The organism is Pseudosulfitobacter koreensis, assembly GCF_024733015.1.
In the GTDB taxonomy this organism is placed as follows: Bacteria; Pseudomonadota; Alphaproteobacteria; order Rhodobacterales; family Rhodobacteraceae; genus Pseudosulfitobacter; species Pseudosulfitobacter koreensis.
In genome coordinates, this window is the sequence record NZ_JANKJG010000005.1 from 1 (window position 1) to 111,642 (window position 111,642).

The following is a 111,642-nucleotide window of genomic DNA, read 5'->3' on the forward strand; positions in this document are numbered from 1 at the left end:
CAACGCCCGCATGGCCGGTCCGGGCTGCGATATGTGAGGTCTCTACCCAGCCCAGCCATGCTCCGACACCACCAAGTGGGACATTTCTACTTTGCGCAACCAGTGACATTTCAACTTGGTTGCAACAAGCTTTGTTTAGCGGTGCGCGCTACCCTCAACTGCGCCTCTTGTTAGAAAACAGTAGTTTATCTAATGAGAGGAATCGGTGTGGGAGCCGTTTACGACCAACTGAGTATCAGAACGCCGCAAGATAGAACGCTGGAGGCACGCAAAGGTCCCTGTCGATGAGATGGCGCGCGTGCTGAAGCGCTGCAGATCAACGATATTCCGCGAACTGAAGCGCAATCATTTTGCGGATGAAAGCATGCCGGGATGCGACGGCTATTACGGTGCCGCCGCCCACCTGATGCAAGCGGAACGTCGTACTCGGGAGCGCAAACTGACTCAAACATCATGAGCTTCGCAAGCGCGTGATCGAGCGCATCAAGACCGGTTGGACACCAGAGCAGATCAGTAACCGCATGATCCACGAGCGTGCTCCACTCAGGGTCTGCCAGGAAACCATCTATCGCTACATCTATTCCAAGGAAGGTCAGCGCGAGGACCTGTGGTGGTATCTACCGACCCACCGTATCGCCCGCCGACCACGTCGCACCAGAAGACGTCGAGAACCCAAATTCCACCGCGATGTCAGTATCCTGTTCCGCCCTGATGATGTGGCTCATCGCCGCCAGTTTGGCCACTGGGAAGCTGATTTGATGCTGTTCAAACAAAAGCTTGGCCAGACCAATGTCACCTCACTGGTTGAGCGCGTGAGTCGCTTCACCGTGAACCTGAAGAACCCAAACAAACGCACCAAGCCGGTCATGCACTGCCCGACAGGGTATCGCGCAGCGATGTCCCGAGAGGGGCAAGATCATGAGTGCCATTAAAGATCTCCCCCTCGTCGCCCGTCGGTCCATCACATTTGACCGCGGAACCGAGTTTGTCAGTTGGCCGCACCTCCAGGCCGAGATCGGAACCCAGACGTGGTTTTGCGACCCTTCCAGCCCTTGGCAGAAAGGCACAGTCGAGAACACAAACCGACGCCTTCGAAGGTGGCTGCCCCGCAAACGCGACATCCGGCAATGCACAGATCACGATATGAAGGTGATCTGTGATCGCCTCAACAACACGCCGCGCAAGTGTCTTGGATGGAAGACCCCAGCCGAGGTCTTCCGCGAAAAGATATTGGAGGAAATGCGATGAGCCCCTACCCTGAGTTCAACAAGAGTCGCGGTTCAGGTATCGCTCACAACACCGTCGACACGATCTGTGCGCCCTTCGGGTTTCGCGCCGATCACAAGTATCACGCCTATCTGACCGGCCGGTCTGGTGCCATCGTCTACGAGGATGCGGACATCGAGATGGCCGCCGACATGATCATCCGCGGCGCGACGGATGACCGTGGCAACCGCTGCAACTCCACCAAGAAGGTCTTTGTGCCACAGGCGCTCAAGCCCGCGCTTGAGGCGGCGCTGACCGCGCGCGCCGATCAGTTGGTGCGCGGTGCGCCGACCGACCCCCAGACCGATCTGGGCGTCAACGACCCGCAGGCCCGCACCATCGCCGAACAGTGGACATCATCCGCGCGCGTGTTCTACGACCGCGACCTGATCCTGATGGAAGTCGATCAATCCGCCGCCGTCCTCAAGGAAGAGCTGCCCTACCCCGCGGTCGCGGTCTGCTATCACGCGCCGGATCAGGACCCCGTCGATCTGATGAACAAGACGGTCGAGGGCACCTATCTGGATGCGGCAATCGCCGTCTCGATCTTCAGCGCCAGCGAAGCCACCTACAAGGAAGCCTCGGCGCGCACCCTTGCGTGCAAGACGATCCACAACCTGCCCTCGACGGCCTTCGATTTCTGGACGTCGCACCAGCGCTGGCACCTCTTCATGGAGCTGACCCGCAAGGTCGAGCTTGTCACGGGCTGACGCCTCTCTTTCTGCCTTCCTCTTCATATCAAGTCAAAACGGATATCTGAAATGACCGCACTTTTCGTAATCGAACTTTCTGTAAAAGACCCCGACGCGCTCAAGGAATACGGCTCGCAGACGCCGCCGCTGCTGGAGAAATTCGGCGGCACCCTGTTGATGAAGGGCAAGCCCGAGCTTGTCTTTGAAACCAACGCCGGTGACGTGAAATACGGCATGCTGGTGATCTTTCAATTCCCGACGAAAGAGCAGGCCGAGGGCTGGTATGCCTGCGATGAATATCAGGCGCTTATTCCGGTGCGTGACAAGGCAATGGATTGCACATTCCGCATTCTGGCCTGATCCCGTCTTATTTAGAAAGTATTCAAATGCCAGATATTTCCAGAACACGTATTGTAGACGTGACATTAAGAGACGGCGGTTATCGAAATAATTTCAATTTCGGGATGACCTACATCTGCAATCATATCCGCCTGATGCAAGGTGCGGGGGTCGATTTCATCGAAGTCGGCTATCGCAACGGGTCGGCGGTCAAGATCGACAAGATCGGCAGGACCGGCTTGTCCGACAACGCCTATATCGAAGCGATCCGCGCGGCCTGCCCCGACGCCAATCTGGGTCTGATCGTCCACGCCCACAACATCACGGAGCAGGACATCTATGACATGGCAGAGCGCGGCATCAAGCTGCTGCGCTTTTGCGCCAACGCCAAGAGCATCGACAGGACGGCGGAATTGGCTGCCCTGGCGAAAAGTCTCGGGATGATCAGCACCATCAACATCGTGCGCATCAGCTCATACACCACCGACACGCTTCAGGCGCTGCTGGATCAGATCAACGCGCGCGATCACCGGTTTGACGTGATCTATGCCGCCGACAGCAACGGCAACCTGACCCCTGAGCACGCCAACCGCATCTTCGGTACCATCAAGGGCGCGGCCCCTCAGGCAGAGCTGGGATTTCACGCCCACGACAACATCGGTCAGGCAATGTCGAACACGATCAGCGTTATGGAGAACTTTGGCGTCACCTATGTCGACGCCAGCCTTCTGGGGATGGGCAAGGGCATCGGCAACCTGCGTCTGGAACAGCTAGTGGCCTATCTGAACCGGGTGGGTGGCACGCGGTACGACCCGCTGCAGATCATCTGCGCCGCACATTTGCTGCGCAACGACGCGGAGTATTTCGAGAACGAGGATTATTCCATCGACATCATCAGCGGCCTAAACGACCTGTCGGTGGTCGAGCGTGACCGCGCGTTCAACATCTGGCAGACCGCCAGACAGCAAGCCCTTGCCTGAGCGCGCCATGTCGGACGCATCGACGCTTGCAGCCCTGTGGCCCAGCGAGACCTATGCGCGCACAGCGGCGGGCCGCGCGACTGCCGTGATTTTGGGCCCGGTCGCGCCGGAATGGCAGGGGGCGGGTTTCTGCCGCCCCCTGCTCGGCACCCTCACCGATGCCGGTTATGATGTGCACGTGGTAGACAGCATTGCGCCGCTGCTTTCGCAGGTCCGTCCCTCCCCGGATGCGATGCTGGGCACCTACCGCGATCTCATTCTGGATACGACGCCCGCGCCCGACCTGATCGCGGGTTATGCCATCGGCGGCACATTGGCGATGGCGCTGGCGTCGAACCTGCCGTCGGTCACGCGGGTGCTCAGCCTGTCGGGGCCGGGCTTTGCCGATGATCTTTTGGCGCACGAGCTGCTCCGGCTGCTGGCCCGACTGTCGCAAGACGATCTGACAGGCAGCCTGCGCCTGCTTGCGGCCTCTGTCGCGCCCAGGGGCACCCAGCCCAACGCCGATCACATGGACCAGGTCGAACATGCGGACCCGAACCTTGCCATCGCGCGCATGACGCTTGGGTTTCGGCTGCTGCTGGGGCTGGACGCCCGCGCGGCCCTGTGCCGGTTTCAGGGTCGCACGCTCGCCCTGACCGGTGCGCTGTCGCAGCTTGCGACGGCGGCCAACCTGGGCGGTGCGCCCGACCAGACGGGGCAGTTCCAGCACATCGAAATCGAAGAGGCAGGCATGCGGATCCTTTTCGACAATCCGGCAGCCTGCATTGAAATCATCAAGAATTGGTTACACGAAAATGAATAAGAAAATCCTGGTTCTTCCCGGCGACGGCATCGGTGTCGAAGTCTGCGATGCCGCCCTACCCGTGTTCGATCTGCTGGACCTGCCGGTCGATCTGGCTTTTGGCGACATCGGATGGGAGTGCTGGAAGACCGGCGGCGATCCCGTTCCGCAAAGGACTTGGGACCAGATCGCACAGAGCGACGCCGTGCTGCTGGGTGCTATCACCAGCAAGCCAAAGGCCGCAGCCGAGGCCGAACTGCCGCCCCACCTGCAAGGGCAGCAACACAAGTTCGTCTCGCCCGTCATCCAGTTGCGTCAAAAGCTGGGGCTTTATGCCAATGTCCGCCCCGCCTCGAACATCAAGGGCGAAGGCGTGCCGTTCCGGCTGGCCGTGATCCGCGAGAACACCGAAGGGCTCTATGCCGGGTACGATTATCGCGGCATCCCTGCGCCCCTGCGGGAACTGGTGTCGCATCCCAACCTCGACGTCTATGGCCCCGACGAGGCATCGTGCACCCTGCGCCTGCAGACGCGTTTCGGGCTTGAACGTCTGTTCCGGTTCGCCTTCGAACACGCGGTCGCACAGGGCTTTGACAAGGTGACATTCGCCGACAAGCCGAACGTGATGCGTGAAAGCGGCGCGTTCGCCAAGGAAATCCTTGAACAGATCTCTGCCGACTATCCCGGCGTGACCCATGAGATTCACAACGTCGACGCCATCGCCCTTTGGCTGGTGCGCCGCCCCGAAAGTTTCGGGGTCATCGTCGCGGAAAACATGTTCGGCGACATCCTGTCGGACCTCGCGGGGGGCGTCATGGGCGGTCTGGGCCTCGCACCCAGCGGCAACTACGGCGATCACGGCGCATACTTCGAGCCGGTGCACGGCAGCGCGCCGAAGATGGCGGGCCTTGGCCGCGGCAGCCCTGCGGCCATGTTCCTCAGCATCGCGATGACACTGGAATACCTGGGCTTTCAGGCCGAGGCCGACCTGATCACGACATCGCTGACCGACTGCGTCCGCCAGCCGGGGGCCAGAACCTATGACCTGGGCGGCACCGCGACCACGCTGGAATTCGCCGCGCGCATCCTGAACCAGATCGAAACCCGCTCTGCGCGCCTTGCGACCGTCTGAGGAAACACCACATGCTCGATGCTCAAAACGACCTTCGCACGCGGTTGCTGGACCTGGACACCGCAGCCGTGTCAGACGCCATGGACAGCCTGGGGATCTGCCGGGGCCTGCACGGCATTCAGCAGCGCGTGCCCGGCACCAAGATCGCGGGGCCCGCGTTCACCGTTCAGTATCAACGGCTTGATACCGACGGCGCAGGCTTCCGGAACGCCGGCACCTACATCGACCAGGTGCCCGAAGGTCACGTGATCGTCGTCAGCAACGACAGCGACATCACCTGCACCAACTGGGGCGATATCCTGACCACGATGGCCAACCTCAAGGGCATCGCAGGCACCGTCATCAACGGCCATGCCCGCGATCTGGAATATGTGCGCAAGCTGGACTACCCGCTGTTCACGCGCGGCGTCTACATGGTTTCGGCCAAGAACCGCACCGGCGTCAGGGCGCTGAATGTTCCCGTTGATTTCGACGGCGTGACAGTGACCCCCGGCGACTGGATCTTTGGCGACGAAAACGGCGTTCTGGTGATAGCCGAGGCGCATCTGGCCGAGGTGATCCGGCGCGCCGAAAACGTGAACAGGACCGAAACGCTGATCATCGACGCGATCCAGTCCGGCATCTCGCTGGAACAGGCGCGCAGGCAGTTCGACTATTCGAAACCCTGGGAGGTGCAGGAGACCCATGCCGACACCCCTGCCGATTTCGTCAGCCACTGGAAGGCCCGCGCCGACTTCATCGACATCCACTACCACGCGAACCCCGACACCTACACACGCCGCTTCAGCGCGCTGGAGGCGGGGCGCGCCTACAAGAAACTGGGCGGCGCGGTCATCCTGAAAAGCCATCTGGGCGATACGTGCAGCGTGGCCGACACCTGCCGCACTTCGGGCCTGCCGGTCTTCGGGTCAACAAGCCTGAACGCCATTTCGGGCGGCGTGCACCTGTCGGTGATCGAACGCGCGCTCAGCATCCACCGCTCGAACGCGCAGTGCGGACGGCTGATCGTCGATCTGCCAACGGTCGTCGAGACGGCCCATAAGTCGACCCTGACCCGGCTATATGCCAACACCAGTGCGGCAGAATATTCCCAACAAATCGCCCCGATTTCGGACGACACCGGCGCACTTTTGCCCCAAGTGCTCGACGTTTTGGCGTTTTGCAGCGCAAACGACATCGTCATCAGCAGCGGCCACGCGCGCAAGCCTGAGATCATGGCGCTGATCGACGCCTGCGCGGCGCTTGGCGGCATCCGGTTGCTGCTCAATCAGCCCGCAAACCCGATTTCCGGGTTCACCGCGCAGGATCTTGTGGCCCTGGGAGCGACCGACTGGCTGTTCATCGAGCAGACGACCCTGACCTATCTGCTGGGCTATCAGGACAAGGCCGATTTCTTCCAGGTGCTGTCAGAGGTGCCGAACCTGATCTACAGTTCCGATCTGGGCCAGACATCCCAGATGACCCCCGACGCATGGCTGCAAAAATCCCGCGACTGGTTCGCGCAGGCGGGGCTGAGCCAGGCACGGATCGACGAGATCACCCTCTGCACACCGCTGCGGATGCTGGCCCCCTGACGCTGCATTCTGGCCGCTGTTGGACATCTCATCAGATGCCGACAGCGGCCAGGGCAATCTTATTTCTTCTGCACCAGTGCCGCGCCAATGGCCGCAAGATAGACCAACACGATCGGCATCCACGCATTCGAGGCCAGAAACTGCGTGGCGGCAAGGCTGAACACCAGTGCTACGCCCCCGGAGGCCGCCAGAAAGACCAGGGCGTTGTCAGCGGGCAGCCCGGCGACCGCGTCATCGTTCAGCCTGCTGGTGGAAAGCGAGGTCGAGATGATGACGCCGTTGCTGGTCGAAATCGCAATTGCGATCAGCAGGATAAGACCGGGAAAGCTCTCCAGCGATACAAGCGCGCCCAGAAGGCCGCCCGCCAGCCCGCACAGTGAAAACACGACTAGCAGAAGCTTGTCGCTCATCAGCCTGCGCACATGGTCCGACAGAAACGCACCCCCCGCAAAGCCGAATGCCGTGATCGCGATGGCCGACCCGACTTGCATTGGCGAAATCTGATCCCCCGACAGCGACACCCCCGCCAGAAACAGAAAGAACGCGGTGTTCGCGCAGACCGCCGGGATCACATCCTTGACGGTCGCGAGGATTCTGAGCCTGGGCGCCGTGTGTGTCGGTACGGGCAAGGTGCCGCGCGAACGCAGGACGATGAACAGCGTGACCAGCGGCACGATGAACAACAGGCCCTGCGCCTTGATCACGGACAGATAGGTGATCAGCGCACCGATCCCAAAAGCAATCGTTTCAAGCGCAAAGGAGGCATAGCCCAGCATGCTGCCGATGGGTTTGTCGCGCATCACCGCGTCCTCGAATGCAAAGCGGATGAAAACCGGCACCGCGATACCGATCATCAAAAAGCCCGCGATAACGACAGCTTGGGTATCCGACCCAATCAGGAACGGTGCCGCAAGCGTGACAAGCAGGCACGACAGCAAGACCCGCAAGCTGAGGACCCATTGCGCGCGCAGCGTGACAACCGCCATCAGCGCAGCAGTCAGATACATCAGCAGATGTGGGGCCAGAGGCAGCTGCGACAACAGCGGGCGCGCGGCGATAAGGGGCGGAACGGCGTGAAAGAAAAGCAGCCCCGAGATGTATAGAAATACGTGTCGCATGGTTCAGGAAAGCTCCAGGTCGTTTGTGCTGGCAATGATGTCAATCGCAATGCGGCGCCTGACCACGTCGCAGGTGTCTGACGGCAGATGGGTGTGTAACTGGTCTTGTGCGTATGAAAACAGGGCCGGGATACGGCTGTGCGCCCTGCCGTCAATGCGTGCGATTTCGGCGCATTTTACGCGCTCGGCGGCGACCAGATCGCGCAGTGCGGCGATGCTGCGCAGAAATTCAGACCCCTGTTCGCGCGCCTGGGCCGCAAGGTGGAAAAAGGTCTGCGGTGCAAATTCATCCATCACGACGCGCATGAGATAGTCCGGCAATGGTGCGTCGTCGTCCAGGCGCACATTGCGCGACCAACTGCAGTCCCGGGCCAGAAAATCATAGGGGCTTTGCCGCCCCAGCGCCCTTAGGTCAAGCGCGTCTCCGACCGCATTTTCGAGATCATCGAAGAAGTCGACCAGCGTGGCCAGGTCACGTTCAAGTGCGGGCTGAAGACGCTGGATCGGCGCTGAACGATACCATGCAAAGGGCGTCACCTCTTCGGGCCAGTCTTCGGTCCCGGCGAACATATAGCGGTGCGACTGCCGCGAGTTTGAAAATTCAGGATCGTAGAGATGCTGGATGATCCGCTCTCCGGCATGGCCATAGGGCGTGTGTCCGATGTCGTGACAGGCCACGCGCAAACACAGGTGCGGCCACAGCGGGCTGTCGGCAGCCTCAAACCGCGCCTGCAAAAGCCGCAGGGTCTGGCACATGTTCCTTGTGTGCTGAAAACGGCTGCGCACCGCGCTGCCGACCTTTGGGTGACTAAGCTGCGGTATGTGCCGCAACCCGGTCAGAAGCCCACGGATGAAGGTGGCGCGGGAGTGCCGCGCCACCAAAAGGGAAGCATCCACTGCCATTATTCAGCAGCGACCGATGCTGTTTTGCGCTGCAACGCGATGGGCATCCTGGTGATCCCGTGGAATGTCGCGTTTTCGGTCCAGGCTGGGGCGTTGACGTCGTAAAGCGGTGTCAGGTCAAATTCGGAGTTCAGCAGCGCATCGAAGATTTCCTGAAGTTCCGCGATCACCAGCGTTGCGCCGATGCACACATGTGCGCCCGACCCGAACGCAAGCGAGTTGCGGCGCTTGAGGTCGGGTGCAAAGCGGTCGGGTTGATCAAAGCACAACGGGTCACGGTTGGCCGCACCCAGCATGAGGAATATCGACTCTCCCTTGGCGATCTTCTTGCCGCCCAGCTCGAAATCGGTGGTCGCGTGACGTGTGATGAACTGGATCGGACCTTCGACGCGCATCGCCTCGTTGATGACACTGCGAATGTCGACAGTTCCGTCCCGCAGCTTATCGGCCACGTCCGGGTTCTGGAAAAGCAGGTTCAACGTGTTGGAAATCACGAACTGCGGGATCTTGTGACCGCCAAAGATCAGGTGGATCAACTGATAGCAAAGCTCGTCCTCGGTCAGACGGTGCTCTGATGTTTCCAGGGCCGTCACCAGCGCCGACAGCAGATCGTTGCGCGGCTTGTGTTTGCGCAGCTGGATCGACGCGCGAAACGCATCGACCATCGCTTGCAGGTCCAGCGCCGTCTGAACCGCGATGTCGTTGTTCGGAACGGGCGACACGACGAAATCCTGCATGAACAATGCGATGGAATCCGACCAGCGCAGAAAGTCCTCCAGGCTGATTTCATCAAGTCCCAACATGTCCTGAAGGATCTGCGCAGGCACGGGATGGGCAAACGTCTCGATGATATCCAGCTCGACCGGCCCGGTTTGGCCTTGGATCGCCTGCGCAAACCGTGTGTCGATGATCTGCTTGATGTTCGGAAGCACCCGGTCGATGTGATGTTTCGCGAAGGCCTGATTCATGAACTTGCGCAGCCGCGTGTGGGTCGCGCCGTCGTTGTAGATCATCCATGTCCGCACGATATCAAGTACCGCGCGCGTGCCATCGCCCAGGGCATCGCCGCTGTTTGCAATCTTGTCCTCGATCAGAAAGTCGGTGGTGCTTTCGTTCGATTTTATGACCTGTTGGATATGGTCAAACCGGCACACCAGCCAGGATTGCATTGGCTCGTACCAAAAGACAGGTTCATCCGTCAGCAGTTTGCCGTATATCTCATATCGGACGGAATTGAATTCCGAACTTGCCAGATCGAACATATGAACCCTTTAATTTGATTTCAAAAAAATTTTAATGACGTCTATTGTCGATATGGCGAATAGGCGAAGGGCGAAATTCTGGCAAGTTAAAATTGTGCGCAGGCGTGTGCTTTCTTTTTGTGTATTTCAAGTAAACCGATTGACCCCTGAATTAATTGCGCCCTATTCAATAAGGTAGCAATTCAATAAGGGCACACTTGTAATATGCAATTGAAGCATTTTCGCACGCCCCTGGGAACCATCCGGCCTGTCACCGGTTGGGCGCGATATCCTACGTTATTGGCAAAATGCAGGCGTTCGGCCCGGCTTCAGGTTTCCACGTCGGGGACTGATCGCCCTGTGGTCTCGGCCAGCGCGCTGATCTCCAGTGCTGCGGTGCGCACGGCCTCCAGCACGTCTGCCACGGGTGCGGCATGGTCGCCCTCCCCGACGAACTGTTCCAGATACAGCCGGATCGTCGCGCCTTCGGTCCCCGTGCCCGACAGACGGAACACCGCGCGCGCGCCTCCCTCGAAGAAGATGCGGATGCCTTGGGCCGCGCTTGTGGCTCCGTCCACCGGATCGGTATAGGCGAAATCGTCGGCCTTGGTCACCGTCAGCCCCGCGTGCACCTGTCCGGGCAGATCGTCCAGCTGCGTGCGCAAATGCGCCATCATCTTGTCGGCGCGGGCGGTCTCGACCGCCTCGTAGTCGTGGCGCGCATAATAGTTGCGGCCAAAGCGCTGCCAATGGTCGGCCTGAACCCCCGCCACGGTCATGTCGCGCGCCGCCAGAATGTTCAGCCACAACAGCACCGCCCACAGCCCGTCCTTTTCGCGCACGTGGTGCGAGCCGGTGCCGGCGCTTTCCTCGCCGCAGATGGTGACGCGACCCGCATCCAGCAGCGTGCCGAAGAATTTCCAGCCCGTCGGTGTCTCGAAACATGGCACGCCGAGGGCTTCTGCCACGCGGTCTGCGGCGGCACTTGTAGGCATCGAGCGGGCGATCCCCGCGATCCCGTCCTTGTACGCAGGCGCGTGATGCGCATTGGCCGCCAGCATCGCCAGGCTGTCCGAGGGGGTGATATACGTCCCCTTGCCCACGATCATGTTGCGGTCGCCGTCGCCATCAGAGGCCGCGCCCATGTCGGGGGCCGTGTCCGACATCATCAGATCCATCAGGTCCTTTGCCCAGATCGGATTGGGATCGGGGTGGCCTTTGCCAAAATCCTCGGACGGGATGCCGTTCACGACCGTCCCTTTGGGCGCGCCCAGGATATCCTCGAGGATGCGGTGCGCATAGGGTCCGGTGACCGCGTGCATCGCGTCGAACCGCATGGTGAACCCGCCCGCGAACAGCGCGCGGATCGCGTCGAAATCGAACAACTCGGCCATCAGATCGCTATAGTCGGCAACGGGGTCCACCACGTCGATCCGCATGCCTGCGATCTGCATCTGGCCGATATTGTCGAGGTTCACGTCGTCCACATCTGCAATGTCATATGACTGAATCGCCAGCGTCGCCTCGTGGATCTTGGCCGTCAGCGCTTCGGAGGCGGGGCCGCCGTTGGCCGCGTTAAACTTCAGTCCGAAATCCGCGTCGATGCCGCCGGGGTTGTGGCTGGCCGACAGGATGAACCCGCCGTCAGCCCCGTGATGGCGGATCAGGTGCGAGGCGGCTGGCGTCGACAAAAGCCCGCCCTGCCCCACGATCACCCGCGCGGCCCCATGGGCAGCGGCGATTTTCAGGATCGTCTGGATCGCCTCGCGGTTGAAGAATCGACCGTCGCCCCCCAGCACAAAGCATTTGCCCGCACCGCCGCCGATGGCGGTAAATGTCGCCGCAACGTAATTTTCCAGGTAATGCGGCACCATGAATGCACGCGTCTTCTTGCGCAGCCCGGATGTGCCGGGTTTCTGGTGATCGAAAGCTGTGGTTGAAATGGTCGTGACAGTCATAACAGGCGGCCTTTTGCGGCGTCATTGAATGTGCCAACTTGTTTCGTGCGCGAGCCCGGTTGTCAACGCGGGGGATGTGCCGATCGGACCCCATGGGCGGATTTTCTAACCTTACGTCGCAGCGAAACGCAATTCCATTCTGCGGTATTGGCAGTGTCCACTTTTGCCCCTAGGGTTGCCGTTAAGGAACCGGGAGGGAGGACGTCCCGGTCCGTAAAAACGGGAGGATTCACATGGCCAATTCCATGTGCGCAGCGCGCGAGGCGGGTCTGCGATGACTGCTATGAGCTATGATCAGGCTGCTGCCCACCTTACGCAGACCGACCCCCGGTTTGCGCTGACGAAGGCCAACATTCGCGGGGTGGATTACACGGTTTACCAGAATTGCCCCGGCGACGTCGTGTCGATGATGCGCGCCAGCCGCGAGGCGCAGCAGAACGGTGCGGCTGAATACCTGGTATTCGAAGGCGAGCGCTGGACCTTCGATGAATTTATCGCCGACATTGACCGGCTTGCCCATGTTCTGAGCACAAAGTTCAACGTGACGCGCGGCACGCGGGTGGCGCTGGCCATGCGCAATTGTCCCGAACTGCTGCTGGGCATGATGGCGATTGCCTCGCTCGGTGGTGTGGTCGTGTTTCTGAACGGTTGGTGGACGACCGAAGAGCTGGACTATGCTCTGCAGGACAGCGATGCCAAGCTGGTGCTGGCCGACGGTGACCGTGCCGCGCGGCTGGCCCCGCTGGAGCAACGCCTTGGCCTGACGGTGATCGGCGTGCGCGACGCGCAACTGCGCCACAGCTTTGCAGATCTGATGCAGGGCGTCGGTGATGTGCCCCCTGCCGATGTGACGATACACACCGATGACGATTTTGCGGTGATGTATTCGTCGGGCACCACAGGCAAGCCCAAGGGCGTGGTGCAGACCCATCGCGGCGTGATCAACGCGGTCTATTCCTGGCTGCTGACCTTCGTCATGGGCCCGCTGATCGAGCCACCCGAAGACCCCGACGCCCCGGCGCAGCGCCCTTGCGTGCTTGTCGTGACTCCCTTGTTCCACGTCACCGCCACGCACCCCAGCTTCATGCTCAGCATGCCCGCGGGCGCCAAGATCGTGGTGATGCCGAAATGGGACGCGCGCAGGGCGGTCGAATTGATCCGCGACGAAGAGGTGACGCGGTTCCTCGGCGTGCCGACTCAATCTGCCGACCTGGTCGTCGCCGCGCGTGAGATGAACGAAGAACTGCCCTTGCTGACCTACATCGGCAGCGGCGGGGCCAAGCGTCCGGCGGCACAGGTGGCCGAGATCGCAGGCACGTTCAAGAACGCCGCCGTGGCGACCGGCTGGGGCATGACAGAGACCAACGCCATCGGCATCGGCCTGCTGGGGGATGATTATCTGAAGCATCCCGGCGCTGCGGGCCGTCTGTATCCGGCGGTGCAGGAGCTGCGCTTTCTTGACGATGCAGGTAAGCCAGTCGGTGTAGGAGAAGTCGGTGAAATCACCGTAAAAAGCCCCTGCAACATGCGGGAATACCTGAACAAACCCGATGCAACTGCCGAAGTGCTGCAAGACGGCTGGCTGCGGTCGGGCGATCTGGGGTTCATCGACGCCGAGGGCATCGTGACCATCGTGGACCGCAAGAAGAACATCATTATCCGGGGCGGCGAAAACATCGCCTGTCTGGACGTCGAGGGCGCATTGCACCGTCATCCGGCGGTCGCCGAGGCCTGCGTGTTCAGCGTGCCGCACGACCGTCTGGGCGAAGTCGTCGGTGCCGGCGTGCAGTTGAAACCCGGCCATTCGGTGGATGAGGAAGAGCTGAAAGCCTTCCTGCGCGATCATATCGCCAAGTTCAAAGTGCCCGAACACTTCTGGTTTCAGACAACGCCCCTGCCCCGTGGCACCACCGACAAGATCGACCGCCGCGCCCTGCAAGCAACCTGCCTTGGAAAGGACAAAGCCCATGCCTGAATTCGTCACCACCGAGGTGCGCGGTCCGATCCTGATCGTGACCATGAACCGCCCCGAGGTCTACAACGCCGTGCACCCGCCGATGCACATGGAGCTCGACGCGATCTGGAACGATTTTCGCGACAATCCCGACCTGTGGGTCGCGGTGCTGACCGGCGCGGGCGACAAGGCGTTCTCGGCTGGCAACGACCTCAAGCACAGCGCGTCCGGCAAGGGCGGCAAGATCCCCGACAGCGGCTTTGCGGGTCTCAGCAAACGCTTTGATCTGGACAAGCCGGTGATCGCCGCCGTGAACGGCTTTGCCATGGGTGGCGGATTTGAAACCGCGCTGTCCTGCGACATCATTATCGGCGCTGACAATTCCACCTATGCCCTTCCTGAAGTCAAAGTAGGCTTTTTCGCGGCAACGGGTGGCGTGCAGCGCCTGTCGCGGTTCATGTCACGGACCAAGGCGAACGAATTGCTGTTCACCGGCCGCCACATGGACGCGGCCGAGGCATTGGGCCACGGCATCCTGAATGCCGTTGTGCCGCAGGCCGAGTTGATGGACGCCGCGATGAAGATGGCCGACGATATCGCCGCGCAATCGCCCTCCTCCGTGCGGGCCACCAAACGCGTGCTGAACGAAATGGCCCGTTCCGAAGGCCTCGATGACAGCCTGGCCTACAGCTACGAGGTGCTGGGCGAGTTGATGAAAACCGAAGATCACCGCGAGGGCGTCACCGCCTTTGTCGAGAAACGCAAACCCAATTGGGTCAACAAGTAAGAATTGAAAGAGAGGGCCGAACCTATGGCTAAATCCACCCCCGATATGAACAATCTCGAGATGTCCGAGGGCAACAAGCCGTTGCTGAACGCGGTCATCCGCCACATCCGCGACAACGTCGATCCGATCACCGAGGAATTCCACCGTCTGGGTGAAGGCCGTGCCGACCGCTGGTCCTATGCGCCCGGTCAGCTGGAACTGCTGGAAGGTGCCAAGAACAAGGCGCGCGAGGCGGGTCTGTGGAACTTCTTCCTGCCCAACGCCGAAACCGGCGAGGGCCTGTCGAACCTCGACTACGCCTATATCGCGGCGGAACTGGGCAAAAGCCCCTTGGCCCCTGAAACGCTGAACTGCTCTGCGCCCGATACCGGCAACATGGAAGTGCTGGAGCGTATCGGCACGCAAGCGCAAAAAGACAAGTGGCTCAAGCCGCTGCTGGCCGGTGAAATCCGTTCGGCCTTTGCGATGACAGAGCCCGATGTCGCGTCCTCTGACGCGAAGAACATCGCGACATCTGCGGTGCTGGAAAACGGCGAATGGGTGATCAATGGCGAGAAATTCTATATCTCGGGCGCCGGCGATCCGCGCTGCAAGATCATGATCGTGATGGTCAAGACCTCGCCCGAGGCCGAAACCTTCCGCCAGCAAAGCCAGATCCTGGTGCCCGTCGACACCCCCGGCGTCGAAATCCTGGGGCCGATGCACGTCTTTGGTCACGACGACGCGCCGCACGGCCACATGCACATCAGGTTCACAAACGTCCGCGTGCCCGAGGAAAACATCCTGTGGGGCGAAGGCCGCGGTTTTGAAATCAGCCAGGTGCGCCTTGGACCTGGCCGTATTCACCACTGCATGCGTTCGATCGGTCAGGCCGAAAAGGCTCTGGATCTGCTGATGGACCGCGCCCTGAGCCGCGAAGCTTTCGGCAAGCGCATCATTGATCTGGGCAAGAACATGGAAACGATCAGCCGTGCGCGCATCGAGATCGAAGCCATGCGTCTGATGGTTCTCAAGGCGGCCAAGGCGATGGATGTTCTGGGCAACAAGGAAGCCCGCATCTGGGTCAGCATGATCAAGGCGATGGTGCCGGAAAAGGTCTGCCAGATCATTGACCAGTCGATGCAGGTGCATGGTGCCACGGGTCTTTCGCAATGGTCGCCGCTGTCGAACATGTACACTGGCCAGCGCACGCTGCGCTTTGCCGACGGCCCCGATGAGGTGCACCACCACGTCGTCGCCCGTGCCGAAGTGGCCGAGTTTCAGGAGAGCAACGAACGCAAGCTCGCCGCCCACGGCAAGACCCAAGGCAAGGTGTTTTCAGGCCCATGAGCAAGATGTTTGATCTGACTGGAAAAGTCGCCCTGCTGACGGGCGCGTCCAAGGGCATGGGGCTGGCGATGGCCACCGCATTGGCCGAACATGGCGCGACCGTCGTGATCTCTGCGCGCAAGCAGGATCAGCTGGACGCCGCCGCGGCCGATATCAACAAGACCGTGGGCGCCGCGCGCGCCCATGGGGTTGCCTGCAACGTCGGCTACAAGGACCAGTTGCAGGCACTTGTGGACCAGACCCACAAGATCGCGGGACCCATCGACATCGTGGTCGGCAACGCGGGCGTGAACCCGTATTATGGGAAAACCTCGGAAATTCCCGATGATGCCTATCAAAAGACGATGAACGCCAACGTGTTGTCGAACCAGTGGCTGGCGACGATGGTGGCCCCCGACATGATCGAAAAGGGCAAGGGGTCGATGATGTTCACCTCGTCCATCGGCGCGTTCAAACCGTCGGAAATGCTGGGCACTTACGGCATGTCGAAACTGGCGCTGATCGGTCTGGTGCGCAACCTGGCGCAGGAATTCGGGCCGCAGGGCATCCGGTTCAACGCGATCTGCCCCGGTTTGGTTAAAACGGACTTTGCGCGCGAGCTTTGGGACAATCCCGAGGTTGAAAAGCGCATCCAAGGCGAGATTCCGCTGCGCCGTCTGGGCGAGCCTGATGATTTTGGCGGTCTGGCCGTCTACCTGGCATCGGATGCCAGCAAATACATGACCGGACAGGCGCTGACCGTCTGTGGCGGCTCGAACATGTGGACGTAAAGCAATGGAACTAAAGGACAAAGTAGTTGTCGTGACCGGTGCCGCCAGCGGTATCGGGCGCGCCATGTGCGAAGCCTATAGCGGCGAAGGGGCCCGCGTGGTCTGCGTCGACCGTGACTTTAAGGGTGCCAATGAAACCGCAAGCAGTATCAGCGGCTTGGCAATCGAGGTTGATGTATCACGAGAGGATCAGATCACGGCGATGATCGACCGTGTCGAGGCCGAAGTCGGCCCTATCGACCTCTTTTGCTCGAACGCGGGCATCTCGATCCCCGGCGGTGTCGAGGTGGATAACGACGGCTGGCAGCGGATCTGGGAAATCAACGTGATGTCCCACGTCTGGGCCGCGCGCAAACTGGTGCCATTGATGTCGGAACGCGGCGGCGGCTATCTGCTGAATACCTCGTCGGCGGCGGGGCTGCTCAACCAGGTCGGAAGCGCGCCGTACGGTGTGACCAAACACGCAGCCGTGGGCCTCGCCGAGTGGCTGGCGATGACCTATGGCGATCAGGGCATCAAGGTCTCTGTGCTTTGCCCGCAAGCGGTACGCACCGAAATGACACGCGGGCACGAGGATCACGTCGCCTCGATCGACGGGATGATGGAGCCGAACGTGGTCGCCCAAGCCTGCGTGGAGACCATCCGCAACGAGACGTTTCTGGTCCTGCCGCATCCCGAAGTCATGGGATACATGCGCAACAAGACCGAAAACTATGACCGCTGGATTGGTGGCATGCGCAAGCTGAACCGCAAATTCGGACAGTTCAACGACGCGTGACAACGCCTTGAAAGGATAGAGTAATGATTGGCTATACCACCCTTGGCGTGTCAGATATGGAGCGCGCCAAACAGTTCTATACCGACCTTTTTGCGTCAAAGAACGCAAAGATCGTGACCGATATGGGCCGCATCGCCTTCATCAGCACGGGACGCGGCCAGCCGATGCTGGCGGTCTGCGAGCCCTATGACAAGCAACCCGCCAGTGCCGGGAACGGCACGATGGTCGCCTTTGTCGCGGACAACAAGGAAGAGGTCGACGCGATCTATGCGCGGGCGATCGAGCTGGGCGCGACAGATGATGGCGCACCGGGTCAGCGTATTCCCGATCGCTTTTATGGGGCATATGTGCGGGACGCCGACAACAACAAGCTGTGCTTTTTCGTTTTTGGATAATGACTTGCGGCGCGTACCTTATGCGCCGCATCACCTATTTGCGCGGTTTGATCTCGCGCATCAGCCCCTCTTGGGCGGTCGAGGCGACCAGCACGCCGTCCTGATTGTAGATGCTGCCCCGGTTGAACCCGCGCGCGCCCCCCGTCCAGGGGCTGTCCATCGTGTAGAGATGCCAGTTCTCGAACTCCACCGGCGCGTGGAACCACATCGCGTGATCCAGGCTGGCGGTCATCACCTTGCCATTCATCCACGTCAGCCCGTGCGGACGCAGCGACGACCCCAGCAGGTTCATATCCGACGCATAGGCCAGCAGGCATTGCTGCATCTGCGGGCTTGATCCCTTGGCCGCAGCCATGCGGAACCACGACTGGTTCTCGTCCGAGACGACCTCGGGCTCGAACAGGTCGCGCGGCTCCACGTCGTGCAATTCAATCGGGCGCGGGCGCATGAAATCGGCGCGGCGGCTTTCGGGCACACGGTCCAGTTCGTCCGCGCGCAGCTTGTTGCGGTCCGGCCAGTTCTCGGGCCCCAAAACCTGCGGCATAGGGTGCTGGTGATGGCGGCCCTCTTCCTCGACGTGAAAGCTGGCGGACATGTTCAGGATCTGCTTGCCGTGCTGGATCGCGACGACGCGGCGGGTGGTGAAGCTTCCGCCGTCGCGGGCGCGGTCCACCTGATAGATCACCGGAATTTCCGGGTCGCCGGGGCGGATGAAATAGGCGTGCAGCGAATGGCACAGCCGATCCGGCACGGTGCCATAGGCGGCCGCCAGCGCCTGACCGATCACCTGACCGCCGAAAATCCGGGTCGAGGTTTCGCCGCCCTGCCCGGTGCCCCGAAACAGATCGACCTCGAGCTGTTCGATTTCCAGCAGTTTCAGCAGGGTCTCGTGGGCGTCGGTCATGTGGCGCGGGCCTTTGCGTAGTCGATGAAAAAGTCGAAGCTGCCGGGGTTCGCCATGGAGTCGCGGTTGACCACACGGGCCGGATCACCGCCCAAGAGCAGCTTTTTCACCGGAACTTCAAGCTTTTTACCCGACAGCGTGCGCGGAATCTCGGACACTTCGACGATTTCGTTGGGCACGAACCGCGCGGACACCCCGGTGCGAATGGCGTTGGCGATCTTGTCCTTCAGCGCATCGTCCAGCTTCTGTCCCTTGGCCGGAACCACGAACAGCGGCATGAAGCTTTCGCGGCCCAGAAACTCCAGATCGACGACAAGGCTGTCCAATATCTCGGGCAGTCCTTCGACCGCCTGATAGATCTCGGCCGACCCCATGCGCAGCCCCTTGCGGTTGATCGTGGCGTCCGAGCGCCCATAGATCACCGATCCGCCGCGCGCGTTGATCTCGATCCAGTCGCCGTGCCGCCAGATGCCGGGATAGGTGTCGAAATAGGCGTCATGCAACCGGCTGCCATCTTCGTCACCCCAGAAATACAGCGGCATCGACGGCAGCGGCTGGGTGCAGACCAGCTCGCCCACGGAGCCGATCAGCTCGGTGCCTTCCTCGTCGAAGGCGCGCACCGCGTTGCCAAGCGCGCGGCACTGCATCTCGCCCGCGCGCACCGGCATCGCCGGATGGCCAAGCACGAAGGCACCGGCAAGGTCGGTGCCGCCGGAAATCGGAGCCAGCCAGACGTCTTCCTTCACCTCGTCGTAGATCCAGGTATAGGCGTCCTCGGACAGTGGCGATCCGGTCGCCCCCAACGCGCGAAGAGCCGACAGGTCGACCTGCGTGCGCGGCGTGATCCCTGCCTTCAGACAGCCTGCAAAGAACGCGGCCCCCGCGCCGAAATATGTCAGCTCCTCGTCCGCGACAAAGCGCCAGATGACGCCCATGTCGGGGTAATGTGGCGCGCCGTCGTACATTGCCAGCGTCGCCCCCTGACCCAAGGCAGAGAACTGCGAATTCCACATGATCCAGCCCGACGAGGTCAACCAAGCATAGCGGTCCGTTGGCCCAAGATCCTGGTGCAGCGACTGTTTTGCCGATTCCAGCACGATGCCGCCATGCCCGTGTACGATGGGCTTGGGGTTGCCGGTGGTGCCGGACGAATAGACAATCCACAGCGGATGCTCGAACTGCACCTGTTTGCTCTCCAGCTTTGCCGTGCGCCCCGTCAGCGTGGCCCAATCGGTCCAGCCCTCGGGCAGCGCGTGGGCCACGGGCACCATGATGCGGGCGCTGACCGACGGCAGACCATCGCTGATCTGCTGGATCACCGCACTGCGGTCCACAGGCTTGCCCGCATGGGTATAGCCGTCCTGCGCGATCAGCACCTTGGGCTCGATCTGTTTGAACCGGTCAAGAATTGCCACATGCCCCATATCGGGTGCACAAAGCGACCAGGTTGCCCCCAGCGACGCGGTTGCCAGAAACGCGATGACGGCGGTCTGCGTGTTGGGCAGGATCGCGACCACACGGTCACCCTGCTCCACGCCCATATCCGCCAGATGCGCCGCGACCGACGCCACCTGCGCGCGCAGTTCGGCCCAGGTCAGGCTGGTCCGCTCGAAGGTTTCCGATTGCACGATCACGGCCACATCGTCGGGCCGCGCGTCGGCATGGCGCAGCAGATGATCGACATAGTTCATGCGCGCACCGGGGCCCCATTCGGCACCGGGCATCTGGTTTTTGGCCAGAAACGTCGTGGGCGGAACCGAGGCAGGCAGATCGAAAAAGGCCCAGATTGCCGACCAGAACCCTTCCAGATCGGTCACCGACCACTCCCACATCGCGCCATAATCGGCAAACGTCAGCCCGCGCTCGGCCTCCAGCCAGCGCTCGAACCGCGCCATCGAGGTGTCGGCTATGCGCTCAGGCGCCGGGGTCCAGAGAATGCGGCGGTCGGTCATGGCAATGCTCCGTGGATCAGCGCCTTGAGTTCCGGGCGCGCAGGATAGCTGCTGGAGGGGCTGAGCTGTGTGAAGAAAACGACGGACAGATCGTGCACCGGATCGATCCAGAAGAATGTCGAGGCCATGCCACCCCAGCTGAAATCGCCGACGGAGGACGGCGTGCGGGTGCGCGCGGGGTTCAGCACGGTCGATCCGCCGATGCCAAAGCCCATGCCGGTCATCGGTTGTTCGGCAAAGCTGGACGGGCCCATGTCGGCGATCTCTCCGGGCAGGTGGTTTGCCATCATGAACCGCAGCGTTGCGGGCGAAACGAGGCTCTGCCCGCCGGTGCGCAGCGCCTCGCAAAAGCGCATGTAGTCGTCGATCGTGCCGACCAGACCACCGCCGCCAGACAGGGTGCGTGGCGCGCGGAACGGCGATTTCTCCGCTACGTCCACGCAGCGCAGCGTGTCCGCGCTTTTGGTCTGGGCGTTGTTCAGCGCCATCGCACCGCTGGCCAGCGGCGTATAGAGCGAGGCGAAGCGGTCAAGCGCGTCCTGCGGCACCGCAAATCCGGTTTCGGTCATGCCAAGCGGGTCAAAGATGCGGGTCTGAAAGAAGGCGTCCAGCGATTGCCCCGACAGCACCTCGACCACGCGGCCGATCACGTCGATGCCGACGGAGTATTCCCACCGCGTGCCGGGCTGAAACGCCAGCGGCATCTGTGCCAGCCGCCGTGTGACCTCTTCCAGTGATCCCTCGGACGGGCCGAAGAGCAGCTTGGCCGCCTCCATCGCCCTCGGCAACACGCCGGGATTGAACGGATAGCTGAAGCCAGCGGTGTGCGTGACGGTCTGGTGCAGTGTGGGCACGGGCGCGCGCTCGACCTGATCCATCGACGTGGCGCCCGGCACCAACGCATGCATGTCCTTGAATTCGGGCAGAACCGCCGACAGCGGCGCATCCAGATGAATGCGCCCCTCTTCCACCAGCATCATCAGCGCCAGCGAGGTCACGGGCTTGGTCATCGAATAGATGCGCGCCACCGTATCGCGGGCAAAGGACGTGCCGCCTGCCACGTCACGAAAGCCGGTGTCGTGATAGAAAACCTCCTGGCCCGCCTGCTGGACCAACACGCTGCTGCCCGCGAATTTCCGTTCATCCACATAGCCTTGCATCCAGGGCTTGATGCGTTCCAGGCGCGTTTCGTCAAGTGTGGGCATCAGGTTTATCCTATCATGCGTGCCATGGCGTCGGCGGTTTCATCTGTGTACCACGGCAGATCCGCCGCAGTCTCAGCCTCGACCGCTGCGGCGATCTTTGCAATGATGTCGGCACGCAACTGCGATTTGACCGCAGCATAGGCCGCAGGCGGAAGCTGCGCAAATTCGCGCGCGGCGTCCAGTGCCGCCTGCATCAACATATCCGGCTCGACAATATCGTCCACCAGCCCGGCGGCCAAAGCTGCATGCGCATCAATGGGTTGGCCGCGCAACATCATGCGGCGCGTCAGGTTCGCGTCCAGCATCGCGCGCGCGATGCCCAAGGGCCCTGCCGGAAATCCGACACCCACGCGCACCTCGGCCAGTCCGAACTGCGCGCGCGGCACCGCGATGCGGTGATCCGACGCCAGCACATAAAACAGACCGCCCGCAATCGCATGTCCGTTTACGGCGCAGATCACCGGCTTGGGGCTGGCAAACAGCGCCATGAACCCCTGGTTCAACCCGTCCACGATAGCGCGCTGGTCATCCAGATCGAAATGCTGCGCCTGTTTCAGGTTCAGCCCCGCCGAAAACACCTTGAGCGGCGATGACAGCACGATCGCGCGCACATCTTCATTGGCCGACAGGTCGTTCATGACGTCCCGAAACCCCATCAGTCTGGCCGCTTCCAATGCATTGACCGGTGCGTGGTCCAGAACCAGTTCGATGATCCCGCAGCCGTGGTCCCTTTGCGTGATCCATGTCTGATCAGCCATCGTTTCTTACCTCCGCTTTGCCGCCAATGTGACGGCTTCGGCGGTGCTGTCAAAGACCAAATTCGGGGTGTGACGTGGCGTTGGGACCAATCCTGCGCCCTTCATCTTGCCGGGTAAACTCCGGGGGTGAAGGCGCGTCAGCGCCGGGGGGGCTGGCCCCCCGGCACCGCCAGAGGATCAGACTTCCAGCCATTCCTTGCGCACGTCTTCGCGCGCTTTCAGCTCTTGCGGCGTGCCCTCGAAGACGACCTGGCCGTGCCCCATGACATAGACGCGGTGCGCGATATCCAGGGCGATGGACAGCTTCTGCTCGACCAGCAGCGTGGACACGCCGCGCTTGGCGATCTCCTGCAGAACCGTCGCGACCTTTTGCACCATTTGCGGGCTCAGGCCCTCGGTCGGCTCGTCGATCATCACCAGATCGGGGTCGCCCATCAGGGTGCGGCACATGGTCAGCATCTGCTGTTCGCCCCCGGACATCACCGAAGCCTCGACGTCCGCGCGTTCGCGCAGGTTCGAGAACATCTCGAACATGTCTTCCATCGCCCAGCGGCCTGCGCCGTCCTTCTGGCCCGGCTTCAGTCCCAGGATCAGGTTCTGCCGCGTGGTCAGCCCCGGAAAGATATCGCGGTTCTCGGGCACATAGCCGATCCCCAGGTTGGCCACCTCGAAGGCCTTCTTGCCCGCGATTTCCTGACCGCGGAACATGACCGACCCATGCGGCGTGACCTCGCCCATGATCGCCTTGCAGGTGGTGGACCGCCCCACCCCGTTGCGCCCCAGAAGGGCGACGATCTCGCCCTCCTGAATATTCAGGTTCACCCCTTGCAGGATGTGTGACTTGCCGTAATAGGCGTGCAGATCGTTGACTTCGAGCATCAGTGTTCTGCCTCCAGTGCAGCGCCAAGATAGGCTTCTTGAACCTTGGGATCGGCGCGCACGTCTTCGGGGCGCCCCGTGGCGATCAACTCGCCGTAGACCAGCACCGAAATCCGGTCGGCCAGGCCAAAGACCACGCCCATGTCGTGTTCGACCATGATCAGCGTCTTGCCTTCGGTCACGGTGCGGATCAGCTCGACGATATAGTCGGTTTCCGAATGGCTCATGCCGGCGGTTGGCTCGTCCAGCATGATCACATCGGCACCGCCCGCGATGGTGATGCCGATTTCCAACGCCCGTTGCTCAGCATAGGACAGCGTGCCCGCAGGCAGATCGCGCCGGTTCAGCAGGTTGATCTGATCCAGGATCTGTTCTGCCCCTTCGGTCAGATCGGGGCTGCGCCCGACCATCGACCAAAAGTTGTACTTGTAGCCCAGCGACCACAGCAGCGAACAGCGGACGTTCTCGAACACCGTCATCTTGGGAAAGATGTTGGTGATCTGGAAACTGCGGCTCAGGCCCATGCGGTTGATCTCGAAGGGGGCCTTGCCCGCCAGATTGTTGCCATGCAGCCGGACCTCGCCCGAGGTCTGGGGGAAACGTCCGGTGATCAGGTTGAACAGGGTGGATTTGCCCGCCCCGTTCGGACCGATGATCGCGTGGCGTTCGGCGTCGCCAACGGCCAGGTTGACGCCGCGAATGATCTCGGTTTTGCCGAAACTCTTGCGCAGGTCGATAAGTTCAAGTGCAGCGGTGGTCATGCAGCACCTCCTTGCGATGAAGAATTGGCTTGCGATGAAGCATTGGCTTTGGGTGCCGCGTTGGCCTCGGCCCATGCGGATTTCAGTGTCGGAAGCATCCGGCGCATGATGGCGAAGGCCACGACCGTGATCCCGATTGCGACAACCCAAGGCATTGCCGTGTGACTGTCGAACGTGGTCCAGAAGACGGTCATTTCCTCATCCCCGAAAGAAGCATGGCGGAAGTGGAATGTCATTTCCACCAGCGCGGCCAGCCCAAGGATACCGATCAGCGCAGGTATCAGCGTGATGATATACGGCACCACCAACTTTGACGCCTTGCCCATGCGGATGGCAGGCACGTGCATCATCAACAGCCCCGCCAATCCGCCCGGAAAGAACATCACCGTCGCAAGGAACAGCGTGCCGGCATAGAACGCCCACAGATCGGTTTGCAGCGACAGAACCGTCTGCAGCAGCGTGAAGGCAATCGCCCCGATGATCGGCCCGAAGAAAAAGCCGACGCCGCCCAGGAATGTGACCAGCAGGATGACGCCCGACGAGGCGGTGTTCAGGTTCTCTTCGGTCACGATTTCATAGTTGATGGCAAAGAGACCACCGGCGATGCCCGCGAAAAACCCGGAAAAGATGAAGCTGTAGTACCGAACCCAGCGCGACGAATATCCCAGGAATTCAGCGCGTTCGGGGTTGTCGCGCACCGCGTTCGCCATGCGCCCGATGGGGGTGCGCGAAAACAGGTACATCAACAGCGCCGACAGCATCAGCCAGAAGGCGATCAGGTAGTAGACTTCGATCTGTTGCAGGAATTCGACGCCAAAGAACGGCATACCATAGGTCCGGTCGCCCGAAACGCCCTCTTCCCCGCCGAAAAACGCCACGATGATGACAGAACATGCGGCGATCAGCTCGCCCACGCCCAGCGAGATCATCGCGAACACGGTGCCCGCACTGCGGGTCGAGAAACTGCCGATGATCATCGCCAGCCCCATGCCGAACAGCCCGCCGAAGATCGGCAGAACCGGCAGCGGCAGCATCGCAAAGAAGTCGGTGTTCGACATCACGTGCATGCAGGCAAAGCCGCCCACACCGGCATAGACCGCGTGGCCAAAGCTGAGCATTCCGCCCTGCCCCAGCAACATGTTGTAGGCCAGCGCAAAGATGATGGTGATCGCCATCTGGTTCATGATCGTGATCGCCGAATTGTCGGTGAACACGAAGGGCATCACCAGCAAGGCGAACGCGGCAATCACCCACGGCATCGCGGCAAAGGTCATCGACCCTGCGCGCATCCGCTGGGCGGGTTTGGCGGGATCGGTGGTGATCTGGTCTTCTCTCATTGGATTGTTCATGCGTCACGGTTCCCAAACAGGCCGTAGGGGCGGAAAATAAGGATCAGCACCATCAGGATATACGGAAGAATGTCGGCGATCTGCGGGCTGGTCACGGCCCAGATGTCGCGGAACATGTTGTCGTCCAGGTTCTCGGGTGTGGCAAAGCCGATGCCGTTCAGGATGTCTTCCATGCGGATGTTGTAGGATTTGGCAAAGGTGGTGATCCAGCCGATCAACAGGGATGCGACCAGCGCCCCCCAAAGCGAGCCGAGGCCGCCGATCACGATTGTGACGAACACGATGGACCCCAGAACGAATGCCATGCCGGGGAACGTGCCCAGCACCGGGCCCGCGATCACGCCTGCGACACCGGCCAGTGACGTGCCCACGCCGAAGACGCCCATGAAGATCAGCGGCACGTTGTGGCCCAATGCCTCGACGGTGCGCGGATAGCTCAGCGCGGCCTGGATGATCATGCCCACGCGCGTCTTGGTCAGCACGTAAAGCAGGCCGATGAAGATGGCGATCGAGATGAAGATCATGAACACCTTGTAGGCCGGGATCGAGTTGCCCGAGATGGCGAAGGCGGTAAAGTTCAGAACGTCCGGGATCTGATAGGGCATCTGGTTTCTGCCCCAGATGAACTGCACCAGTTCCTCGATCAGCAGCGCGAGCCCGAAGGTAAAGATCAGTTCCGGCACGTGGCCGTATTGGTGAACGCGGCGCAGGCCATAGCGTTCAACTCCGGCGCCAATGACACCGACGATCAGGGGCGCAAAGATCAAGCCCATCCAGAACCCCAGCGCAATGCTGATCTGGTAGGCGAAATAGGCACCCAACATGTAAAAGCTGGCATGGGCAAAGTTAAGCACGCCCATCATTGAGAAAATCAGTGTCAGACCGGCAGACAGCATGAACAACAGCAGTCCGGTCACCAGCCCGTCGATGAGATTGACGAGTACGAGGTCCATCCGGGGTCCCTCCGAGATAGGATGTGGAGATGTCAGTGAAACGGCCCGCCCCGCAAGATTGGCGGGACGGGCCGGCAAGACGACCTTACGGGCGCTGCATGTCACATGTGGTTGCGATGTCCGCAGATGCGTTCTCGACCGTGTACTGGATTTTCAGGCCGTAGCCCGAGTTGTCCATGTCGTAGGGCGCTTCCACCGGCTGGTGACCGTAGATGTGGATGTCCTGGATCAGCTGGTGATCTTCGGGACGCATGCGCATCTCGGCAGTGCTCCACAGGCTGTCTGTGAAGGTCATGCCTTCCAGCGCGTTGGCCACCTGCACGACGTCCGTGGCGGTGCCCGCTTCGTTGATCGCCTGCGCCAGCATCTGAATCACGTTGGTGATCCGCGTCTGGGACATGTTGCCATCGGGGTACTTGGCCTTGAACGCTTGCACGTACTCTTGGGTTTCGGCTTTCGGCGGCGGGTTGTCGTCGCCTTCCGCAATCAGATAGAGCGAGTCGACACCGCTTTCGCCAAAGGCGGCGGTGATGCCGTCTGCAGCTGCGTAGTAGGTGTAGATCGGACCTTCAAAGCCGTTTTCGAGGATCGACTTGCCCAGACCCAGCATGTCTGCGCCCCAGTTGCCGGTGATGACCGCATCCGCGCCCGAAGACACGATCTTGCGGGCATAAGGCGTGAAGTCCTTCACCTTGCCGATGGGGTGCAGCTCGTTGCCGACCACTTCGATGTCGGGGCGTTTTTCGGCCAGCATCGACACGGCGGCATCTGCCACGGCCTTACCGAACGAATAGTCCTGGCCGATGACGTAGACCTTCTTGATGTCCTGGTTCTCGGCCAGCATGTCGGTCAGGGCCGCCATCTTCATGTCGGCGTGCGGGTCGAAACGGAAGTGCCAGAAGTTGCATTTCTCGTTGGTCAGGGCGGGGTCCACGGCCGAATAGTTCAGGAACAGGACCTGGCTGTCGGGGTTGCGGCGGTTGTGCTTGTCGATGGCTTCGGTCAATGCGTTCGCCACGCCCGAGCTGTTGCCCTGAACGATATAGCGCGCGCCCTGGTCGATCGCGACCTGCAACTGGATCAGGGACTCTTTGGGGCTGACCTTGTTGTCGAACGGCAGAATTTCGAACATGTCGCCTTCGAGAACGCCGCCCTTGGCGTTGACGAGCGTTTCGGCTGCGAATTCGAATTGGTTAAGGCCGTTGATGCCGGTGGCTGCGAACCCGCCGCTGAGCGGATCAATAAAGGCAATTTTGACATTTTCGGCCATCACAGCAGCCGAGCTGACGGACAGCGCCAGCGCGGCACCGAGGCCGAGCTTGATAGATTTACGCATTGAGGTTCCTCCCTAGAACATATCCCGACATACAGTTGGATGTATTTGCTATGCGTCGGTATGGTAAAAGCCTCGCACACCGGTGGGATAAGTCAAGCGTTCGCCACGCATGTCGGCACAAGTTTGACCAGAGTCCGAACGGCTGTTTTTTGGTCGGTTGGTTGGGGGCGTGATGGCGCGTTGGGTGCCGTGTCTGAGCTGGATTAATTTAGTCTTATAAAGTGCTGTAATATTTGCAAAATATCTTATATCTAGACGCCTGAATTGCCCGTTTGACCTGCCTTGAAGCCAATGAAATCCGAAGGCGATCTGCTGAAAATTTCAGCCGTCAATTCTGGTCGTTTCGGCCAATATACGCACCTTTGCGTGATGGCCCGATCAAACTGACGCTGCGTCGTGAAACGGGCATTTCTTCCGCCCTGCAAAATTCAATTCCACTGAAAAACCTGATTCTTTGACCTATCGACCAAGCGTCGATCAGCCTCCGTTGCTCAGCTTGGTGGCCGCATCCACAAGCAGTCTTCCATAGGCGCGTTCCAGGTGTTTCTTCTTTACGTGGAACGACGGACCGCCGACGTTCAGCCCATAGACACCGCGCCCGCTCAGCGCGAAAACGGGCGCTGCGATGCCGTTCACATCGGGACGCCAATCGCCGTAACTGCAGCAATACCCAAGGCTTTCATACTCCGCCAGGGCCTGATCGAAGGCGGCTTTACGGTCGGCGTGGCCTTCGGGGTCCTTGACGCTGGCGCGCTCGAACATCAGCGCGCGGTCGTCGTCGTCCATGCCGACCAGCATCGCCCGTCCGATGGCCGAATGAAAGATCGGCAGCCGCGCGCCGACCTGCATGGTCAGCGATACGTTTTCCATCGACTTTTCGACCGCGATATAGACCGCGTCTGTCTTGTAGGCTTCGGCCAGCGCCACGGTGATATAGCTGTTCGGCCCATTCGACAGCGCGCGCATGGTGTCGCGCGCACGCTCGACGATGCCCATGGACGCCAGCACCGAGAACCCCAGTTGCAGCACCCCTGCCCCCAGCCGGTATGTCCCGGTGCGCGGGTCCGCCACCAGATACTCCAGCACGCACAAGGTATGGGTCAGCCGTGATACAGTCGGTTTCGGCAGACCCGTGCGCGCGGCAAAGTCCTGATTGGTCAGCGCGGTTTCGCCCTGCCGGAAGCAGCGCAGCAGATCCAGGCCCCGCGCCAGCGCCGTGATGAAATTGCGGTCCTTGTCCTCTGCAACATCACCGACCAAATCGGGATCGTTCATCCCTTCGCCTCCAGCGCCTGCAACCCGTGTTGGGCGAACAGCGGCACGTACTGTCCCATTTGCATCGCCCTTTCGGGGTTGGACGCGTTGCCATCCAGCGCCCGTTTCAGAACGCCCTGAATGATCGCCGTCATGCGGAAAAAGCAAAATCCCACATAAAAGCCGAAGTTGTCTATAGGGCCGATGCCACGCCGTTCGCAATATCTGGCGACAAACTCTTCATCCGTGGGCAATCCCAGCGCCGCGCGGTCGATGCCTGCCATCCCGCGCCCTTCCGGGGTTGCGGGCATCTGCCACTGCATGATGACGGCGGCCAGATCCGCATAGGGGTGCCCGATGGTGCTCAGCTCCCAGTCCAGAATGGCGAGACACTTGGTGCCGTCCTTTTCGAACATCATGTTGTCGATGCGGTAATCGCCGTGCACCAGCGTGCGCTGGCCGTCCTCCTCGGGGATCTGTTTTGACAGTGCGTCCATCAACTGGTCCATCGCAGGCACGGTTTCGGTCTCGGACGCGCGGTACTGTTTGGACCAGCGCCCGATCTGCCGCTCATAGTAGTTGCCGGGAGGGCCGAAATCCGACAGTCCCACCGCGTCGATGTCAACATCGTGCAGGGCGGCAAGGACCCGGTTCATGTCGTCCAGAACGGCGCTGCGGTCGGACTTGTCCAGCTCCTCGAGCGTGGGCTGGTTGAAATTGCGACCGTCGATGTGGTCCATGATGTAGAAATCTGACCCTATGATTGCAGGGTCTTCACACAGCAGATGCATCTTGGCCACGGGCACATCTGTATGTTCCAGCGCCGATTGCACGCGAAACTCGCGGTCGACCGCGTGTGCCGATTTCAGCAACTGGCCCGGCGGCTTGCGGCGCAGCACATAGTTGCGCGCAGGTGTCTTCAGCAGAAAGGTCGGGTTGGACTGCCCGCGCTGAAACTTGTCGGCCTCGATCGGGCCTTCGAAGCCCGGAAGATTGGCGCGCAGATAGGTCTCGACCGCAGCCAGGTCCAGCGTTTGTGTGTCTTTGCTCATCAGTTTGGCCCTTCAGCTATATGTCAGCAGTTCGTGCACGGTGTCGAAATGCGGCGTGGCGTTGAATTGGTGCACGAAATGGCGCGATCCCGAGAAAACGAACTTGGTAACGCCGGTGTTCTTGATCTGCAGGTTCAGCTCCATCATCATGCGTGCGGGCGCTTCCAGCGCTTGCGAAACCAGTTGTCCGATGACCCCGCCGGAGGACACGACCAGCACCCGTCGCGCACCGTCGCGGGTGGCGTGCTGCATCGCCGCCGCAGTGCGCTCGCAAAAGTCGCGGTAGCTTTCTGTGGCATCGGGCAAGCCACCCGCCTGCCATTCCAGCACCGTGTCGCGCAGCGTGCGAAAATGCGTCTTGCGGTCGCCGCGCACAACGTCCGGTATCTTGCCCTGATAGCGGGCCAGCAGCAGGTCGTGAAAGTCGTATTCGTTGAACCCTGCGTGTTCCTCGGGGGCCAGGCCGTAACCCATGGCGCTCAGCGTGTCGCGTTGCCGCTCAAGCGTGCCGGTCATCAGGCGGTCGGGCTCCCAGCCGGTGCTGCGCAGCCAGACGCCCACCGCTGCCGACTGGGCGTGCCCGGTCTCGCTCAGGCAGTCGTAGTTGTCAGCCCCGAACGAGGCCTGCCCGTGGCGGATCAGGTACAGTTCGGCCATCGCTCAGCGCCTCATTCCGAGAACTCTGCGGCCAGTCGTTTGCCTGCGGCGGCATATTCGCGCGCGATGCGGTCCACCACGGCCGCTGCGGGGCCCACGGATGTGACAGCGCCAATGCCCTGCCCCGCGCCCCAGATGGATTTCCACGCCTTTGGCTTGGACGACCCATCGCCAAAGTTCATCGACGAGGCATCGGCAGAGGGCAGATTGTTCGGGTCCATGCCCGCCGCCTCGATCGAGCCGCGCAGATAGTTGCCCGACACGCCGGTAAAGAGCGAGGAATAGACGATATCCTCGGCGCTGCTGTCCGCGATCATCTGCTTGTATTCGGCCTGGGCGTTGGCCTCGTCCGTCGCGATGAAGGCCGAGCCGACATAGCCCAGATCGGCCCCCATTGCGCGCGCGGCCAGCAAAGCCTCGCCCGTGGCAATCGAGCCCGAAAGCAGCAGCGGCCCGTTGAACCATTCGCGAATTTCGCGGATCAGCGCCAGCGGCGACTGCATGCCCGCGTGGCCGCCCGCACCGGCAGCAACGGCCACCAGACCATCGGCGCCCTTGCTGATCGCCTTCTTGGCAAATGTGTTGTTGATCACGTCATGCAGCACGATGCCGCCGCAGGAATGCGCCGCCTCGTTGACCTCTTCGCGTGCCCCCAGCGAGGTGATCCAGATCGGCACCTTGTGACGCGCGCAGATCTCCAGATCGCGCTCAAGCCGCGCGTTCGAGCGGTGCACGATCTGGTTGACCGCAAAGGGGGCTGCCGGGCTGTCGGGATTGGCCTGGTTGTGACGGTCCAGTTCCTCGCTGATCTGGGTCAGCCAGGTGTCCAGCAGCGGATGCTCGCCCTCTGCCTCGCGCGCGTTCAGCGCCGGAAAGCTGCCGATGACACCGGCCTTGCACTGGGCGATGACCAGTTCGGGGACGGAAATGATGAACAAAGGCGATGCCACCATGGGCACGCGCAGCCCTTGCAGGGCCTTTGGAAGATGGCTGTCGTCACGGGGCATCGGGTCATGTCTTTCGGTTTGAGAACCGGGCGGGCTGTGCGCCCACCCGGTCGTTGTGATGGTGTAGCGGCCCGCAGAGCCGCCGCGTTTGTTAGAGAACCTCAAAGAGGCCCGCCGCACCCATGCCGCCGCCGACACACATGGTGCAGACCACGTATTTCGCGCCGCGACGTTTGCCTTCGATCAGCGCGTGGCCGACCATGCGCGCGCCCGACATGCCATAGGGGTGACCGATGGAAATCGCACCGCCATCGACGTTCAAAAGCTCGTCGGGGATGCCCAGCTTATCGCGCGAGGCGATGACTTGGCAGGCGAATGCCTCGTTCAGCTCCCAAAGGCCGATGTCCTCGATCTTCAGGCCGTGCGCTTCCAGCAGTTTCGGCACGGCATAGATCGGGCCGATGCCCATCTCGTCGGGCTCGCAGCCTGCGGCCATCACACCCACGTAGCGGCCCAGGGGCTGCAGGCCGCGACGTTCGGCCTCCTTGGCCTCCATCACCACTGCGGCGGAGGCACCATCGGACAGCTGCGAGGCGTTGCCTGCGGTGATGAACTTGCCCTCGGCCAGGTGGATGCCGTCCTTGAACACGGGCTTGAGGCCCGCGAGGCTTTCGGCGGTGGTGCCGGGGCGGTTGCCCTCGTCTTTTTCCAAAGTGACTTCGTGCTTGGAAATCTCCTTGGTTTCCTTGTCCTGCACCATCATCGTGGTGGTCATCGCGACGATTTCATCGTCAAAGCGACCTGCTTGCTGCGCAAGGTGGGTCAGTTCCTGGCTGCGCGCGGAATACTCGTCCTGCTCTTCGCGGCTCACGTTGTATCGCTCGGCGACGTTCTCGGCCGTCTCGAGCATGGTCATGTAGATCTCGGGCTTGTGTTCTTTCAGCCATGGATCGGCGCTGACGCGCATCTCGGGTGTCTGCACCATCGAGATGCTGTCGACGCCGCCGCCGATGACGATGTCCATGCCGTCGGTGATGACCTGCTTGGCCGCCGTGGCAATCGCCATCATGCCGGAGGCGCACTGGCGGTCCAGCGACATGCCGGCTACGGTGACGGGCAGGCCCGCGCGGATCGCCGCCTGGCGGGCAATGTTGCCGGCCTGGTGGCCCTGCTGCAGCGCCGAGCCAAAGACGCAGTCGGCGATTTCGCCGCCGTCGAGGCCCGCGCGTTTCACGGCGTTCTCGATGGCATGGGCGGCAAGCGCCTGCGGCGTGGTGGCGTTGAACGCGCCGCGATAGGCCTTGCCGATCGGGGTGCGGGCGGTGGATACGATTACTGCGTCACGCATGGGTTGGGTTCCTTGTCTGAGGTAGGGGAATTTCGGGGCTCTGCCCCGGACCCCGGGATACTTGGGGCCAAAAGAAAGCTACCAGTCGAGTTTGATGCTCTTCGCCTTGGCGGCGGAGAGCGCGAATTTGCGGGTTTGCCCGAAAGCGTCGTTCAGTTCTTCCTGGCCCTCGGGGGCCGAGATCTGCGCCCATTGGGCGGCGACCGCTTCGGGGGTGATGTCGCCCTCGATCAGCGCACCGGGGGTCTCGTAGACGCGGGTGAGCGCGAAATGCCCTGCGCCGGCGCCGAGGATCTTGCGGCTGGGGCCGTCCTCGGAGACCAGATAGAGAACACCGGGCGTGATGGTTTCGGGCTTGAGCAATTCCAGCGCCTCGGGCGGCATCAGGTTTTCGGTCATGCGGGTCGCCGCGGTGGGTGCCAGGGTGTTGACGCGGATGTTGTCGCGCGCGCCTTCCAGGTGCAGCACGTTCATCAGGCCCATGACACCGGCCTTGGCCGCGCCATAGTTCGATTGGCCGAAGTTGCCGTAGAGCCCCGAGGCCGAGGTTGTGACCACGATGCGCCCGTATTGCGCGGCGCGCATGTGCGGCCAGACCGCGTGGCAGCAGTTGGCGGTGCCGATCAGGTGCACGTCGACGACCTTGCGAAAATCATCCATCGACATCTTGCCGAAGGTCTTGTCGCGCAGGATGCCCGCGTTGTTGATCAGGATGTCGATGCGGCCCCATTTTTCCATGGTCTTGGCGACCATGTCGTTGACCTGGTCCGCGTTCGACACGTCGGCACCATGCGCGATGGCTTCGCCGCCCATGGCCTCGATCTCGGCCACGACCTTTTGTGCGGCGTCCGAGCCGGTGCTGGCGCCATCGGTGCTGGCCCCCAGATCGTTGACCACGACCTTGGCGCCGCGTTCGGCCAGACCCAGTGCGTGGCAGCGGCCGAGGCCCACGCCCGCGCCTGTCACGATTGCGACGCGATCATCAAAACGGATCATGGCTCAGCCCTCCAGCGCTGCGCGGAAAAGATTTGGGCCGGACATCACCTGGATACCACCCGACACCGGCAGGATCGCACCGGTGATATAGCTGCCGCCGCGACCGCACAGGAACTGTACGCAGCCTGCGATGTCTTCGTCGCGACCGACACGGCCCAGCGGCACATCCTCGCCGACCTTGCCGCGCGTCGTTTTGTCGGCGGTGGCAAAGGCGGTCATGCGGCTGACGAAGGGCCCCGGTGCCAGCGCGTTGACCGTGACGTGGTGCGACGCCAGTTCCTTGGCCATGATGCGGGTGATCTGGTGCACCGCAGCCTTGGACGCGGCATAGCTGTAGGCGCCGTCGCCCAAGGGTGCGTCGCCCATGACCGAGCCGACGTTGACCACACGTGCGGGATCGTTGGCATCCGACGATGCGATCAGCAGCGGCAGCAGCGATTGCGTCAGGCTGAACATGCCCGCGTTGTTGACGTTCATCACCTTCGACCAGGCATCGAAGGGAAACTCGCCCATCTTCGCGCCCCAAGTGATGCCTGCGTTGTTCATCAGGATGTGCAATTTGTCGGTGCGCTCGTGTACCGCCTTGGCCAGAGCCTCGACGCCTTCTGCGGTGCCGACATCGCCCGCAAACCCCTCGACGCTGCCGGGGGCATCCATCTGGTTCAGCTCTTCGGCGACGGCCAGGCACGCGTCAGCCTTGCGTGAGGCGATCAGCACATGCGCGCCCGCCTGCATCAGGCCGGTGGTCGCCATGCGGCCGATGCCGGTGGCCCCGCCAGTGACGAGCGCGATCTTGCCCTTCAACGAAAACAGATCATTCGGTGTCATAGTTCATCCTTTACCTTAAAAGCCACGCGCGGCGGCGACCTTGGCCGCGTGATAGCCATAGTCGCCCAGCCATTCGGTGGCGACGCGGGCGCGTTTCATGAAAAAGCCCATGTCGAAATCATCGGTCATGCCGATACCGCCGTGCATTTGCACGCCTTCGATCACCGCCAGCTTGGCAGTCTGGGTCGCGCGCGCTTTGGCCAGCGATACGGCAAGCGTTGCGTTGGCGGGGTCTTCGTCCAGCATCCGGCCTGCGTGGCGCACCGCCGAAAGCGTGATTTCCGTTTCAGACCATAGATGTGCGGCGCGATGTTGAAGTGCCTGAAAGCGGCCGATCTCGACGCCGAACTGCTTGCGTTCCTTGAGATAGCCCACCGTCATGGCAAAGGCACCTGCGCTGAGGCCCAGCATCTCTGCCGAAAGGGCTGCTTGACCGGCCTCAAGCGCGGGTTTCAGCACCGTCATTGCATCATCGACCGCGCCCAGCACGTCGTCGCCGGTGGCCTGCACGTTGTCGAACTGCACGGTCGCCGCGTCGCGGGCATCGACCATATTCTGCGCCGTGCGGGTGATCCCTTCGCGGTCTGCGGGCAGATCGAAGAGTGTCAGGCCAGCGTCCGTTTTGGCCAGCACCAGCAGGCGGTCGGCATTGCCGCCATCGACCACGAAGCCCTTGGTGCCGGTCAGTCGAAAGCCGTTGCCATCGGCACGCGCCGCAAGCTCTACCCCCTCGGGGTCGTGTTTGCGGCCCTCATCCACCGCCAGCCCATAGATCGCATCACCCGCAGCAATCGCACTCAGCGCATCCCGTGCCCGGTCCGTCGCCACCTGCCGCAGCGCCGTCGCGGCGATCACGGCGGTCGAGATGAACGGCGATGTCACCAGCGTCTTGCCCAGCTCGCCCGCCAGGACGCATGCTGCTGCGTGGCCCATGTCGGAGCCACCTGCCTCTTCGGGAACCAGCACGCCGGTCCATCCCATCTGCGCCATTTCGGCCCAGAGCTTCGCATCATGGGTCTGGCCTGCATCACGCAGCTTGCGCAGATGCGACACCGGGGCCGCCCCGTCCAGAAAGCCGCGCGCGGCGTCCTGCAACATGGTTTCGTCTTCGGTCAACAACAGGGTACTCATGCGGGCAATCCCAATACGCGGCGTGATATGATCGACAGCATCACCTCGGATGTGCCGCCTTCGATCGAGTTGGCCTTGGTCCGCAGCCAGTCCGAGGCCAAGCCCTCATGCTTGCCGTCCCACGTCAGGGCGTCTGCGCCCCCGGCGGACATCATCAGCTCGTGTCGGCGCTTGTTCAACTCGGTGCCTGCGTATTTCAGCATGGCCGAGGCATCGCCGACGCCACCGCCGCTTTCCGCCTGGTCCTTGTACCGTTCCAGCGTCAGGGCCACGGCCAGCGCGTCGATCTCGCAGCCCATCGCTTCGGCGCGCAGCACCGGATCGCTCAGCCCGCCCTCTTGAGCGTTCAGAACCGCCCCGAGGGCACGCCCGCCCAGCAGGCCCTGCCCACCGCCCGAGATCATCTCGCGCTCGTGGGTCAGCAGGTGTTTGGCCACGTCCCAGCCGCGGTTTTCGGTGCCGACCACATTGGCCTTGGGCACGCGCACATCGTCAAAGAAGGTCTCGCAGAACGGTGACTTGCCCGAGATCAGGCGGATCGGCTTGGTGCTCACGCCGGGCGTGTCCATGTCGATCAGCAGAAAGGTTATGCCCAGATGTTTCGGCGCGTCGCGGTCGGTGCGCACCAGTGCAAAGATGCAGTCGGCCTTGTCGGCATATGAGGTCCAGATCTTCTGACCGTTGACGATGTAATCATCGCCGTCGCTCTCCGCCCTGGTCTGGACGCTTGCCAGATCGGACCCCGCGCCCGGCTCGGAATAGCCCTGACACCAGCGCACTTTGCCACGCGCGATCGGCGGCAGATATTGCAGTTTCTGTTCATGCGTGCCGAACGCCAGAAGTGCCGGCCCCAGCATCCAGATGCCGAAGCTTTGCAGCGGAACGCGCGCGCCGATCTTGCGCATCTCGTCCAGCAGAACCTTGTGATGGGCGCGGTCCAGCCCTGCGCCGCCATATTCCACGGGCCACGTGGGCACGGTCCAGCCCTTGGCCGCCATGCGGTCCAGCCACAGTTTCTGTGCGTCGCTGGTGAATGTCCAGTTGCGACCGCCCCAGACGATTGCATCTTCGCCCGACGCGCCGTCGCGCATCTCTTTGGGGCAGTTCTCGTCAAGCCACGTCCTGACTTCCGACCGGAATGTCTCCGTTGCGTCCTCGCTCATGCTCATCCTCCCCGATGCAGCAGTGCCGTTACGTTCCGCAATGCAAAATTGCATTTCGCAATTGCGCTGGCAAGGTGTCGCAGGCAGGATCGCCCATGACAAGACGCCGTGGCCAGTCGTGCCGTTGCGTCACGGATACTGGAGGGGAACCCGTTATGAAAGCAATGTTGAGCACCGCCGTGGGCGGACCAGAGAGCCTGGAATGGACAGAGATCGCCGACCCCAAGCCCGGCAAGGGCGAGGTGCGGATCGCCGTCAAGGCGGCTGGCGTGAACTTTCCCGACACGCTGATCATCCGCGATCTTTACCAGATGAAACCCGAACGCCCCTTTGCCCCCGGCGGCGAAGTGTCGGGCGTGATCGAGGAGTTGGGCGAAGGCGTGACCGACTATGCCGTGGGCGACAAGGTGATCGCGATGACCGGCTTTGGCGGCTTTGCCACGCAGCTGTGCGCGCCTGCGGCGTCCTGCCTGAAGATGCCCGACGACATGCCGTTCGAAGATGCGGCCTGCCTGGTGCTGACCTATGGCACCTCGCACCATGCGCTGAAGGACCGCGCGCATATCCAGGCGGGCGAGACCCTGTTGATTCTGGGCGCTGCCGGCGGTGTCGGTGTCGCCGCGATCGAACTGGGCAAGGCTGCGGGTGCGCGCGTGATCGCTGCCGTGTCGTCCGAGGAAAAGGCGCAGTTCTGCCGCGAGGTCGGTGCCGATGATACGCTGGTCTACACCCGCGACATGGACAAGGACGCGCAGCGTGCCTTTTCGCAACAGATCAAGGATCTGGTCGGTCCCGGCGGTGTGAACGTGGCCTATGATGCCGTCGGCGGCAACTACGCCGAGCCTGTCATTCGCGCGATGGCCTGGGCTGGTCGGTTCCTGGTCGTGGGCTTTCCCGCGGGCATCCCCAAGATCCCGCTGAACCTGACGCTGCTCAAATCCTGCCAGATCGTCGGTGTGTTCTGGGGCGCGTCCACACGGCAAGACCCCAAGGGACACCTTGAGAACATGCAGGAGCTGTTTGCGCTTTACGCCGAGGGCAAGATCAAGCCGCGCATCGACGCCGTGTTTCCGCTGCAGGACGCAGGCAAGGCGCTGGAATACATTCAGGACCGCAAGGTGCAGGGCAAGGTCGTGCTGAAGGTCGAGTGACCTCTGAAATCAGAGGCCCTCAAGATGCGAAATATCGTTGAACCCGCGAATGGTCATGCGGTCGCCCTGGATCACAAGGCGGCTGATCGAGCCATTCGCGGCGCCGAGGAACGCAAATGGCTCGGAGCGCGCGGCCACGGCCAGTGCGGCTCCGATCACGCCGCCGTGCACGAAGACGGCAACCTGTTCATCAATGTGGGCGGCGGCGATCTCCAGCAGACCGCGCTTGACGCGCTCAAAGAACACGTCGCGGCGTTCGGCATTGGGGATCAGGCCCCAGTCCTGCGCCTCCATCGCGCGGCGATAGACTGGATCGCCCGCCGCCGCCTTGATCCGGTAAAGCCCGCCGTCCCAGTCGCCCAAGTGGACCTCGTGCAGGTCGGGATTCTGCTGCGGCGTCAGGCCCAGATGTTTGGCCAATGGCGCTGCCGTCTGCTGGGTGCGCGTCAACTTCGTCACGTAAATATTTGTGATCGCGTTGTTTTTCAAACGCTCCCCCACACGCTCGGCCTGCTTGTGCCCTTGGGGGTGCAGATGCGGATCGCCGTGCCCGTCCACTTGGGCAAAGCTGATGCCCTCGCGCGCAGGTTCGCTTTCGCCGTGCCGGACCAGCAACAAGTCGGTGGCACCCTTGGGCGGCGCATAGACGGGCTGGCGAAATTCCTGGGACATGAGAGACCTTTCCATTTTTACGCTAGATAACAAGGAACGCTGACAATGAACAACCGACAGATCGTCGTCCAGACGCTGCCCGACGGCACGCTGACCGAAGACAACTTTGAGCTGCAACAGGTGGACATGCCAAAAGCAGGCGACGGCGAGGTGCTGTTGAAAACCATCCTGATGTCGATTGATGCCGCCAACCGGTCTTGGATGCAGGGCGCGACCTACCGCGATGCGGTCAAGGCGGGCGATGTCATGGCGACCTATTCGATCTGCGAAGTGGTCGAGAGCAATTCGCCGCGTGTGGCTGTCGGTGACATCGTCGCCGCCGAAGCGGTCTGGGCCGACTACGTGGTGCGGCCCGCGCACAAGGTGCAGAAGCTGCCGAAGGTGGATCAGCTCAGCCACCTGATCAGCGTCTTCGGTATCGCGGGCAAGACGGCCTTTCACGGGCTGGTCAGCGTCGGCAAGCCGATGGCCGGTGAAACCATCGTGGTTTCTGCGGCTGCAGGGTCAGTCGGCGGGTTCGTCGGCCAGATCGGCAAGGCGCTGGGGTGCCGTGTCGTGGGCATCGCGGGGGGGCCTGAGAAATGCAAATGGGTGGTGGACGAGCTGGGCTTTGACGCCTGCGTCGACTACCGCGAGGCGGGCCTGTTCAAGGCGTTGCGCGCCGAATGCCCCGACGGGATCGACGTCTATTTCGACAACGTCGGCGGCACCGTTCTGGAAACCGTGCTGGCGCTGATGAACGAAAAGGGCCGCATTGCCTGCTGCGGCGCGATCAGCCAATACGACACCAAGAACCCCTCGGGCCCGCGCAACCTGCCCGGTCTGGTCGTGGTCAAACGGCTGCGCATGGAAGGGTTCATCGTGATGGATTTCGCCGATGACGACGCCAAGGCGATCCGCGCCCTGCAGACCTGGGTGCGCAGCGGCCAGATCAAGGTGACCGAGGACGTGGTCGAGGGGCTGGAAAATGCCCCCAAGGCGCTGATCGGGCTGCTGGCAGGCGACAACAAGGGCAAACGGATGGTGCGCGTGGCCACCGATCCGTCGTGATGAAACAGCATTAAAGGGAGAGAAGACTATGACACCAATCGAAACAGAAGTGGCCCGCCTGCAGGGGCTGATCGGGCAGGAAGTGGGCGTCGCCAACTGGATCACCGTCGATCAGGCGATGATCGACCAGTTCGCCGACACCACGCAGGACCAGCAGTGGATTCACGTCGACCCGGAACGCGCGGCCCGCGAAACGCCTTTTGGCGGGTCCATCGCGCACGGGTTCCTGACGCTCAGCCTGGCCAGCCGCTTTGCCTATGACTGCTTTGCGATGGCGGACGGTCAGGTGATGGGCATCAACTATGGCTTTAACAAGCTGCGGTTCCTCAACCCGGTCAAGGCGGGCGCGCGCGTGCGTGGGCGGTTCGTGATCAACTCGGTCAAGCAACGCAACGCAACGGACATGCTGCGCGAAACCGGCCTGACCATCGAGATCGAAGGCCAGGAAACCCCTGCCCTGATCGCGGAATGGCTGGGTCTGGCGGTCTTTGGACCCGCCGAGTAACCGCGGACCGATCAACGCAGGCACCGCACCACGCTGGACAGAACGGGTGCGGTGCGGCTAACTATGCGTTGAATTTACAAGAGTATTGATATGACGTCGATTCTTGTCCTTAACGGACCGAACCTGAATTTGCTTGGCCAACGCCAGCCCGAAGTCTACGGGCGCACGACATTGCAAGATGTCGAGGATATGTGCGTGGCCTCGGGCAAGGACGCGGGCCTCGACGTCATCTGCATGCAGTCCAACCACGAGGGCGTTATGATCGACGCCATCCATGCCGCCAAGGGCACCCATGGCGGTATCGTGCTGAATGCCGGTGCCTATACCCACACCTCCATCGCGTTGCGCGATGCCATCGCGTCGGTCGAATTGCCGGTGGTCGAGGTGCATCTGTCGAACATCCACGCCCGCGAGGCATTTCGCCATCACAGCCACATAGCGCCCGTCGCCCTGGGACAGATCGCAGGCTTTGGCCCGCAAGGGTACGATCTGGCGATACAGGTGCTGGCAAAACATCTGGAGCCGAAGACATGAGCCATGACGTGCGCACCTATCTTCACGGACTTTCCAATTGCCAGACGATGGAAGAACTGTGGGACGCACACACGGACAAGATGGCAAGCTATGGCTTTGACCGGCTGATCTATGGCTTTACCCGCTACCGCTATGGCAACAACCTGGGCGACCCCGAGGATTTCATCATCCTGACCAACCACGATCCGTCCTATACCGACGTCTTCATGGGCGAACAGCACTACGTGCACGCGCCGATGGTCAGCTGGGCGCTGAACAACGAAGGCGCCGGCAGTTGGCGCATGCTGAGCCAGATGGTCGAGACCCAGACCCTGACCCCCGCCGAGGCGCGGGTGATGGAGTTCAACAAGAAGATGGGCGTGACGGCGGGCTATACCATCAGCTTCAAATCGGTCTCTGCCCGCTCGAAGGGCGCGATTGCCCTGACCGCACGCGCGGGCATGTCCCAGGACGAGATCGACGCGGTCTGGGAAGAGCACGGGCGCGACATTCACCTGATGAACAACGTGGCCCACCTCAAGATCCTGACCCTGCCCTATTCCGGGCCCAACCGTGGCCTGACCAAACGCCAGCGCGAGGCGCTGGAATGGGTCGGTGACGGCAAGACGATGCAGGACATCGCGGTGCTGATGGGGCTGACATCGGCCACCGTCGAAAAGCACCTGCGACTGGCCCGCGAGGCGCTGGCGGTCGAGACCACGGCGCAGGCGGTGCTCAAGGCGGCCTTCGCAAACCAGATGTTCATTCTGGAAGTCTGACGCAAGCGTTTCCCGTAGAGGGCTGCGCGTAAACTTCGGTTAACGTGGTAATTTACGTAAAACTACTGACCGGTTTCGCGTCAGAAAACGCTTAGTTCCAAGCAGCCATTTGCAATAACCTAACCATAGGTAAGGATTACCTGACTTTAAGACAGGTGCGTTAGTAGACAGTATTCAGGTGTTCCGTGAGTGGTGGCTTAAGGCCATTGGAGCAGCGGAAGGTAACCCCCGCGATATCGGGGCTCTGCCGACCGACCGGACTATCCGGACCCCGGTCCCGGAGGCGTATATTCAGTCTTCGGGATCGGACCTCACCCAAAGGATCGCGTCTCATCCCCGTGATAAGATCCCGAGGGACAGTTGAACGGAGCCACTCATGCCCGTGTGGCTCCGTTCTTTGATCTCAGATCATGATATCAGCTGTACCATTTGCCGTATTTGACGGTGATCGCATCGCCAACGGCCTCGGCAAAGGCTTCCGGGTCCTGGGTGCCATCGTCACGGCCCCGGTAGTGATAGGGATAGACATGCGTCGGCATGAACTCCAGCGCGGCATCGGCTGCGGCCTGGGCGTCCATGGTGAAGGGCAGGTTCATGCAGATGAACGCAAGGTCGATGTCGCTGAGCGCACGCATCTCACGGGTGCCTTCGGTGTCGCCCGAGATATAGGTGCGGAACCCGTCGATGGTCAGCACATAGCCGTTGTCGCGTCCTTCGGGGTGAAAGTTCTTGCGCTCTTCCGTGGTATTGTAGGCTGGGATCGCGCTGATCGCGACCTCGCCTGCCATCGCGTCTTCGCCGTTGGCGAGAACGGTGGCGCGCGCCGCCAGATCCTCTGGCAGCATGGCGGCCACCGCAGGGTTCACGATCAGGATGGTGTTTTCCTGCATCAGGGCGGCAAGCGTTTCGGCATTGTAGTGATCGCCGTGCTCATGCGTGACAAGGATCAGATCGGCGGGCGGGAAATCGGAATACATCGCCGGATCGCCGATGGGATCGTTATAGATCGTGCCCGCGGGCGTGGTCATCACGAAGGTCGCGTGATCGAGGGGGAACACTTCGATCTGGCCGTTGTCGGTGGCGAATGTATCGCCTGCATGGGCGGCGGCACGGGCCGCATAGGGCAGGAATGTAATGGCGGCGGCGCTGGTGGCCAGAAAGGTTCTGCGCGGTATCATGGAAAATGTCCCTTGTTGGTTTGTATGGCAGGTCAACTAGCCCGATCATGCCCGCCGCCCAGACCGCAGGCAGTCAACATTCCCGTGAACGAGATGCGTTTGACCGTCATCACCCCCGTCAGGAGGGAAAAACCCCGCCATCAATGTCAGGCGGGGTTCCGTCACCCGGTCAGTCAATCACGAACTGGTCGCCGTTGATCCTGCAGATATCGACGTCGAACTCCTCGAAGGTGTCACCGTCCGAGAACACGTACATGACATCCCACATGCAGCCGTAACCGTCGGTGTCGAGCGTGACGACCAGTTCCTGCCCGGTTCGGATCTGACCTGTCAGGATGTTCTCGCCCCAATTGCTCTCGTTTGAGGGGCCGGCGTACACTTCGGTGATCGTATAACCGGTCTTGTTGACCAGATCGAAGCCCGCTGCATCTGCCATGAATGGCAGGGTGAAGAGTGCCGCAGTCAGTGCCGCGACGTTCGAATATTTCATAGGTGTCTCTTTTCAAAGATAGGGTTCGGATCGTTTGCAGAGCAAGGCGGCTGATCCCCGGCCGTCTCGTCATCGTATCAGCCGGACATCAGTTTTCAGTCAGCAGACAGCTGAAACGATTGTCAGATTCTGGCTTTCTGGCAAGTGGTCTTGTCGCTTTCATAACCAAATTCTAGGTAGAATTGCAGAGACTTCTAGTGCTCCGGGAATGGCTGACCGCAAGCCTTCGTGTTTTTCAAAAGATCGCATCTTTTCGAAAAGGTACACGCGCGGCATATTGCACGAAGCCGCATCAGACAGGCCAAACGCAAACAGGGCACCCCGGATGGGATGCCCTGCATGTTGTCCTGCCGACCTTGTGAAAGGTCTCGAAATCAGCTTTTGCCGACCTTGGCCACTTCGGCGGCAAAGTCTTCCTTGACCACTTCGATGCCTTCGCCCACTTCCAGGCGCACGAAACCGGTGATCGTCGCACCCGCTTCTTTCGCGGCATCGGCCACGGTCAGGTCGGGGTTCACGACGAACTGCTGGTTCAGCAGCGTCACTTCCGACATGTATTTCTTCATCCGGCCCACGATCATCTTTTCGATGACCGCATCGGGCTTGCCGCTTTCGCGGGCAATGTCGATCTGAACCTGTTTTTCCTTCTCGACCACGGACGGGTCAAGATCATCTTCGCTCAGCGAGGCGGGGTTCACAGCCGCGATGTGCATCGCTACCTGCTTGCCGAATGCGTCGTCGCCGCCGGTCATCGCGACCAGAACGCCGATCTTGCCCATGCCGGGGGCCGCTGCGTTGTGCACATAGGACACGACGGTTTCGCCGCTGATCGACTGCATGCGGCGAACCGACATGTTTTCGCCGATGGTCGCTACCTTGTCGGTCACGATCTCGGCCACTGTCTTGCCACCCATCGGGGCCGCGTTCAGCGCGTCGACGTTGTCCACGGTGACCGCGACATCGGCGATGCCCGAAACCATGTTCTGGAAATCGGAGTTCTTGCCGACAAAGTCGGTTTCCGAGTTCACTTCGACCGCGATGCCCTTGTTGCCGTCAACCTTGACCGCGACCAGACCTTCGGCGGCCGTGCGGCCTGATTTCTTGGCCGCCTTGGCCAGACCTTTGGTGCGCAGCCAATCCTGTGCCGCTTCCATGTCGCCGTCGTTTTCGGTCAGTGCCTTCTTGGCGTCCATCATGCCTGCGCCGGTGCTTTCGCGCAGTTCCTTGACCATAGATGCTGTAATTGCCATCTGCAGGGTCTCCTCAGATATATTGCGGGTCGGCGGGGTTGCCCCCGCCGTTTCATATCAAAGCCGTGTAACAGCCTTAGCTGTCGGCTTTGGCTTTTGTCTCTTTGGTGCTTTCGAGGTCGTAGGGCGCATCTTTCGCCATCGCATCGTTGTGCGCAGTCTCGTCCGAGACGTTGCCGGTTTCAACACCTGTGGATTCAGCCACGGCTTCTTCCTGGGGCGCTTCTTCCATCGCACCGATGTCGACGCCTGCCGCACCCAGCTGGGCGCTCATGCCGTCGAGGGCCGCGCGCGCTGCCAGATCGCAATAGAGCGAGATGGCGCGGGCCGCGTCGTCGTTGCCCGGAATGATATAGTCGATGCCATCGGGCGAGCAGTTGGTGTCGACAATTGCGACAACCGGGATGCCCAGCTTGTTGGCTTCGGCGACGGCCAGCGATTCTTTCTTGACGTCGATCACAAAGATCAGGTCGGGACGGCCGCCCATTTCACGGATACCGCCCAGCGACGCTTCCAGTTTGAACTGGTCGCGTTCCATGCCCAGACGCTCTTTCTTGGTGAAGCCTTCGAAACCCAGTTCCGACTGTTCGTCGATGGATTTCAGGCGCTGGATCGACTTGGACACGGTCTGCCAGTTGGTCAGCGTGCCGCCCAGCCAGCGGTGGTTCATGTAATACTGTGCGCATTTCTCTGCGGCGTCCGCGATCGGCTGTGCTGCCTGACGCTTGGTGCCGACGAACAGAACGCTGCCGCCTTTGGCGACGGTGTCACGGATGACTTGCAGCGCCTGGTCCAGCATTGGAACAGTCTGCGTCAGGTCCATGATGTGGATGCCATTGCGTGCGCCGTAGATATACGGGCCCATGCGGGGGTTCCAGCGCTGTGTCTGGTGACCAAAGTGTACGCCTGCTTCCAGCAGCTGGCGCATGGAGAACTCGGGAAGAGCCATGTCTTATTCCTTTTCCGGTTTTCGCCTTGGCGGGGTATCAGTGCATATGCACCAACCGGCGGACATCCGGGGATTTCTCCCCCGAAGGCCCAATCCCCACCTGCGGATTGAAGTGTCGCGCGTATAGGCCGGTTTCGGTCGCTGCGCAAGAGTGGTTTGGCACAGATGTGCCCTGCCCCCCCTGTCAGCCAGCCACCGCCAGCGCATGCGCGCCACGCACGGTCTCTTCGGCAGCGGCAGCCAGCGCCTTGCGGTCGGCAAAATCGGAGACCTTCAGGGGGGCATGGTAGACCACCTCGACACGACCCTGGCGCGGTGCCGCCAGAGTGCTCAGCAGATGCGAGGCGAATTCCATGTCACCCCACCAGCCGTAAAACCGCGCATCGGCCTTGTCGGGCGCATGGTAGGTCACCGTCACCGGTTGCACCTTTAGCGTACCTCGCAACTCTGGCGCGAAAAAAGCCTGAAACAGGGTGGGCTTGAACGGCAGGACGCGCAGCCCGTCGGTGCTGGTGCCTTCAGGAAAGAACAGCAGCTTGTGACCGGCCAGCAAGCGGTCCTGAAACGTCTGCGTCTGTTCGGCAGCCCGGCGCGGATCGCGCACCACGAAGACGGTGCCGGTCGCGCGCGCCAGCCAACCGATGCCGGGCCAGCTTGCCACTTCGGATTTCGACACGAAATAGATGCGTTTGGAGGCGTTCAGCACGAAGATATCCAGCCATGACGCGTGGTTGGCGACAATCGCTCCCTGCCCGGTCATCGGTGATCCCTTCACATGCAGCGGCAGCCCCAACAACCGCAGCGCGCCCTTGCACACGGCGACCGTGATGAACGGCGTCACCGGACGGTGCAGCCCGCAAAAGGGACGTTCGACCAGCCGCACCAGCAGCAAGAGCGCCAGCCCGCCAAACACCAGCGTGCCGACACAAAGCCCGCGAAGAACCACGCGCAGCCAATCCCCCGGACCAAAACGGCGCGGCGGCGGCACGTCCGCGTCATCCCAGGTGACGCTCATGCGCCTGCCCTTGGGGTATAGATCCGGCTTTGACGGGGGTTCATCTGGGCGGTGTCCATCACCAGGCACACATCCGTGGTGTTGAATGTCCGGTCGATCCAGGCCCCCTCGCCGACCACGCCGCCAAGACGCAGATAGGCCTTGATCAGCGCGGGCACCTGCAACATCGCGGCACGGCGGTCCAGCAGGCTCTCGGGGATCAGGTCCATGGTCTGAAACGACGCGGCACGGGCCCGGACGCGCAGGTCGGGCGGTGCCAGATGGCGCTGATGCAGCAGCGACAGCGGCGGTGCCAGTGCGGCGATATCGGTGCCATGAAAGCTGGCCACACCGAACAGAATGTCGATCCGATGCTCGGCCACATAGGCCGCCAGCGCCGACCACAGGTGATGCATCGCCATACCGCCGCGATAGTCGGGATGCAGGCAGGACCGCCCCAGCTCAAGCAGGTTGCGCCCTGAGCGGTGCAGCACCGAAAGGTCGTATTCGTCCTCGGAATAGAACTGCCCTGCCGCGCGCGCCTGATCGCCGCGCAGCATGCGGTAGACGCCGACGACCTGGCCAGATGTCTCGTCGTGCAGCAGCAGATGGTCGAAAAACGGATCGTAGCGGTCCCGTTCAAGCCCCGCGTCGTGATCGACCAACGTGCCACCGCCACCCAGTTCGCGCACGAAGACATCATAGCGCAACCGCTGCGCCGCCATCAAATCGGAGGCATCACGCGCCATCGACACCCGGAATTGCGGAACGGTCTGGGGAACGGGGCGGGTCATGGGCATTGCGGTCAGTCTATCCCTCGGTGCGGTGCTATGCTTGTGGCGAAACCTATAGCAAAACCGCAAGGACGGATATCTGTTAACGTTTCAGAAAGGATCATGAGCCATCAAAGACCGGAATCAAAGCGACGCGGGCGCTGTCGATGACGACCTTGCCCTGCTCGCGGAAGTTGACAGTGACCCGCCTGGCGATGTTGCTTTGAACCTGACCCACGCCCCAGTCCGGGCAATCGGGGTGGCGCACCAACATACCAGGAGCCAGTATGGCGTTGAGATCTTCCATCTGTCACCCCTTACAGGAGGTCGCCCGTGGGCACCAGTAACGTAAATCTGGCGGCACTTGTCGGCAGCCGCATCTGTCACGACCTGATATCCCCCATCGGTGCGATCAACAATGGGCTAGAGCTGCTTGAGATGACCGGCAGCGACGACGGACCGGAAATGCAGCTGATCACGCAGTCGGTCGGCAGTGCGGCGGCGCGTATCCGGTTCTTTCGCATCGCCTATGGGGCGGCGGGCGATCACAGCATGGGCCGGGCCGAGATTGTCGCGGTGCTGGGGGATATGATGAACGGCGGGCGGCTTGATGTGGTCTGGCAGCCTGCCGATCCGCAGCCACGCAACGCGGTGCGCATGGCGTTTCTGGCGATACAGTGTCTGGAAACCGCGATGCCCTATGGTGGCCTGATCGAGGTGGCCTGCGACCGCAGGCACTGGACCGTGCGCGGACGCGGCGAAAAGCTGAACGTATCTGCGCCCCTGTGGGACACGCTGGAAACCGCGCTGCCGCCGCCCGATATCCAGCCTGCGCATGTGCAGTTCGCACTGCTGCCCGCCATCGTCGCGGACGCAGGGCGCAAGCTGGCGGTCAGGCGTGAAGACCAGACCATGACCATCACCTTCTGACCACCTGACTGCGGGGGTGTGCCTGTAGTGCCTACTTGCGGGTCGTGCCGTCGCCGCGCACCAGGTACTTGAAACTGGTCAGCTGTTCGGCCCCCACGGGCCCCCGCGCGTGCATCTTGCCGGTGGCGATGCCGATCTCGGCGCCCATGCCGAACTCGGCCCCGTCGGCAAACTGGGTCGAGGCGTTGTGCATGATGATCGCACTGTCGAGCCGCGCCATGAACCGGGTGGCTGCGTCCTCGTCCTCGGTGATGATGCACTCGGTGTGCTGTGAGCCGTACTTGCGGATATGCGCAATCGCATCGTCGATGTCGTCAACCACGCGCGCTGCCATGATCATGTCGAGGTACTCGCGGCCCCAGTCGTCGGATTGCGCCTCGACGGTGCCGTCGATCGCCTTGAGCGTCTCGTCCACACGCATCTCGACGCCCGCGTCGATCAGCGCCTTCACCAGCCCCTGCCCGATGGTCGACAGCACCTCGCGGTGGATCAGCAGGCATTCCGCCGACCCGCAGATGCCGGTGCGCCGCGTCTTGGCATTCAGCACCACGCGCAGGGCTTTTTCGGGGTCGGCGTCCTTGTCGATGTAGACATGCACGATGCCTTCGAGGTGGGCAAAGACCGGCACCCGCGCCTCGCGTTGCACCAGACCCACCAGCCCCTTGCCGCCGCGCGGCACGATCACGTCGATGGTGTCGGTCATGGTCAGCATTTCCGTCACGGCAGCACGGTCGCGTGTCGGCACCAGCTGCACCGCGTCCTGCGGCAGGTCCGCAGCGCGCAGACCCTCCATCAGGCAGGCATGGATCGCCTGCGAGGAATGAAAGCTCTCCGAGCCGCCACGCAGGATCACCGCATTGCCGGCCTTGAGGCAGAGTGCGCCCGCATCCGCCGTCACGTTGGGGCGCGATTCGTAGATCACCCCGATCACCCCCAGCGGCGTGCGGACCCGTTTGATGTGCAACCCCGTGGGCCGGTCCCATTCGGCCATGACGGCACCCACGGGATCGTCCTGTTCGGCGACACTGCGCAGGCCATCGACGATGCCCTGAATGCGCTCTTCGTTCAGCGTCAGCCGGTCCATCATCGCGGGCGACAGGCCCTTGTCGCGGCCAAAATCGAGATCCTTGGCGTTGGCATCGAGTATCTGATCGCGCTGCGCCCAGACGGCATCCGCCGCACGGGTCAACGCGGCATGCTTGCGCTCAGTAGAGGCGACGGCCAGTTCGGCAGCAGCGGCCTTGGCGCGGGCGCCGATATCAGCCATCAACGCGGGAATGTCGGCAATATCTTTCATCGGTCAGCTCCTTGAGGTCGGTATTGCAAAGATTCTATGCCTCCGGCGGGGATATTTACAGGCCAAAAGAAGGGCTAAAGCGCCATGTCGTCGCGGTGGACCAATGCGGCGCGACCGGGATAGCCCAGCAGGGTTTCGATCTGGGCGCTGTGATGGCCCTGGATGGTCCGGGTCTCTTCGGCGGTATATCGCGCAAGGCCAAGGCCCAGCACATGCCCAGTCGGATCGGCGATGGCCACCGGGTCGCCGCGTTTGAAGTCGCCCGCAACCGCGGTGACCCCGGCGGGCAGCAGGCTGTTGCCCTTGGCCAGCGCCTGGGTGGCACCTGCGTCCAGCGTCAGCGTGCCGCGCGGCTTCATTGCCGCGATCCAGCGTTTGCGTGCGGTCTGCGGGTCGAGTGTCGCCGAGAACCATGTGACGGGCGCGCCCTGATGCAAGCGTTGCAGCGGGCGCGGATCGAAACCGTGGCAGATCGCCATGGCGCAGCCTGCGGCAGTTGCGGTTTTCGCGGCCATCAGCTTGGTCTTCATGCCGCCCTTGCTGAGACCGGACCCAGCATCACCTGCCTGCGCTTCGATCTGGGGGGTGATATCGTCGATCACGTCGTAGCGGGTGGCGGTTGGGTCTTCGGCGGGGTTGGCGGAATAGAAGCCGTCCACATCCGAGAGCAGCACCAGCTGATCCGCTCCGATGGTGGCGGCGATCTGTGCGGCGAGGCGGTCGTTGTCGCCAAAGCGGATTTCGTCGGTGGCGACGGTGTCGTTTTCGTTGACGATGGGCAGCGCGTCCAGCGCCAGCAGGGTTTCAAGCGTGGCGCGCGAGTTGAGATAGCGGCGGCGGTCGCGGCTGTCTTCCAGTGTCATCAGAACCTGCGCCGTGGTGATGCCATGCACCGCCATCACGTCCTCATAGGCGCGCGCGAGACGGATCTGGCCGACGGCGGCGGCGGCCTGGGACTGTTCCAGCGGCAATTCGGTTCTGGGCAGGCCCAGCACCCCGCGCCCCAGCGCGATGGAACCGGAGGAGACCAGAACCACTTGCGTGCCCTGCCCTTTCAGCCATTGTACGTCGAGCGCCAGAGCGCGCAGCCAGTCCTCGCGCAGCGCACCGGTGGTGCGGTCGACCAGCAGGGCCGATCCGATCTTGACGACCAGCCGTCTGGCGTCGGTCAGGGTCGCCACTGTTCTTCCTCTTGGGGATCCGACTTGCGCAGGCGGTCGTCGTCGATCTGTTTGCGCAGGGCGCGCAGCACCTCGGTCACACCGTCGCGGGCCACGCCCGACATCAGCATCACGGTGCCTCCGCAGGCCTTTTGCAATGCGGTCTTGGCCGCGTTGCGTTCCTCGTCGTCCAGCGCGTCGATCTTGTTCAGCACGGTCACGCGGGGTTTGTCGGCCAGATCGCCGCCATAGGCCTCGAGCTCGGTGATGATGGTCTGGTAATCCTGCGCCACGGTGTCCGAGGTGCCGTCGACCAGATGCAGCAGAACCGCGCAGCGCTCGACGTGCCCCAAGAACAGATCGCCCAGGCCGCGCCCTTCCGAGGCGCCCTCGATCAGGCCGGGGATGTCCGCCACCACGAATTCGACGTTGTCCACGCCGACGACGCCCAGGTTGGGGTGCAATGTGGTGAACGGGTAATCGGCAATTTTCGGGCGCGCGTTCGAAGTCGCCGCCAGGAACGTCGACTTGCCCGCATTGGGCAGACCCAAAAGGCCCACGTCCGCGATCAGTTTCAGACGCAGCCAAAGCGTGCGCTCGACGCCCTCTTGCCCCGGATTGGCACGGCGCGGCGCCTGGTTGGTCGCGGACTTGAAGTGCAGGTTGCCAAATCCGCCGTTGCCGCCGCGCGCCAGTTTGACGCGCTGGCCCACTTCGGTCAGGTCGGCGACGACGGTTTCCTCGTCCTCGTCCAGAATCTCGGTGCCCACGGGCACGCGCAGCACGATGTCGTCTCCGTCCTTGCCGGTGCGCTGGCGGCCCATGCCGGGCTGGCCGTTCTTGGCGAAAAAGTGCTGTTGATAGCGAAAGTCGATCAGCGTGTTCAGACCATCGACCGCCTCGGCCCAGACCGTGCCGCCGGTGCCGCCGTCACCGCCATCGGGACCGCCGAATTCGATGTATTTCTCGCGCCGAAACGATACGCAGCCGCCGCCGCCGGCACCCGAGCGGATATAGACCTTGCAAAGATCCAGAAATTTCATAGCGCGGTCCTAGCCTGTGCGGGCCCCCGAGGGGCAGCCGTTAGAGTGTGCGCGAATACGTCCACGTGGGAACGGTCGCATTGCGGGCAACGGAAAAACTTTCCGCCTCACCCAGATACTTAAAACCGCAGTGCGTCAACACCTTGGCCGAGGCCGCGTTGTCCTGAAACACCACGGCAAAGAGCGCCTGATTGCGCATCGGGTTGCCCTCGACCAGGGCCTGCACCGCTTCGGACGCCAGACCGGTGTTCCAGAACGCCGGGGCCACCCAATACCCCAGTTCGGCCTGGTTGCGGTCGATCTGCTGCATCGAGATCACGCCCATCAGCTCGGACCCGTCCGCCTTGGTCCCGTCGATGGCCCAGACGTCTTCCTCGCGGGTGTCGGACATCGCGCGGGCCACAAACGCCTCGGTGGTGCCGGGCGGCAGCGGATGCGGGATCGACGTGGTCATCGTGGCCACCCGTTTGTCCGAGGCATACATCTCGATCAGGCCCCGGTCGGATTTGCGCAACGGGCGCAGATCGAACCGTTCGGTTTCGATCACCGGTTGTACGGCCACTTTGCTCATTTCCATCGGTTTGTTCCTCCTCGAACAGTCCGAATTCCGCCTGCTGTGCGAACCGCGCAACGGGTGTCGTTCCATTAATATCAAGACATCGAACGGAGCGATGCCCGTTCCGGGGAAAGCTGTCGCATCCAAACAATGCAACGCGGTTAAAAAGCGCCGGTTCCCCGTTGAAATAACAAACAAAAGCAAAAGGGACCGGCGGTTTCGCCGATCCCTTCAAGATTTTCAACCTGTCAGGTCCGGCTTACTCTGCGGCTTCCGCCTGTGGCAGAACCGAAATGAAGGTGCGGTTTTTCAGACCCTTGTGAAAGGTCACGGCACCATCGACAACGGCGAAGATCGTGTGATCCTTGCCCATGCCGACGCCTTCGCCGGGCCAGAACTTGGTCCCGCGCTGACGCACGATGATGTTGCCGGGGATGGCGGCCTGACCGCCATAGAGTTTCACACCAAGACGACGACCCGCTGAGTCGCGGCCGTTGCGGGATGAACCACCTGCTTTTTTATGTGCCATTTGGTCTCTCCTTAGCCTTTGGTCTTGTCTTTGGCCTGTTCGATCCAGCCTTCACGCTCGATCCGGCCTTTGAAAGACAGTTTCTCGTCAATATCAGCCACGTCTGCTTCCGTCCATGCCGCGATCTGGGCAAAGGTGGTCACACCGGCCTCATTCAGTTTCTTCTCAAGTGCGGGACCAACGCCCGACAGTTCCTTGAGATCGTCGGCACCCTCTGAGGCCGTGGCTTTCGACGCCTTGGCTTTCTTGGGGGCTTTGGCGGGCGCGTCTTCACCAGCGGCGGCCTTGCGGGCTTTTTCGCTTTCGGCAGACTTCAGCTTGGCGTTCTGGCCAGTTGCGAACACGGCCTCGTAGCCTGCACCGCCAACGGCTGCCATCACGCCCGACTTGTCCGCGCCCGAGGCGAGAATGTCGGTGATGCGCACCAGTGTCAGTTGCTGACGGTGGCCCTTGGTCCGCTTGCTGGAGTGCTTGCGGCGGCGTTTGACGAAGTTGATGGTCTTGACGCCCTTGATCTGGTCGATGACTTCGGCCTGAACGCCGGCATCCGCCACCAGAGGTGCGCCAACCTGAGGCGTGTCGCCCCCGATCATCATCACTTCGTTGAATTGAACTTTGTCACCTGCTTTTGCGGCCAGTTTTTCAACGCGGAGCGTGTCGCCCGATTGAACTTTGTACTGCTTGCCGCCGGTTTTGAGAACCGCGAACATATCGTTCTTCCTTACTCTACCGCGTCGTTTGGCACCGGAAGTCCCGGATTTCATGCGTTTTTCGCGCCACGGACTGCGCATCCCGTCGGGGATGTTTGTACATGTAAAAGGGCATTTGGCCCCATTCGAAGCCGCGCAATGCACCACGCGCAGGCCAAAGTCAAGCGGTGCGCACCAGTTTTGTCACAGCTCGGACCCGTGATCCCCCTGCGTTTTCATGTTCAGCGCAAGAACCTGCCCCAGCGCAAAGCTGAGGTCGCTGTAGACCCTGCCGAACCCGTCGAACAGGGCCGCGTTCAGCGCACCACCCTCGGGGGTCTTCATGAACGCCAAATAGGTCGCGCGTTCGTCTGCGTCCAGCGGCTGCATCAGCAACAAAAGATAGCCCATCAGCCAGCCTTCGGTGTCCGCGCGCAGCGTCTCCTCCTGCGACCAGACCTCGTCGATGATCTGCGCTTCGGTCATGTCATAGGCCCCGCCGTCGACCAGCGCGCGGTAGAATTGAAAGCTCGCGTTCAGGGCGGTGCTCACGTTGCGCTCGATCAGATCACCGGCTTCGATCACGGCGCGGGCGGTGGTCAGACGCGCATCATCGGTGCCCTCCAACGCGGCAAAGGCGCGGGCTGCGGCCTCTTCGCTCACCTCGTCCATCATCGCGCGGCGGGCTGCCAGTTCCAGTTCGGTGATCCGCTGGCCCAGGTCGCTGTCCAGAAACAGGTTCAACCGCGACAGCGTTTCCGGATCAAGCGCCTCGATCGGCCCGCGCGCGCCCTCAGCCATGCGTGCAACATCGTAAATCGCATCAACCTGCGCCGCCCACAGCGCACCGCCCTGCCCGTCGAGCAGATCGTCGTTCAGCGTCTGCGCGTGTTGCAGTCCCTCCTCGCGGGCGATCTGCATCTGCGCTTCAAGCCGGATCAGGTCGAGCGTCCTGTCTGCCTCGGGCCCGGCCTGCACGGCAGAAGCCAGCGCCATCCAGAGCGCCGCGATCAGCAGTCGCATCTTACAGCTCTTGCGTGGGTTGCAGATCGCGCATGCGTGCGGCCAGAGCCTCGTAGCGGTTCGCCATGATCTCGTATTGCACCGCGTTCATCAGGTCATAGACCTTGCGCATCTTCGGGTCTTCCAGCGCCTTGGCGTATTCCAGCACTTCCGCGTCCGAAAACGCCTGATAGGTATAGGCGGCACCGGTCAGCGCCCCCTCGGAAATCGACAGGCGCAAGGCGTCCTCATCCGCGCGCAATGCTTCGCGCAGGTCGGGTTCCTCCATCTTCAGGTCGATCACACCGGCACCGGCGGCGGCCAGCAGGAACCGCACCTGCACCTCCTGTATCGCGCGCACGGCGGTGCCGGCACTGTCGCTGGCCTGGTTCATCCGCTTGAGCGCGGCCAGCCGTGGCGAGCCGATCCTGACCAGGCCCTCGACAATCGCCTGCCCGGCTTCGGTCTTGGTGTCGCTGTCGTCTTCCATGTGACTGTCGTTTTCCGCGATCACCAGACGGCGGCCCAGATCCGAGGCGTAGAAATCCATCGCATGATCCAGCAGATCGTCCTCCAGCGTCTCGCCCAGGATATCGACTGCCATGTCGTGCATCGTGTCAGTGTCGAACACGTTATCGGCCAGCACCGTCCACTGCGCCCCGAAATCATCAGCCTCCAGCCCCAGCATCTGCGGCGCGGAACTGGCCGACAGCCGGATGCTCTCCAGCGCCACGTCAAAGCCGGTCACCTCCAGAAATTCCTCCAGCCGCGCGCGGTCGGCGGCCTGGGCGGCGGCGCCCGTGATTGCAAGGGCAAGGGCAAGGGTAAGCGAGCGTGCAAGAGCGATCATGGTGGTCCTTTCGCGTTTGGTCCCAACATTAGGGTTTTTGCCGTCACGGGCAATTAAATATCCCGTCATCGGCAATCACATGCAAAACCCCCCTTGCCACCCCTGCCAAACCTTACTATTGGGTCCGGACCAGACCCCCGCGGAGAGGTGCCGGAGTGGTCGAACGGGGCGGTCTCGAAAACCGTTGAGCCTTTACGGGTTCCCAGGGTTCGAATCCCTGTCTCTCCGCCACTATCCTCCATTGCTCGCTTCGGGTCTAAAAGCGCGAAATCGCTTAAACCAAGGCTTTTACGAGCGTCACAACTTCAAGATACAGACCGACAATTGCCGCGACGCAACGATTGCGGACCTGGAAGAACTGCATGAAGAACTTTTTCAGGCTCGGCGCATCGCTTTGGGCTTAACTTAGGCTACGGCAGAAGTTGTGAAGAAGCTTCGACGTGACGGCAGTTTGCCTGAGTTACAACTGGCATGAATGGCTGGTTAAACAGGCATTTCCGAGAAGAGCACCTGCGCTCCACAGCAATCGGCACGTCTCCGTCCAGAGAGTGCGCTTGAAGGATTTCTAGCAGTCCCTCTGCCTAAGGTGATCCGCATTGCCGCGTCACACACCCAAAACCACCGTCTTGCAGCCCCTCCCCCTTGCTGTTAACACTCCCTCGAAATCCGTTGGGGTGCCCTGTAGAGGGCTGAGAGGCGCAAGCTGACCCATCGAACCTGATCCGGCTAATACCGGCGTAGGGAACGGAGCACGCACTGGCACGGCCTCTGGCTGTCGTCCTGTCGTCTCCTTCCGTCGTCGGTGGGGGAAAACGATGACGACAGACGCGCCACCATCACACGCATCAGCTTTGACAATCGCGGGCTCCGACAGTGGCGGGGGCGCGGGCATTCAGGCCGATCTCAAGACGTTTTCGGCGCTCGGCGTCTATGGCACCAGCGCGATAACAGCGATCACCGCGCAGAACACGCGCGGGGTCTTTGCCGTCGAGGCGGTGTCGCCCGCCATGGTTTCGGCGCAGATCGCCGCCGTGCTGGCCGATATTCCGCCCGGTGCCATCAAGATCGGGATGCTGGCCTCGTCAGATATCGTCGTGGCTGTGGCCGACGCGCTTGATGGATACCCCGGTCCGGTCGTGCTGGACCCGGTGATGGTCGCGAAATCCGGCGATGCGCTGCTGGCTGCGGATGCCGAGGCCGCCCTGATCGAACGGCTGCTGCCCCGCGCCGATGTCCTGACCCCAAACCTGCCCGAGGCTGCGCGTTTGCTGGGCCGCGAGATAGCATGCGACCCCGAAGAGACCGAGGCACAGGGCCATGCCCTGCGGCACCTCGGCGCAAAGGCGGTGGTGATGAAGGGTGGCCATGCAGCGGGGCCTACCTGCACCGACCGGCTGGTGAGCGCCGCGGGCGTGATCGCGCTGCAGCAGCCGCGGCTTGCCACCCGCAACACCCATGGCACCGGGTGCAGCCTGTCGTCGGCCATCGCCGCAGAACTGGCCAAGGGCGCGGATGTCGCGGCTGCCGTGCAGTGCGCGCAGGTCTGGCTGCATGGCGCGATCCGCGCGGCGGACAGCCTGGGCATCGGCGAGGGACACGGGCCCGTTCATCATTTCCACGAGGTCTGGCCATGATCCGCGCACGTGTCCTTGGGGCCGGCGTCGCGGGGCTTTGCGTGGCGGCGGAACTGGCCGGGCGGGGCTGCGACGTCACGGTGTTCGACCCTAGCCCCCGGCCCGGACCACACGGTTGTTCGTGGTGGGCCGGCGGGATGCTCGCTCCCTTCTGCGAGGGCGAGACGGCAGATGAACCGGTCGTGCGTCTGGGTCGGCAGGCGGCGGACTGGTGGGCGCGGCAGGGCGTCACTGTCACTCGGCAGGGCACCATCGTGCTGACGCTGAACCGGGATCGGCGCGAGTTGGACCGCTTCGCGCGGCGTGTCCCGCAGCATGCGCGGCTCGATGCCGCCGGTCTTGCGGCGCTCGAGCCGGACTTGGACGGCCGCTTTGACCGCGCGCTGCACGTCGCAGGCGAGGCGCATCTTGATCCGCGTGGGGCCCTTGCCCACCTGCGCGACCGGCTGGAGCAGGACGGCGTGACCTTCGTGACCGAAACCGGGGACGCGCAGGGACTGACCTTTGACTGTCGCGGGCTCGCGGCACGTGATCACCTGCCTGACCTGCGCGGGGTCAAGGGCGAGATGGCGGTTCTGCGCAGCCGCGACATCCATCTGAACCGTCCTGTCCGGCTGCTGCACCCGCGCTTTCCGCTTTACGTGGTGCCCCGCGCGGACGGGCTGTTCATGCTGGGCGCGACCCAGATCGAAAGCGACAACCGCAAGCCCGGCGTCCGCTCCGTCCTTGAACTGCTGTCGGCGGCCTATGCGCTGCACCCCGCCTTTGGCGAGGCTGAGCTGGTCGAGATCGGCGCCGACGCGCGCCCCGCCTTTCCCGACAACCTGCCCCGCATCAGCCGACAGGGCGATACCATCCATGTCAATGGCCTGTTCCGCCACGGTTTTCTGCTTGCGCCTGCCCTGGCGCAGATGGCGGTCGGGATGGCCTGCGACGATATCAAACCGGAGTTCTGGCATGAAGATTGAGATCAACGGCATCCCGACAGAGGTGCGCGCCGACACGCTGGCGGGGGTTCTGGACGAACTCGGGCACGGCGGGGCCAAGGTGGCCACCGCAGTCAACGAAAGCTTCGTGCCCGCATCGGCGCGCGGGGCAACAGCCATCGCCCCCGGTGACCGGATCGAGATCGTCACACCCAGGCAGGGAGGCTGAGATGCAGCTTTACGGCACTGAAATCGCCTCGCGTCTGATGCTTGGCACCGCGCAATACCCCTCGCCCGCGATACTGGCCGAGGCGTTCCGCCGATCGGGTGCGGGCATCGCCACCGTGTCCGTGCGCCGCGAGGCCGGCGGCGACCGCGCCGGTGCGGCCTTCTGGGATCTGGTGCGCGACCTTGGCGTGACGCTGTTGCCCAACACCGCTGGCTGCCATTCGGTGCGCGAGGCGGTCACGACGGCGCAAATGGCACGCGAACTCTTTGACACGCCCTGGATCAAGCTCGAGGTGATCGGCCACGCCGACACGCTGCAACCCGACCCGTTCGGGTTGGTCGAGGCGGCGCGCATCCTGACCGACGAGGGCTTCAACGTTTTTCCCTACACGACCGAGGATGTGGTGCTGGCCGACCGCCTGCTGGACGCGGGCTGCAAGGTTCTGATGCCCTGGGGCGCGCCCATCGGCACCGGTTTGGGACTGACCAACATCTACGGGCTGCGCACCCTGCGCGCGCAGTTTCCCGATGTGCCGATGGTCGTGGACGCGGGCCTTGGCCTGCCCAGCCAGGCGGCGATGGCGCTGGAAATGGGGTTCGACGCGGTGCTGCTGAACACCGCCGTCGCCAAGGCCGGCGATCCGGCGGCAATGGCCGAGGGCTTTGCCCTTGCGGTGCAAGCCGGACGGCTGGCCCATGACGCCGACCCGATGGAGCCGCGCGATATGGCGGCCCCTTCTACGCCATTGATCGGAAAGGCGTTCCTGGGATGAAACTTGACCGGTTCTATCCGATCTTCGACAGCCCCGAATGGCTGGAACGCACCCTGCCTCTTGGTGTGAAGCTGGTGCAGCTGCGCATAAAGGACAGGCCGGAGGACGAGGTGCGGCCCATGGTGGCACAGGCGCAGGCGCTCTGCCGACATCACGGCGCGGTGCTGGTGGTCAACGATCACTGGCGTCTGGCCATCGAGCATGGTTGCGACTGGGTGCATCTGGGTCAGGAGGATCTGGACGAAGCCGACCTGCCCGCGATCCGCCGCGCTGGGATAAACGTTGGGATCAGCACGCACGATCATGCGGAACTGGACCGCGCCCTGTCGCTTGGCCCCGACTACGTGGCCCTTGGGCCGGTTTATCCCACGATCCTCAAGCAGATGAAATGGCAGCAGCAGGGCCTGGCGCGCGTGACCGAATGGAAACGGTTGATCGGTGATCTGCCCCTCGTCGCCATCGGCGGCATGAGCGTCGCGCGCGCGGCGGGTGCGTTTCAGGCCGGCGCCGACATCGTCTCGGCGGTGACCGACATCACCCTGAACACCGATCCCGAAGCCCGTGTGCGCGACTGGATCGAGGTGACGCGATGAGCCGTTATGCCCGCCAGATCGCCCTGCCCGAATTCGGGCCGCAGGGACAAGAGCGGCTGCGACAGGCCAGTGTTCTGGTCGTCGGCGCGGGCGGGCTGGCCGCCCCCGTGCTGCAATACCTTGGTGGTGCGGGCGTCGGAAATATCCGGCTGGTCGACCCCGACCGGGTCGAGGTGACGAACCTGCACCGGCAGACGCTGTTCCGCGAGGCCGACATCGGTCGCCCCAAGGCCGAAGCCGCCGCCGATGCCATTGCTGCGCTGAACGCAGATATCCGCGCCCAGCCGGTCACCGCAGCGCTTGATCCCGCCAATGTCGATGCGCTTTGCGCTGGCGTCGATCTGGTGCTCGACTGCGCCGACAGCTTCGCGGCAAGCTATGTCCTATCGGACACCTGCCACGCCACCGCGCGCCCTCTGGTCAGCGCCTCCGTGGTCGGGCTGGAGGGTTATGCCGGTGTCTTCTGCGGCGGCGGCCCGAGCCTGCGCGCGGTCTTTCCCGACCTGCCGCAACGCATGGGCTCCTGCGCCGAGGATGGTGTGCTGGGGCCGGTCGTGGGCGTGATCGGCGCGCTGCAGGCGCAGATGGCGCTGGCGCTGCTGGCGGGCATCGCGCCCACGCCGCTGGGCCGGCTTGTCACCTTCGACGCCACCAGCTTCCGCTTTGGCGGGTTCCGCTTTGACGGCGCGGCAGAGCCTTTGCATCAACCTCGCTTTCTTGCGGCGTCCGAGATCGCGAACACCGATTTCCTCGTCGATCTGCGCGCGGACGACGAGGCACCGCTGGTGCGCCCGACCGCCCACCGCCTGCCCGTTTCGGCCTTCGGACGCGGGAACCCCGCCGCCCTTCCCGCACCCGGCCAACGCGCCGTGCTCTGCTGTCGCTCGGGCCTGCGCGCCTGGGCCGCGGCAGAGCGGCTGGCCGCGATGTGGCCCGGAGAGATTTACCTTGTCGCGCTTGGCGACCCCAACGGAGACTTCTGATGAAAAGACCACTCACCGCCCTTGCCCTTGCCTTGCTTGTGGCAACGCCTGCTGTCGCACAGGACCGCATGACCATCATGCTTGATTGGTTCGTGAACCCCGATCATGGCCCGATCATCATCGCCGAAGAGCAAGGTTACTTCGCCGACGTCGGGCTGGACGTCGAGGTGATTGCCCCCGCGGACCCTGCCGATCCGCCCAAGATGGCCGCAGCCGGGCGTGCCGATCTGGCGATTTCCTACCAGCCGCGCCTGCACCTTCAGGTGGCCGAGGGCATGCCGCTGATCCGGGTCGGCACGCTGGTCGCCACGCCGCTGAACTGCCTGCTGGTGCTGCAGGACGGCCCGGTTGCGCAGATCGCAGACCTTGCGGGCCGCAAGATCGGGTTTTCGGTGGCCGGCGTCGAAGAGGCGCTGCTGGCGACGATGCTGGGCCGCGCGGGTCTCGGCCTTGACGATATCGAGCTGGTCAACGTCAACTGGTCCCTCTCGCCCGCACTGATGTCCGGGCAGGTCGACGCCGTCCTTGGGGCCTTTCGCAATTTCGAGCTGAACCAGATGGAGATCGAGGGCGTTCCGGGCCGCTGTTTCTATCCCGAGGAAGAAGGCGTTCCGACCTATGACGAGTTGATCTATGTCGCCAACCCCGAGCGGATGGACGCCGACAAGATCAGACGCTTTCTGGCGGCGACCGAAAAGGCGACGCAGTTCATCGTCAACCATCCCCAGGCAAGCTGGGAGATCTTCGCCGCCACCTCGGTCGAATTGCAGGATGCGCTGAACGAACGTGCCTGGGCCGATACCGTGCCGAGGTTTGCCCTGCGTCCCGCCGCTTTGGATCAGGGACGCTATGCCCGGTTCGAGACGTTTCTGCACGCGGCCGGATTGATCGAAGAGGTGCGCCCCGTGTCGGACCTGGCGTTGGAGCTGGGGGCACAATGAGCTACGGGACCACATTTCCGCTTTGGCGCGCCGCCGCGGGCGATGCCTGGAGCGATTACACCCGCCACCCGTTCGTCGAGGGGCTGGGTGACGGCACCCTGCCGCGTGCAGCCTACCTGCATTATCTTGTACAGGATTACCTCTATCTTGTACATTATTCTCGCGCCTGGGCGCTGGCCGTGACCAAGGCCGAAACGCTGGACGAGATGCGCGCCTGTGCCGCCACCGTTCATGCGCTGCTGAACGGCGAAATGCGTCTGCATGTCCAGACCTGCGCCGCCGAGGGCATTTCAGAGGCAGAGCTGTTCGCAGCCGCCGAGGCACCTCAGAACATCGCCTATACGCGCTATGTGCTTGATGCGGGGCATTCCGGTGATTTCCTCGACCTGATGGCGGCGCTTGCCCCATGCGTGCTGGGCTATGGCGAGATCGGGGCGCGGCTGGCAACCTTTGGGGGCAAGACGCCCTATGCGGACTGGATCGCAACCTATGCGGGCGCAGATTATCAGGCGGTCTGCCACAAGGCGGGTGCGCTGATCGACGGCGCCGTTGCCCGCCGCCTTGGCGAAGTGCCCGAGGACAGCCCGCGCTGGCCGCGCCTCTGCGCTCGTTTTCAGACGGCCACCCGGCTTGAAGTTGATTTCTGGGCCATGGGTCTGCGCTCGTGCCCGTGACTATGACCGCGGCCCCGGCGCTGCATCTTTCGGGGTGTGCGACAATCGACGGCGCGCCGATCTTCGGCCCGGTTTCGGTCGAGGTTCCGCGCGGTCGATGGACCTGCCTGCTTGGGCCGTCGGGCGTGGGCAAGTCCACGGTTCTGCGGCTGATGGCCGGTCTGGGCGACGAGGTCACCCTGGAAGGCACGGTTGGCGCAGGCGACGGTGCGCCGCTTGGCGCCCGTGTGGCGCTGATGGCGCAGAGCGATCTGTTGTTGCCCTGGCTGGATGTCACCGGGAATGTCACCCTTGGTGCGCGTCTGCGGGGCCAGCCGCCACAGCTGGACCGGGCGCGCGCGGTGATCGAACAGGTGGGCCTGACCGGCCATGCCGCCAAGCGGCCAGATGCGCTTTCGGGGGGGCAGAGGCAGCGTGTGGCGCTGGCCCGGACCTTGATGGAGGACCGTCCCGTCGTCCTGCTGGACGAGCCGTTTTCGGCGCTGGACGCACGGTCGCGGGCGTTGATGCAGGATCTGGCCGCCACCCTGCTGGCCGGACGCACGGTGCTGCACGTGACCCATGACGCCGCCGAGGCCGCGCGGTTGGGGCACAACGTGCTGCTGATGACGCAAGGGGGTATCACGTCGGTCCCGCCACCGGACGGCCCGACGCCCCGGCAATTCGATGCACCCGAAACGCTGGAGTATCAGGGCCGCCTGATGCGTCTGTTGATGGTCGCGCAATGATGGCGGTTGTACGGATCGCCGGTGTCACGCTTCTGGCGCTGCTGGGGTGGCAGGCGGTCGTCACGCTGGCAGAGTTACCCCGCTTTATCCTGCCGGGGCCTGGGCTGGTTTTCACGACGCTTTGGACCAGTCGGGCGCTGATCACCGAACATGCGCTGGTCACCGCCACCGAGGTCTTGCTGGGTCTCGGGCTGGGGGCGGCCCTGGGCTTTGCCTCGGCAATCCTGCTGGCGGCATCGCCGGCTGCGCGGTCACTGCTGCGCCCGATACTGGTTTTCAGCCAGGCGGTGCCGGTCTTTGCATTGGCGCCGATCCTGACGCTCTGGCTGGGGTACGGGCTGTTGTCCAAGGTCGCCATGGCATTGCTGATCATCTATTTTCCCGTCACCTCTTCGTTTTTCGACGCATTGATGCGCACCCCGCCCGGCTGGCTGGAGCTCGCCCGTGTGATGAACGCCACGCCTGCCCGCATCCTTTGGCGCATCCGGGTGCCCGCCGCGATGCCGGGTTTTGCCTCGGGGCTGCGGCTGGCTGCGGTCTATGCCCCCATCGGCGCGATCATCGGCGAATGGGTCGGTGCGTCGCGCGGGCTTGGCTATTTGATGCTGCTGGCAAATGGCCGAGCAAAGATCGACCTGATGTTTGCGGCGCTGCTTGTTCTGGCGGTCCTGACGCTGCTGCTGCATGCGTCTATAGATGCGGCCTGTCGGCGGTTGTGGAAAAGCTGAGGCGCAGAGGGCGGGCAGTCCCGGCGTAGAGGGATCTGCCGCCTGCACGTTTGCGTGTCTAAAAGAAGGCTTCGGCGTTCAGTCCGAATGTCACTGCACCGATCACGGTGTCGGTCGCGGGATCAATCAGGCTTAGCGATACCTGTGCCTGATAGGTTTGCGTGCTTTCATCCAGCTCGATTTCGCCGATGTGTATCGCACCGGGACCGACACCATATGTCTGCTGGTGTTTTTCCTCGTCGCCCTGCCAGTAATCCGAGGTGACCGAACTGAGCGCGACGTTCAAACCCTGAGCGTCCATCACGATCAGCTCGGTGACCATCCCGCCAGAGGCATCGACGTGCCCGATAAGGGACATGGACAGCTCGGAGTTCACCACGGAGTTGATAAGCGGCGTGTCCAGTTGCCCGACCTGCGCGCGCCATTCCTTGTCCAAGGTGTCGATCGCGCCTGCGGACAGCCCTGCCGTGCGCGCATTCTGGGCCGTGATCGCGGCGATCGCACTGTCCGATTGCAACCACTCTGCCGTTTTTTTGGTGACGAAGTCGACCATCTTGTCCTGCGGTTCGGCGGCAAAAAGCGAACCCGTGGCGACGGCAAGGGCAAGGGTGGCTGTCATGAAGTGTCTGATCATTGGAACTCTCCTGTGGGGAAAAATATCGCCCTCAGACCTAGTCACCGAAAGTAAACCGGGCGTTATTTCCAACGGATGCAGCCAGCAAAATAAGCTTAGGTTTTTAGCGAAATTTCACATCGGCGCCCGCCGTGCGCCTCAGGGGTGCCGCATAATGTGCGCAAGCTTGCGCTGGAAAACACGCCGCCAACCACAAAGGAAATGTCATATGCCCCTGATGACAGGTACAAAAATCCCCCGCCACATGCGGCTGTTCGAACTGATGCGTCAGAAAGAACGCGCAGAGCAGACGGCTGCGCGTGTCGCGTGTCTGCCGCGCCAGATCAGCAGCGGACAGGCCGATGCGTTCAAGGAAATGGCGCAACAGTCGCTCATGCGCCGACTTTGATAGGTTAAGGGCTGTTCAGGACCGCGCCGGGTCGAGTTCAGACACGACCGCGCCGCATTTGACAATCCGTGTGAACGTGCAGCGCTCAGCCGCGAAAGCCGGTGGCGACCACGAATTTTTCCGAACTGTCGGCGCGCGACGATGGCGGCTTGATATTCGCCACCTTGTCGAACCGTTGCTTGAGCAGTTTTTGCAGATCGCCCTCGGCCCCGCCTGCCAGAACCTTGGCGACAAAGGTGCCGCCGGTTTCCAGCACGTCGAAGGCAAAATAGGCCGCCGCCTCGCACAGGGCGATGATGCGCAAGTGGTCGGTCTGCTTGTGCCCGGAGCTTGATGCCGCCATGTCCGACATCACCACGTCGGCCTTGCCGCCCAGCCATTCCTTGACCTGCAGATCCGCGTCGTCTTCCATGAAGTCCAGCACGTGCAGCTCGCAGCCTGCGATCGGGTCCATCTCTTGCAGGTCGACGCCCAGGATGGTGCCGACGGATTTGCCCGACCGCTCGTTCAGGGCATTGACGCGCTTGACCGCGACCTGGCACCAGCCGCCGGGGGCTGCCCCCAGATCGACCACGCGCGCGCCCGGCACCAGAAATCGGTACTTGTCGTCCAGTTCCATGATCTTGAACGCCGCGCGCCCGCGATAGCCTTCGGCCTGTGCGCGCTTGACGTATGGGTCGTTCAACTGGCGCTGCAGCCACCGGGTCGAGCTGGTCGTGCGCCCGCGCGCGGTCTTGACCTTGACGGTCAGCTCGCGCTGGCCGCGCCCGGAGGTGTTCTTGCCATCAGGTGTTTTTGCCACGGAAATCCGCCTTTCGTTGCGGTGCAGATACGCGCTTGGACGCAGTGCTTCAAGCGATGGTAGACGATAGATACGGCAGGCTGCGGAAAAATCCGCTAAAGTACGCCCTCGCCCAGCACGCCATCCGCGCTCATCTGCGCATAAAGCAGCCCCTCGCGCAGGCCGCGATCCGCCACGCTCAGCCGGTCCGTGGGCCAGCACCGCATCAGCGCCTGAAGGATGGCGGCCCCCGACATGATCAGCGCCTGACGGTCCTGCCCGATGCGCGGATCGGCGCGCCGCCCGCCCGGCCCCATGTCCAGATAGCTGCGGATCACCTTGTCGATCTGTTCGGACGTCATCCGCAGGCCATCGACCTGAGTACGGTCATAGCGTTTCAGCCCCAGATGCGAGGCGGCGACGGTGGTGACGGTGCCCGAGGTGCCGACAATCTGGAATTTCTCGTGCACCTTGGTGTCGTGGTAAGGTGCGAAATCCGCAAGGTTTTCCTCGAAAAACCAGCTCATCAGGGCAAAGCGGGCCGCGTCATCCTCGACGTCGCTGAACTGGTCGCGCAAGGTCGCCACACCCAGCGGCACGCTGATCCAATCGACCACGCGTGCCTGCGGCACGTCGTTGACGGCGGCGGTGTTGAAACCGCTGTGCAGGCGCATGATCGCCTGCGGGCGGTCGTTCTTGGGCACCTTCGAGATGTCGATCCACACCAGTTCGGTCGAGCCGCCACCGATGTCCACCACCAGCAGGTTCTGGGTCTTGCGGCTGACCAGCGGCGCGCAGGAGATCACGGCCAGCCGCGCCTCTTCCTCGGGCTGGATGATTTCCAGCCGCAGCCCGGTTTCGCGGTGCACACGCTGGATGAATTCACTGGCGTTGATCGCCCGCCTGCAGGCTTCGGTCGCGACCAGCTTCATCCGACGCACCTTGTGCTGGCGCAGTTTTTGCTGACAGATTCGCAAGGCCTGGATGGTGCGCATCATGGAGCCGCGCGACAAACGCCCGGTGCGTTCCAGACCCGCGCCCAACTGGACGGATTTGGAAAAACTGTCGATCACCTGAAAGCCCGTCCCCTTGGGTTGGGCAATCAGCATGCGACAACTGTTCGTGCCCAGATCGAGCGCGGCATAAAGCTCACGTGATCCGGACTGAGGCACGGGGCTCAGAGCCGGTTGTTCGAGCGCGCCCGCACCTGTGGGACGCTTTGGCGCCATTGTATGCGCCTTTCATAACGAGTTGGGATCACGATAGGCTTTTGCCGCATCTCACGCAAGGACGGCTTTGCGGCAAGGACGGTGACAAAGGCGTGTGGCCGGGGGCGGATCGCCGCGTTTGGGCCAAGACCAGAGGCCTTGACTTGCCCCGTGGGCAGGCGCTGCCGGGCAAAGGTCGCTGACAGAGTGCTTTGGGTCGAAAAACGCCACCGCTGCGCTTCGGGCGTGCCTTAGACAGGGCGAAATCGGCCATCGGGGGGAATCACGAGATGCCAGACGTGACAATCGTATACTGGCGGGACATCCCGGCGCAGGTAATCGTGGGCAAGGGCCGCAGCGGGTCCAAACGCCAATTGCCCGAGCGGTTCGAACAAGCCATCGACCGTGCCGCGATGAAGGTCAACGCCCGCGACGCCGACGCCTATCTCGCCGAATGGCGCAAGGCCGTCGCACATAACATCGACGGCGACGCCGCCGAGATCGCCGAAGCCGAGGCCACACGTCTCGATACCGAATATGACAGTGCGCGGATCAAGGCGCTGATCGACAACGAAGGCTGGGCCTGAACACCCCTGCCGCCTGACCAAAAGGTTTCCTGACATGGCACTTCTGAATTTCAAGAAAACTCCCGAAGGTCCGGTAGCGGGCCGCATCTCGCCTGAAGTCGAAGCCTTTCTGCAAGGCTATTCGATCGAGGTGATGCCGCGCACCGCAGAGAAGGTCGAGAATTTCCGCGATCTTCTGCCCGAAGGCACCCGCGTCTATATCGCCCATATCGAGGGCACGCCGATCGAGGACATGGTCGCCACGGCCAAACGTCTCAACGCCGACGGCTTTCCGGTCATGCCGCATTTTCCCGCGCGCATTATCCATGACCGCGCCATGCTGGAAGACTGGATCGCGCGCTATCAGGGCGAGGCGGACGTGAAACAGGCGCTGTTGCTGGCAGGTGGCGTGACCACGCCGCACGGCGATTTCGACAGTTCGATGCAGCTTCTGGAAACCGGTGCCTTCGACAAGGCGGGCTTTACCCGTCTGCATGTTGCTGGTCACCCCGAGGGCAACAAGGACATCGACCCCGATGGCCGTGGCATCAACGTCGCGGACGCGCTGCGCTGGAAACAGGATTTTGCAAACCGCACCGACGCGCAGATGGCGCTGGCGACACAGTTCGCCTTCGAGGCACAGCCGATCATCGAATGGGCCGACAGCCTGAAGGCCGCCGGGATCGACCTGCCCATCCACATCGGCATCGCGGGCCCCGCCAAGTTGCAGACGATGATCAAATTCGCCGTCGCCTGCGGCGTGGGCGCATCGCTGCGTGTGCTGCAGCGCCGGGCGAAGGACGTGACCAAGCTGCTGCTGCCCTTCGAGCCCAATGACGTCATCGCCGAACTGGCCGCGCACAAGGCCGCCAATCCCGACTTTAACGTGACCAACGTGCATTTCTTCCCGTTGGGCGGTATCAAGACCAACGCCCACTGGGCCATCGAAAACGGCGGCGCTGCTGCCCAACCGGCCAACGCCTGAAGGACCGAACACCATGACACGCACCATTGTTGAATCCAAAACCAAGACCGCGATCATCGGCTTTGACCAACCGTTCTGCGTGATCGGCGAACGCATCAACCCCACGGGCCGCAAGATCCTGGCCGAAGAGCTTGAGCGCGACGATTTCAGCCGCGTCGAGGCGGACGCGCTGGCGCAGGTTGCCGCCGGTGCCACCATTCTCGACGTGAACTCGGGCGCCGTGTTCTCGAACAAGATGGCGCAGGACCCGCGCTATGCCGACAACAACTTTGTCGAGCCGATGCTGATGAAGGCGCTGGTGGAACGCGTGCAGGCCATCGTCGATGTGCCCTTGTGCATCGACAGCTCCGTGCCCGGCGCGCTGGAACAGGGTCTGGCCGCCGCCGAAGGCCGCCCGCTGCTGAACTCGGTCACCGGCGAGGAAGAGCGTCTGGAACTGGTGCTGCCGCTGGTCAAGAAATACAACGTTCCGGTCGTGGCGATTTCCAACGACGACACCGGCATTTCCGAAGACCCCGATGTGCGTTTCGAGGTCGCCAAGAAGATCGTGCAGCGTGCCGCCGACTTTGGCATTCCCGCCCATGATATCGTGGTCGATCCGCTGGTGATGCCGATCGGTGCGATGGCGACTGCGGGCTTGCAGGTCTTTACCCTGGTGCGGCGCCTGCGCGACGAGCTGGGCGTGAACACCACCTGCGGTGCTTCCAACATCAGCTTTGGCCTGCCCAACCGTCACGGGATCAACAACGCGTTCCTGCCGATGGCGATGGCCGCGGGCATGACCAGCGCAATCATGAACCCCATCGCCCTGCCTGTTGGGCCGCTGAAGATCGCCGAGAAACGCGCCGAGGTCGAAGCGGCGGGCATCATCCTGCCCGAGGACATGGACGACGAGACCTTCGTGCAAATGTTTGGCCTGGGTTCGACCATGGCGCGCGCGGGCAAGGAAATGGAAGCGATCCGGGCCGCGAATTTCCTGACCAACAACGATCCGCACGGGTCCGACTGGATCAGATTCAACAAGGTCGCGCCGAAGGCGGGCCAGGAAGGTCGCGGTCGCGAAGGACGCACAGGCGGTCGCCGCCGCCGCGCCTGAGCCTTTGATTTAAATGTTGAATTTTGCCCCGGTGTGCCCCGTACGCCGGGGTTTTTTGATGTGCGGTTCGGGGTTTGACGCGACGCCGCGCGGGGCGGTCGGTGCGTCCTGACGCCGGTTCCTGGTGAAACCCGCAACCGCGTAACCGCTTCTTAACGGTGCGTCCGCTAGACAGTCTTCAACCGCTGACGAAGTTTGCCCGGATCGCGATCTTGCAAAGCTTCCCACCTTTGAAAGGACTGCCCAATGGCTGAACCCATCTTGCTGCCGCCTCGTCTGGATTTGTCCAGCGTGCCCGCAGTGCTGGCCGAGCTTAAGGCGCGGCCAGAGGACGAACCGTTGGTGCTGGACGCCGCGGGGGTCATCCATTTCGGTGCATTGGGCCTGCAGGTGGTGGTGTCCGCCGCGAAATCCGCAGGCGATCGGTTCCAGTTGCTGAATGTCTCGGAAAAGGCGCTGGAGCAGTTGCATTTCATGGGAATGACGCCTGAGAAAATCAGCGGGGGCGCGGCATGACGCTGAGCATCCTTGCCGTCGACGACAGCCGCACGATGCGCGACATGATCCGGCTGGCGCTGGAACCTGCGGGCTTTACCGTCACGACCGCCGACGATGGCATCCACGGGGTCGAGGTGCTGAACGGCATCGCCCCCGATGCCATCATCACCGACATCAACATGCCGCGCATGGATGGCTTTGGCTTCATCGACGCGGTGCGCGGTCAGGTCAAACACCGCGCCACCCCCATTCTGGTACTCACGACAGAGGCGGCACCAGAACTCAAGGCCCGTGCCCGCAATGCCGGTGCAACGGGTTGGATCGTCAAACCCTTTGACCCTGCCAAGCTAATCAAGGCCCTGCAAATGGTCGCGGGATAGGAGAACACAACATGCCCGAACTGGACCCTATGGCCGAAATCAGGGCCTCATTCTTCATCGAATGCGAAGAGCTTCTCGAAGCCTTGCAAGACGGTCTTGAAACCATGGCCGAAGACAGCGGCGACCTTGAGACGATCAACGTCGTCTTCCGCGCTGTCCACTCGATCAAGGGAGGCGCCGGCGCCTTTGGCCTGGAAGCGCTGGTGCGCTTTGCCCACCGCTACGAGACTGTGCTTGATGCCGTGCGCAGTCATGTGATGGTGGCCGATGGCGATGCGATCAAACTGTTTTTTCGGGCTGCCGATCACCTGTCGGACCTGGTCCGCGAATCGCGCGACAACGGCGTTCTGCCCGAGGCCGAAGGGAACGCCATCCTCACCCAGCTTGATGCTCTGCTGGGCGACAACGGAGTCGAGGAGGTGGAGGAAACCGAGATCGACTTTCAGCCGATGGGCCTCGCGCTGGATCTTGGCCTGCCGGACTTGGACGCGCTGCCGCCTGCGGGGCCTGCGGAATTCACCATTCACTTCACCCCGCAGCCAGAACTTTATGAGACCGGCAACGAGCCCTTCATGATCCTGCGCAATCTGGCCGAACTTGGCCCCTGCGAGGTGACGTGCACCACTGAAAACGTGCCGCTGCTGCGGGACTGCGTTAGCAACGGCGGCTATCTGGCCTGGACCGTGAAGCTGTGCGCAGACATCTCGCAGGACGATATCATCGCGGTCTTTGATTTCGTGGAAGGGCTGTGCGACCTGACAATCGAAAGCATGCAAAGCGCGCCCTCTTCCAAAGTCAGTCCGGCCTTGCCCGACTTGCCGCCGTTGCAGGATGAGCCGCCAAGACAAATCGTGCCCGAAGCCCCCGCACCGATGCCTGCGGCCAGATCCGACACACCTGCCACTCCAAAGGCCAAGGCCGCCACACAACCTGCCGCCAAAGCCGTGGTGCGCGTCGATCTGGACCGGATCGAGCGTTTGGTGAACCTCGTGGGCGAGTTGGTGATCAATCAGGCGATGCTGTCGCAAAGCCTGGAATCCTCGGGCCTATCGCCGCACTCGGATTCGATGAACGGCCTTGAGGAATTCCAGCGTTTGACCCGCGACATTCAGGACAGCGTGATGATGATCCGCGCCCAGCCGGTCAAATCCCTGTTCCAACGTATGTCGCGCATCGTCCGCGAATGCAGCGCCGCGGTTCGCAAGGACGTGCGCCTGGTCACCGAAGGCGACACCACCGAAGTCGACAAGACCGTGATCGAGCGTCTGTCGGACCCGCTGACCCACATGATCCGAAACGCAGTCGATCATGGACTGGAAACGACAGAAGACCGCCGCGCGGCGGGCAAACCTGAACAGGGCGTTGTCAAACTGACCGCCGCCCACCGGTCCGGTCGTGTCATTATCGAAGTGTCCGATGACGGCGGCGGGATCAACCGGCCCAAGGTCCAGCAGATCGCCGCGAAAAAGGGGCTGATCGCGGCCGATGCCAATCTGTCCGACGTCGAAATCGACAACCTGCTGTTCCTGCCCGGTTTCTCGACCGCAACCGAGGTGTCCAACCTGTCGGGCCGCGGCGTCGGCATGGATGTCGTGCGCAACGCCATCCAGTCGCTGGGCGGGCGCATCACGATCACCTCTTCGCCGGGAACCGGCACGACATTCTCGATCTCCTTGCCGCTGACGCTCGCGGTGCTGGATGGAATGGTGGTGCATGTCGCGGGTGAAACGATGGTCCTGCCACTGAACCTGGTGATCGAAACCCTGACCATCGACCACGACAACCTCGAACAGACCCGCCCTGGTATGAACGTGGTCCGGGTGCGCGGCGAATTCGTGTCGCTGTTCGATCTGGGCGTGGAACTGGGATACCGCTCTGCACAGGAAAGCTATCTGGACTCGGTTGTTCTGCTGATCGCAGACGAGGCTGGCAGCCGCGCGGCCCTTATCGTGGACGAGATACAGGACCAGCGGCAGGTCGTGATCAAAGGGCTCGACGAAAGCTTTTACCGCGCTCCCGGCATCGCGGCCGCCACCATCCTCGGTGACGGGCAAATCGCCCTGATCCTCGACCCCGCCGACATCATCGCACAGGCCCAAAGCAACGCTTCGGTCCTATCTCCCAAACTGATGGAAATGACGCAATGAGTGTAACCTCTCCCAGCAGCCCCGTCGAACTTCTGACCTTCCGTCTGAGCGATCAGGAATATTCTCTTGATATCATGTGCGTGCGCGAAATCCGTGGTTGGACGCGCACCACACCCCTGCCCCATGCGCCCAGCTACATGAAGGGCGTGATCAACCTGCGCGGCACAGTCCTGCCGGTGATGGATCTGGCCGAACGTCTGGGTTTGCCGCCACGCGAACACACTGATCGCAATGTGATCATTGTGGTCAAGTTCGAAGAGACGATGACCGGCCTTTTGGTCGATGCCGTCTCCGATATCATCGCCCTGACATCAAGTGACTTGCAGCCCCCGCCGGACGCCGCCTCGAACGGCGGTGTCGGGATCATCAAGGCGCTGACATTGCTGGACGACCGCATGATCCGGGTGCTTGAACTCTCAGAAGTGGTCCCGCCCCCGCAAAGGGATGCAGCGTGATCGAGGTTGCGCATGACAACGAGGTCGAACTGTCCTTGGTGACACTTGATGCCCTGCATCAGGTCTCCTATTCCGAGGCCGGTTTGATCCTTGCGCCTGAAAAGGTGCGCATGGTGCAGTCGCGCCTGCGCCACCGCCTGCGCGAGACGAACATCCCCGACTTTGAGGCGTATCTCGCGCTCGTTCGCTCTGATGAGGGCGCGCAAGAGCGGCGGATGATGATTTCGGCATTGACCACCAATGTCTCTCATTTCTTCAGAGAGCCGCATCATTTTGACATTCTTGGCACACGTATTCTGCCGCTTGCTCAGGCAAAGCTGAAGGCCGGGGGGCGCTTTCGCATCTGGTCCGCCGGGTGCTCGAACGGGCAAGAAGCTTTCTCGATCGCGATGTATCTGCTGGACAAGGACCCCACGCTGCAAGACGCGGATTTCCGGATTTTGGCCACCGATGTGGATTCCAAGGTGATCAGCTTTGCCCAGGCGGCGATCTACCCTGACCGGATGACCCAAGGCATCCCGGACCGTCTACGCGCGCAATTCCTGGAGCCTGCAGAAGGTGCAGGCCAGCCGGCACATAAGATCAAGGATACTGTCCGCCAGGTGATCCGGTTCAAGGAGTTGAACCTGCTGAAACCATGGCCGATGCGGCAGGAGTTTGACGTCGTGTTCTGCCGAAATGTGGTGATTTACTTCGACGGCGTGACCCAAGACAGTCTCTGGCCACGTTTCCACGCGGCATTGGCGCCAGAGGGTATCTTGTTTCTGGGTCACTCCGAACGTGTGTCGGCGCCGGAAAGGATGGGCTTCAGCGTCACCGGCCCGACGGCCTATGACAAGGTGCAGGCCCAGGGCACCGGCATTCTCAGCGCGCTCAAGACACAGAGGACACCCTATGGCACTTCGTGATCAAATACGGATCATGGTTGTAGACGATATGTCGACCAGTCGCGGTCTGATCACCCAGGCGCTTGACGGGTTCGGCATTCGAACCGTCTACACCTCTGATGATGGGGCCGCTGCCCTTGTTCAATTGCACCGCACGCCGGTTCATCTGGTGATTTCAGATTACAACATGCCGAACATGGACGGACTGACCTTCCTGCATCATCTGCGCAGCCAGCCTGCGACGCAAAAGATCGGATTTATTCTGATCACCGGGCGCGCCGAACAGCAGATCATGGACCAGGGGCGTAAACTGGGGATGAACAACTACCTCAAGAAACCCTTCGAGCCGATGGACCTGCGTCGCTGCATCGAAACCGTGGTCGGTCCGCTATGAGCAAGGCGTCTGTCCCGCTTCCCACGCGCACGGGCGCGCACCTGGCCGAGCTTGCCGCTCAGGTGCATCAGGTTGAGTTGCTGATAGGCACGCAGTTCAAACACTTGGACATGACCGAGGCGGATTTCCTGACCGGCATGCAGAAACTGGATTATCTGCATCAGTCGTTGATGGATATTTCCGAACTTGTCAGCCAGTTCCGCGAGCCCGATGCGCATCGCAACCGCCTGTGCGAGGCCGTGCGGCTGGAGAGCACGCGTCAGCTGATCCAGGATGACGGGCGAGAGCGTGTTCAGGAAAGGAGCGCCGGCGCGCTGGATTTGTTTTGAAGGACCTTTGACGGGGAAGGATGACATAAATGCGTGCGTCAGATAGGATTTCAATTGTCGATTTTTGAACCCTTGACCGACTGTTTCCTGCCCGTTGGTTGCCATTTGCAGGCAGGTAGGCTGCTGACCAACGCGGCCTTTTCCGGCAGGGTTGCAGGTTTTCGCATGAAGGATCACATACCCTCCGTCGGGTAACACGGGTGTGGTGCGGCTTGCCCAACCTGCTTCGGTATGCTGCGTCGTGGTATGTGAACGTTTCGCGAGATGGTTGCCCGGCGCCTTGCGCGACAGTGCCGCCGGGCGTTGCACGACGGCGCTGTCCTGTTTTTCGAGACGGTGGCGCGACGTATCGCATGACAGTGCTGCGGCGGTGTGCGGGACAATGTCGCAGCGCTTTGGACGAACTTGTTAAAAAGTTCTGCATGATGGTTCAGGGATACCTTGGGAGTCGGTGCCAAGACAGTTCGAGCGATGGTGACGCGACGCTATCGACGACATTGCGATGATGCCTTGCGCGTTGGCTTGATGACGCTTTGCGGCACAATTCTGTGATGCTTTGCGCGACATTTGCATGATGCCTTGCGCGACATTGACGCGATGGCTTCCGCCACTTTGTGATGTGCCGCGTGACAGGGGGCGGAGTGCAAACACTTTTCGGCGGGATCATCCAATTCGCGGGTGTTCACCGCGTTCGCCCGTCTGAACGGGCGCGGGGCGTGCGTGATTGGGCCATGTCCGACCAAAACCTTCCAATACCTTCTAGAATTTGAAGCCTCGCAAAAGCTCCCAAGCTTTGGCTGCGGAAAACTGTTGTGTTCATCTGATCCGATTGTGCGCATCCACCCGCGTCACCTGTTGAACACTAATTTCACATGGCCGCTTCAATTTAGACCGCCTGCCGATGAGGATCGCCGTTTCTCCAAGGTGAAACCGCTTCCGAACCATCCGGCGGCACACATCGGTTTTGCAGCGCAGTTCAAGGTGTCACATTTCGGCTGCTTGGCGAAACTGCGTTCCTTATTCACGCAGTCTCATGTCCCGGACGCCACCAACAGACGTTGACCGCACATTGCCCACGCAGACGCCCGGTCAGAAAAGTTCCAGGTCGTTGCCCTTCGGCGGGGCTTGCAGGACGGCTTTCGGCTCGTCGATATGGTCGGTGGAAATGCGTTGCAGAACGCGCCCGCTGGCGGGCCAGAACCGGATGTTGCGCGCGTTCGATCCGCCAAAGGAATGGCCGTCGCAGGTGATCCCTTCGCTGGCAAGAAAGTCCAGCGTGAACTGCGCGTTCGCGTCGCCGATGTCCGACAGGCCGTTGACCATGCGCGCGCCGCCAAAGGCCTTGGCGCGCAGGGAGGAGCGTCGGGCGCCTGCCTTGATCAGCTCGTTGATCAACACCTCCATGGCGTTGACCCCCATGAAATTGTCGGTCAGGTCCGCATCTCCGCGCACGGTCAGCAGCATGTGGTTCATGCCGCCGACCTTTGCGCCGGGGTCCCACAGGCAACAGGCCACGCAAGACCCCAGAAGCGTGGTGATGACCACATCGGGATTGCCGGAGGTCGCATGCTGCCCTTGGGTGATGTGCAGTCTGGTTTCGGCCATCAGGCACCGCTGAGCCGATTGCGGCTGTACGCGGAGAGCCCGAGATCGAGGTCCCGCGCCGGAGCCGCACATGGGCAATTTATCAAAGGGCGAAAGGTCATCAGCATCCGTGACACGCATCTCCAGACATATATCAGGCACGATCGCCACGGCCTTGTTATGACCCGCTTGCGTAAACACGCGCTTAATGTGCGCGGTGTTTCTGCCGACCTGCATCAGACACCTACACGCACAGGCTGCGAGGGCTCGCATCAGCTTGCATCAAAAACAGGCAGGACAGTGCCCCTGCCCCAAAACTTTCATTTTGGTGCGGACTCTCATTGCAGTATGGAATTTTGCGGTCTAACATTTGATCAAATTGGCGTGAAACGGAGTCAGGGGTTCTGTAAGCTATTGGAATAAATCTGATTTATCTTCGGTGGGTTGCAGCCAAATATGATCTTGGTGCCAATAAAAATGCAAAATTCGGTGAAGTCCCTCTGACTTCTGCCGCAGGGAGAACCCTCACGTGACAGCAGCAATCAGTGTGCGAAATCTGCGCAAAGTCTACCCCGGATCGCCGGAGGTCGTCGCGCTGGCCGACGCCAGCATCGACATCGAGGACAATGAGTTCTTTACCCTTCTGGGGCCTTCGGGGTGCGGAAAGACCACACTTTTGCGAATGATTGCGGGGTTCGAACACCCCACGTCGGGCACCTTGACGATGCATGGCAAGGATCTGGCGAACCTGCCGCCCTACCAGCGTCCGGTGAACACGGTGTTTCAAAGCTATGCGCTATTTCCACATATGACGGTCGCGCAGAACATCGGGTTCGGGCTGGAAATGCTGGGCAAGCCCAAGGCCGAGATCAAGCAGACCGTGGGCGAGATGATGGAACTGGTGAAGATGAGCCAGATGGCGGACCGCCAGACGGGCCAGATTTCCGGCGGTCAGCAGCAGCGGGTGGCGCTGGCACGTGCGCTGGCACCGCGGCCACGGGTTCTGTTGCTGGACGAGCCGCTGAGCGCGCTGGATTTCAAGCTGCGCAAGGACATGCAGCTGGAGCTGAAGCGGTTGCAGATGGAGACGGGCATCACGTTCATCTTCGTGACCCACGACCAGGAAGAGGCGCTGACGATGTCCGACCGGATCGCGGTGATGAGTGCGGGCACCATCCGTCAGATCGGCGGGCCGCGTGACATCTACGACCACCCCGCCGAACGGTTTGTGGCCGATTTCATCGGGGACACGAACTTTGTGCCCGCCGAGGTTGCCGCCAGCAAGGGCACGGACGCCGACGTGACCCTGTCGTCGGGCAAGGTCATCGCCGCGCGCATGCCCGAGGGCGAGGCGATGCAGGGCAAGGTCACCCTCGCCGTGCGCCCCGAACACGCCAGCATCTGTCCGGAGGCAGAGGCGCTGTTGCCCGGCACCCTGTCGGAAATCGTCTATTTCGGCACGGACACGCATTACCACGTGGCGCTGGACGACGGCACCGGATTTGTCGTGCGCCGACAGAACCGGCCAGACGAGATCAGCGGCTTTTCGACCGGCGACCGCATCGGGGTGCAATTCGCGCCCGGTGTCGGCCAGGTTCTGAGAGACTGATCATGGCTGATACCTCCCTTCCCGCCAATGCCACGGAAAAGCGCGCCGCCCGCGTGCGCTGGCTGTTGCTGGCACCTGCGCTGCTGGTGCTGCTTTTTGCTGCATCGGGCCCGCTTTTGATCACGCTGGTCTATTCGATGCTGACGCCGGGCGACTACGGCGGGGTGATCTGGCAGCCGTCTGCCGACGCATGGTTCAACGTGGTCCTGCAACGTGACATCTTCGACGACACGCTCAGCTGGTCTGACGCGCATCTGTCGATCTTCTGGCGGTCGGTCAAGCTGTCGCTGATGACCACGGTGGGCTGCATCATCTTTGGCTTTCCCACCGCATATTTCATCGCCACGCGCCCCAAGAAACAACGCGATCTGTGGATGCTGCTGATCATCATCCCGTTCTGGACCAACATTCTGATCCGTACCTTTGCCGTGGTCGAGCTGATCCGGAACGAAGGCACGATCAACACCGTGTTGATGTGGTCGGGCATCATCGACGCGCCGATCCAGATGCTGTTCACCGAGTTTTCGATCCTCGTGGGCATGATTTATGTCTATCTGCCGCTGATGGTCCTGCCGCTCTATGCGTCGATGGAACGTCTGGATTTCTCACTGGTCGAGGCGGGCTATGATCTTTACGCGACGCGGATGAAGGTGTTGCGCCGGATCATCCTGCCGCTGGTCAAACCCGGCGTCGTTGCGGGGTCCATCCTGGTCTTTGTGCCGTCGCTGGGCGCCTATGTCACCCCGCGGGTGATGGGCGGCGGCAATCAGTTGATGATCGGCAACCTGATCGAGCTGCAATTCGGACAGGGCCGCAACTGGCCACTGGGGGCGGCGCTGTCGATCACCCTGCTGGCCATCGTGATGGTGGCGCTGATGGTCTACGTGCGCACCGCAGGAAGCGAGGAACCCAAACATGGCTAAACGCTTTGACATTCAACGGATGCCGGGGTTCAAGACCGTCGCGGCTGTCACCTTTGTGCTGCTTTACATGCCGATTTTCCTGCTGGTGATCTATTCGTTCAACGCGGGCACCTCGATCGCGATCTGGGAAGGGTTCTCCTGGCGCTGGTACGTGTCCGCATGGGACAACCAGCAGGTGCAGGAGGCCACGGTCCGCAGCCTGATAATCGCCTTCTGGGCCTCGGCGATCTCGACCACGCTGGCGGTTCTGGCGGCCCTTGCCACCACCCGCACGCCCAAGTTCAAGGGGCAGTCGGCGGTGTTTGCGATGATCAACCAGCCGCTGATGGTCCCCGAAATCGTGACCGCCGTGGCGCTGCTGATCTTCTTTGCGATGATCAAGGTGGCGACGGGGTACACCGGCCTGCTCTATCTGATCATCGCGCACACCGCGTTCTGCATTCCCTTTGCCTATCTGCCGATCCGCGCGCGATTGACGGGCATGGATCTGGCGCTTGAGCAGGCAGCCGCCGATCTTTATGCGCCGCCGTTCCGTGTTTTCACCCGCATCACCCTGCCGCAGCTGTGGCCCGGCATCCTGGCCGGGGCGATGCTGGCCTTTGTGATCAGCCTGGACGATGTGGTGATCACGGAGTTTGTAAAATCTGCCGGACAAGATACGCTGCCCACGTACATGCTGGGGCAATTGCGCCGTGTCGTCACGCCCGAGGTCAACGCGATCTCGACCGTCCTGCTGGGGATTTCGGTGACGATGGTTGTCGCCTTTACCGCGCTCAGCAAACTCAAGACCTGAACCACAATAACAACTGGGAGCTCGAAAAATGAAAAAGACACTGACAAGCATCGCCGCCCTTGTGGCGGTCAGCAGCCCGGCCTTTGCCGATGGCGCGCTGAACATCTACAACTGGGGCAACTACACCAGCCCCGAGATGATCGAGAAGTTCGAAGCCGAGACCGGCATCGACGTCACGATCACCGACTACGACAGCAACGACACCGCGCTGGCCAAGATCAAGGCAGGTGGTCATGGGTTTGATATCGTAGTTCCCTCAGGCACTTACGTGCCGATCTTCATCAACGAAGGTCTGCTGATGGAATCCAAGCCCAACGAGATGGAAAACTTCAAGAACATGGACCCGCAGTGGGTCGATGTGGAATTCGACCCCGGCCGCAACTACACCGTGCCGTGGCAATGGGGCACCGTGGGCGTGACCGTGAACACCGCCGTCTATGATGGCGACATCAACACCGCCGCCGTGATCTTTGATCCGCCCGAAGAGCTGAAGGGCAAGATCAACGTCGTGCCCGAGATGAACGACGTGATGGGCATGGCCATCAACTATGTCGGGGGCGAACAGTGCACCGATGACAAGGAAACGCTGATGAAGGTCCGCGACACCCTGCAGGCGGCCAAGCCGTTCTGGCTGTCGATGGATTACGGCAACATCGAGAAATACGCCAAGGGTGACCTTGCCGCCGGTGTGAACTGGAACGGCGCTTCGTTCCGGGCGCGCAACGACAACCCCGACATCGCCTTTGGCTATCCGCAGGAAGGCTTTCCCGTCTGGATGGACAACGCGGCCATCCTCGCCGATGCGCAGAACGTCGAGAACGCCAAGACCTTCCTGAACTTCATCATGGACCCTGAAAACGCCGCCATGCTGTCGTCGTTTGCACGCTATGCCAACGGCATCGCAGGCTCGGAAGAGTTCATGCCCGACGACATGAAGACCGCGCCCGAAGTCGTGGTGCCTGCCGATCTCAAGGGCGCCGCCTATGTTTCGCGCACCTGCCCGCCGTCGGCGACCAAGCTTTATACGGCGATCTGGACCGAACTTCTGAAATAAACAGACCCTGCGCGGCCCCCGAAAAAGGGGGCCGCGTTTTTCTTTTACGAGGCGCACATGACTGCTGACATCATCATCCACAACGGCCACCTGATGACCTTTGACCCCGACAACCCGCAGGCGCAGGCGCTGGCCATTGCAGATGGGCGCATCACCGCCATCGGCGACGATGCGATGGTCAAGGGGCTTGCCCGCGACACCACCCGCATGATCGACGCCAGAGGCTGCACCGTACTGCCCGGTTTCATCGACAGCCATGTGCACCTGTTTGGAGGCTCGGTCGAGTTGGGCCAGCTTAGCCTTTATGGCGTGCATGGGCTGGACGAGATGCGCGACAAGATCGTGCCCTATGCCGACGCCAACCCCGACGATGATCTGGTGTTCTGCGTCATGGCCGACTACGGCATTCTGGGCACCGGACACACGCTGACACGGCACGATCTGGACAGCATCCTGTCCGACCGACCGCTGGCGATGTTCGCGCCAGATCACCACACCGTCTGGGCCAATACCGCAGCGCTGAAGGCCGCAGGGCTGTTGCAGGGCGGCAAGGTCGATGCCGGATCGCAGATCGTGATGGGTGACGACGGGCTGGCCAGCGGCGAGCTGCTGGAGCCCGGCGCCTACAGTCCGATCCTTGCGATGACCCGCCACGCCGGCCGCGAGATGATGGGGCTGACCACCGGCAAGAACCCGGTGCCGCCCCCCACCAAGGACCAGCGCGAAATGGACAAGGACGCGATCGAGGCGGGCCTGAAACATTGCGCCGAACAGGGCATCACCAGCCTGCACCTGATGGATGGCAACATCTATCAGCTGGAACTGCTGAGCGAGCTTGAGACCGAGGGCCGCCTGCTCTGTCGCTGCGAAGTGCCTTTTCACATGAAAGGCACCGATCCGCTGGAGCGTCTGACCGAAGACGCCCCCGAGATGCGCGCGCGGTTTCAGGGCGACAAGGTGCGCTGCAACCACGTCAAGATGTTCATCGACGGCGTGATCGAAAGCGGCACCGCGCTGATGCTGCAACCCTACCCCGGTGATCTGGGTGCGGATGGCAACATGGGCGACGAGGTCTTTACCCAGGATCATTTCGTGGCCTGCGCGGTCGAGGCCGACCGGCTGGGATTTCAGATCGCGGTGCATGCCATCGGCGACGCCGGGGTGCGGCGCACCATCGACGCCTACGAGGCCGCGCAAAAGGCCAACGGCGCGCGTGACAGCCGCCACCGCATCGAACACCTTGAGGTGATGCATGTGGACGACATCCCGCGTCTGGCCGAGTTGGGCATCGTCGCCTCGATCCAGCCGGGGCATGCGCCGCGCGGCCATATCTTTCCGCCCGGTGCCGTGGGGCAATACCTGCACGACGACCAGATCCCCGGTGCCTACGCCTGGCAGGACATCCGCGAGACGGGGGCCGCCGTGGTCTTTTCAACCGACTGGCCGGTGATCCCCATCAGCGTGATGGACAACATCAAGGCCGCGATTGCACCGCTGGACCTTGGCCCCAAATGGCGTGACCAGACCCAAAGCCTGACCGACACGCTGGCCAGCTACACCCGCGACAACGCCTGGGTCGAGTTCAACGAAGAGCGCAAGGGCAAGCTGAAGGCGGGCATGATGGCCGATATCACGGTCCTGAGCCACGACGTGACGGCATTGGCACCTGCCGACATCACGCAGGCCAGCGCCGTGGTCACGATCTGCGACGGCCAGGTGACCTTCACCGCCTGAGCTTCCTGCGCTGATGTGTGTGTTTAAAACATGCACGTCAGCGCGGACACGCGGCGGCCTGGTACCTGCCAAAAACGAAGAAGGCCGCCCGTGGCGACCTGGTCGAAATCAACGACTTAAGGGGGTTATGGCGGAGCGACAGGGATTCGAACCCTGGAGACGGTCTCCCGCCTACACACTTTCCAGGCGTGCGCCTTCGACCACTCGGCCACCGCTCCGTTCGGGCGACATAGCGTGGGACGGACAGCCATTGCAAGAGGCAATCGGGTCGAAACGTCAGTTGTCTAGGTGAATATAGACGCGGCGGTTCATCCGGCCCTTTTTCTCGATCTTTCCAAGGCGTAGCTGGCCGATTTCGCCGGTGCGGGCCACGTGGGTGCCGCCGCAGGGTTGCAGGTCGATAGGGTGTTGCGCCGCGCCGATGCGCACCAGACGGATCTGCCCTGCCCCGCGCGGCGGTTTTACGGCCATCGTCTTGATCAGGCCGGGGTTTGCATCCAACTCATCCGCGCTCATCCACGTGTCCGAGACTTGCGCGTCTTCCATCACATAGTCGTTCAGCGCGTCCTCGATGGCGGCACGGTCTTCGGGCGCGTCGGGCATGTTGAAATCCAGCCGCCCGTGCGTCGCGCTGATGGCGCCGCCGGTGACGCCGAACGGGATCGCGACCGACAAAAGATGCAGCGCAGTGTGCACGCGCATGTGGCGGTGCCGCCGGTCCCAGTCCAGCGACTGTGTGACATAGGTGCCGATGGCGGGCAGCGGCTGCGGCTCGGCTGGCACCAGTGCGATCCGGTCGCCTTCGGCCTTGAGCGTGGTGGCGATGGGCATCCGCTGGTGGTCCCACTCCAGCACGCCGCTGTCGCCGGGTTGTCCGCCGCCCGTGGGATAGAAGACCGTCGCATCCAGCACGACACCGCCCTCTGGCGTGTGGGCGATCACACGGGCGTCAGCGTCGCGCCGGTAGGCATCTTCGCGAAACAGCATCCGTGTCATCAGCCGCGGCCCGGTGCGTCAGGCGTGTCTGGCGTGTCTGCGTCGCTGTCGGTCACGGTGTCCGTCGTGGGGTCGTCGGGCTGGCCCTTGGGCTTGGCCTGGGTTGCGATCTTTTCGGGCTTGGGCGCAGGTTGGCCGCCAGTCAGCACCTCGGGATTGCGCAGCCAGATGTCGCGCTGCGCGAACGGAATCTCGATACACTCTTCCTGGAAGCGCGCGGCAATCGAGTGGTTCATGTCGTTCCGCACGGACAGCACCCAGTTCACGTCGCGCAGGATGGCGCGAATTTCAAAGTCGAGCGCATCGGCGCCGAAACCCATGAACAGCACATTGGGCGCAGGGTTCGCCAGCACCATCGGATGCGCGTTTGCAATCTCGCGCAGGATCGCATCGACGCGCATGGTGTCCGTGCCATAGGCCACGCCCACAGGCAGGATCAGGCGGCCCACGGTGTTGCCACGGGTAAAGTTGGTGACGGTGCCGCTGACCAGATCGGCGTTGGGCACGATCACATCGGTGCGGTCAAAGGTCTCGATCCGGGTCGAGCGCACCGAGATGTCGCGGACATAGCCGTGCTGGCCGCCCACTTCGATCCAGTCGCCTTCCGAGATCGGGCGCTCGATCAGCAGGATGATGCCCGACACGAAGTTGCTGACGATGTTCTGCAGACCGAAACCGATACCGACCGACAGCGCACCGGCGACGATGGCCAGAGACGAAAGATCAATCCCCGCCGAGGTGATCGCGATGAGCGCCGCCAGAAAGATGCCGACGTAGCCCACGCCCGACACCATCGCCACCTGCCCGCCCGGATCAATCTTGGTCTTGGGCAGCAACGAGGTTTTCAGCGTACCTTGCAGGGCGCGCGTCAGGAACAGGCCGATCATGAACACCACGATCAGCGTGATCAGCGACCCCGGCGACAGGGTGGTCTCGCCGATATCAACGCCCGCACGGGCGCGCGCCCAAAGCTCGGTCAGATCGGTGACCCGCGCGCCCCAGATCAGCGCGAACAGCGGCACCGACGCCAGCAGCAGCGCAAAGCCGATCAGGGTCGGCAGCAGGCCGATGGTGCCGCTGGTCGACTTCGAGAAATAGACATAGGCGTCGTTCACCGCCTCTTGCAGCAAGGCCACGGTTGCAAACAGCGCCAGCGACAGGATCGCGGGATAGATCAGCGCCTCGGCTGCGGTGACATAGCCCGCTGCCGCCAGCAACGGGGTGATCATCGCCACCACCTTTGCCGCCTGCCCCAGCAGCACCACCAGACGGTTGCGATAGGCGTTTTCCTCGGTCAGCGAAGAACCGTCGAGCGTCGCATCATGGTGGCGCAGCAACTGCCCCAGCCGGAACGTCAGCACGCTGGCCAGCACGATCAGCGGAAACGACAGGACATTGTTCACCTCGGCCGAGAAGCGGTCGAAATCCGACAGGTTCATCACGATCAGGTTCGCCGCCAGCACAAGGCCCAGCAGCATCGAATAGAAACGCCCCTCGGTGCGGCGCGCATCGGTCAGGCCCAGCGGGCTATAGACTTCATGGGCGGCGGGAAACATGCGGCTGCCGATCCAGCGCGCAAAGAAGATCGAGATGCCGATAGCAGGCAGCACGTTCAGCATCAGCTCGCCGCGCGGACCGTAAAGCTGGGTCGCCCCAAGCGCCTGGATCAGCGCATAGATGCCCATCAGCGGAAAGATGATCTGCCCTAGCGAGACCACGAACCCCACGACGTCGCTGCGGGCCTGCGCGTCACTGCGGGCGATGCGCACGGCGACCTGTTCGCTCCAGGTGCGCGAGCGGGCCAGCAGGACGATGGCCACCACCACCAGCACCAGAACCAGCGGCAGATTGTTCTGCGCCTCGGCGCGGCGGGCGGGGGTCGACCAGGCCTGATAGGTGCCGCTCCAGACGGCGCGCAGGGAATGGCCGAGGTCTCGCAGTGCGACGCCCCACAGGGCGGGGTTGATCGGCATCGGGCCACGGTTCAAAAGCTTGTCGGCCTGACGGGCGCGCAGGATCGAATCGATTTCCGAAATGATCCCGTTGGCGCGGCTGAACGCCTCTTCTGCCGTGCGGCGCGGCGTGGTCAGGCGGGTCAGCTGCTCGTTCAGCTCGGCCCGCCGCTGCGCAATCTCGGGCGCTTCCTCGGCCTCGCCTTCGGCGGGGGGCGGCCCAAGGGCTGCAAGCTGGTCGCGCAGCGTGGTCAGGCGTGGGTCGTTGGCCGACAGCAACGTCTGGAACTGCGCGCGCCAGTCGGCCACCTGCGTGCGCAGGGACGTCAGCGCATTGTCCGACGCTTCGGCAGAGCCTACCGCCTCTTCGGCGCGGTTCGCCAGCAGTTCCCATTGGGAATAGTCCGGTGCATTGGCCGCAGCCTGCTGCGCCATGGCGGGCGGTGTCGCCGCCATGCCCACCAGTGACAGCGACAAGGCCGTCAGAAGGATTGCGAGAAAGCGCATCTTAATCCTCGAAAACGCCGGGGATGCTGGACGGGGCTTCGGTCATCCAGTCCGCCACGGGCAGGCCCTTTTCACGCAGAAAATCGGGGTTGAACAGTTTCGACTGATAGCGCGTGCCGTAGTCGCACAGGATCGTCACGATGGTGTGCCCCGGCCCCATTTCCCGCGCCATCCGGATGGCACCGGCCACGTTGATGCCGGACGAGCCGCCAAGGCACAGGCCCTCGTGCTCGAGCAGGTCAAAGACGATCGGCAGTGCTTCGTCGTCGTGGATGTTCCAGGCGAAATCGGGCGTGAACCCTTCGAGGTTCTTGGTGATGCGCACCTGTCCAATGCCTTCGTTGATCGACGAGCCGTCTGTGGTCGTCAGATCGCCATGATCGTAGAAGTTATAAAGTGCGGCGCCATCCGGATCGGCCAGACCGATCTTGACGCCCTTGGGTTGCAACACTTCGGCGACGCCGGCCAGCGTGCCTCCCGACCCTACGGCCGCCACGAAGCCATCGACCTTGCCGTTCGTCTGTTCCCAGATCTCGGGACCGGTGGTTTCGACGTGCGCCTGGCGGTTGGCGGTGTTGTCGAACTGGTTCGCCCAGATCGCGCCATTAGGTTCGGTTTTGGCAAGCTCAGCCGCCAGGCGGCCCGAATAGCGCACAAAATTGTTCGGATTACGATAGGGTGCGGCAGGCACCTGGATCAGCTCCGCGCCCGCCAGACGCAGCATATCCTTTTTCTCCTGGCTCTGCGTCTCGGGGATCACGATGACGGTGCGAAAGCCCATGGACGAGCCGACCAGCGCCAGACCGATGCCGGTGTTGCCTGCGGTGCCCTCGACAATCGTGCCACCGGGGCGCAGCTCGCCCCGCGCAATCGCGTCGCGGATGATGAACAGCGCAGCGCGGTCCTTGACCGATTGTCCGGGGTTCATGAACTCGGCCTTGCCCAGAATGGTGCATCCGGTTTCTTCACTGGCTTGCCGCAGCTTGATCAGCGGTGTGTTTCCGATGGCTTCGGCCAGATCGTTTGCAATGCGCATGGCTGCGTTCCTCGTGCGATGTCTTTTATCCGATGTAACCTTGCGAGGCGGCGACCTCAAGCGCGGTTGCGCAACCGGTGGCGGTGGCGTGCCAGCCACAGGGCCGCAACCACAAGCGGAGCGTTGGCCGCCTGCAGGTCATCGACCATCTGCATCAGCCGATCAAAGCTGATGATGTGGCTGCGGATGTCTTCGGCCTCGTCCGCCTTGCCCGACACGCCGGTGGCACTGTCTGGCAGATCGGCGATGCCGACATAGATATAATGAAATTCGGTCGCATTGCCGGGCGAGGCATAGGTTTCAGCCACGGGCAGCAGCTGGGTCACGGTCAGGTCGGCCTCTTCCTGCGCTTCGCGCAGGGCGGCCTGCTCGGGCGTTTCGCCCGCATCAATACGTCCGGCGATGGGTTCAAGCTGCCACAGGCTGCGATCCCCGCGCCCCAGCGGCCCCAAGCGGATCTGTTCAACCAGCATCACCCGGTCGCGCACCGGATCATAGGGCAGCACGATGGCGGCGTCCGTTGCGATGAAGACGCCGCGCAAAAGCGGCTCGGACATGGAGCCGGAGAAACGCTCGTGGCGCAACGTCACCTCGTCGAAGGCGAAAAAGTTGGCGTATACCCGCGTGCGGTCCAGAATTTCCACGGTCCCCGGCGTGGTCAACGCCCCATGTTTCGACTGGCCCGCGTTCACCTGCGCCACGGCGCGCGCGCGGATCATCGGGAACATGCGCGCCACGTCTGCGGCATCGCGTTCGCCGAAATACCCCATGACCTCGCGCGCGGCAATCACCGTCATGGTGCCCCAGCGGGCCTGCCAGGACGCCAGCGACCACGCACCATCGGTGGCCAGTTCCGCGTTGGCCGCGAAATAGACCTGCGCGCCCTGCCCGTCCGAAAGCGTGACGTGCCGCAAGTCAAACTCGAAACCACCCTCGTAGAAATCCAGCCGTGCGATCTGCTCTGCGGTCAGTCCGCGCACAACGATACCGCTGGCGACACTGCCCTTTTGCGCGACCAGCGTGGGGTACGGGCCATCGGTCACGGCCATGACAGTGTGATCCGGCAGGGCGGCATCGGTGACATCCAGATCGGCGAAGGGCGCGCCCAGCACCACCTCGAGCAGCGGCACATGCTGCAAGGAGCCGTAGAAAAACAGGTTGGTCATCAGGTCAGCGCCACTTTCGCCATGCGACTTCGGTTGCAAGGCCCGCCAGAACGCCGCCCGCGATCAATGTGCCGATCACCAACGGCACCAGCATGATCAGGCCGTATTCGGCGCCGATCTCGAAAATCGCGACAATCGCCTCGAACGGATCATCATAACGATTGCGCATCGCCAGACGGATCATTTCGTTGCAGCCCTGGATGAACAGACCCCACAGCACGAAGACCAGCATGCCGGTCAATCCGTTGTTGACCGCCGAGGTCACGCCGCGTCCCGCGCGCCGCCCCATCACCAGCCACCCGACAAGGGCGGCCAGCACGATGTTCACAGGGTAGAAATACCCGAAATCCGTACTTTCGGGCATCAGGGGCACGATCTGCGCCGAAACGATGAAGGCCAGCAAGGCCATCGAAAGGGCTGCGACCAGCCGTGCTGCGTCGGGCATAATGTCCCCCGGTCCTGGCCCGCGTCGCCGCGGGTCTGTTGCCACCCGGTGTCAGACGGGCCGTTTGATGGTGATCTGCGTCACGTCGCAGTTGGCACTTTCAAAGGTGGCAGCACAAGAGGTCAGGTAAAAATTCCACATCCGTCGAAACCGCTCGTCAAATCCCATCGCGGCGATCTGGTCCCAGCGTTCGTTGAACGTGTCGTGCCAGCGGCGCAGGCTGATCGAATAGCTGGGGCCAAACTCGATCGAACGCTCGATGCTCAACCCGGCCTTGACCACCTGTTCGCGCAGCGCCTTTGGGCTGGGCAGCATACCGCCGGGAAAGATGTACTTCTGGATGAAATCGACACCGCGCTTGTAGACTTCCCAGCGGCGGTCCTGAACCATGATGATCTGCAAGGTGGCGTTCTTGCCCGGTTTCAGCCGGTCGCGGACGGTGTTGAAATAGGCGGGCCAGTATTGTTCGCCCACGGCCTCGAACATCTCGATGCTGGCGATCCCGTCATAGGTGCCTTTTTCATCACGGTAATCCTGCAGCTTGAAGTCCACCATTTCGGATAGGCCAGCCTTTTCAATGCGGTCACGGGCGTACTTGATCTGTTCTTCGCTGATGGTCAGCCCCGTCACCCGCAGCCCGCGTTCTTTGGCCGCATATTCGGCAAAGCCACCCCAGCCGCAGCCGATTTCCAGGATGTGATCGCCGGGCTGCGCGCCCATCTGGTCGATCATGCTGGCGTATTTGGCGATCTGTGCTGCCTCGTGGCTTTCCTGTCCGGTGGCGAACAGCGCCGAGGAATAGGTCATCGTATCGTCCAGCCACAGGCCGTAGAAATCGTTACCCAGATCATAGTGATAGCTGATGTTCTTGCGCGCCTGCGACTTGTTGTTGCGCTGCAGCCAGAACCGGAACCGCTCGACCAGACGCACCAGACCCATGCCGGGAAAGCCGTCGTAGACGCTGTCGTTGTCGGCGTGGACCAGATCCATGAACGCCTGCAAATCGGGCGTCGACCACCACTCGTCCAGATAGGCATCGCAAAAGCCCAGATCGCCCTCGCGGATCAGGCGGGCGAAGAGATCGTTGTTGTGGATGCGCAGTTCGGCGATCGGACCGGGCTTTTGCCCTTCGGCGCGAAAAACCCTGCCGTCGGGCAGAACGAAATCGACGCGTCCGTTGTTCATGCCTTGGGACATCGCGAAAACGCGGGTGAAATAGCGGGGAAGGTCCGCTTGGCCGTCGGTGGTGGTCAGGATCATTTGGGTGTCCATGTCGTGAAATGGCCGCGTTGGGGCGGCACGTTGTTACTGGTACGTTAAGTCTTGGTCTTTAGTTTCAAAATTCTCGGTTCTCATAGGCGTCCAATGCGCGGTGACGGCCCTGATCGACCGGAACCACCGGATCGGGATAGGGGTCATCCGGCGACAGCCCCCAGTGGCGCGGGGCTGCATCGAAAAACGCAAGCGCATCCTTGTGCGGGTTGGCGCGGCCTTCGGCGATCCAGCGACCGGCATAGTCGCGGTTTTTGTCGAATTTGTCCAATTGGGTCACCGGATTGAACACGCGAAAGTATGGCGTGGCATCGGGGCCCGAGCCTGCGGACCATTGCCAGCCCATCGCGTTGCTGGCGGGGTCCCAGTCGATCAGGCAGTGTTCGAACCAGTCCAGCCCGATGCGCCAATGGGTCATCATGTGCTTGGTCATGTAGCTTGCCACGATCATCCGTCCGCGGTTGTGCATCCGGCCCGTCACGTAAAGCTCACGCATCGCCGCATCGACAAAGGGGATGCCCGTGCGTCCCTTTTTCCACGCCCAGACCTCGGCGCTGCGGGCGTCGTCGTTCCATGGAAAGGCGTCCCAGTCTTCGCGCCAGTTGTCGGTCAGGATGCGCGGCGTGTGGTGCATCAGGTGATAGGCGAACTCGCGCCAGACAACTTCTTTCAGAAAAGTCTCGGCCCCCTGCTTGCCCTCGTGGCGGGCACGTTGTCCGGCGTGCCAGCATTGGTGCGGGGTGATCTCGCCCAGCGACAGGTTTTCGCTCAGGTTCGAAGTTCCGTCGGCACCGGGAATGTCGCGGCTGGCTTTATAGTCCTGAACGATGTGGCCCATGAAATGCCCCAGACGCGCCTGCGCCGATGCCTCGCCCAGTTGGACGAAGGGGCGCACAACATCCGCACCACGGTCCATCGCCGCACCCATCTGCCAGTCGTCGAGCATCTCGCTTTCGGGCCATGACTGCGGTGCTGGGATGTCCGAGGGTGCCGACAGCGGTACTGGCACATCCCGCGATTTCACGTTGTTCCAGAACGGCGTGTAGACCTTGTAAAAGCCGCCCGTGCCGGTCTCGACGGTCCAGGGTTCGAACATCAGGTGCCCGCCAAAGGATTTCGCCTCGATCCCGTCGTCCTTCAGCGCCTCCTTGACGGCAGTGTCGCGCTTGATGCTGTCAGGATCGTAAAGCCGGGACCAATAGACCGCCCCTGCCCCCGTTTCGGCGACCAGTTCGCGCAATACTTCCAGCGCATCGCCGCGCCGCAGGATGAGGCGGCTGCCCTTGTCCTCGAGCGATTTCGCCAGCGCGCCGACACCCAGACCCAAGCGCCATTTTGGTGCTGCCCCCAGGCTGTCGCTCAGCTTGTCGTGGATGAATACCGGGATCACCGGCCCGCCGCGCTTGCAGGCCGCCGTCAGCGCCGCATGATCGCTCATCCGCAAGTCGCGTCGATACCACATGATCGTGGGCAAAGTATTGGTCACGCGCGATTTTCCCCCGTTCGCCATTTTCAGGTGAACTTAGCCCGTTCCGTCGGCGGTCAAGCGCTCAAAGCACCGCATCGAGCGCATTCAGCGCCTGATCGACTTCTGCCTTGGTGGTGTAGTGGGTGAACGACAGTCGCAACACACCCTTGGCCGGGTCAATCCCCATCGCCTCGAGCGCGCGCACGGCATAGAAATCATCGCCTGCGGTCATCACGCCGTGCTCTGCCATCGCCTGTGCCACGGGTTTTGCCGCACGCCCCAGGTCCAGCGCCACGGTCGGTGCGCGCAGGGTGGCATCTGTCGGCCCCACAATCCGCAGATCGTTGCGGCCCCGCAGGCTGTCCAGCATGTATTGCAGCAATTGCGTTTCATGGTCGCGCATCGTGTCGTGCACACCGCGCGTGTCAGTGCCGTGCCGCGCGGCAAAGTCATCGACGTAATCGGCCATGCCGGCGCAGGCCGCCACTTGCGCATGATCCGGCCCTGCGGGGGTAAAGCGTTTATAGAGCGTATCGCCGTTGAAATAGTGCCCCTGGTTCGGCAGCAACTGCCCCAGCGCGCGGCGCATCACCATCAGGCCCTGATGCGGCCCATAGGTCTTGTAGGCCGAGAACAGGTAGATATCGGGCCCCAGATCACCCACATCCGCAAACCCGTGCGGCGCATAGGACACGCCGTCGACGCAGACGAATGCCCCGGCGGCATGGGCGGCGGCGGTGATCTCGACCACGGGATTGATCTCGCCCACCACGTTCGAACAATGGGGAAAGCACACCAGACGCACGTTCTCGTCCAAGAGCTCCTCCAGCTTTTCGATCTCGAGGCTGCCGGTCTCGGGGTTGATCTGCCATTCGCGCACCTCGATGCCACGCTCGGCCAGCCTGCGCCAAGGACCGCTGTTGGCCTCGTGGTCCTGATTGGTCACGATGATCGCCTCGCCGGGTTTCATCATCTGCGCAAAGGCCTGCGCCAGCACATAGGTGTTCTGCGTGGTCGAGGGGCCAAAGCTCAGCTCGTCGGTCTCGACGCCCAGGATCGCCGCCATCCTCCTGCGCGCCTCGTCCATCTCTTCGCCGCCCAGACGGCTGGCCTGATACGTGCCATAGGGCTGGACCTTACGCTCGGTATAGAACCGCGTCAGCCGGTCGATCACCGGCTGGCAGGTATAGCTGCCTCCGGCGTTCTCGAAAAATGCCTGCCCCTGAAGGGACGGCTGCGAAAAGGCGGGGAATTGGGCGCGCACCCAGTCTGTATCCTGTGTCATGCAAGCAGGTTGGTTTCGCGGCGCAAAAAGGTCAAGATGGCAAAAGGGCCGCTCCTGCAAAGGAACGGCCCATCGGTTTTTGCATGTCGTGCGGTGCTATTCGGCCGGTGAGCCTGCAGGTGCGTCTGCGGTCATCGGTGCGGTGGTCGAAATGCCCGCCGCCTCGCGTTTCCCGTCAAGGTAGATCGCCTTGATCAGCGAGATTGCCATCAGCACCATCACCAGGCTGAACGGCAGCGCGCCGATCACCATTGCGGTCTGAATGGCCCCGATGCCGCCGATCAGCAGCAGGGCGGCCACAACGGCCCCCAGCGCCACACCCCAGAAGATGATGTGCGGACGCGCCTTGGGCCCCTCGTCGCCGGCGGCGTTGATCGTGTTGACGATCAGCACCGCAGAGTCAGCCGACGTGACCAGATAGGTCATCAGCAGGATCACGATGATCACCGCCATCAGCCAACTGAGGATGCCGCCACCCAGCAGGATGTCGGTCATCGCAAAGATCTTGCCGCCGTCCGTGGCCTCGAAGATCTTGCCTGCCGCCTGTCCGGTCAGTTCCAGATCAATCGCGGTGCCGCCGGCCCAAGCGAACCAGACAAAGCACATGATCGAGGGGGCGATGACCGCGCCCAGGACGAATTCGCGGATCGTGCGGCCCTTGGAAATCCGTGCAAGGAACAGACCGACGAAGGGCGCGAACGCGACCCACCAGGCCCAGTAGAACACGGTCCATGACCCCTGCCAGCCTGCCAGATCCTGATCGACCGGGTTTTCGCCGCCATAGATCGTAAAGATCATGCCGGGCAGCGCGATGACATATTCCCACATGCCAACGAACAGCGCGCGAAAGCCAAAGAAGGTCGAACCGAAGATGATGAGGAAGCCCAGAAGGAAGATCGACAGCACCATGTTGATGTTCGACAGCCACTTGATGCCCTTGCCGACGCCGGACAGTGCCGACAGGGTCGAGGCGCCCATGATGATCACGATGGCAAAGATGATGCCTGCCGAGGATGGTGTGCCTTCGGACGTCATCAGCCAGTCACCCACGCCGATACGGGCCATGCCGTCGACGAACTGGTTCACACCAAAGCCCAGCGTTTGCGCCACGCCCAGGATGGTCGCGACGACGGCGACGATATCGACCAAATGGCCGATCTTGCCCGACAGCCGCGCACCGAACAGCGGCGAGAGCGACGACCGGATGGTCAGCGGCAGACCCCGGCGGTAGGCGAAGTACCCCAGCCCCAGACCGGCGATTGCATAGGACGACCATGCGGAAAAGCCCCAGTGCAGATAGGACCATTTATAGGCGTTCAGGATGTTGTCCTCTGCCTTGGCAGTGGCAAGACCCTGCATCACGTCGGGGTTGTTGCCGAAGTGATAGATCGGCTCGGCCACGGCCCAGGTCAGCATGCCGACGCCGATCCCTGCGCCGAACATCATCGAGAACCATGAGAAATATCCGAATTCGGGCTCGTCCGTGTCGAGGCCCAGTTTCAGCCTGCCCGCCGTCGGCCAGACCGCCAGCACGATGCACACGATGACGAAGGCCGCCATGACATAGACGTACCATGTGGCAAAGTTGGTCAGGATGAAGCCGTTCAGCCCGGCCAGCACCGAACTGGCCTGATCCGGAAACGCGACGGCCCAGATCACCAGAAGGCCGATGATGATCTTGGCGGTGATCGTGACGTCGATGCTGAAGCCCCGGTAGAAACCGGTCGCTGCCGTCTTGATCGGCAGTTTCATCAGTGGAGGTTTAAGTGCCATTTTCTGTCCCTGTTGGTTTTTTTATAGTGAAGCGAAAGCTAGACGCTGAGGTGTCGGATCAGCATCCGAATCCGACCTGCGAAATTGAAAAAGCGGCAAACCCAGAGGGGCCCACCGCTTTTGCGCGTGTAAGATATAAGGTTTTCGGGCGGAACCGCCTGTCGGGCCATCAGGTTTCCGACAGGCGGTGATTCTTCCCGCTTGCAGCGCGTTACTTCATGTTTTCGCGCTCGCTTTGCAGACCGCGGAAAATGCACCAGCACATCGCGAGCAACACCAGCGTGAACAGCAATCCGGTCGAGATGACCATGGATTGCAACGCCGCAAGCCCACCTCCAACCAGCAGTGCAATGGCCACAGCTCCTTCGAAGACGCACCAGAACACCCGTTGGGGCATCGGCGCGTCGACCTTGCCGCCTGCGGTGATCGTGTCGATCACCAGACTGCCAGAGTCGGAGGACGTCACGAAGAACACCACCACCAGCACGATGCCGATGAACGATGTGATCGAGGCCAGCGGCAATTGATCCAGCATCTTGAACAGTTGCAGCGACAGCTCGGCGTCCTGAGCCCCGGTGTAGCCATCGGTCAGCACCTGATGGATCGCGGTGCCGCCAAAGATCGACATCCACAGCACGCAGACCATCGAGGGGATCAACAGAACGCAGACGATGAATTCGCGCACCGAACGGCCACGGCTGACGCGGGCGATGAACATGCCGACGAAAGGTGACCAGCTGATCCACCACGCCCAGTAGAACGCGGTCCAGCCCTGGCTGAAGTTGACGTCCTCGCGACCAAAGGGATTGGCGAGGGCTGGCAAGAACTCGACGTAGGAGACGAGCGATTCCCAGAAGAACGTCAGCAGGAACACGGTCGGCCCGACGATCAGGGTAAACAGCGCCAGCAGCCCGGCGAGGCCCATGTTGATCTCGCTCAGTACCTTGACGCCGCCATCAAGCCCGCGCAGCACCGACACCAGCGCCACGGCGGTAATGAAGGTAATCAGCACCACCTGCGAAGTGACACCCAAAGGCACACCGAACAGCTCGTTCAGACCGGCGTTGGCCTGTGTCGCCCCCAGACCCAGCGAGGTCGCCAGACCAAAGAGCGTGGCGAAGACCGCGATGATGTCGATGAAGTGACCGGGCCAGCCCCAGACACGCTCGCCCAGGATCGGGTAGAACGCAGACCGGATCGTCAGCGGCAGACCCTTGTTATAGGTGAACAGCGCCAGTGCCAGCGCCACGACCGCGTAGATCGCCCAAGGGTGCAGACCCCAGTGAAAGATCGTCGCGGCCATGCCCAGACGGACAGATCCCGGCTCGTCCCCGGTGGCCGCACCCAGCGGTGCCCAGTCGGTGCGCAGATCGCCCTCCATCGTCGATCCGCCATAGGCGGTTGAGAAGTGCGTCAGCGGCTCGGACACGCCGTAGAACATCAGGCCAATGCCCATGCCGGCGGCAAAGAGCATCGCGAACCATCCGCCATAGGTATAATCGGGCACCGCATCCACACCGCCCAACCGGACCGAGCCGTAGGGCGTGACGATCAGCAGCAGTGCGAATATCACCACGATGTCGGCGGCCCCGATCAGGAACCAGTCGAAGTTCTTGGTGGTAAAGCTGAACATGGCGCTGAACACCGATGCCGCCTGGTCGGGCAGCGCAAGCGTGTAGATCACGAAAAGCACGACAGCCGCGCCGGAAATCACGAAAACGGGGTTGTGAATGTCCAGACCGAACGGGCCGATCTGGGTCTCGATATTGTCCTGGCCGATCTCGTAATCGGTCTCGATGACATCGGCTGTCCCGTCCGGGGACGGAATGCCTTGGGTGTCGGTATCAGACATCTGATGTTCCCTCCTTATGTGACGGGACACGCCGGTCTGACCTGCGCCTGACCTGCGTTACGCCCGTTTCTGCAATTTGGTCGCAGGTCCAAGCATACCGACCCTCCCCCGCGTGGCAACCAATTGCCTAAAATAGTGGCGGTTGACATTTTGCTTGCGGGGGCTGGTCGGGGGGTCAGTGCCGATTCACAAGGCGTCCGAGATGGCCTGTGCATGTGCCTTGATCGCGTCCATGTCGCCCATCTGGCCGGGCGGGCGCGTGGCCACGCCCTCGTGGCGCGGCAGGATGTGGAAGTGCAGGTGAAACACCTCCTGCCCGCCTGCCGCCTCGTTGAACTGCTGCAAGGTGATGCCATCGGCGCCAAAGGCCGTCATCGCGGCATTTGACACCTTGTTCACCGTCCGCATGCAGGCGGCAAGCTGGTCGGGGCTGGCATCCAGCATGTTGCGGCAGGGCGTCTTGGGGATCACCAGGCAGTGCCCGTCCGCGCGCGGCATGATGTCCATGAAGCACAACGTGTCGTCGTCTTCGTAGACCGTGACGTTCGGGATCTCGCCGCGCAGGATCTTGGCGAATATGTTCTGATCATCATAGCTCATGCGTTCACATCCACCACGACGCGGCCCTTGACCTGACCGTTGAGGATATCTGCGCCCAGCTTGGGCAGGTCCGACAGGGTCGCGGGCTGCACCATCGCCTCCAGCTTGTCCATCGGCAGATCCGTGGCGATCCGGCCCCATGCGCGGACGCGATTGTCATAAGGTTGCATGACGGAATCGATGCCCAGCAGGTTTATCCCGCGCAGCAGGAACGGCACGACCGTCGCGGGCAGATTGGCACCGCCCGCCAGGCCGACGGCAGCAACACTGGCGCCGTATTCCATCTGGCCCAGCAACCGCGCGAGCATGTCGCCACCCACGGCATCGACCGCGCCGGCCCAGGTTTCGGCCTCGAGCGGGCGCTTGATCGTCTCGGCCAGATCCGCGCGCGGGACGATGGTCGTTGCGCCAAGGCTGGAAAGGTATTCGGCGTTGTCCATGCGGCCCGTGACGGCGGCCACGGAATAGCCCAGCTTGCCGAAAATGGCCGTTGCGACCGAGCCGACGCCGCCGGATGCGCCGGTGACCAGCACCGGGTTGGGCGTGTCGGGGGTCAGCCCGTGATCTTCCAGCGCCATGACGGCCAGCATCGCGGTAAATCCTGCGGTGCCCACGGCCATTGCCTGCCGCGTGTCGAGACCCTCGGGCAGTGGGACCAGCCAGTCGGCCTTGACCCGTGCCTTTTGCGCATAGCCGCCCCAATGCGCCTCGCCCACGCGCCAACCGGTCAGAACGACCTTGTCGCCGGGCTTGTAACGGTCATCCTCCGAGCTTTCGACAGTGCCTGCGAAGTCGATGCCTGGCACGTGAGGGTAGTTGCGGACCAGACCGCCACCGGGGCCGATGCACAGCCCGTCCTTGTAGTTGATCGTGGAATATTCGACCGCCACCACGACGTCGCCCTGCGGCAGATCCTCCAGACCGATCTGCGTCACTGCCGCAGATGTCTTGCCGTCCTCGTCCTTGTTCACAACCAATGCATCAAACATGCCGCTCTGTCCTTCCCAAGGGCCTCCGCCCTCTCTGTTTAAATCTCACCGATATGCGTGGGGGGTATGCCCCCCGGCGCGCTCGGACTATTTCACAGGAACGCACGCATGGGCCGCGCGTTCCGTTGTCGTGGTCATGCTGCGCCATCCGGGGGCATGAACACAAGATCGCTGACCGGCGCCGCCTGCCCCGCAGCCGTCAGCATCGCGTGCACCTGCCCGCGATGATGCGTCTGGTGGTTGAAGAAATGACTGACGCACAGCCACATGGGCTGCGTCACGTCCCGCGCTTCTCCGCCGGAATACCACGTCAGATCGCCCGCAAGGTCGATGTTGCGCAAGGCACTGGCCCAGATTGTCAAACGCCCGTCCACCTGAAACCGCTCCGCGCTCCAGGCGGCAATCGTGGGGTTTAGTTGCGTGGTATCGCCGCGCGCAGGAACGTCGACGTCGGCACCAAAGCGCGCCAGCCACATCCGGTCGCCCCAAAGCAGATGATTGAGCGTGCCGAGGATCGAGCCGAAGAAGGCACCGCGATTCAGATCCAGCGCATCCTTGTCCATCGCGGTGACGATCGGCGTCAGTTGCCGGTTCTGCCAGGCGTTGTAACGCGCCATGGTGACGACATAGCCCTTGTCGATCATCGGCCTTCCCCTTTGCCGTTCTGCGCCCCGATGCTGGGCCATTCCGCCGGAATCAGCGCCAAAGAGACGCCCTGCAATGCCCCCTCGAGTGTTGTCAGACCTGCGCCGCCAAGACAAAGACATTTGCCGCGATATTGCGGGACGTCTGGAAATGACCCTACGTCCCCAGCCTGATGCAGCACGGCCACAATGCGACAATCGGTTCACACGGCTGTGAAACTAAACCGCTCCCAGTTGCGTTACAATTCTGTCATAAACAATTTTCATCCCGAGAGGCGGCCCAGACGATGACCGATGTGCCGATGGAAATCGCACCATCCCGTGTCCGCATGCTGTTGCTTGCGGCCGCGACGGAGTTTTTCGGATTGATGGCCCTGCTGATCCTGGTGGTGCTGGTCGTGCGGCTGGACGTGGTGGTCTATGGCGATAGCATCAGCGAGGCATCGTTCACCGAGGCGCTGCATGTGCTGCTTACCTTTGCCACCGGGCTGATCTTTGTCTGGGGGGCCACGCGTCATGCGCAGGCGCGGGGCTATCTGGTGCTGGTGGCGACGATGTGCGGGCTGATCGTCATCCGCGAAAACGATTATCTGTTCGACTATGTCTGGCACGGGTTCTGGAAATGGCCAGCGCTGGCGCTGGGTCTGGCGGGCCTCGCGATTGCACTGCGTCACCGCGACACCCTGGCGATCCCGTTTTTGCAACACTTTCAGACGCGTTCGGGCACGTTCATGTACTGCGGGTTTTTGCTGCTGGTGGTGTTCAGTCGGCTGTTTGGCACCGGCAGCCTTTGGGAGCCCGTCATGGGCGACGCCTACGATCCCCGGATCAAGAACATCGTACAGGAAGGGTTGGAGCTTCTGGGCAGCGGCTTGATCGGCTATGGTGCGATCCTTGGCCTGTTGCAAAACTTCGGCTTGCGGTCTTCGCCCACGTTCTACGACAACGATGCGCTTTGAGCGCATCGGGTGTTTGATGAGGATGAACACATCCACTTTATACAATTTGAATCAAGTGGTTGTGGGACGAAGCTCACTTGGAAAAATGTGAAAATCCGTCTCGCCATCCCCCTTGCAACCAAAGAGCACCCATCCTATATTCAGGGTGTCCTTCGGGACTATGGACATAAACGCGCTCGTAATAAGCGGATCGGACCCGGGGGCGGTACCCGGCGTCTCCACCAAACATCCTTCATTTGGGGATCATGGGGACGAAATAGGATCGACGAACGTCTAAAGGGGTTATGCTTTGTCTCGGCTGTCTGCCACCGTTATCGGCGAAAACTGTACAATTGCAAATGACAATCGTGCTCCGATGGCAGTTGCAGCGTAAGCTGTAACTATACATCGAAACTTAAGTCCTTGCGCTTAGCAGTGTAAGGCGGGGTTCGCAGGCACCTGGCAACAGAAGCCTGCACTTACCCCACATTCCCGGCTTAATTTCCATGTCCCGTCTTCCATTCCCGCTCGCGGTTGACACATGCGCGCCGCGTGGTCACTGATTGCGCCAACGGGAACCCGCGCCACCGGTGCGCCCTGAGCAAGGACCGCCGCCGTGTCGACCCTCTCAACACGCCCCGTCAGCCTGGCCGAGATGCTCCGCACCTTCGGGCGTATCGGCCTGCTGAGCTTTGGCGGTCCGGCTGCGCAGATCGCGCTGATGCACAGCGAACTGGTCGATCGCCGCAAATGGCTGAGCGAGCAGGAGTTCCTGCGCGCCCTTTCCCTGTGCATGCTGCTGCCCGGACCCGAGGCGATGCAGCTGGCCACCTATGCAGGCTGGAAATTGCGCGGCGTCGCCGGGGGTCTGCTGGGCGGTCTGCTGTTCGTGGTGCCCGGAGCGGTCGTAATCATGGTACTGGCGCTGGGCTATGTGCAGTTCGGCGCGCTGCCGCTGGTGCAGGCGGCGTTCCTGGGCGTCAAGGCGGCGGTGATCGTGGTCGTGGTGCAGGCGCTGATGCGCGTGAGTTCCAAGGCATTGCAAGGACCCGTCGCATGGATGCTGGCGGGGCTTGCGTTTCTGGGGCTCTTTGCCTTTGGCGTGCCCTATCCGCTGTTGATCCTGGCTGCGGGGCTTTTCGGGGCATGGCGCGCGCGGGCCGAGACGGCACAACCGGTTCTCGCAGCCACCAGTCGCCCGCTGCAAACCATTGCCCTCTGGGGCACGCTTTGGGCTGCACCGCTGCTGCTGGTCTGGGCGCTGGACCAATCGTTCCTGCTGCAACTGGGGCTGTTTTTCTCGAAACTCGCGGTTGTGACCTTTGGCGGGGCCTATGCTGTGCTGGCCTATATGACGCAGACCGTGGTGCAGGATTTCGGCTGGATCACCACCGGCCAGATGATCGACGCGCTGGGGCTGGCTGAAACCACGCCGGGGCCGCTGATTCTGGTGACTGAATTCGTGGCCCTGCTGGCGGGCTTTGCGCAGGGTGGCATCGCCATGGCGATCCTTGCAGGGCTGCTGGCGCTCTGGGTCACATTCACACCTTGTTTTCTGTGGATTTTCCTGGCTGGTCCCTATCTTGACAGCCTGTCTGCCCGCCCGCGCCTTGCCGGTGCACTGCGCGCGATCACCGCCGCGGTGGTGGGCGTGATCCTGAACCTGTCGGTCTGGTTCGCACTGCATGTGCTTTTTGGAACCGTGAACACACTTGGCGTGATGCCCCTGCCCGACCTTGCCACGCTGGATCTGCGGGCGCTGTTGCTGACGGTGCTGGCGGCGGCGCTGCTTCTGGGCGCGCGTGCGGGCTTGCCCCTGACACTGGCGTTGACGGCAACCGCCGGACTGCTTGCCGGGATGATCGTCGGATAATACTGGACACCCCTTTCGCTTGGTCGCAAAACTTATATGATCGACCTCAACGAAATTCAGGGGCTTAGAGACACGCGCATGGGCCGCAACATTGACTATGGCAATTTGATGCATGACGCGATGCGGGGTTTGATCCGTAAGGTCCTGCAGGACGTGGCGGACAACGGTTTGCCCGGAGCGCATCATTTTTTCATCACCTTCGACACCAGCCACCCCGATGCGGAGCTGGCCGATTGGCTCTCTGACCGTTATCCCGGCGAGATGACGGTGGTGATGCAGCATTGGTACGACAAGCTGGAAGTGACCGACGACGGCTTTTCGATCACGCTAAACTTCGGCGATGCGCCAGAGCCGCTGTATATCCCCTATGACGCGATCAAGACCTTTGTAGACCCGTCGGTAGAATTCGGTCTGCGTTTCGAAAGCCAGGATGCACCCGAAGGCGAAGATACGGGCAGTGCGGACAAGGCCAAGGCCGACAAGGACAAGCACGAGGTCGTGCCAGCGCCGGTCGAGCACACGGACCACACCGACGCCAAGAAAAAACCCGGCAAGAAGGACGCCGAGGTGGTCTCGCTGGACAGTTTCCGCAAGCAGTAACTCTTGCGCTGATACCGCCGAAAGTCGCGCCCCATGCCGACCGCCCCCACACTTGCCGCACTGGCCGTCGTGATCCGTGACGATCATGTGCTGCTGGTCCAGCGCCGGAACGAACCCGACGCGGGGCTATGGGGGTTTCCCGGTGGGCATGTGGACCTGGGCGAAACCGCGCTGGACGCAGCGGTGCGCGAATTGGCCGAGGAAACCGGCGTGCGCGCCCGCGCCCTGCGGTATCTGACCAACATCGACGTGATCGTGCACGGGCCGGATGGCACGCTGCGCCACCATTTCCTGCTGGCTGTCGTGCTCTGCGCCTATCCGGAGGGCGATCCGGTCGCGGCTGACGATGCCCTTGCCGCCGAATGGGTGCCGGTGATGGACGTGATGCGCAACCGGCTGGCATGCAGTCGGCATGTGGACGACGTGGTTGCCGCCGCGGTTGAGGCGCTTGCGCGGGCCTGAGAGCTATTGCCGCCGCAACACCGTGCTGACCGACCGCATCGGCACGCCATTGCGCAATCGCTGAAACTCAAGCCGCAGGCCCTCGTCCACCAACGTGCGGTCGAACTGCTGGATTTCATATCCGCCCTCGTCCGTCACGAAGAGCGAATAGATCGACAGCGTGTCTCCCGCCAGCCGCGCCCACACGTAGGGCTCCCCCTCCATCGGGTCCAGTTGCACATCGTGGCCAAAGACGTTCCGGCCCATCGCGGCGGCGAATATCCCGTCGCGCGCACTGGGCACGAAACGGATGGTATAGGCTTTCGACTTTTCCCGACCGTCATCGCGGGTGCGGGTCGACGACCAGCGCACGCTGAACCCCTTTTCCGTCGCGCCGATCTCGACGCTCATGTCGCGCGTCTGCACCGTGCCGTCGGCAGACAGCACATCGGCGGCGCCTTCGTAGGTGCCCACGAAGGGGCGGATGTCGGCATGTCCGGGCAACGTGAAGAGCAGCAGCAACAGGACTGTCAGCGAAAGGCGCAGACAGGGCGCGGCCTGTGACCGGCTGAATGACCTTGTGGCGGCAATGGATCGGATCATGACATATCCCTTCGGCGCTGACTTCGCGATGATGCGACGCCTCTTTATGGCATATAGGGGCCGCTCGGGGCAGTGCCATCCGCAAAAGCGATCTTGCAATACAAAGACCCCGTTTCGCCGAGCGCGAGGGGGCAAGTCACGCGCTAACAGCGCCATTGCCCAATTGCGCCGGCACCGTCATGGCGATACACCCTGCGTGACATTTCACAAGCCCGGAGCCCATTCATGTCCCATACCCGCACCGAAACCGACAGCTTCGGCCCTCTCGAAGTCCCTTCGGACAAGTACTGGGGCGCGCAGACGCAACGCTCGATCATCAACTTCCCCATCGGTTGGGAAAAGCAGCCCATAGCCATCGTGCGCGCATTGGGTGTGATCAAGAAGGCCTGCGCTGCGGTCAATCTGGAATTCGGTGATCTGGATGCAGACCTGGCCCCCGCCATCAAAGAAGCTGCCCAAGAGGTGATCGACGGCAAGTTCGACGACAACTTTCCGCTGGTCGTCTGGCAGACAGGATCGGGCACGCAGTCGAACATGAACGCCAACGAAGTGATTTCGAACCGCGCGATCGAGATCATGGGCGGCGAGATGGGATCGAAAACCCCCGTCCACCCCAACGATCACTGCAACATGGGTCAGTCGTCGAACGACACATTCCCCACCGCGATGCACGTGGCCATCGGCATGGTTGCCCGCGACACGCTGCTGCCCGGTCTGCGCAAGCTGCACGGCGCTCTGGAGGCCAAATCGAACGAGTTCAAGGACATCATCAAGATCGGCCGCACCCACACCCAGGACGCGACGCCGCTGACGCTGGGCCAGGAATTTGGCGGTTATGCCCATCAGGTCGCCAAGGGCATCGCACGGGTCGAGGCCTGCCTGCCCGACATCTACGAGCTGGCGCAGGGCGGCACCGCCGTGGGCACAGGCCTGAACACCCGCAAGGGCTTTGCCGAGAAGGTCGCAGCCGAGATTGCCGAGATCACCGACCTGCCCTTCGTGACCGCGCCCAACAAGTTCGAGGCGCTGGCCGCCCATGACGCGATGGTCATGTTCTCGGGCGCGCTGAAAACCGTGGCGGCGTCGCTGTTCAAGATCGCCAACGACATGCGCCTCTTGGGCTCTGGTCCGCGCTCGGGTCTGGGCGAGTTGATCCTGCCCGAAAACGAGCCGGGATCATCGATCATGCCGGGCAAGGTGAACCCCACCCAGGCCGAGGCGCTGACGATGGTCTGCGCGCACGTGATGGGCAACGACGCCGCCGTGGGCTTTGCCGGATCGCAGGGCCATTTCGAGCTGAACGTCTACAACCCGATGATGAGCTACAACGTGATCCAATCAATGCAACTGCTGGGCGACGCGGCGGGCAGCTTTACCGACAACATGGTCGTCGGTACGCAGGCGAACATCGCGCGGATCGACAAGCTGATGAAGGAATCGCTGATGCTGGTCACGGCACTGGCCCCCACCATCGGCTATGACAACGCCACCAAGGTCGCCAAGACCGCGCACAAGAACGGCACGACCCTGAAGGAAGAGGCGATTGCGCTCGGCTTTGTCGACGCCGAGGAATTCGACCGCGTCGTGCGCCCTGAAAACATGATCGGGCCGAAGTAAGCCCATGGTCACGCCGGTGAACCTGAACAAGGCCCGCAAGGCCAAGGCCCGCGCCGAGAAATCGGCGCAGGCCGACGCGAATGCGGTGAAATTCGGGCGCACCAAGGCTGAAAAAGAAAGCGTGCGCAAAGAAGCCGACAGGGCAATGCGCGCGCTCGACAATCACAAGCGCGACAGATGAGCGGGAGGCCGGTCAAACGGTCGCTGACGCTGCACGGGCACCGCACGTCGGTCTCGCTGGAGGATGCGTTCTGGCGCGCGTTTCGGGATATCGCCGCCGCGCGCGGTCTGCCGATCAATGCGCTGGCAGCCGAGATCGACGATGCGCGCGACCCCGATGTGGGGCTGGCCTCGTCGATCCGGTTGTTTGTGTTTCGCGAATTAACGGGCCGTTAACCGTGATCTGATGATCTGGCGCAATGTCAGAGTTTTCACCCCACGGGCCGTTCAGCCCCGAGCGCTATATGCTTGAGATTTTCAGCGCCAAGGCCGCCCGTCAGGGTGCGGTCGTGCGTCGGAAAATTCGGGACATCGAACGCTATGTGGGACGCGATGCGTTTTTGCGCGAAGTGCAGCGTCGCGGGTATGGCGTGATCGAAAACGCGGGCCAGTTCATTATCTTTTGCAATCAGGAACCGATCCGCGTTCTGCTGTGACTGTTTTTCATTCTGAAAAACCCTGTCGGGAAATGCCGCGGCATTTCCCATTTCTCAGATCGACGCGCGGTAGATCTTGTCGATGTTCGCCCCCAGTGCGGCGTTGAATTCGGCGTCGGTCATCGCCCGCTGCAACCCTTCTGTCAGCGCACGGCTGAAGCTTGCGATCATCTTGCTGTTCTTGGCCAACTTTTCGCAGGCCTCGTCGGTGCTGTAGCCCCCCGACAGCGCCACGACACGAACGACGCGCGCATGATCCGCCAGATCGTCATAGAGACCTGCGACGTTCGGAATGGTCAGTTTCAGCATCACATCGTCGCCATCCGCCAGCGTGTCCAGATGTTTCTGGATCGCCGCTTTCAGCAACTCTTCGGCCTCTGCCTTGGTGTCCGAATGGATGTTCACCTCGGGCTCGATGATCGGCACCAGACCGGCGGCGATGACCTGACGCGCCACCTCGAACTGCTGGGCGACGACCTTTTCAATCCCTTCGGCATCGGCGGTGTTGATGACCGAGCGTTCCTTGGTGCCATAGATCCCGGCCTTGGCTGCCGTTTGCAATGTGGCATCCAGATCGGGCATCGGCTTCATCAGCTGCACGCCGTGTGCTTCGTCCTCCAGACCCTTGTCGATCTTCAGGAACGGCACGACATTGCAGTTTTCCCAAAGATAATCGGGCACTTTCTTGCCGTCTATGCTCTCGTGCATCGTGCGCTCGAACAGGATCGCGCCAATCACCTTCTTGCCGCTGAAGTCGTCCGCCAGAATGATCCGCTCACGCATCTTCTGGATTTCACCGAACATCTCATCTTCGGTGTCATAGTCGTTGGAGTCCACGCCATAGAGCCCCAGCGCCTTGGGCGTCGAGCCGCCCGATTGGTCCAATGCGGCGATAAATCCCGCGCCGCTGTGCATCTGCGCGTGTTGGTCTGAGGTCTTGGACATGGAAATCTCCGAGGTTCATTTGATTCTTTGAACGGTGTTACCGCATCTTGGCGCGGCATAAAAATTGATAGCGCAAACAAGGTGTCAGCGGCGTGACACCATCAGCGGAATGCCCCGATCCGAGCGCACGGTCAGGTGTGCGACGGGTACGGGCGGCGGCGCGTCGGTCAGGGTGACGCGAAAATCGCGCAGGATACGCGACAGGATCAGCGGCCCCTCGACCATCGCGAAACCGGCCCCCGTACAGACACGCGCGCCTGCGGAAAAGGGCATGTAGGCGCTGCGCGCGCAGGCCTTGCCATTCTCTGTGTGCCAGCGGTCTGGATCAAAATCATCGGGCCGGTCCCACAGCCGTTCGTGCCGGTGCAGGTGCCAGGGGCTCAGGACCAGTTGGCTGCCTTTCTTGATGTCACGGTCGCGAAAATGCTCTGGGCACGCGGCCTCGCGCACCATCATCGGCACGGGCGGATAGAGACGCAAGGTTTCGCGGAATACATCGCGCGACAGGCGCAGTTTCGACATGACCGCAAAATCGGGGCCGTCCAGAACCTGCGCCTCTGCCGCCAGCCTGTCCTGCCAGTCAGGGTAGAGCGCCATCAGATAAAGCGCCCAGGCCAGTGCCGACGCGCTGGTCTCATGCCCTGCCAGGAAAAAGATCGCCACCTGGTCGACCATCTCTTCGGTGTCGAAGGTTTCGCCGGTTTGTGGGTCGGCGGTGGTCATGATCTTGGTTGCGAGGTCGTCGGGCGCCGTGCCAGCGTCAATCGCCGCCATACGGTCGCGGGTCAGCCGGGTGATCAGATCGCGGATGCGCGCGGCACTGGCGCGGGTGGATTTGCGGTGCAGGCGCGGCATCCAACGCGGCAGCGGAATGAACGCGGCCAGGTTCAGGATCGGCTGGCCGCGCTGATAGCGGCGGAATTCGTCAAAGACTTCGGTCGCGACCTCATGCTCGATGGGGATCGAAAACAGCGTGCGAAAGATCACGTCGGCGGCGGCATGGCTGGTTTCGGCTTCGATCTCGACGACTTCGCCTGCGCGCTTGTCCAGCCGCTTGGCCGCCGCATCCGCTGCCTGCCACATCGCGGTAAAGGTGTCGCGCAACCGTCCGCCCTCGAACGCCGGGTCGATGATGCGACGCTGGCGTTTCCACGTCTCGCCATTGGTCAGAAACAACGAATTGCCCAAAAGCGGGCGCAACCCTTCGCCGATGCGATCCGATTTGGGGAAATCGTCAGGGCGCTCCTTCAGCACCAGATCGACCAGATCGGGTTGGTTCAGAAGGTAAGACCGAAAGAACGGCGTGCGGAACTCGGCCATCCACGCACGGTAAAGCCGCGCGGGCTGTGCCGACAGAAGATCACGACGGAACAGCCGCACATAGCGCCAGAGCGACACCTTGTCGGGACGGCTGGGGGGCTTGGGTGGCAGCGTCATGCGGCCACGGAGGTGTATTTCGACACCGCCACCACGATGCGCGATTTCGACGGTTGGCGCGTGGCGTAGCGGTCGGACAGCAGCTGAGGGCCAGCGGTGATCTGGAAATAGTCATAGTCGCCCGGGCGGTCGAATGCACAGAGGTATTGAAAATGCAGCCGGAAAAACCGCCAGCGCAGTTCCTTCCAGCGCGCGGGGCTTAGGGTCTGGGTAAAGGCCGCCGAGAGCACCAGCGGCCAGCGCTGCCCCTCGGGGGCCACGCCAGAGACCGCCACCGGATCGCAGAGTGCAAAGGCGCAGCCGTCGCCGGGGGCCGTCACGTCGACCCAGGCCAGCGCATCCGTGGTGCTGAGAAACCGCAGATCGGCGCGCAGACGGTGGGCGTCGGGCAGGAACGACACCATCGGCACCACTTGCCCCAGCGACAGAAACGCAAGCTTGGGACCATGCGCAGGCACCCTGCCCGCGCGGATCAGATCCGACAGGATCGACACCGCCAAGTGTGCGCCTGACGAATGGCCGACGACCAGCACCTCGTCCACGTCCGAGCCAAGCGCGATTGCGATACTGTCAGCAAAGACCGCCATCCGCGCCTCGAGCGCGGGCGGGTTGGCCCCGCGCGAGGCTGCGGAAAACGCGTAGTCGTGCATCAGGTAATAGGCGAAAAACTTGCCATCCTGCATTTTGAACCAGCGCAACAGCCAGACCGCAGCGACCAGTGCCAAAGCACTCCAGAGGACCAGAGTCGCCGCAAAAAGCGGCCCCCGAACATCCGTTCCAACCACCCATTCCGTTGCTGCAACACCCGTGCGAAACACGCCCCAAGCCACCAGCACAGCCAGCAGCAGTTGCACCAGCAACATGCCGACCGGATAAAGTGCCGCAATGATCGGCCCCTTGCGCAGCTTCATCAGCCGCCACAATGCGCCGGTCGAGATATAGACCCAGGCGGTGCGGATCAGCTGCAGGTAAGTCGCGGGGATCGAGGTCGCCATGCTGTCGCGCACGATGTCGGACCAGACCAGAACCTCGACATCCGCATCGACATCGACGCCGTCAATGACCGCATCCACATGCCAGCCGTAGTTGCCGTTGAACTTGCGCGGTTTCAGGCCAATCTCATAGCCGCTGATCACCGCCTGCGCGCCACCTTCCTTGCGGTACAGCTCGCGGTAGCGGCGCGGATGGATCGGGTCATAGCCGGGAATATAGAACACCCGGCGTCTGCGCACTGTCTGTTGTGGGTCCTGCATCGGCCTGCGTCCTGCTTTGCGCAGCAGTCTAGACAGGTTTTCGGTGCAAAGTAAGCCGTCAGATCAGCCTAAAGTGCTGAGAACAGGAAAGGTTTCCAACAGCCAGAAGCTGAACCAGGTGAACGCTCCGGTGACGAGCGCCAGTCCGACGATGACCAGCAATGCACCCATGACACGCTCGATCAGCTTCATGTGGCGTTTGATCCGGTTCATCAGGCCCATCGCGCGGGTGATGAACATCGCCGCCAGCAGGAACGGAATGCCCAGACCCGCCGCATAGACGCCCAGCAGGACCGTGCCGCGCGTCACCGATGCCTCGGACGCGGCCAGCGACAGGATCGCGCCCAGTTGCGGGCCAATGCAGGGCGTCCAGCCGAAGGCGAAGGCCAGCCCCAGAACGTAGGCCCCGAAGGACGAGCCGCCCCGGTCGCCGACATCCAGCCGCGCCTCCTGATCCAGGAACGGGATGCGGAACAGCCCCAGGAAATGCAGACCGAACACGATCACCACAACGCCCGAAATCTTGGAAAACACGGCCTGATTTTGCAGGAAGAACGCGCCGAAGGCTGACGCGGTAAAGCCCAGCAGCAGGAACACCGTGCTTAGCCCCATCACGAAGAAGAGTGCGGCCACCACCGCGCGTCTGCGCCCGGACGCCACGCTGTCCATGTCGTTCAGCGTCACGCCGCTCATATACGCAAGGTACGGCGGCACGATCGGCAGCACGCAGGGGCTGAGGAAACTGAAGACGCCAGCCACCAGCGCGATCAGCATGGCGGGTAACAGGGCGGCGTCGATGATTTCCATTCCGTACATGACCTTGGTCTTAGGCCATCGTTGCTGCGCCGTCACGGGGCCTTTTGGTCACATCCTTGTGGACAGGTTGAAACAAGCCGCTTAGATCAACGGCATGACCGATGATCCTCATAAGCTGGACGCCACCGGGCTTTTGTGCCCCCTGCCCGTTCTCAAGGCGCGCAAGCGATTGCAGCCTCTGGCCGTGGGCGACACGCTGACGGTGCAGGCAGACGACCCCGCCGCCGTGATCGACATGCCGCATTTCTGCGCCGAGGCGGGACACGATCTGGTGTCCGCGGACGTAGAGGGCGCGGTGCAGGTCTATGTCATCCGCAAGGGGCGCTGAGCCCGTCAGTGATGGCACAGGACATGAAAAAAGGGGCCCCGTAAGAGCCCCCTTTCCCGTTAGTCTTTCAGACGTCAGTCCGAAATGTGAGGACTTAGTCCCACCAGCCTTCATCGACGCCTTCCATGGCTTCCAGCTCTTCCTCGGTCTTGCGTGTCACCAGAACATAGCTCTGGTCATCCACGGCGCTGAGGCGCACGTCTTCCATGGGGATCATCACGTGCTTGTCACCGATGTCGAGAAAACCGCCGACTTCCGCGACCACGCCGACCAGTTGGCCGGACCGGTTGAGAATGATGTCTTCAATCTCACCGATATCGTTCCAGTCGGAGCCGACTTCGTTCATGCTCCAGCTGTCCCAGCTTGCGTCATCCATGGGCGTGCTCATCGTGTAGATGTCACCGCCGGTGATGTCGCGCGACCGGATCAGATCGGCTGTGTCCATGTGGGTTTCTGCCAGTGCGGGACCGGCTGCCATTGTCACTGCAAGTGCGATTGAACCAAAACGTGTCATAGAGTTTCCTTTCTCTTCGTTGCTGATAAAGAAACGGAGAGACGCCCCAAACTGTTCCACAATATTGTGAGAAACCGTTTCGAAATCCGGCCTTACCGTGGCGTAACCCCGGCGCCCAGCCGCACCGCCTGAACGGCGTCGGGACAGGCCTGGTGCATCAGGTACTGGGTTTCGCGCGCGGTCAGCCCCATGTGGCTGGTGACCTGCGACAGGTGCCGCAGATCGGGAAAAATCTCGTCCAGCTCCGCCATCGCGTCGTGTCCCAGCGCGTGTGCGGCGACGTGCCCTGCAAACAGGCTTTCGCTGGCGATCCCTTCCGAGAACACCAGATCATGCGTGTCCAGCATCAGGTGCAGATAATCGGCGCGCCGCATCGGCACGCGCAGAACCGAAACGCCGTTCACCAGCGCCTTGGCAGGCACCAGAACCTCGCCCTGGCCAAAGTTCAACTCGGCAAAGCTTGAGCGCAGCAGGATGCGGTGGTTGGGCGAGACGTAAAGATCGCGCGCATTGTCGAGCGCGCCCGCCCTGATGCAGATCGGAGCCAGCCGGCCTAGCCCACAAACCACGTTCCTGCCGGTCCAGCGGATCGTCTGCGTGCCGTTTTCCAGCGTCAGAACCCGCATGCCCGCCTTCAACGTCTCGATCGCGCGCGCGCCATCGGGGGTTTCGATCAACGTGCCCGCCAAAAAGCAGACCGGATCGGATGGAATTGCCAGCGTCTGCCCGGTGCCGTTATAGGTCGAGACGCCCTGGATGTAATGCAAGCTGGTGCCGGGCGGTGGAAACGGCCCGTCAAAGGTGACGCCCACGACCGAAGTGCTGTACCCCTCGGTGATCGACACGCCGACCATGCGGTATTCGTTGCCGGCATCGTCAAAAAGCGTGACTTCGTATTCATTCTCGACGTTGACCTGCCCCTTGCCACTCCAGCGCACGGTCTCGTCGGTTGGCTTGTAGGTCTTGCCGTCGATCTTGACCTGTTCGGTCAGTCGCTGATCTTGCAAACGTTCATTCGCAAACGGATCGTCGCTCAGCACGCCATCCGCATCCTCGAAGGTCAAGGCCGTGCGGTCGCCCGAAAAGGTCAGCGTCAGGTCGTGCGGGTTTTCCCACGAAAACGCATCGCCGTTCTTGGCGTCGTCGATGA

General features: G+C 62.3%; 115 protein-coding genes, 2 tRNA genes, 1 other RNA gene, 1 pseudogene and 1 riboswitch (1 of these 120 only partly in view). Of the genes and pseudogenes, 56 read left to right on the forward strand and 63 right to left on the reverse strand.

Annotation, left to right across the window (positions count from 1 at the left end; translation table 11 throughout):
* Positions 1-250 precede the first annotated feature (250 nt).
* The 7 genes and pseudogenes from NTA49_RS08275 to NTA49_RS08305 all read left to right on the forward strand — a co-directional run bounded on the left by NTA49_RS08275 (position 251) and on the right by NTA49_RS08305 (position 6,767).
* Positions 251-1,248: pseudogene (locus tag NTA49_RS08275) on the forward strand (IS30 family transposase).
* Positions 1,245-1,976, forward strand: coding sequence for an aldehyde dehydrogenase family protein (locus NTA49_RS08280; RefSeq protein ID WP_258294238.1), 732 nt, complete (start codon positions 1,245-1,247; stop codon positions 1,974-1,976). Before NTA49_RS08275 ends, NTA49_RS08280 begins: the two are co-directional and overlap by 4 nt.
* Positions 1,977-2,027: 51 nt before the next feature.
* Entirely contained in the window at positions 2,028-2,318 is a 291-nt protein-coding gene (locus NTA49_RS08285) for a DUF1330 domain-containing protein (protein ID WP_258294239.1), read from the forward strand.
* Positions 2,319-2,344: 26 nt separating this feature from the next.
* Positions 2,345-3,277 carry a beta/alpha barrel domain-containing protein gene (locus tag NTA49_RS08290; RefSeq protein WP_258294240.1) on the forward strand — a complete coding sequence of 311 codons (933 nt, stop codon included), beginning with the start codon at positions 2,345-2,347 and terminating at the stop codon, positions 3,275-3,277.
* Between the two features lie 7 nt (positions 3,278-3,284).
* Positions 3,285-4,082: an alpha/beta hydrolase family protein gene (locus tag NTA49_RS08295; RefSeq protein WP_258294241.1), complete on the forward strand. Its 798-nt coding sequence runs from the start codon at positions 3,285-3,287 to the stop codon at positions 4,080-4,082.
* Positions 4,075-5,193 (forward strand): isocitrate/isopropylmalate dehydrogenase family protein, encoded by a 1,119-nt coding sequence (locus NTA49_RS08300; protein ID WP_258294242.1) that lies wholly within the window; start codon positions 4,075-4,077, stop codon positions 5,191-5,193. Before NTA49_RS08295 ends, NTA49_RS08300 begins: the two co-directional genes overlap by 8 nt.
* A gap of 11 nt (positions 5,194-5,204) precedes the next feature.
* Entirely contained in the window at positions 5,205-6,767 is a 1,563-nt protein-coding gene (locus tag NTA49_RS08305) for an RraA family protein (protein ID WP_258294243.1), read from the forward strand.
* 59 nt (positions 6,768-6,826) lie between these two features.
* Here the strand turns inward: NTA49_RS08305 and NTA49_RS08310 are convergent, their stop codons facing one another.
* The 4 genes from NTA49_RS08310 to NTA49_RS08325 form a co-directional block, all read right to left on the reverse strand.
* Entirely contained in the window at positions 6,827-7,885 is a 1,059-nt protein-coding gene (locus tag NTA49_RS08310) for a hypothetical protein (protein WP_258294244.1), read from the reverse strand.
* Between the two features lie 3 nt (positions 7,886-7,888).
* On the reverse strand, positions 7,889-8,641 hold the full coding sequence (locus tag NTA49_RS08315) for a hypothetical protein (RefSeq protein ID WP_258294245.1): 753 nt from the start codon (positions 8,639-8,641) through the stop codon (positions 7,889-7,891).
* A 146-nt stretch (positions 8,642-8,787) separates the two neighbouring features.
* Complete coding sequence (locus tag NTA49_RS08320; protein ID WP_258294246.1) at positions 8,788-10,050, reverse strand: cytochrome P450; 1,263 nt, start codon at positions 10,048-10,050, stop codon at positions 8,788-8,790.
* 308 nt (positions 10,051-10,358) lie between these two features.
* Complete coding sequence (locus tag NTA49_RS08325) at positions 10,359-11,987, reverse strand: alpha-D-glucose phosphate-specific phosphoglucomutase (RefSeq protein WP_258294247.1); 1,629 nt, start codon at positions 11,985-11,987, stop codon at positions 10,359-10,361.
* A 283-nt stretch (positions 11,988-12,270) separates the two neighbouring features.
* On the opposite strand from NTA49_RS08325, the gene NTA49_RS08330 reads away from it, so the two are divergent.
* The 6 genes from NTA49_RS08330 to NTA49_RS08355 are packed head-to-tail and all read left to right on the forward strand — an operon-like array spanning position 12,271 to position 18,000.
* On the forward strand, positions 12,271-13,962 hold the full coding sequence (locus NTA49_RS08330; protein WP_258294248.1) for a class I adenylate-forming enzyme family protein: 1,692 nt from the start codon (positions 12,271-12,273) through the stop codon (positions 13,960-13,962).
* Positions 13,955-14,728: an enoyl-CoA hydratase-related protein gene (locus NTA49_RS08335; protein WP_258294249.1), complete on the forward strand. Its 774-nt coding sequence runs from the start codon at positions 13,955-13,957 to the stop codon at positions 14,726-14,728. Before NTA49_RS08330 ends, NTA49_RS08335 begins: the two co-directional genes overlap by 8 nt.
* A 45-nt stretch (positions 14,729-14,773) precedes the next feature.
* On the forward strand, positions 14,774-16,057 hold the full coding sequence (locus NTA49_RS08340) for an acyl-CoA dehydrogenase family protein (RefSeq protein ID WP_261368228.1): 1,284 nt from the start codon (positions 14,774-14,776) through the stop codon (positions 16,055-16,057).
* Positions 16,054-16,827 (forward strand): SDR family NAD(P)-dependent oxidoreductase, encoded by a 774-nt coding sequence (locus NTA49_RS08345; protein WP_258294251.1) that lies wholly within the window; start codon positions 16,054-16,056, stop codon positions 16,825-16,827. The genes NTA49_RS08340 and NTA49_RS08345 overlap by 4 nt, the downstream gene beginning before the upstream one ends.
* 4 nt (positions 16,828-16,831) lie before the next feature.
* Positions 16,832-17,605 (forward strand): SDR family oxidoreductase, encoded by a 774-nt coding sequence (locus NTA49_RS08350; RefSeq protein ID WP_258294252.1) that lies wholly within the window; start codon positions 16,832-16,834, stop codon positions 17,603-17,605.
* Positions 17,606-17,628: 23 nt separating this feature from the next.
* On the forward strand, positions 17,629-18,000 hold the full coding sequence (locus tag NTA49_RS08355) for a VOC family protein (RefSeq protein ID WP_258294253.1): 372 nt from the start codon (positions 17,629-17,631) through the stop codon (positions 17,998-18,000).
* Between the two features lie 34 nt (positions 18,001-18,034).
* On the opposite strand, the gene NTA49_RS08360 is transcribed toward NTA49_RS08355, so the two are convergent.
* The 18 genes from NTA49_RS08360 to NTA49_RS08445 all read right to left on the reverse strand — a co-directional run bounded on the left by NTA49_RS08360 (position 18,035) and on the right by NTA49_RS08445 (position 37,473).
* The gene (locus NTA49_RS08360; protein ID WP_258294254.1) at positions 18,035-18,904 is read right to left on the reverse strand and encodes an acyl-CoA thioesterase; all 870 of its coding nucleotides are present in this window, start codon (positions 18,902-18,904) and stop codon (positions 18,035-18,037) included.
* Complete coding sequence (locus NTA49_RS08365; RefSeq protein WP_258294255.1) at positions 18,901-20,856, reverse strand: acetoacetate--CoA ligase; 1,956 nt, start codon at positions 20,854-20,856, stop codon at positions 18,901-18,903. Before NTA49_RS08365 ends, NTA49_RS08360 begins: the two co-directional genes overlap by 4 nt.
* Positions 20,853-22,061, reverse strand: a complete 1,209-nt coding sequence (locus tag NTA49_RS08370) for a serine hydrolase domain-containing protein (RefSeq protein ID WP_258294256.1) — start codon at positions 22,059-22,061, stop codon at positions 20,853-20,855. Before NTA49_RS08370 ends, NTA49_RS08365 begins: the two co-directional genes overlap by 4 nt.
* 5 nt (positions 22,062-22,066) lie before the next feature.
* Complete coding sequence (locus tag NTA49_RS08375; protein WP_258294257.1) at positions 22,067-22,819, reverse strand: enoyl-CoA hydratase/isomerase family protein; 753 nt, start codon at positions 22,817-22,819, stop codon at positions 22,067-22,069.
* Positions 22,820-22,996: 177 nt separating this feature from the next.
* Positions 22,997-23,701 carry an ABC transporter ATP-binding protein gene (locus tag NTA49_RS08380; RefSeq protein ID WP_332844284.1) on the reverse strand — a complete coding sequence of 235 codons (705 nt, stop codon included), beginning with the start codon at positions 23,699-23,701 and terminating at the stop codon, positions 22,997-22,999.
* Positions 23,698-24,459 carry an ABC transporter ATP-binding protein gene (locus NTA49_RS08385; RefSeq protein ID WP_258294259.1) on the reverse strand — a complete coding sequence of 254 codons (762 nt, stop codon included), beginning with the start codon at positions 24,457-24,459 and terminating at the stop codon, positions 23,698-23,700. The genes NTA49_RS08380 and NTA49_RS08385 overlap by 4 nt, the downstream gene beginning before the upstream one ends.
* Complete coding sequence (locus NTA49_RS08390; protein WP_258294260.1) at positions 24,456-25,808, reverse strand: branched-chain amino acid ABC transporter permease; 1,353 nt, start codon at positions 25,806-25,808, stop codon at positions 24,456-24,458. Before NTA49_RS08390 ends, NTA49_RS08385 begins: the two co-directional genes overlap by 4 nt.
* Entirely contained in the window at positions 25,805-26,761 is a 957-nt protein-coding gene (locus NTA49_RS08395; RefSeq protein WP_258294261.1) for a branched-chain amino acid ABC transporter permease, read from the reverse strand. Before NTA49_RS08395 ends, NTA49_RS08390 begins: the two co-directional genes overlap by 4 nt.
* Positions 26,762-26,846: 85 nt before the next feature.
* Positions 26,847-28,097: a branched-chain amino acid ABC transporter substrate-binding protein gene (locus tag NTA49_RS08400; RefSeq protein ID WP_258294262.1), complete on the reverse strand. Its 1,251-nt coding sequence runs from the start codon at positions 28,095-28,097 to the stop codon at positions 26,847-26,849.
* Between the two features lie 477 nt (positions 28,098-28,574).
* Entirely contained in the window at positions 28,575-29,372 is a 798-nt protein-coding gene (locus tag NTA49_RS08405; RefSeq protein ID WP_258294263.1) for an IclR family transcriptional regulator, read from the reverse strand.
* Positions 29,369-30,403 carry a phosphotransferase family protein gene (locus tag NTA49_RS08410; protein ID WP_258294264.1) on the reverse strand — a complete coding sequence of 345 codons (1,035 nt, stop codon included), beginning with the start codon at positions 30,401-30,403 and terminating at the stop codon, positions 29,369-29,371. The genes NTA49_RS08405 and NTA49_RS08410 overlap by 4 nt, the downstream gene beginning before the upstream one ends.
* A gap of 12 nt (positions 30,404-30,415) precedes the next feature.
* Positions 30,416-31,060 (reverse strand): histidine phosphatase family protein, encoded by a 645-nt coding sequence (locus tag NTA49_RS08415; RefSeq protein ID WP_258294265.1) that lies wholly within the window; start codon positions 31,058-31,060, stop codon positions 30,416-30,418.
* A gap of 11 nt (positions 31,061-31,071) precedes the next feature.
* The gene (locus tag NTA49_RS08420; protein WP_258294266.1) at positions 31,072-32,067 is read right to left on the reverse strand and encodes an NAD(P)H-dependent flavin oxidoreductase; all 996 of its coding nucleotides are present in this window, start codon (positions 32,065-32,067) and stop codon (positions 31,072-31,074) included.
* Positions 32,068-32,158: 91 nt separating this feature from the next.
* The gene (locus NTA49_RS08425; protein ID WP_258294267.1) at positions 32,159-33,355 is read right to left on the reverse strand and encodes an acetyl-CoA C-acyltransferase; all 1,197 of its coding nucleotides are present in this window, start codon (positions 33,353-33,355) and stop codon (positions 32,159-32,161) included.
* Between the two features lie 78 nt (positions 33,356-33,433).
* Positions 33,434-34,351, reverse strand: a complete 918-nt coding sequence (locus NTA49_RS08430) for an SDR family NAD(P)-dependent oxidoreductase (RefSeq protein WP_258294268.1) — start codon at positions 34,349-34,351, stop codon at positions 33,434-33,436.
* Between the two features lie 3 nt (positions 34,352-34,354).
* Positions 34,355-35,179, reverse strand: coding sequence for an SDR family NAD(P)-dependent oxidoreductase (locus tag NTA49_RS08435; protein ID WP_258294269.1), 825 nt, complete (start codon positions 35,177-35,179; stop codon positions 34,355-34,357).
* A 15-nt stretch (positions 35,180-35,194) separates the two neighbouring features.
* A complete protein-coding gene (locus NTA49_RS08440; protein ID WP_258294270.1) occupies positions 35,195-36,310 on the reverse strand; it encodes an acyl-CoA dehydrogenase family protein in 1,116 nt (371 codons plus the stop codon).
* On the reverse strand, positions 36,307-37,473 hold the full coding sequence (locus tag NTA49_RS08445; protein ID WP_258294271.1) for an acyl-CoA dehydrogenase family protein: 1,167 nt from the start codon (positions 37,471-37,473) through the stop codon (positions 36,307-36,309). Before NTA49_RS08445 ends, NTA49_RS08440 begins: the two co-directional genes overlap by 4 nt.
* A gap of 155 nt (positions 37,474-37,628) precedes the next feature.
* On the opposite strand from NTA49_RS08445, the gene NTA49_RS08450 reads away from it, so the two are divergent.
* Positions 37,629-38,624, forward strand: a complete 996-nt coding sequence (locus tag NTA49_RS08450; protein WP_258294272.1) for an NADPH:quinone oxidoreductase family protein — start codon at positions 37,629-37,631, stop codon at positions 38,622-38,624.
* A 9-nt stretch (positions 38,625-38,633) separates the two neighbouring features.
* Here NTA49_RS08450 and NTA49_RS08455 read toward each other — a convergent pair whose 3' ends face one another.
* Positions 38,634-39,296, reverse strand: coding sequence for a histidine phosphatase family protein (locus tag NTA49_RS08455; RefSeq protein WP_258294273.1), 663 nt, complete (start codon positions 39,294-39,296; stop codon positions 38,634-38,636).
* Between the two features lie 45 nt (positions 39,297-39,341).
* Between NTA49_RS08455 and NTA49_RS08460 the strand changes: the two genes are divergently transcribed.
* The 4 genes from NTA49_RS08460 to NTA49_RS08475 all read left to right on the forward strand — a co-directional run bounded on the left by NTA49_RS08460 (position 39,342) and on the right by NTA49_RS08475 (position 42,143).
* On the forward strand, positions 39,342-40,346 hold the full coding sequence (locus NTA49_RS08460) for an NADP-dependent oxidoreductase (RefSeq protein WP_258294274.1): 1,005 nt from the start codon (positions 39,342-39,344) through the stop codon (positions 40,344-40,346).
* Positions 40,347-40,374: 28 nt separating this feature from the next.
* Complete coding sequence (locus NTA49_RS08465; protein ID WP_258294275.1) at positions 40,375-40,851, forward strand: MaoC family dehydratase; 477 nt, start codon at positions 40,375-40,377, stop codon at positions 40,849-40,851.
* Between the two features lie 90 nt (positions 40,852-40,941).
* A complete protein-coding gene (gene aroQ, locus NTA49_RS08470) occupies positions 40,942-41,385 on the forward strand; it encodes a type II 3-dehydroquinate dehydratase (RefSeq protein ID WP_258294276.1) in 444 nt (147 codons plus the stop codon).
* Positions 41,382-42,143: a LuxR family transcriptional regulator gene (locus NTA49_RS08475; RefSeq protein ID WP_258294277.1), complete on the forward strand. Its 762-nt coding sequence runs from the start codon at positions 41,382-41,384 to the stop codon at positions 42,141-42,143. Before aroQ ends, NTA49_RS08475 begins: the two co-directional genes overlap by 4 nt.
* A gap of 416 nt (positions 42,144-42,559) precedes the next feature.
* On the opposite strand, the gene NTA49_RS08480 is transcribed toward NTA49_RS08475, so the two are convergent.
* The 7 genes from NTA49_RS08480 to NTA49_RS08510 all read right to left on the reverse strand — a co-directional run bounded on the left by NTA49_RS08480 (position 42,560) and on the right by NTA49_RS08510 (position 48,084).
* A complete protein-coding gene (locus NTA49_RS08480) occupies positions 42,560-43,321 on the reverse strand; it encodes an MBL fold metallo-hydrolase (RefSeq protein ID WP_258294278.1) in 762 nt (253 codons plus the stop codon).
* Between the two features lie 169 nt (positions 43,322-43,490).
* A complete protein-coding gene (locus NTA49_RS08485; RefSeq protein WP_258294279.1) occupies positions 43,491-43,811 on the reverse strand; it encodes a hypothetical protein in 321 nt (106 codons plus the stop codon).
* A 374-nt stretch (positions 43,812-44,185) separates the two neighbouring features.
* A complete protein-coding gene (gene tsf / locus NTA49_RS08490) occupies positions 44,186-45,061 on the reverse strand; it encodes a translation elongation factor Ts (protein WP_258294281.1) in 876 nt (291 codons plus the stop codon).
* Between the two features lie 76 nt (positions 45,062-45,137).
* Positions 45,138-46,010 carry a 30S ribosomal protein S2 gene (rpsB, locus tag NTA49_RS08495; RefSeq protein ID WP_258294282.1) on the reverse strand — a complete coding sequence of 291 codons (873 nt, stop codon included), beginning with the start codon at positions 46,008-46,010 and terminating at the stop codon, positions 45,138-45,140.
* Between the two features lie 184 nt (positions 46,011-46,194).
* On the reverse strand, positions 46,195-47,025 hold the full coding sequence (locus tag NTA49_RS08500; protein WP_258294283.1) for a lysophospholipid acyltransferase family protein: 831 nt from the start codon (positions 47,023-47,025) through the stop codon (positions 46,195-46,197).
* A complete protein-coding gene (locus NTA49_RS08505; protein WP_258294284.1) occupies positions 47,022-47,798 on the reverse strand; it encodes a GNAT family N-acetyltransferase in 777 nt (258 codons plus the stop codon). The genes NTA49_RS08500 and NTA49_RS08505 overlap by 4 nt, the downstream gene beginning before the upstream one ends.
* 100 nt (positions 47,799-47,898) lie before the next feature.
* Positions 47,899-48,084 carry a DUF3553 domain-containing protein gene (locus NTA49_RS08510; protein ID WP_258294285.1) on the reverse strand — a complete coding sequence of 62 codons (186 nt, stop codon included), beginning with the start codon at positions 48,082-48,084 and terminating at the stop codon, positions 47,899-47,901.
* 26 nt (positions 48,085-48,110) lie between these two features.
* Between NTA49_RS08510 and NTA49_RS08515 the strand changes: the two genes are divergently transcribed.
* Complete coding sequence (locus NTA49_RS08515) at positions 48,111-48,707, forward strand: histidine phosphotransferase family protein (protein WP_258294286.1); 597 nt, start codon at positions 48,111-48,113, stop codon at positions 48,705-48,707.
* A gap of 31 nt (positions 48,708-48,738) precedes the next feature.
* On the opposite strand, the gene NTA49_RS08520 is transcribed toward NTA49_RS08515, so the two are convergent.
* The 8 genes from NTA49_RS08520 to NTA49_RS08555 all read right to left on the reverse strand — a co-directional run bounded on the left by NTA49_RS08520 (position 48,739) and on the right by NTA49_RS08555 (position 55,833).
* Positions 48,739-50,004, reverse strand: a complete 1,266-nt coding sequence (locus tag NTA49_RS08520) for a glutamate-5-semialdehyde dehydrogenase (RefSeq protein WP_258294287.1) — start codon at positions 50,002-50,004, stop codon at positions 48,739-48,741.
* Between the two features lie 74 nt (positions 50,005-50,078).
* Positions 50,079-51,185, reverse strand: a complete 1,107-nt coding sequence (gene proB / locus NTA49_RS08525) for a glutamate 5-kinase (protein WP_258294288.1) — start codon at positions 51,183-51,185, stop codon at positions 50,079-50,081.
* The gene (obgE, locus tag NTA49_RS08530; RefSeq protein WP_258294289.1) at positions 51,173-52,207 is read right to left on the reverse strand and encodes a GTPase ObgE; all 1,035 of its coding nucleotides are present in this window, start codon (positions 52,205-52,207) and stop codon (positions 51,173-51,175) included. The genes proB and obgE overlap by 13 nt, the downstream gene beginning before the upstream one ends.
* Positions 52,208-52,247: 40 nt before the next feature.
* Positions 52,248-52,784: a GNAT family N-acetyltransferase gene (locus NTA49_RS08535; protein WP_258294290.1), complete on the reverse strand. Its 537-nt coding sequence runs from the start codon at positions 52,782-52,784 to the stop codon at positions 52,248-52,250.
* Between the two features lie 238 nt (positions 52,785-53,022).
* A complete protein-coding gene (rpmA, locus tag NTA49_RS08540) occupies positions 53,023-53,292 on the reverse strand; it encodes a 50S ribosomal protein L27 (RefSeq protein WP_089420235.1) in 270 nt (89 codons plus the stop codon).
* Between the two features lie 11 nt (positions 53,293-53,303).
* The gene (locus NTA49_RS08545; protein WP_258294291.1) at positions 53,304-54,002 is read right to left on the reverse strand and encodes a 50S ribosomal protein L21; all 699 of its coding nucleotides are present in this window, start codon (positions 54,000-54,002) and stop codon (positions 53,304-53,306) included.
* 183 nt (positions 54,003-54,185) lie between these two features.
* Positions 54,186-55,004 carry a DUF2059 domain-containing protein gene (locus NTA49_RS08550; RefSeq protein ID WP_258294292.1) on the reverse strand — a complete coding sequence of 273 codons (819 nt, stop codon included), beginning with the start codon at positions 55,002-55,004 and terminating at the stop codon, positions 54,186-54,188.
* Position 55,005: 1 nt separating this feature from the next.
* Entirely contained in the window at positions 55,006-55,833 is an 828-nt protein-coding gene (locus tag NTA49_RS08555) for a DUF2059 domain-containing protein (RefSeq protein ID WP_258294293.1), read from the reverse strand.
* Positions 55,834-55,974: 141 nt separating this feature from the next.
* Between NTA49_RS08555 and NTA49_RS08560 the strand changes: the two genes are divergently transcribed.
* The 11 genes from NTA49_RS08560 to NTA49_RS08610 all read left to right on the forward strand — a co-directional run bounded on the left by NTA49_RS08560 (position 55,975) and on the right by NTA49_RS08610 (position 64,041).
* A tRNA-Ser gene (locus NTA49_RS08560) sits at positions 55,975-56,064 on the forward strand.
* A 429-nt stretch (positions 56,065-56,493) separates the two neighbouring features.
* Positions 56,494-56,594, forward strand: a riboswitch (TPP riboswitch).
* A 54-nt stretch (positions 56,595-56,648) separates the two neighbouring features.
* Positions 56,649-57,467, forward strand: coding sequence for a bifunctional hydroxymethylpyrimidine kinase/phosphomethylpyrimidine kinase (gene thiD, locus NTA49_RS08565; RefSeq protein ID WP_258294294.1), 819 nt, complete (start codon positions 56,649-56,651; stop codon positions 57,465-57,467).
* Positions 57,464-58,435: an FAD-dependent oxidoreductase gene (locus tag NTA49_RS08570; protein ID WP_258294298.1), complete on the forward strand. Its 972-nt coding sequence runs from the start codon at positions 57,464-57,466 to the stop codon at positions 58,433-58,435. The genes thiD and NTA49_RS08570 overlap by 4 nt, the downstream gene beginning before the upstream one ends.
* Positions 58,425-58,622 (forward strand): sulfur carrier protein ThiS, encoded by a 198-nt coding sequence (gene thiS / locus NTA49_RS08575; protein ID WP_258294299.1) that lies wholly within the window; start codon positions 58,425-58,427, stop codon positions 58,620-58,622. Before NTA49_RS08570 ends, thiS begins: the two co-directional genes overlap by 11 nt.
* A 1-nt stretch (position 58,623) precedes the next feature.
* The gene (locus NTA49_RS08580) at positions 58,624-59,394 is read left to right on the forward strand and encodes a thiazole synthase (RefSeq protein ID WP_258294300.1); all 771 of its coding nucleotides are present in this window, start codon (positions 58,624-58,626) and stop codon (positions 59,392-59,394) included.
* The gene (locus NTA49_RS08585) at positions 59,391-59,987 is read left to right on the forward strand and encodes a thiamine phosphate synthase (protein WP_258294301.1); all 597 of its coding nucleotides are present in this window, start codon (positions 59,391-59,393) and stop codon (positions 59,985-59,987) included. The genes NTA49_RS08580 and NTA49_RS08585 overlap by 4 nt, the downstream gene beginning before the upstream one ends.
* Entirely contained in the window at positions 59,984-60,970 is a 987-nt protein-coding gene (locus NTA49_RS08590) for a HesA/MoeB/ThiF family protein (protein ID WP_258294303.1), read from the forward strand. Before NTA49_RS08585 ends, NTA49_RS08590 begins: the two co-directional genes overlap by 4 nt.
* Positions 60,970-61,911: an ABC transporter substrate-binding protein gene (locus NTA49_RS08595; RefSeq protein WP_258294304.1), complete on the forward strand. Its 942-nt coding sequence runs from the start codon at positions 60,970-60,972 to the stop codon at positions 61,909-61,911. The genes NTA49_RS08590 and NTA49_RS08595 overlap by 1 nt, the downstream gene beginning before the upstream one ends.
* Positions 61,908-62,585, forward strand: coding sequence for a thiaminase II (gene tenA / locus NTA49_RS08600; RefSeq protein WP_258294305.1), 678 nt, complete (start codon positions 61,908-61,910; stop codon positions 62,583-62,585). Before NTA49_RS08595 ends, tenA begins: the two co-directional genes overlap by 4 nt.
* A gap of 2 nt (positions 62,586-62,587) precedes the next feature.
* A complete protein-coding gene (locus NTA49_RS08605; protein WP_258294306.1) occupies positions 62,588-63,313 on the forward strand; it encodes an ABC transporter ATP-binding protein in 726 nt (241 codons plus the stop codon).
* Positions 63,310-64,041, forward strand: coding sequence for an ABC transporter permease (locus tag NTA49_RS08610; RefSeq protein WP_258294307.1), 732 nt, complete (start codon positions 63,310-63,312; stop codon positions 64,039-64,041). The genes NTA49_RS08605 and NTA49_RS08610 overlap by 4 nt, the downstream gene beginning before the upstream one ends.
* A 58-nt stretch (positions 64,042-64,099) precedes the next feature.
* On the opposite strand, the gene NTA49_RS08615 is transcribed toward NTA49_RS08610, so the two are convergent.
* A complete protein-coding gene (locus NTA49_RS08615) occupies positions 64,100-64,660 on the reverse strand; it encodes a hypothetical protein (protein ID WP_258294308.1) in 561 nt (186 codons plus the stop codon).
* A 223-nt stretch (positions 64,661-64,883) separates the two neighbouring features.
* On the opposite strand from NTA49_RS08615, the gene NTA49_RS08620 reads away from it, so the two are divergent.
* Positions 64,884-65,063, forward strand: coding sequence for a hypothetical protein (locus NTA49_RS08620; RefSeq protein WP_258294309.1), 180 nt, complete (start codon positions 64,884-64,886; stop codon positions 65,061-65,063).
* Positions 65,064-65,148: 85 nt separating this feature from the next.
* Here NTA49_RS08620 and NTA49_RS08625 read toward each other — a convergent pair whose 3' ends face one another.
* Positions 65,149-65,865, reverse strand: coding sequence for an RlmE family RNA methyltransferase (locus tag NTA49_RS08625; protein WP_258294310.1), 717 nt, complete (start codon positions 65,863-65,865; stop codon positions 65,149-65,151).
* Between the two features lie 95 nt (positions 65,866-65,960).
* Entirely contained in the window at positions 65,961-67,073 is a 1,113-nt protein-coding gene (locus NTA49_RS08630; protein ID WP_261368221.1) for a Ppx/GppA phosphatase family protein, read from the reverse strand.
* Positions 67,074-67,342: 269 nt separating this feature from the next.
* On the opposite strand from NTA49_RS08630, the gene NTA49_RS08635 reads away from it, so the two are divergent.
* From NTA49_RS08635 to NTA49_RS08680, 10 genes are all read left to right on the forward strand, one after another.
* Entirely contained in the window at positions 67,343-67,639 is a 297-nt protein-coding gene (locus NTA49_RS08635) for a virulence factor (RefSeq protein WP_258294312.1), read from the forward strand.
* A 34-nt stretch (positions 67,640-67,673) separates the two neighbouring features.
* Positions 67,674-68,603: a methylenetetrahydrofolate reductase gene (locus NTA49_RS08640; protein WP_258294313.1), complete on the forward strand. Its 930-nt coding sequence runs from the start codon at positions 67,674-67,676 to the stop codon at positions 68,601-68,603.
* Between the two features lie 13 nt (positions 68,604-68,616).
* On the forward strand, positions 68,617-69,699 hold the full coding sequence (locus tag NTA49_RS08645) for a methyltetrahydrofolate cobalamin methyltransferase (RefSeq protein WP_258294314.1): 1,083 nt from the start codon (positions 68,617-68,619) through the stop codon (positions 69,697-69,699).
* A 246-nt stretch (positions 69,700-69,945) separates the two neighbouring features.
* Positions 69,946-70,215, forward strand: a complete 270-nt coding sequence (locus NTA49_RS08650) for an STAS domain-containing protein (protein ID WP_258294315.1) — start codon at positions 69,946-69,948, stop codon at positions 70,213-70,215.
* The gene (locus tag NTA49_RS08655) at positions 70,212-70,577 is read left to right on the forward strand and encodes a response regulator (protein ID WP_258294316.1); all 366 of its coding nucleotides are present in this window, start codon (positions 70,212-70,214) and stop codon (positions 70,575-70,577) included. The genes NTA49_RS08650 and NTA49_RS08655 overlap by 4 nt, the downstream gene beginning before the upstream one ends.
* An 11-nt stretch (positions 70,578-70,588) precedes the next feature.
* Positions 70,589-72,724 carry a chemotaxis protein CheA gene (locus NTA49_RS08660; protein ID WP_258294317.1) on the forward strand — a complete coding sequence of 712 codons (2,136 nt, stop codon included), beginning with the start codon at positions 70,589-70,591 and terminating at the stop codon, positions 72,722-72,724.
* A complete protein-coding gene (locus NTA49_RS08665; RefSeq protein WP_258294318.1) occupies positions 72,721-73,179 on the forward strand; it encodes a chemotaxis protein CheW in 459 nt (152 codons plus the stop codon). Before NTA49_RS08660 ends, NTA49_RS08665 begins: the two co-directional genes overlap by 4 nt.
* Entirely contained in the window at positions 73,176-74,087 is a 912-nt protein-coding gene (locus tag NTA49_RS08670; RefSeq protein ID WP_258294319.1) for a CheR family methyltransferase, read from the forward strand. The genes NTA49_RS08665 and NTA49_RS08670 overlap by 4 nt, the downstream gene beginning before the upstream one ends.
* Positions 74,074-74,460 (forward strand): response regulator, encoded by a 387-nt coding sequence (locus NTA49_RS08675; RefSeq protein WP_258294320.1) that lies wholly within the window; start codon positions 74,074-74,076, stop codon positions 74,458-74,460. Before NTA49_RS08670 ends, NTA49_RS08675 begins: the two co-directional genes overlap by 14 nt.
* Positions 74,457-74,789: a hypothetical protein gene (locus NTA49_RS08680; RefSeq protein ID WP_258294321.1), complete on the forward strand. Its 333-nt coding sequence runs from the start codon at positions 74,457-74,459 to the stop codon at positions 74,787-74,789. Before NTA49_RS08675 ends, NTA49_RS08680 begins: the two co-directional genes overlap by 4 nt.
* A gap of 1,089 nt (positions 74,790-75,878) precedes the next feature.
* On the opposite strand, the gene NTA49_RS08685 is transcribed toward NTA49_RS08680, so the two are convergent.
* Entirely contained in the window at positions 75,879-76,394 is a 516-nt protein-coding gene (locus tag NTA49_RS08685; protein WP_258294322.1) for a chemotaxis protein CheD, read from the reverse strand.
* Positions 76,395-76,902: 508 nt separating this feature from the next.
* On the opposite strand from NTA49_RS08685, the gene NTA49_RS08690 reads away from it, so the two are divergent.
* Genes NTA49_RS08690 through NTA49_RS08710 form a run of 5 tightly spaced genes read left to right on the forward strand, consistent with a single transcriptional unit; the run spans position 76,903 to position 82,486 of the window.
* Positions 76,903-77,982, forward strand: a complete 1,080-nt coding sequence (locus NTA49_RS08690; RefSeq protein ID WP_332844281.1) for an ABC transporter ATP-binding protein — start codon at positions 76,903-76,905, stop codon at positions 77,980-77,982.
* Between the two features lie 2 nt (positions 77,983-77,984).
* On the forward strand, positions 77,985-78,905 hold the full coding sequence (locus NTA49_RS08695) for an ABC transporter permease (RefSeq protein WP_258294323.1): 921 nt from the start codon (positions 77,985-77,987) through the stop codon (positions 78,903-78,905).
* Positions 78,898-79,698, forward strand: coding sequence for an ABC transporter permease (locus NTA49_RS08700; protein WP_258294324.1), 801 nt, complete (start codon positions 78,898-78,900; stop codon positions 79,696-79,698). The genes NTA49_RS08695 and NTA49_RS08700 overlap by 8 nt, the downstream gene beginning before the upstream one ends.
* A gap of 28 nt (positions 79,699-79,726) precedes the next feature.
* Positions 79,727-80,752, forward strand: coding sequence for an ABC transporter substrate-binding protein (locus tag NTA49_RS08705; RefSeq protein ID WP_258294325.1), 1,026 nt, complete (start codon positions 79,727-79,729; stop codon positions 80,750-80,752).
* Positions 80,753-80,809: 57 nt separating this feature from the next.
* Complete coding sequence (locus NTA49_RS08710; RefSeq protein ID WP_258294326.1) at positions 80,810-82,486, forward strand: amidohydrolase; 1,677 nt, start codon at positions 80,810-80,812, stop codon at positions 82,484-82,486.
* Positions 82,487-82,614: 128 nt separating this feature from the next.
* On the opposite strand, the gene NTA49_RS08715 is transcribed toward NTA49_RS08710, so the two are convergent.
* The 14 genes from NTA49_RS08715 to NTA49_RS08780 all read right to left on the reverse strand — a co-directional run bounded on the left by NTA49_RS08715 (position 82,615) and on the right by NTA49_RS08780 (position 98,471).
* Positions 82,615-82,704: transfer RNA gene (locus NTA49_RS08715), tRNA-Ser, on the reverse strand.
* Between the two features lie 58 nt (positions 82,705-82,762).
* Positions 82,763-83,482, reverse strand: a complete 720-nt coding sequence (locus NTA49_RS08720) for an alanyl-tRNA editing protein (protein ID WP_258294327.1) — start codon at positions 83,480-83,482, stop codon at positions 82,763-82,765.
* Entirely contained in the window at positions 83,482-85,941 is a 2,460-nt protein-coding gene (locus NTA49_RS08725; RefSeq protein ID WP_258294328.1) for a DUF3772 domain-containing protein, read from the reverse strand. The genes NTA49_RS08720 and NTA49_RS08725 overlap by 1 nt, the downstream gene beginning before the upstream one ends.
* A gap of 1 nt (position 85,942) precedes the next feature.
* Positions 85,943-86,977, reverse strand: coding sequence for a cysteine synthase A (locus tag NTA49_RS08730; protein WP_258294329.1), 1,035 nt, complete (start codon positions 86,975-86,977; stop codon positions 85,943-85,945).
* Positions 86,978-87,033: 56 nt separating this feature from the next.
* Positions 87,034-88,143, reverse strand: coding sequence for an NUDIX domain-containing protein (locus NTA49_RS08735; RefSeq protein WP_258294330.1), 1,110 nt, complete (start codon positions 88,141-88,143; stop codon positions 87,034-87,036).
* A 4-nt stretch (positions 88,144-88,147) separates the two neighbouring features.
* A complete protein-coding gene (locus NTA49_RS08740; protein ID WP_258294331.1) occupies positions 88,148-88,588 on the reverse strand; it encodes a TrgA family protein in 441 nt (146 codons plus the stop codon).
* Positions 88,589-88,639: 51 nt separating this feature from the next.
* Entirely contained in the window at positions 88,640-89,848 is a 1,209-nt protein-coding gene (locus NTA49_RS08745) for an SAM-dependent methyltransferase (RefSeq protein WP_258294332.1), read from the reverse strand.
* 76 nt (positions 89,849-89,924) lie between these two features.
* On the reverse strand, positions 89,925-91,322 hold the full coding sequence (locus NTA49_RS08750) for a cryptochrome/photolyase family protein (protein ID WP_284700560.1): 1,398 nt from the start codon (positions 91,320-91,322) through the stop codon (positions 89,925-89,927).
* Positions 91,323-91,410: 88 nt separating this feature from the next.
* Positions 91,411-92,613, reverse strand: a complete 1,203-nt coding sequence (locus NTA49_RS08755; RefSeq protein WP_258294334.1) for an aminotransferase class V-fold PLP-dependent enzyme — start codon at positions 92,611-92,613, stop codon at positions 91,411-91,413.
* Positions 92,614-92,709: 96 nt separating this feature from the next.
* The gene (locus tag NTA49_RS08760; protein ID WP_258294335.1) at positions 92,710-94,386 is read right to left on the reverse strand and encodes a BCCT family transporter; all 1,677 of its coding nucleotides are present in this window, start codon (positions 94,384-94,386) and stop codon (positions 92,710-92,712) included.
* Positions 94,387-94,597: 211 nt separating this feature from the next.
* Positions 94,598-96,238, reverse strand: a complete 1,641-nt coding sequence (locus tag NTA49_RS08765) for a BCCT family transporter (RefSeq protein WP_258294336.1) — start codon at positions 96,236-96,238, stop codon at positions 94,598-94,600.
* A 186-nt stretch (positions 96,239-96,424) separates the two neighbouring features.
* A complete protein-coding gene (locus tag NTA49_RS08770) occupies positions 96,425-96,838 on the reverse strand; it encodes an HIT family protein (RefSeq protein WP_258294337.1) in 414 nt (137 codons plus the stop codon).
* Positions 96,835-97,827 carry an acryloyl-CoA reductase gene (gene acuI / locus NTA49_RS08775; protein ID WP_258294338.1) on the reverse strand — a complete coding sequence of 331 codons (993 nt, stop codon included), beginning with the start codon at positions 97,825-97,827 and terminating at the stop codon, positions 96,835-96,837. Before acuI ends, NTA49_RS08770 begins: the two co-directional genes overlap by 4 nt.
* A 134-nt stretch (positions 97,828-97,961) precedes the next feature.
* On the reverse strand, positions 97,962-98,471 hold the full coding sequence (locus NTA49_RS08780; RefSeq protein WP_258294339.1) for a DinB family protein: 510 nt from the start codon (positions 98,469-98,471) through the stop codon (positions 97,962-97,964).
* 287 nt (positions 98,472-98,758) lie between these two features.
* On the opposite strand from NTA49_RS08780, the gene NTA49_RS08785 reads away from it, so the two are divergent.
* The 5 genes from NTA49_RS08785 to NTA49_RS08800 all read left to right on the forward strand — a co-directional run bounded on the left by NTA49_RS08785 (position 98,759) and on the right by NTA49_RS08800 (position 102,344).
* Entirely contained in the window at positions 98,759-99,430 is a 672-nt protein-coding gene (locus NTA49_RS08785) for a hypothetical protein (RefSeq protein WP_258294340.1), read from the forward strand.
* Between the two features lie 108 nt (positions 99,431-99,538).
* Positions 99,539-99,889: a transfer-messenger RNA gene (gene ssrA, locus NTA49_RS17195) on the forward strand.
* 175 nt (positions 99,890-100,064) lie between these two features.
* On the forward strand, positions 100,065-101,282 hold the full coding sequence (chrA, locus tag NTA49_RS08790) for a chromate efflux transporter (protein WP_261368235.1): 1,218 nt from the start codon (positions 100,065-100,067) through the stop codon (positions 101,280-101,282).
* Between the two features lie 78 nt (positions 101,283-101,360).
* On the forward strand, positions 101,361-101,882 hold the full coding sequence (locus NTA49_RS08795) for an SspB family protein (RefSeq protein WP_261368236.1): 522 nt from the start codon (positions 101,361-101,363) through the stop codon (positions 101,880-101,882).
* A 33-nt stretch (positions 101,883-101,915) separates the two neighbouring features.
* A complete protein-coding gene (locus tag NTA49_RS08800) occupies positions 101,916-102,344 on the forward strand; it encodes an NUDIX hydrolase (RefSeq protein ID WP_258294343.1) in 429 nt (142 codons plus the stop codon).
* A gap of 3 nt (positions 102,345-102,347) precedes the next feature.
* Here NTA49_RS08800 and NTA49_RS08805 read toward each other — a convergent pair whose 3' ends face one another.
* Complete coding sequence (locus tag NTA49_RS08805; protein WP_258294344.1) at positions 102,348-102,926, reverse strand: hypothetical protein; 579 nt, start codon at positions 102,924-102,926, stop codon at positions 102,348-102,350.
* A 225-nt stretch (positions 102,927-103,151) separates the two neighbouring features.
* Between NTA49_RS08805 and fumC the strand changes: the two genes are divergently transcribed.
* Genes fumC through NTA49_RS08825 form a run of 4 tightly spaced genes read left to right on the forward strand, consistent with a single transcriptional unit; the run spans position 103,152 to position 105,199 of the window.
* Positions 103,152-104,543 (forward strand): class II fumarate hydratase, encoded by a 1,392-nt coding sequence (gene fumC / locus NTA49_RS08810; protein ID WP_258294345.1) that lies wholly within the window; start codon positions 103,152-103,154, stop codon positions 104,541-104,543.
* 4 nt (positions 104,544-104,547) lie between these two features.
* Entirely contained in the window at positions 104,548-104,724 is a 177-nt protein-coding gene (locus NTA49_RS08815) for a DUF4169 family protein (protein WP_258294346.1), read from the forward strand.
* Positions 104,721-104,939, forward strand: a complete 219-nt coding sequence (locus NTA49_RS08820; RefSeq protein ID WP_258294347.1) for a ribbon-helix-helix domain-containing protein — start codon at positions 104,721-104,723, stop codon at positions 104,937-104,939. Before NTA49_RS08815 ends, NTA49_RS08820 begins: the two co-directional genes overlap by 4 nt.
* A 23-nt stretch (positions 104,940-104,962) precedes the next feature.
* On the forward strand, positions 104,963-105,199 hold the full coding sequence (locus tag NTA49_RS08825; RefSeq protein WP_258294348.1) for a hypothetical protein: 237 nt from the start codon (positions 104,963-104,965) through the stop codon (positions 105,197-105,199).
* Positions 105,200-105,253: 54 nt separating this feature from the next.
* On the opposite strand, the gene NTA49_RS08830 is transcribed toward NTA49_RS08825, so the two are convergent.
* The 4 genes from NTA49_RS08830 to NTA49_RS08845 form a co-directional block, all read right to left on the reverse strand.
* Positions 105,254-106,144, reverse strand: coding sequence for a fructose bisphosphate aldolase (locus tag NTA49_RS08830; RefSeq protein WP_258294349.1), 891 nt, complete (start codon positions 106,142-106,144; stop codon positions 105,254-105,256).
* A gap of 84 nt (positions 106,145-106,228) precedes the next feature.
* Entirely contained in the window at positions 106,229-107,581 is a 1,353-nt protein-coding gene (locus tag NTA49_RS08835) for a cytochrome P450 (RefSeq protein WP_258294350.1), read from the reverse strand.
* Positions 107,578-108,834 (reverse strand): hypothetical protein, encoded by a 1,257-nt coding sequence (locus NTA49_RS08840; protein ID WP_258294351.1) that lies wholly within the window; start codon positions 108,832-108,834, stop codon positions 107,578-107,580. Before NTA49_RS08840 ends, NTA49_RS08835 begins: the two co-directional genes overlap by 4 nt.
* Positions 108,835-108,897: 63 nt before the next feature.
* Positions 108,898-109,650, reverse strand: a complete 753-nt coding sequence (locus tag NTA49_RS08845) for a cytochrome c biogenesis CcdA family protein (RefSeq protein WP_261368222.1) — start codon at positions 109,648-109,650, stop codon at positions 108,898-108,900.
* A 94-nt stretch (positions 109,651-109,744) separates the two neighbouring features.
* On the opposite strand from NTA49_RS08845, the gene NTA49_RS08850 reads away from it, so the two are divergent.
* The gene (locus NTA49_RS08850) at positions 109,745-109,978 is read left to right on the forward strand and encodes a sulfurtransferase TusA family protein (protein WP_258294354.1); all 234 of its coding nucleotides are present in this window, start codon (positions 109,745-109,747) and stop codon (positions 109,976-109,978) included.
* A gap of 94 nt (positions 109,979-110,072) precedes the next feature.
* Here NTA49_RS08850 and NTA49_RS08855 read toward each other — a convergent pair whose 3' ends face one another.
* A complete protein-coding gene (locus NTA49_RS08855; RefSeq protein ID WP_258294355.1) occupies positions 110,073-110,492 on the reverse strand; it encodes a PRC-barrel domain-containing protein in 420 nt (139 codons plus the stop codon).
* Between the two features lie 92 nt (positions 110,493-110,584).
* Positions 110,585-111,642: the 3' portion of a Hint domain-containing protein gene (locus NTA49_RS08860; RefSeq protein WP_258294356.1), read on the reverse strand. 85 nt of this gene lie beyond the right edge of the window; the window shows 1,058 of its 1,143 coding nt (coding positions 86-1,143); its start codon lies beyond the right edge, outside the window — the gene reads right to left on this strand; the stop codon is at positions 110,585-110,587.

Bases quoted from the DNA above. Each gene is read 5' to 3' on its own strand.
- NTA49_RS08280 (WP_258294238.1), top strand. From the start codon at position 1,245: ATGAGCCCCTACCCTGAGTTCAACAAGAGTCGCGGTTCAGGTATCGCT.
- NTA49_RS08285 (WP_258294239.1), top strand. From the start codon at position 2,028: ATGACCGCACTTTTCGTAATCGAACTTTCTGTAAAAGACCCCGACGCG.
- NTA49_RS08290 (WP_258294240.1), top strand. From the start codon at position 2,345: ATGCCAGATATTTCCAGAACACGTATTGTAGACGTGACATTAAGAGAC.
- NTA49_RS08295 (WP_258294241.1), top strand. From the start codon at position 3,285: ATGTCGGACGCATCGACGCTTGCAGCCCTGTGGCCCAGCGAGACCTAT.
- NTA49_RS08300 (WP_258294242.1), top strand. From the start codon at position 4,075: ATGAATAAGAAAATCCTGGTTCTTCCCGGCGACGGCATCGGTGTCGAA.
- NTA49_RS08305 (WP_258294243.1), top strand. From the start codon at position 5,205: ATGCTCGATGCTCAAAACGACCTTCGCACGCGGTTGCTGGACCTGGAC.
- NTA49_RS08310 (WP_258294244.1), bottom strand. From the start codon at position 7,885: ATGCGACACGTATTTCTATACATCTCGGGGCTGCTTTTCTTTCACGCC.
- NTA49_RS08315 (WP_258294245.1), bottom strand. From the start codon at position 8,641: ATGTGCCAGACCCTGCGGCTTTTGCAGGCGCGGTTTGAGGCTGCCGAC.
- NTA49_RS08320 (WP_258294246.1), bottom strand. From the start codon at position 10,050: ATGTTCGATCTGGCAAGTTCGGAATTCAATTCCGTCCGATATGAGATA.
- NTA49_RS08325 (WP_258294247.1), bottom strand. From the start codon at position 11,987: ATGACTGTCACGACCATTTCAACCACAGCTTTCGATCACCAGAAACCC.
- NTA49_RS08330 (WP_258294248.1), top strand. From the start codon at position 12,271: ATGAGCTATGATCAGGCTGCTGCCCACCTTACGCAGACCGACCCCCGG.
- NTA49_RS08335 (WP_258294249.1), top strand. From the start codon at position 13,955: ATGCCTGAATTCGTCACCACCGAGGTGCGCGGTCCGATCCTGATCGTG.
- NTA49_RS08340 (WP_261368228.1), top strand. From the start codon at position 14,774: ATGAACAATCTCGAGATGTCCGAGGGCAACAAGCCGTTGCTGAACGCG.
- NTA49_RS08345 (WP_258294251.1), top strand. From the start codon at position 16,054: ATGAGCAAGATGTTTGATCTGACTGGAAAAGTCGCCCTGCTGACGGGC.
- NTA49_RS08350 (WP_258294252.1), top strand. From the start codon at position 16,832: ATGGAACTAAAGGACAAAGTAGTTGTCGTGACCGGTGCCGCCAGCGGT.
- NTA49_RS08355 (WP_258294253.1), top strand. From the start codon at position 17,629: ATGATTGGCTATACCACCCTTGGCGTGTCAGATATGGAGCGCGCCAAA.
- NTA49_RS08360 (WP_258294254.1), bottom strand. From the start codon at position 18,904: ATGACCGACGCCCACGAGACCCTGCTGAAACTGCTGGAAATCGAACAG.
- NTA49_RS08365 (WP_258294255.1), bottom strand. From the start codon at position 20,856: ATGACCGACCGCCGCATTCTCTGGACCCCGGCGCCTGAGCGCATAGCC.
- NTA49_RS08370 (WP_258294256.1), bottom strand. From the start codon at position 22,061: ATGCCCACACTTGACGAAACGCGCCTGGAACGCATCAAGCCCTGGATG.
- NTA49_RS08375 (WP_258294257.1), bottom strand. From the start codon at position 22,819: ATGGCTGATCAGACATGGATCACGCAAAGGGACCACGGCTGCGGGATC.
- NTA49_RS08385 (WP_258294259.1), bottom strand. From the start codon at position 24,459: ATGACCACCGCTGCACTTGAACTTATCGACCTGCGCAAGAGTTTCGGC.
- NTA49_RS08390 (WP_258294260.1), bottom strand. From the start codon at position 25,808: ATGAACAATCCAATGAGAGAAGACCAGATCACCACCGATCCCGCCAAA.
- NTA49_RS08395 (WP_258294261.1), bottom strand. From the start codon at position 26,761: ATGGACCTCGTACTCGTCAATCTCATCGACGGGCTGGTGACCGGACTG.
- NTA49_RS08400 (WP_258294262.1), bottom strand. From the start codon at position 28,097: ATGCGTAAATCTATCAAGCTCGGCCTCGGTGCCGCGCTGGCGCTGTCC.
- NTA49_RS08405 (WP_258294263.1), bottom strand. From the start codon at position 29,372: ATGAACGATCCCGATTTGGTCGGTGATGTTGCAGAGGACAAGGACCGC.
- NTA49_RS08410 (WP_258294264.1), bottom strand. From the start codon at position 30,403: ATGAGCAAAGACACACAAACGCTGGACCTGGCTGCGGTCGAGACCTAT.
- NTA49_RS08415 (WP_258294265.1), bottom strand. From the start codon at position 31,060: ATGGCCGAACTGTACCTGATCCGCCACGGGCAGGCCTCGTTCGGGGCT.
- NTA49_RS08420 (WP_258294266.1), bottom strand. From the start codon at position 32,067: ATGCCCCGTGACGACAGCCATCTTCCAAAGGCCCTGCAAGGGCTGCGC.
- NTA49_RS08425 (WP_258294267.1), bottom strand. From the start codon at position 33,355: ATGCGTGACGCAGTAATCGTATCCACCGCCCGCACCCCGATCGGCAAG.
- NTA49_RS08430 (WP_258294268.1), bottom strand. From the start codon at position 34,351: ATGATCCGTTTTGATGATCGCGTCGCAATCGTGACAGGCGCGGGCGTG.
- NTA49_RS08435 (WP_258294269.1), bottom strand. From the start codon at position 35,179: ATGACACCGAATGATCTGTTTTCGTTGAAGGGCAAGATCGCGCTCGTC.
- NTA49_RS08440 (WP_258294270.1), bottom strand. From the start codon at position 36,310: ATGAGTACCCTGTTGTTGACCGAAGACGAAACCATGTTGCAGGACGCC.
- NTA49_RS08445 (WP_258294271.1), bottom strand. From the start codon at position 37,473: ATGAGCGAGGACGCAACGGAGACATTCCGGTCGGAAGTCAGGACGTGG.
- NTA49_RS08450 (WP_258294272.1), top strand. From the start codon at position 37,629: ATGAAAGCAATGTTGAGCACCGCCGTGGGCGGACCAGAGAGCCTGGAA.
- NTA49_RS08455 (WP_258294273.1), bottom strand. From the start codon at position 39,296: ATGTCCCAGGAATTTCGCCAGCCCGTCTATGCGCCGCCCAAGGGTGCC.
- NTA49_RS08460 (WP_258294274.1), top strand. From the start codon at position 39,342: ATGAACAACCGACAGATCGTCGTCCAGACGCTGCCCGACGGCACGCTG.
- NTA49_RS08465 (WP_258294275.1), top strand. From the start codon at position 40,375: ATGACACCAATCGAAACAGAAGTGGCCCGCCTGCAGGGGCTGATCGGG.
- aroQ (WP_258294276.1), top strand. From the start codon at position 40,942: ATGACGTCGATTCTTGTCCTTAACGGACCGAACCTGAATTTGCTTGGC.
- NTA49_RS08475 (WP_258294277.1), top strand. From the start codon at position 41,382: ATGAGCCATGACGTGCGCACCTATCTTCACGGACTTTCCAATTGCCAG.
- NTA49_RS08480 (WP_258294278.1), bottom strand. From the start codon at position 43,321: ATGATACCGCGCAGAACCTTTCTGGCCACCAGCGCCGCCGCCATTACA.
- NTA49_RS08485 (WP_258294279.1), bottom strand. From the start codon at position 43,811: ATGAAATATTCGAACGTCGCGGCACTGACTGCGGCACTCTTCACCCTG.
- tsf (WP_258294281.1), bottom strand. From the start codon at position 45,061: ATGGCAATTACAGCATCTATGGTCAAGGAACTGCGCGAAAGCACCGGC.
- rpsB (WP_258294282.1), bottom strand. From the start codon at position 46,010: ATGGCTCTTCCCGAGTTCTCCATGCGCCAGCTGCTGGAAGCAGGCGTA.
- NTA49_RS08500 (WP_258294283.1), bottom strand. From the start codon at position 47,025: ATGAGCGTCACCTGGGATGACGCGGACGTGCCGCCGCCGCGCCGTTTT.
- NTA49_RS08505 (WP_258294284.1), bottom strand. From the start codon at position 47,798: ATGACCCGCCCCGTTCCCCAGACCGTTCCGCAATTCCGGGTGTCGATG.
- NTA49_RS08510 (WP_258294285.1), bottom strand. From the start codon at position 48,084: ATGGAAGATCTCAACGCCATACTGGCTCCTGGTATGTTGGTGCGCCAC.
- NTA49_RS08520 (WP_258294287.1), bottom strand. From the start codon at position 50,004: ATGAAAGATATTGCCGACATTCCCGCGTTGATGGCTGATATCGGCGCC.
- obgE (WP_258294289.1), bottom strand. From the start codon at position 52,207: ATGAAATTTCTGGATCTTTGCAAGGTCTATATCCGCTCGGGTGCCGGC.
- NTA49_RS08535 (WP_258294290.1), bottom strand. From the start codon at position 52,784: ATGGAAATGAGCAAAGTGGCCGTACAACCGGTGATCGAAACCGAACGG.
- rpmA (WP_089420235.1), bottom strand. From the start codon at position 53,292: ATGGCACATAAAAAAGCAGGTGGTTCATCCCGCAACGGCCGCGACTCA.
- NTA49_RS08545 (WP_258294291.1), bottom strand. From the start codon at position 54,002: ATGTTCGCGGTTCTCAAAACCGGCGGCAAGCAGTACAAAGTTCAATCG.
- NTA49_RS08550 (WP_258294292.1), bottom strand. From the start codon at position 55,004: ATGCGACTGCTGATCGCGGCGCTCTGGATGGCGCTGGCTTCTGCCGTG.
- NTA49_RS08555 (WP_258294293.1), bottom strand. From the start codon at position 55,833: ATGATCGCTCTTGCACGCTCGCTTACCCTTGCCCTTGCCCTTGCAATC.
- thiD (WP_258294294.1), top strand. From the start codon at position 56,649: ATGACGACAGACGCGCCACCATCACACGCATCAGCTTTGACAATCGCG.
- NTA49_RS08570 (WP_258294298.1), top strand. From the start codon at position 57,464: ATGATCCGCGCACGTGTCCTTGGGGCCGGCGTCGCGGGGCTTTGCGTG.
- thiS (WP_258294299.1), top strand. From the start codon at position 58,425: ATGAAGATTGAGATCAACGGCATCCCGACAGAGGTGCGCGCCGACACG.
- NTA49_RS08580 (WP_258294300.1), top strand. From the start codon at position 58,624: ATGCAGCTTTACGGCACTGAAATCGCCTCGCGTCTGATGCTTGGCACC.
- NTA49_RS08585 (WP_258294301.1), top strand. From the start codon at position 59,391: ATGAAACTTGACCGGTTCTATCCGATCTTCGACAGCCCCGAATGGCTG.
- NTA49_RS08590 (WP_258294303.1), top strand. From the start codon at position 59,984: ATGAGCCGTTATGCCCGCCAGATCGCCCTGCCCGAATTCGGGCCGCAG.
- NTA49_RS08595 (WP_258294304.1), top strand. From the start codon at position 60,970: ATGAAAAGACCACTCACCGCCCTTGCCCTTGCCTTGCTTGTGGCAACG.
- tenA (WP_258294305.1), top strand. From the start codon at position 61,908: ATGAGCTACGGGACCACATTTCCGCTTTGGCGCGCCGCCGCGGGCGAT.
- NTA49_RS08605 (WP_258294306.1), top strand. From the start codon at position 62,588: ATGACCGCGGCCCCGGCGCTGCATCTTTCGGGGTGTGCGACAATCGAC.
- NTA49_RS08610 (WP_258294307.1), top strand. From the start codon at position 63,310: ATGATGGCGGTTGTACGGATCGCCGGTGTCACGCTTCTGGCGCTGCTG.
- NTA49_RS08615 (WP_258294308.1), bottom strand. From the start codon at position 64,660: ATGACAGCCACCCTTGCCCTTGCCGTCGCCACGGGTTCGCTTTTTGCC.
- NTA49_RS08620 (WP_258294309.1), top strand. From the start codon at position 64,884: ATGCCCCTGATGACAGGTACAAAAATCCCCCGCCACATGCGGCTGTTC.
- NTA49_RS08630 (WP_261368221.1), bottom strand. From the start codon at position 67,073: ATGGCGCCAAAGCGTCCCACAGGTGCGGGCGCGCTCGAACAACCGGCT.
- NTA49_RS08635 (WP_258294312.1), top strand. From the start codon at position 67,343: ATGCCAGACGTGACAATCGTATACTGGCGGGACATCCCGGCGCAGGTA.
- NTA49_RS08640 (WP_258294313.1), top strand. From the start codon at position 67,674: ATGGCACTTCTGAATTTCAAGAAAACTCCCGAAGGTCCGGTAGCGGGC.
- NTA49_RS08645 (WP_258294314.1), top strand. From the start codon at position 68,617: ATGACACGCACCATTGTTGAATCCAAAACCAAGACCGCGATCATCGGC.
- NTA49_RS08650 (WP_258294315.1), top strand. From the start codon at position 69,946: ATGGCTGAACCCATCTTGCTGCCGCCTCGTCTGGATTTGTCCAGCGTG.
- NTA49_RS08655 (WP_258294316.1), top strand. From the start codon at position 70,212: ATGACGCTGAGCATCCTTGCCGTCGACGACAGCCGCACGATGCGCGAC.
- NTA49_RS08660 (WP_258294317.1), top strand. From the start codon at position 70,589: ATGCCCGAACTGGACCCTATGGCCGAAATCAGGGCCTCATTCTTCATC.
- NTA49_RS08665 (WP_258294318.1), top strand. From the start codon at position 72,721: ATGAGTGTAACCTCTCCCAGCAGCCCCGTCGAACTTCTGACCTTCCGT.
- NTA49_RS08675 (WP_258294320.1), top strand. From the start codon at position 74,074: ATGGCACTTCGTGATCAAATACGGATCATGGTTGTAGACGATATGTCG.
- NTA49_RS08680 (WP_258294321.1), top strand. From the start codon at position 74,457: ATGAGCAAGGCGTCTGTCCCGCTTCCCACGCGCACGGGCGCGCACCTG.
- NTA49_RS08685 (WP_258294322.1), bottom strand. From the start codon at position 76,394: ATGGCCGAAACCAGACTGCACATCACCCAAGGGCAGCATGCGACCTCC.
- NTA49_RS08695 (WP_258294323.1), top strand. From the start codon at position 77,985: ATGGCTGATACCTCCCTTCCCGCCAATGCCACGGAAAAGCGCGCCGCC.
- NTA49_RS08700 (WP_258294324.1), top strand. From the start codon at position 78,898: ATGGCTAAACGCTTTGACATTCAACGGATGCCGGGGTTCAAGACCGTC.
- NTA49_RS08705 (WP_258294325.1), top strand. From the start codon at position 79,727: ATGAAAAAGACACTGACAAGCATCGCCGCCCTTGTGGCGGTCAGCAGC.
- NTA49_RS08710 (WP_258294326.1), top strand. From the start codon at position 80,810: ATGACTGCTGACATCATCATCCACAACGGCCACCTGATGACCTTTGAC.
- NTA49_RS08720 (WP_258294327.1), bottom strand. From the start codon at position 83,482: ATGACACGGATGCTGTTTCGCGAAGATGCCTACCGGCGCGACGCTGAC.
- NTA49_RS08725 (WP_258294328.1), bottom strand. From the start codon at position 85,941: ATGCGCTTTCTCGCAATCCTTCTGACGGCCTTGTCGCTGTCACTGGTG.
- NTA49_RS08730 (WP_258294329.1), bottom strand. From the start codon at position 86,977: ATGCGCATTGCAAACGATCTGGCCGAAGCCATCGGAAACACACCGCTG.
- NTA49_RS08735 (WP_258294330.1), bottom strand. From the start codon at position 88,143: ATGACCAACCTGTTTTTCTACGGCTCCTTGCAGCATGTGCCGCTGCTC.
- NTA49_RS08740 (WP_258294331.1), bottom strand. From the start codon at position 88,588: ATGCCCGACGCAGCACGGCTGGTCGCAGCCCTTTCGATGGCCTTGCTG.
- NTA49_RS08745 (WP_258294332.1), bottom strand. From the start codon at position 89,848: ATGATCCTGACCACCACCGACGGCCAAGCGGACCTTCCCCGCTATTTC.
- NTA49_RS08750 (WP_284700560.1), bottom strand. From the start codon at position 91,322: ATGTGGTATCGACGCGACTTGCGGATGAGCGATCATGCGGCGCTGACG.
- NTA49_RS08755 (WP_258294334.1), bottom strand. From the start codon at position 92,613: ATGACACAGGATACAGACTGGGTGCGCGCCCAATTCCCCGCCTTTTCG.
- NTA49_RS08760 (WP_258294335.1), bottom strand. From the start codon at position 94,386: ATGGCACTTAAACCTCCACTGATGAAACTGCCGATCAAGACGGCAGCG.
- NTA49_RS08765 (WP_258294336.1), bottom strand. From the start codon at position 96,238: ATGTCTGATACCGACACCCAAGGCATTCCGTCCCCGGACGGGACAGCC.
- NTA49_RS08770 (WP_258294337.1), bottom strand. From the start codon at position 96,838: ATGAGCTATGATGATCAGAACATATTCGCCAAGATCCTGCGCGGCGAG.
- acuI (WP_258294338.1), bottom strand. From the start codon at position 97,827: ATGTTTGATGCATTGGTTGTGAACAAGGACGAGGACGGCAAGACATCT.
- NTA49_RS08780 (WP_258294339.1), bottom strand. From the start codon at position 98,471: ATGATCGACAAGGGCTATGTCGTCACCATGGCGCGTTACAACGCCTGG.
- NTA49_RS08785 (WP_258294340.1), top strand. From the start codon at position 98,759: ATGACCGATGTGCCGATGGAAATCGCACCATCCCGTGTCCGCATGCTG.
- chrA (WP_261368235.1), top strand. From the start codon at position 100,065: ATGCTCCGCACCTTCGGGCGTATCGGCCTGCTGAGCTTTGGCGGTCCG.
- NTA49_RS08795 (WP_261368236.1), top strand. From the start codon at position 101,361: ATGGGCCGCAACATTGACTATGGCAATTTGATGCATGACGCGATGCGG.
- NTA49_RS08800 (WP_258294343.1), top strand. From the start codon at position 101,916: ATGCCGACCGCCCCCACACTTGCCGCACTGGCCGTCGTGATCCGTGAC.
- NTA49_RS08805 (WP_258294344.1), bottom strand. From the start codon at position 102,926: ATGATCCGATCCATTGCCGCCACAAGGTCATTCAGCCGGTCACAGGCC.
- fumC (WP_258294345.1), top strand. From the start codon at position 103,152: ATGTCCCATACCCGCACCGAAACCGACAGCTTCGGCCCTCTCGAAGTC.
- NTA49_RS08815 (WP_258294346.1), top strand. From the start codon at position 104,548: ATGGTCACGCCGGTGAACCTGAACAAGGCCCGCAAGGCCAAGGCCCGC.
- NTA49_RS08820 (WP_258294347.1), top strand. From the start codon at position 104,721: ATGAGCGGGAGGCCGGTCAAACGGTCGCTGACGCTGCACGGGCACCGC.
- NTA49_RS08825 (WP_258294348.1), top strand. From the start codon at position 104,963: ATGTCAGAGTTTTCACCCCACGGGCCGTTCAGCCCCGAGCGCTATATG.
- NTA49_RS08830 (WP_258294349.1), bottom strand. From the start codon at position 106,144: ATGTCCAAGACCTCAGACCAACACGCGCAGATGCACAGCGGCGCGGGA.
- NTA49_RS08835 (WP_258294350.1), bottom strand. From the start codon at position 107,581: ATGACGCTGCCACCCAAGCCCCCCAGCCGTCCCGACAAGGTGTCGCTC.
- NTA49_RS08840 (WP_258294351.1), bottom strand. From the start codon at position 108,834: ATGCAGGACCCACAACAGACAGTGCGCAGACGCCGGGTGTTCTATATT.
- NTA49_RS08845 (WP_261368222.1), bottom strand. From the start codon at position 109,650: ATGTACGGAATGGAAATCATCGACGCCGCCCTGTTACCCGCCATGCTG.
- NTA49_RS08850 (WP_258294354.1), top strand. From the start codon at position 109,745: ATGACCGATGATCCTCATAAGCTGGACGCCACCGGGCTTTTGTGCCCC.
- NTA49_RS08855 (WP_258294355.1), bottom strand. From the start codon at position 110,492: ATGACACGTTTTGGTTCAATCGCACTTGCAGTGACAATGGCAGCCGGT.